Source organism: Bifidobacterium colobi, from assembly GCF_018555455.1.
Taxonomy (GTDB): Bacteria; Actinomycetota; Actinomycetes; order Actinomycetales; family Bifidobacteriaceae; genus Bifidobacterium; species Bifidobacterium colobi.
Map to the genome: position 1 here is coordinate 1 of NZ_JAFEJU010000001.1, position 115,343 is coordinate 115,343.

Here is a 115,343-nt window from a genome sequence, read left to right on the forward strand (position 1 = left end):
CACGCCTTAGACAACGCAATCGTCAACGCCATCGAAATCCATGAAATCGATAAACAGCAACCACGCCACGCGAAATCTCGGCCATTCTGACCGACCTAAAACACCACAAAAGTTCCTATAACCCCAATCATCAGCAGAACGGCAGAACGGCTTAAAACCGGCGTTATTCCGCGCGTTTCGCGCATGAAAAAAGGGTTTTGCGATTACTCGCAAAACCCTTGGTGGCGGAGTCAGAGGGATTCGAACCCTCGAGCCGCTTACGCGACTAACACCTTAGCAGGGTGCCCCTATCGGCCACTCAGGCATGACTCCACGTTGCACATTGAGCGCAACAGCACACTACTGTACCACAAACCGCGGAATACGGCGTGCCGCACTGATCAATTGCCTTTGGCAGGCGCGGCATCACCGGAGAAGGTCACAATCACCGCGAAAATCACCAGGGCCACACCAACAAGCTCACCAATGCCCGGAATCTCACCGAACAGTAGGCCTATCGCCACGGCAACCGCAGGATTAATGGACTGCATCACCGAGAACGCTCCCGATGTAGTGCGACGCAACGTAATCTGCTCCACAACATAGGGAATGAACGAAGCCATCAGCGAGATGGCGAACAACAGCGCCAACAGTTTCAGCGGACCTCCGGGCGCGAGCGCCCAAGTGGCATCGGACTTGGGGTGCAGCACATGTTCAACCGCCGGCACACCGAGGAACAAGGATTGCGCCGCCCATCCTATCGTCACCGCAATGCATAGATTGTCAAGCGAATTGCCTCCTTCGGCCACTCGCCGACCAGTCACGATATAAACGCCCCACATGGATCCGCCAATCACAATGGCAATAAGCCCCACCAGGAATCTGCCGCCGTCGGATGGATTGGAGAGTGAAATACCGGCCAACAGCACCACGCCTATTGCAGCAATGCCAATGCCCAGCCGTTCACGCCAACTGCGCCCGGTGAGCACCGCCACCGACAGCGGCCCAATGAATTCAATGGAGACGGCGATACCCATATCCATGTTGCTGATGGCCACATAGAACATGGTGTTCATCAGCACCAGAGAGCATCCCAACAGCACAATCAATCCCCAACTGCGAGCGCTGCGATGGAACAGCCTCCCGCGCTTTGCCCGCTGCCATGGCCGGCGCCAGGCAAGCAGCAGCAGCGTCATGAATCCCACGCGATACCACACCGAGTAGAGCGGATCGAGCTGAGTGAACGCCAGCTTGGCGATGGCCGTGGCCGTATAAATGACCAAGGCTTCGCCAATCACGATAAGCACCACGGGAACACGATTGAGGATACTGACCACTGCCTTCTTCATAGGCTTCACGCTACTCGCCCGGTCGGGACAGTGCAGCCTGAGACTGGACCGAGCCAAGATATGGACTGAAAGCTGGAATGTGCAGGGCAATGCGCACATAGTGGACACTGTTCATAATGCTGCTTATTCATAATGCTGACCATTGTGCTGCGATTCGGCAAATCTGCGGCAGTCAACGCTAGCCCGCATCAGACTGCAGCCTCCACGCAAGATTTAGAATGGATGGCATGAGTACCGCACCGAGGCTTGCCGCCGCCAAACGCGACTGGGGTCATGATGAGACCGGCTGCACGGTGCTGCATATTGATATGGATGCGTTTTATGCCTCACTGGAGGTGGCGCGCCACCCTGAGCTCAAAGGCAAGCCGGTGATTATCGGCACCGGCCCTCGTTCGGTGGTGTCTGCCGCAAGCTATGAGGCTCGACGGTACGGCATCAATTCGGCAATGCCAGCCGCCCGCGCACGTCAGCTATGCCCGGACGGCATATTTCTGCCGGTCGATATGCGCTATTACCGCATGATGTCGCATCGCATTATGCATGAGGTGTTCTTGACCATCACCGACCGATTCGAGCAGGTCTCGGTGGATGAGGGTTATATGGATGTGTCCGGTGCTTTACTCACTTGGGGCAAGCCAAGTACGATAGGCGCATGGATTCGCGAGCAGGTTGCGCAGCGATTCCATGTGACTTGTTCCGTTGGAATTGCTGCCAACAAATTGGTGGCAAAAATGGCATCCACCAATGCCAAGCCGGACGGCATGTTGCTGATTCCCGTCTCCCGTTCCGCCGAGTTTGTGCAGATGATGCCGTTGCGTGGCATCCCCGGCATCGGCCCTTCGCTAGAGCAACGTCTCAATGCGTGGGGTATTACATCCGTGGCAGAACTGGCTCGCATGGATGAGGCGACGCTGACCCGTGCCACCGGCTCGCCGGCCGCGGCGCGCGGGCTATGGGCTGCCTCGCATGGCTTGGATTCGCGCACCATCACAACCGTGCGTGAGGAGAAATCTATCGGTTCGGAGCGCACGCTGATGCAGGATACGCGTAGCATGCGCGTGGTCTGTGATCTGCTGCGTTCTGCCTGCGATGAGGTGGCTGGCACGCTGCGGCGCAAAGGACTGGTTGCCCGCACGCTGACCGTAAAGCTGCGGTTCGCGGACTTGAGCTACCAGACTCGCTCGTTCACGATGGAAAAGCCGACGGATACCGCCGGCGTGCTCTACCCGGAATGCGTGCGGCAGCTGAAAATCATGCTGGGTATGCCGCCTGCAACTGGATCGGATGCTACGCTGCCGAAGTTGATTCGACTGGCCGGCATGAGCACTTCGTCGCTGAGTGAAGCCAAATCCACCGCAGTGCAGCCTTCCTTGGACGACATGCTTGAGGAAAGCGATAATGCTCACGGCAGTACCGCGCAGACGCGTCGACATAACGCCGAAGCAGCGCTCGACGCGGTACGTCGTAAATTCGGCAACAGCGCGGCACGTCTAGGCGCGTAAGCGGGCGCAGGCCTCCTGAATCGCCTGGTCGGTGGCGGTGGCGGAGAATCGCAGGTATTGGGGGGCGCCATAGAACTCGCCTGGGCTGGGAATGATGCCGATGGCTGCCAATTCAGTCATGTCTGTCCAGCAATCGCCGGACTTGGCTTTCGCCCACACATAGAGCGCACCGGCAGGCATACGAACGGAATCATATCCATATGATTGCAGCGCTTCGACCAACGCGGCCAAACGATTGCGGTAACGGGTCCACTGCTGATGCACGGCGGCGGTATCGCGCAGGCCTGCTGCCATGGCGGCCTGCACGGGACCGGGAATAATCTCACCGATCTGTTTGCGATACTCGCTCATCTCTCGCACGAGCCGGTAATCGCCCGCAATCAATGCCGTACGGTAGCCGGCCATATTCGACTGCTTGGAAAGGGAGTAGAGCACCAGAATGCCGTCCGCTGACCCTTCGCATACTTGTGGGCTCAACGCGCATGGCGTAGCGGACAAGGCGAACGAGCGATCAGCAGCAGCCGGCTCATTATTCTCCGGTTCTTCAGATAGCCCAGATCCGGAAACCTTGGAGCGAACAGCCCGCCAATCCATCAGCGCATAGCATTCGTCAGACAGTACCACAGCGCCAATGCGGCGAGCTGCGGCAACAATATCCGCGAGCCAGTCGGCACCGATGACCTCGCCGGTGGGATTGCACGGCGAGTTCACCCAAATGGCTTTGACGTTCGGCACATTGACCCAGGAATCCACATCGGTCACATCGTCGACTTTGAGCACAGTGGCCCCGGCAAGCTGGGTGCCGATCTCATACGTCGGGTACGAGACGCGCGGCTGCACCACCACGTCCCCCGGACCAAGGTGCAGCAGACTGGCCATCAGTGCCACGGCTTCCTTGGAGCCGACTGTGGGCACGGCAGCCGCGTTAATGGCCTTCAAATCCACGCCGCGCATGGTGCGGAACCAATCATTGATAGCGGCTTTCAGGTCAGCGGTGCCGGCGGTGACCGGATAGCCATGCGCATTGGAGGCATCAGCTGAAGCAATCAACGCCTGCTGCACACTGGCTGGAACAGGATCCACGGGAGAGCCGACTGATAGATCAATCATGCCGCCGGGCACAGCCTTGGCCGTGGCCTTATAGCCGGCAATGCGTGACCAGTCGTACGGGGAGGAATATGCGTGGAAGCCCATAGGAACCCTTTCTTCAACGTAATGGTTCCAAGATACGACGAACCCCCGGCCATTGCGGTCGAGGGTTCGCGATGTGTAAATCAGTGCATGCTCAGCGGTTCACTGATCACTGATGCATCGTTGGCTGATTCTGACTCGTCACTGATTCTGCGGCGGCAAAGCAGCCACCTGCTCGGGATCCTTGCCGATAGGACCGGCTGCGGAAGCGCCGCCCAAGTCACCGACCTCGGCGAAGAAGCTCACGGCAGCGTCCTTGTACCAGGCCCACTCATCCGGCAGATCATCCTCGTAGAAGATGGCTTCGGTGGGGCACACCGGTTCGCATGCGCCGCAGTCAACACATTCGTTCGGGTTAATGTACAGCGAGCGGGAGCCCTCGTAGATGCAGTCGACCGGGCACTCGTCCACGCAAGCCTTGTCTTTGACGTCCACGCAAGGCTGAGCAACAACGTATGGCATGGAATCCTCCTTGAAAATAACGCTGTGTCAATTCTAGGCTCGCGACCGGACGCTTTGGCTCAGCGTCAGCTCGGTGTCAGCTCAGCCGTTGATGGCCTTGTCGGTTTCCTCCGAGAGCTTCTCGGTCAGGTCACCGGTACCGAGGCGGGCGTGCCAGTAGCCATAGCCGAAGTAGATGGCGAAGCCGACCACCAGCCACACGATGAAACGAATCCAGGTGAGCACGGTGAGGTTCAGCATGAGCCACAGATTGGCCAAGCCGATCAGAATCGGTACCCACGGGTTGCCGGGAATCTTGAAGGCGCGCGGCAGATCAGGACGCTTCTTGCGCATGATCGGAATGGAGATGGCCACCAGCGTGAAGGCGGACAACGTACCGATGTTCACCATGTCGGAGAGCACGCCGATGTCGAACAGGGCGGCGACCAGAGCCACCACCACGCCCACTGCGATCTGCAGGCCGGCAGGCGTGCCGTGCTTGCCGGTCTTGGACAGGCTGCGCGGCAGCAGACCGTCGCGGCTCATCGCGAAGACGATACGGGTGAGTCCCAGCAGCAGCACCATCACCACGGTGGCAAGACCCAACACAATACCGAAACTGATGATCTTGGCTGCCCAGTTGGCACCCACGAGTTCGAATGCGGTGGCCAGCGACGGGCTGTCCTGCTGGGCAAGCTCCTTGTAAGAGACCATGCCGGTAGTCACGATGGCCACGAGCATGTACATGATGATGATCAAGGCCATGCCCACACCGATGCCGAGCGGCACGTTCTTATGCGGATCCTTGGTTTCCTCGGATGCGGTAGCCACCACGTCGAAACCGATGAAGGCGAAGAACACGAGCGCCGCACCGGAGAGGATGCCGGGCACGCCATAAATGGACGGCACCATGCCGGTGGCCCACTGCCACAGCGGCTGGCCCATCACACCGCTAACGGCGGTGGAGCTTTGCACGCTGGATGCCGGTTCGGCCGGCGGAACGAACGGGGTGAAGTTGGATGCCTTGACGTAGAAGAAGCCCACGATCACCACGAAGAACACGATGGCGATCTTGAGTACGGTCATCGCGCCGTCCACACGAGCACCGATCTTGGTGCCGAACACCAGCAGCGTGGTGAAGAACGCCACGATGATAATCGGCGCCACGTCGATGTGGAAGGAGCCGAAGGTCAGGTTGGTGTTGGCGTTCCAGCCCATCAGTCGCATGAAGTCATTGAGGTAGACGCCCCAGTATTTGGAGATCACGGAACCGGCCATGAGCATTTCCAGAATCAGATCCCAGCCGATGATCCACGCCATCAGCTCGCCCACTGTGGTGTAGGTGAAGGTGTAGGCGGAGCCTGCCACTGGAATCATCGAGGCGAACTCGGCATAGCACATCACCGCAGCACCGCAAACGATGCCTGCGATCAGGAAGCTGATGATTACAGCCGGACCAGCGTGGAAGGCGGCGGCCTGGGCGCCCACGGAGAAGATGCCGGCGCCGACGGCCACGGCCACACCCATAATGGACAGATCCCACCAAGTCAGGTTGCGCTTGAGCTTGCGGCCCTCTTCACCTGTTTCGGCAATGGTCTGCTCGACGGATTTCGTACGGAACAGTTGCATAAAGCCTTCTCTTTTCTCTAGAGCGCGCGCCTGATGCACGCAAAAACAACGAAAACGAGTATAGAAGAGGCTGTGTGACTTGTCTATTACCTATTGGTAACTCGCCCGCGACTGCTCGTAGGAATCTCCGCCATCTACTACGCCAGCACGCCTACGCACACTGGTTCCGGAATCAGTTCGATGCCGAACGCTTCACGGACGCGCTGCTGGATCGTGCGCGCAAGTTGCTCGATATCCGAGGCAGTCGCCTGGCCGCGATTGGTAAGCGCCAACGTATGCTGCGTGGATAGGCTTGCCTGTGCATCAGGGGCTACGGCAAAGCCCTTATGGCAACCGGCATGGTCGATCAGCCATGCTGCGGATGTCTTGACGCCGGCCTCGCCGTTCGGCAAGGTCGCGTCGAAGCGCGGCGCACCCTCAGGTAGGTTCGCCGCTTGGTCGGCTGGCAGAATCGGATTCATGAAGAATGATCCGCAGCTGTGGCGATTGTAGTCGGGAGCGGGCAGGCCGTCCTCGGTCGGATTGATGTGCGCGGCCTCGTTGACTGCGGCCAGACGCTGCAGGTCTGTCAGGATGTTGGCTTCGCGCTTGGCACCGGCCATGGCCGGCAATGCGTAGCGCGTGGGGTCTTCGAGCATGCCTTTGGCTGCACGTACCTTGAGCACGGCTTCGCGGATGTCTTTGGTGGCCATGCGGTCGCCCACCTCAACGCCAAGTGCTTTGGCGAGTTGTCCGTAGCCCACAGTGCCTTGTGCGCTATGGGTGAGCGCAAAGGTGACGGAAAGCACCACGTAGCGCGGGGTCGGGAAGAACTGACTTGACGGACGGCCCGGAGCCTCGTACATGCTGGCCTTGAGTGCGGAATACCGGTATCCAAAGTGGAGATCTTCAGGAAGCAGTTCGCGCGTGGTTTTGGTTTGACGATCCCAGACCTCCACGGATTCCACCGATGTGGCGACCTCCTGACCGTATGCGCCGATGTTTTGTACCACGGAGGCGCCTACCGTGCCGGGAATGCCGGACAGTCCTTCGACGCCCTCAAGGCCGAGTTCTACGGTAAAGGCTACAAAATCATCCCAATTGGCGCCGGCTTCGGCGTTCACATGCACGGTGCGGTCCTGCCCTTCCACCGGTGCCGCCTCGTCGGGCACGGTGATCAGACGGCGAGCGTCACGCACCACCACGCCGTTGAACGGGGTGTCGGCGATCAGCATGTTCGAGCCTCCGCCGATGACCACAAGCGGCAGGCCTTTGGAATCGGCATCCTCTACGGCTTCAATCAGGCCGACACGCGTGGTCGGTTCAATGAAATAGGCGATCTCGCCGCCCACACCCATGGTGGTGATGTCTGCAAAGCTAGTCATGGTTCTCTATCCTAGTGGTCGCAAAAGTCGAAATACAGGCTGAAATGGACGGTTTTCGGCTCTTGAATGACCGATTTGGCGCTTCGAATCGTCAGAAACGTCCATTTCAGCCCGCATTCGGTGACAGATACGAAAAAACCCAGTCACATGGACTGGGTTTTGAAGCTTGATACCGTACAATCAACGAGTCTCGCGGTGCACGGTCTGCTTACCGCAGCGCGGGCAGAACTTCTTGAGCTCAAGACGATCTGGGGTGTTACGACGGTTCTTGGTCGTAATGTAGTTGCGCTCCTTGCACTCGGTGCAGGCCAGCGTGATGCCCGGACGGATGTCGGCGCTCTTAGCCATTCTCATTCACCTCTGTGTTTACTAGGTATAATGTGCGCCCACCGGTTGGCGGGCGCAGTTTGTAGCGAGGAAGAGGCTCGAACTCTTGACCTTACGATTATGAGTCGTACGCTCTAGCCAGCTGAGCTACCCCGCCAGAGAGCCCCGAGTGAGAATTGGACTCACGACCTCTTCCTTACCAAGGAAGTGCTCTACCACTGAGCTATCGGGGCGTGGCGGATAGTGGATTCGAACCACTGAAGCACGAAGCGGCTGATTTACAGTCAGCTCCCTTTGACCGCTTGGGAAATCCGCCAGTCTGTCTCCCGTCGTGGTGTTTGACCTCGACAGGCAACTCGGATATATAAACACATCTGGCGGACTGACGCAACTTCAGACACGGTTTCGGCGTGTCGCAGCCGGACAAGTCAGTCCAGCTGCGCTGCACAGGCCTTACTCAAGTCCTTCCTCAGTCAGCCATTTGGCTGACAGCTCCCTCATCTTCAGGGAGCTGCGACTATTCCTTACAATCCAGCAGCCTTGAGCTTGGCGCACACGTCGATGACCAGATCGTTGGCTTCCACCTCGCCAATGGAGATGCGGATGCCCTCACCGGAGAAGACGCGCGTGGACAGGCCCGCTGCCAGGAACTGGGCCGCGGCTTCATCGGTCTTCTCCCCCAGCGGCAGCCAGAAGAAGTTCGCATACGGCTCAGGGAAATCCCAACCCTGATCCTTCAGCGCAGCCACCACACGATTGCGTTCGGAGATAATCGACTTCACACGATCGGTCAGCTCATCGTAAGCATTCAGGCTGGCGAGCGCTGCGGTCTGAGCCACATCGGTAACGCCGAACGGCAAAGCCACCTTGCGCATGCCATCAATCACATCTTCCGGAGCGATGCCGTAGCCGATGCGCAAACCGGCCAGACCATACGCCTTGGAGAAGGTGTGGGCCACCACCACGTTCGGGAACTCACGGAAGAGGTCCATGGCCACCGACGTGTCCGCATCCGTGTTGAACTGGAAGTATGCCTCGTCGAACAGTACCAGCACATCGGAGGGGACGGCTTCCATGAGTCGATGCGCATCCTCTGCGGCCACGGATGTGGAAGTCGGATTGTTCGGGTTGTTGACGATAACCAGACGGGTCTTCTCATTGACCGCGTTGATCAAACCATCGATATCATGCGAACCATCCGGCAGGTTCGGCACCTGCACGCTGGTGGCACCGGCACCCGCCACGATAATCGGGTACGCCTCGAAGCTACGCCACGGGTAGACGACCTCATCGCCGGGGCCGGCCACCAGTTGCACCAGCTGGGTGATGACTTCAGTGGATCCACAACCAAGCACAATGTTCTCCGGCTTGACGCCGATCTCCTCGGCAAGACGTTCCACCACAGCCCAGCCGCGCATATCCGGATAGCGGTTCAGATGCGGCAGCGCATGGCCGGAGATGGCCTCGACCACGCTGGGCAGCGGGTCGAATGCGTTCTCATTGCTGGAGATTTTGAAGGAGCGCTGGCCCTCAACCTTGGGAGCCGGCTTGCCCTGTTTATACGAGGGAATAGTGTCAATGATGCTGCGATGTTTGAAACTCATGACCCTATCCTATACCGTTTTTCTTATTCGCCGACCATAAAGCCCGAATTTGCGCGGTTTTCAGCTGTTCGATGGGAGCAGCGACACCGCCGAACGCGGCGGCGGTGGCATTGCGCGCTATGGCGAGCGTCATGTCGGCATGCTCGGGTACTTCCGCCGCAATGGCTTGGGCGATATCCAAATCGGTGTCATTGGGCGTGGGATGCACAATCAGCTGTTGATTATGGCTGATGGCACTGCGGCGTGTACGGTGGCGAACCAAGCGGCGCGCTTCCAACCGTGTCAGCCGCCAGGCAGCCGCCCATGCGCTGTCAGTCAGCTGTGCATCATCCGGGTGTGCTTGGGCGCGCGCGATGATGCGCATCACTCGACGCCTGCGCACCCAACGGTACCATCGCGGCAGGGCGCAACCAGCTCCAATCAACGCCAAGACCATGGCCGCGAGCATCAGCACGCGCATCCATATCGCCCTGGCCTCGAACCAGCCCGTTATCGCAGTCCACATGTTTCCGGAATCATTGCCGTTTTTGTTAACGGTTTGCTGTTTGGCAGTATTGCCGGCCGACTTGGAGGAGTCCGCAGCGTTACTGTCGGCAGCAGCATCGGATTGTTCGGATGCGCTTTCATCCGGGGAAATCGTTACCTCGGGCGCATCGGAAGCATTCGAGGAGTCAGAGGCGTCGGCACTGGAGCCGGAGTCCGAAGCGGCTGAGCCGTTCTCGCTGGTGGCGGGTGTCACGTCGAACGGCACCCAACCCACACCATCCAGATAGGCTTCGACCCATGCATGCAGTTGTTTGGATTGCACAGTGAAGAAGCCGTTATTGTTCCGCGGCTCCACGCCGGCGTTGTAGCCGATGACAATGCGTGTGGGCACGCCCAACGCTCTACCGAGCACCGCCAATGCCGAAGCGTAATGCTGGCAGTATCCGGCATGTCCGCCTGAGTTCGCCGGGCGCAGGAAAACATTGATGACCTCCAGATTATTCCGCCCGTCGCCGTCCGGGGCGTCAAGCGAATATGTGAAGTGGTGATCGGGATTGGTGAAGTATTCCACCAGCCAGCGCATCGCACGCACCTGATCGTCGTAGCTGGAACTGGTAACGGATATCCCATCCGCCTGCGCCTGCTTGATTACGGAACGAATATTGGCCGGCAACTGCTTGGGCAGTGCGGTGTATCGGCTTTCATGCGCACGCTTATCACTGCGCTCAGCGTACTGCTGCAATTGTTCGAGGAACGGATTGCTCACGTCGCCTTCACTACCGGGCATGACCGAGAACGCGGTGAGTTCCGAATGCGTCTGCCGTAACGTCTCAATGGCCTGTCGCTCCCACAGATCCTGACCGTAGAACGTGGACGCACTGCCGTTCATGCGTTGAACGCCGACTGCATCGGTAATGGGCATAGCGAGAACAAGAGCGTTCGCTTCTCCTGCACCAATAACGTAATCGTCTCGGCCGAAGCCCAGTTGACTGACTACGGTGTCGTCAAAAACAATGCCGCTCGGCATGCTGACGACCTGGCCGTTGACAGTTTGCGTCTCACCGCCACCATAAACGACTTTCCCTAGATACCAGCCTGACGGCCCGACTACCGCACCATCGGAGCCGATAGTGGCATTGATAATCAGCAGATTGCCTTGCACACTGGCGAGCCCCGTATCGGCAAGGTTCCGCCGAGCTTGATGCCAGGCCTGCTTCTCCTCATCGCTGGAGGAAGCCTGGTTTCCTATCAGACTGTTTTTCGCATCCGTGATGACGGACAACTTGCTGAACCCGCTTGAATTCGTAATGGGATCGATGTCGGTACCGAAAACGGTGTATGCGGTGTCCGCGGATGTTCCTGACGTACGGTTGTATACCGTGCCGTCCTGATACATGAGCCAGTCGCCGCCTGCACCTTCCACATACGTGGCCATGCCGGGCACGGGCAGGAACCGTGATTTGAGGGTGTCGATGCGCACAGTGGCGTTCACCATGAACTGTTCGAGCGTGTCCTGGTTCGTAGTGACCACTTGGTAGCCGCCGTACCCGAGGACATACATGTACATACCCAGCGGATTCATGCCGCGCCGTTGCTCACGGGTGAGCTCGTCTTCGCTATTGCGGCCGAGTTGGATGCCGGAACCGTAGAGACCCGCGTCGAGTGCTATTTCACGGTCGTAGCCCCATGAGTCACCGTCGAAGTTATCCAGTGTGGTCAGTCGCAGATAACTGCGCTTATACGCCTGATACGTCAGCACTGTGGTATCCGAGCCGGCGGTGATGTTGCGCTTCAAGTCGATCATCGGGCTGACGGTGTTCGACGTGAACATGCCACCGCCTTCGCCGATAGACAGCGGCACGCTGTAGGCCAATGCGGCCGCCGGTACGGTAAGGGGCAGGGTGATGGCGGTAGTGAGCGCTGCCGCGAGAAGCGGAGTGAGAGCGAGAACGATACGACGAGGTTCGACGGCGACATGGACAATACCGCGCAATACAGGTGCTCGAGCGGCACTGGTCGGCGATTTCGGGCGAACTTGGGAAACGCTGTCACCAAGCGCTGTGGCGCGCGAGAATCTATGCGTGCGCTCAGGGTGTACGGCCCATAACGTCAGCGGAAAGACGGCGACCGTGATTCCTATGGCCCATAGTGGTGCGCTATGGCCGACGAGCGCGTAATCGGCGGCGAGCGCAGCCACCGGAAGCACCGCCATAAACGGCCACACAACGCGGAAAATCAAGGCAAAGCGCACCAATAGGACCACGGCTGCCATCAGCAGAATCAGGAACAGATCTGCGTGGCCAGCAACGGTAAGCGGCGGCAATTGGAGATTGAGCGTATCGAAGCCGCTGACTAACGCGCGCATGTACAGTTCCCACGAATCCACCACATTGGCGGGCAGGCTACCGGCCGCCCAAACCTCGGCAAGCGAGTCCTTAAGATGGATTGCGGAGAGGATTGCAGCCGCAAGACAATCGAATGCGGCGAACACCATAAACCGCAGGGCTTCCTGCTTGCAGCGCGAGGCGCCGGTGTTCTCACCATTGCCGGGCGCGCCTTTTCGTCTTCGAGGAAGCGCACAGTCAATGGCGGCAACCGTAAACAGCACGCCGGCAAACCAGATCCACATGCCGTCCGGGGCAATAAGGTCCCGCAATGCGAAAAGCGTTACATAAAAATAGACGATCATACAGAGGGACCAGCCCCTTGTAACGGAGATAGACCCCTGTGAAACCGTTTTCTTCGAGGTGAACTCCGCTACGAGGGGTTGCACCTTGGTCACATCCCCTCTCAACGCCTCAATCAACGACGCATTCTCGGGAATATCGCAAATAACTACCTGTGATGGCCCTTGCGACGCGGCACGATGCACTACAGCCGCGCGAGATCGCACAGAGGGAACCGCATCCGAATCGCGTAGCGCCACCTCAGTCTGTTTCCCGTTTTCCGGCTGCGCCTCAGCCAGGAACCGCTCGGCATCGGCGACTCCCTCGCGCACGCCTACGCCATCAGTGACCATAATGCGCCGCGTACCGCCTGCCGCCCGCACCATCGGCAACACGGACGCCACCTGCGTATCGAGCCGCTCGGCGCTCACGCCCACGGTGTTGATTACCACAATCAGCGTGGACCGTACGTCCTGTCCGGTTTCACGGGTCATCAGCTCACCGCGTCGGGCCGTGTGCTTCCACGCAATCAGCTTCAACGGGTCGCCGGGGGCATACGCACGAACACCTCCGGATTGCTGCTGATTCAAGCCCACACGCCGCGCATCAGCCGCCGTGCCCGTGCCCGCGAACGCATCATCCGCTTGTGGCAGCACCACGACCTCACCCGAATCCGGCACGATTTTTCTCGCCGCAAACATGCCCAGCGGTGCGAACCAGCGCACGACCGCACTCACGGTCACATACCGTCCACGTCTATCCGCCGGAGCCTGACCCATCCAACGCGCCACGATGCCACCATGCTGGTCGCGTTGCTCGATTTGCTTGGAATACCGCGCATCACCGATGCCCAGCAGTCCAAACCATTGCAGCACAATCATCATCAGTGAAAGCACTACCACCACCGTGAGCGCAATGGCGGCATCCATCAGCGTGCGATCATCCAGCAGCAGTCCGCCGAAGCAACACAGTCCAGCCACAGCCAAGGTCGCCGCACCGCCCACAGTCGGCCGAATCACACCATGACGGCGAAATCGCCTGCACTGCACCGCCTGCGCTGTCTGAGCCATCAGTCACACCTGCCTACGCGCGTGGCACTGCGGCACCGGCTACGATGTCCGCGATAATCGCGCGCGCCCGGTCAAGGTTCCCCGAACCAAAACCGGCATCATCCAGCACCAGTCGATGCGCGAGCACCGGCACCGCCAGCGGTCGCACATCGTCCGGCAGCACATAATCACGCCCGGCGATGAACGCGCGCGCCCGAGCCATCGCCGCCAGATGGAGACTGGCACGCGGGGATGCACCAAAGCGCACATCCTCGCGATCTCTGGTGGCTCGAGTCAGCGTAACGATGTAATCGGCCACCGTATCGGAGATCTTCACCTTGCGTACAGCGGCACGGATGTCGCTGGCTTCGGCAGTACTGCAGACTTTGCGGATTCGCTCCAGCGGATTGGACCAATCCGCGGCAGTAAGCATGGCAGCCTCGGCTTTGGCCGATGGGTAGCCGAAACTCGTACACGCCATGAAACGGTCGAGCTGGGCTTCCGGCAGCGGATACGTGCCTTCCAGCTCGATAGGATTCTGGGTGGCGATGACCAGATACGGGTCAGGCAGCACATGAGACTTGCCATCCACACTGATTTGCCCTTCGTTCATGGCCTCCAGCATGGCGGATTGGGTTTTGGGATTCGCGCGATTGATTTCGTCGGCTATGACGATGTTGGCGAACAGTGGACCCGGGTGGAACACGAAGTCATTCGACTCGTTGCTGTAAATGCTGACGCCAGTCAAATCACTGGGCAGCAAATCAGGCGTGAATTGGATGCGGCTCGCCGCTCCGCCAATGGTCTGGCTCATGGCACGGGCCAATGTGGTTTTGCCCACGCCCGGCACATCCTCAAGCAGCAGGTGGCCGCCGGCAGCGAACGTGGTGACCACCAGATCGATGACTTCGCGCGAACTGGATAGTGCGGATTCCAGCGCATCGGCGATATGGGTCAGCGCATCTGGACTAGGCGACGGAGCAGCGGCCCCAGAATGAGGCAACGTGGACGGAACAGTGGACGATGTAACGGCAGGAGTGGTGGCGCTCATGACAGCCTCTTTCATAGGGACTTCATCCGCTACCCAGTGTACGTGCACCGCACCTCATGGCTCAAATACGCTATGAGCATAAGCACATATATAACAATCCCGGCTGTTCGGAAGGAACAACCGGGATTGATAAGCGTTATGCTCGCGCTGTTCGGCGCGTTACTCAGCCGAGGATGGCCAGCACGTCGCGAGCGCCGATGATGAGGTAATCCTCACCCTCGTAGTGCACTTCGGTGCCGCCGTACTTGGAGTACAGCACCTTGTCGCCGACCTTGACGTCCATCGGGATGCGCTCGCCCTTGTCGTCACGACGGCCCGGGCCAACGGCCAGCACTTCACCCTGCTGCGGCTTCTCCTTGGCGTTGTCCGGAATGTACAGGCCGGATGCGGTCTGGGTCTGGGCTTCTGCCTGCTTGACGATGATCTTGTCTTCCAACGGTGTGAGCTTAATCGACACTGTGGGTCACCTCGTATCTTCTGTAGTTCAGTTCGATAATGCCGCGCCAGAACGCCTCAAGAGGCTGACGATCACTTGCGTTGTCCCTTTGCGCTAGGACACATGGTAGCGCGATTATTAGCACTCTGCCAACTCGAGTGCTAACGCTGTGAGAGAAAATCAGTTACCGCGACGGGCCAGAATGGAATCCAGTCCCGCGCTCAGCGATTCGGAGGTCGCCGCCGGAGCCTCGACTTCGGCATGCTCCTCGCGCTCACGGAAGGATTCCTGCGCCTCGGCGGCAGTCTTGGAGGCATCCTGCTGACCTTGGTTATCTTCCGAATCCGCAGTCTGCACCGATGCTTCAGCCTGTGCTTCAGCTTTGGCGCCGCCCTTAGCGGCTTCCTTGGCCGCAGCCTCGGCATCGTCGGCAGCTTTGACCGCGCGAGCCTCATCAATCAGCTGCTGCTGGGCCTCCGGCTCCACCGGCTCAGCCTTGGCGACCTGCCGAGTGGACTTGATTTCCAAGCTTTCCGGAGCGTTACCTTCATTGCGCGGCTCGCCCAGGGAGAAGGAAATAAGATCCTGCGATGTGGCCATATCGAACACATCCAACGCATGGGCGGGCTTGACCGTCACCAGTTCACTGGTGGCATCGGCAGCTTCCTGATCACGCTCATCGCGCACAGTCAGCGATGGCTTCACTCGCGCCGCGGACTGGTCAGACGCAGACTGTACCGATTGCGCGGCGGTATTGGCGCCCGACGCAGTCGTGTTTGCAGACTCCTGTGCGTCTGCAACAGTCGCATCCTGCGCTTCGGCAGTCGATTGATCGTTCTTGGCAGCCTCAGATTCAGCCTGAGCCTTGGCGGCAGCCTCACGCAGCGCCTTGGCCTTAGCCTGCTCGATTTCCGCGGCACGCAGCGCGCGGCGAATCTGACGCTGCTCCATCACTTCGGTCGACACGCTATCGCTCGCATCATGAGCCTCTTGAGCCGGCGATGGCGAGACCTCAGCTGAGTCAGCAGCAGCTGCAACCTGAGCCTTGCTCTGCTGCTCACGCTGAGTCAACTGGCGCGCTGCACGCTTGCGCGACTGTTCATAGCGGCGTACCTTATGCTCCCATTCGCGGGCATGGCGGGCGGCATTGGCGCCCAAGGCCAGCACCACAACAGTCAAGGCAAACGGAATAAGCGCGAAAAGCGGGCTGAAGTGCAGCGCAAACGCGAGCACCAGCACCAGCACGGTTACCGCCAGCAGCACACCAACCAGAATCTGACGACGCTTAATGGACTGCTTGCGCAGTTCACGCACATGTGCAATATGCGCCGGTGTCAGCTTCGCTGACGTTGTCGATCCTGGCATTACTGCCCCTTTCACATCCCGCGGCTTCACGTCGCCGAACCGCCTGCCATCTTCCGCTTGAACAATGCGAAGCGACGGCGAGTAGCGATCCTGCCGGTGTTCGGCTGCACGCTTCATACCATTAACCGTACGCGCGGGCAACCATACGGCAATGACAATCACCGCAATCACCAGCACGATAATTGTGCTCAGTGACTCGTAACCCATAGAGTCAAGAATAGGAGACACCCCGACGAACTCGGGGGTTACTCGCTGGGCGTGTCGGACGATACCGGCGCGGAAGCGGCTTTGCTGAGCGCCGTAGATGCCGCGGCTCCTGAGCGTGATTGCAGCAGTCGTGCGGTGAACCCCTGGCCGAGGTCCTCAGCCAACAGCGCAAAAGTCACATGATCGCGCCAGCGTCCGTTGACGTACATGTACCGTTCGCGCAGTCCTTCATGATGAGCACCGACCTTGCGCACCACCGCCAGCGAGCGCTTGTTTTCCGGTAAAATCGCGATTTCCAGCCGGTGTAGAGCCGGGCCAAAAGGGTCACCCAACGCCCAGTCGGCAAGCATGGCAAGAGCCATCGGCGCAAACCCACGGCCAGCATACCGTTGATCAACCCAATAGCCCACAACACCGGTGCGCATGGCACCATAAGCAATCGCACCAAGGGAAATCTGCCCCACAATGCGCATCTGATATTCAATGGCGAACAGTGCACCCGTACCATGCTGCTCATTGCGGCGCATCCGCTGCACCCATTGATTGAACGTGATGGCTCCGCCATGCATCGGGTCGCCGGATTCCCAAGGAGCCAGCCAGTCGTTATTGCGCCAGCGCATCTCATCCCAAGCCGCCTCATCATCCAGAGTGATCGGGCGCAGCACGATAGGGCATCCCGGATGGCTCAGGCGCGGCATGCGGATTCTATTGTCCGGATGAAGCGCCTCTTTAATGGACTGGAAAACTGACACGGCCTTTATTGTAGCCGTGCTAGGTTGTGCTCTATGAGTGGAGTAGCGATTACGGACAGGGATGTCGCTGGCGAGACTGGTGAGACTCGTTCAGCTGGCGCTGGTGCCGGTGCTGTTGTCAGTGCCGGTGCTGTTGCCAGTGGCGGTAGTGGTGCCAGCGCTGGTGTCCCAGACACGCCGGATAAGGCGACGCTTCGGCATGCGGCACTGGCCCGCCGCAAGCTCACGTCATCCGAAGAACGGATCGAGGCCGGGCATGCGCTGGTCACCGCGATGCCGCAGTCTTTGGCACAGATTGCCAAACCGCATGCCGTGGTGGCAGCGTATGTGTCGATGGGTACGGAAATTGAGACGAGACCGCTGCTCGACTGGCTACTGGCGCGTGAATGCACGGTTCTTGTACCAAAGCTGGGATCCGGGTTGGAAATCGGCTGGAGCGTGCTGCAGAGCATGGAGGCATTGCACGCGGTGGACGGTCATGGTCATCTGCGTCCCGACGAGCCGGATAGTCGTGTGTTGCCGCCTGACGCTTTGGCTCAGGCCGATATGGTCTTCGCTCCGGCACTTGGTGTCGATCAGCGCGGATACCGGTTGGGACGCGGCGCTGGCTGGTATGACCGCGCGCTGGCCGCGCGCCGGCAAGGTTGCCCGTTGATTGCCATCTGTTGGCCGTGGGAGGTTCTGAAAGGCGACTTGCCTACCGAGCCTCATGATGTTCCGGCGAATGCCGTGCTTACGCCACATGGATATCACCTGTTCACCGTCCAATAACCAGGTAGTCGAAGTGTCAGGGCAATGACTAGGATATGAACGGTTGCTTGGCATGGCTTTGAGCCGTGCAATGTGTTTGTATTTGTGTGGAGGAATCCGTTGCCTACTTATCATTACCGCTGCAAGAACTGCGGCTACGATTTCACTGAACAGCAGTCATTCTCCGATGACCCGATTACCGTGTGCCCGAAGTGCTCCGAGGAGCAGGTGCGCAAGGTGTACTCGGCCGTGCCGATTGAATTCAAGGGTCATGGCTTCTACCGTACGGATAAATCTTCCAAGTAAGTAGGGGTTTACCGCTTTTAAGCGGGGCGTTTTCACGGTTTACCCGTTGAGACGCCCCGCTTTTGTGTTCTCAGCGAGGCAAAACCTCGACCCAGTCATGAACCCGACCCACCGGCACACCGCCAACGGGGCGAATTCTCGAGTGGATAACGAAACCACCCCGCTCACACATCCCCAGCGGGGCAAAGCATCGGCCCAGTCATGAACCCGACCCACTAGCACGCTCTCAGCGAGGCAAAACCGCGAGCGAACGGTCGGAATGCCACAAAATGTGGATAACTCGGCAAGCTAGTGCCACATAGGTCGATTGAGCTTGCCTCCACGCAAGCAAACAGGTCACCATGAAACCATGATGACCTTTGCTTTACCTTCAACCCTGAAGCTGCCGGCTGCCGGCTCGTTGAAACGGCGGCGCATGATGCATACGCTACGACGCATAGCCGCGGCGGCATGTGCAGGATTAGCCGTACTATTCGCCTTGCAAACCGTAACGTCACTTATCGCCACCGTACCGGTGGTGGTGGCCTCGCACACTATCAAGCGCGGCAGCACTATCAAGACCGCGGATGTGATGATTCGCCATATTCCTCCGCGTGCAGTCAGTGATTCCATGCTGAGCTCGATTGAGGAGGTCACTGGGCGCATCGCCTATATCGATATTGCGGACGGTGATCCTGTGCTGCAGCAAATGGCCCACGACGCGCCTGTAGTGCCGCAAGGAGCCACGGTTTTGGATGTGCAGCTCACCAGCGTGGCTCGCGGACTGACGACCAGCGACCACGTGCAGCTGGTGTCCGCGATGGGATGCCAGAGTACGCAGAATTCACGCAATGACTCGCAAAGCAATAATGCACAGAAATCGCCAGCTGATACGGCAGATGCATCGGCATCTCCGGACACTGCAGATGACAGTGCAGTAGCTGAAAACTGTGTGCTTGCCGATGATGCGATGGTAATGGGGATAAGCACAACTGCCGACTCATCGTACAACGACGGCCGGCAGTTGGTTTCGTTTGCGATGCCGCCTGATGCGGCAGCTCGCGTGCTGCAGTTTCAGGAAGCCGGTGCGATTGTAGCTGTAATGCAGTGAGTCAGGTTACGGAACCGACTTCAGTCGGTACTGATGCTCAGCAGCGAAGCTGCTGCAGCTCTCCCCAGCCAGCTTCGCTGGCAGCCCCCTCACCAGAAGGGGCCAATCTTGCCGAACCGTTACGTGCAAAGCCCAGTGGGCTGTATGTAGGCGAAGTGAGCGAACGCACTATAAGCGGTCGCGAAGGCCGCATCACTGGGCTGTGTTTTATCGTTTTTCATTAAACACAGCCCAGTGAGGCGGCAACTCGCCGAGGATGCGCTGGTCATCGTCGGCTTGACGCTGTTGCGCGGTCTGCATGTCTCCCGGCTCCAATTTGACACCATCGGCGTCAAACCGCTCCGTGCCCTTCATCACCACACGCTTATGCTTGCGAGGGGTGCGCCGTGTCGCCGAATACTCAGCCATCCGTTACTCCACCTCACGATAGATTTCGCTGATGCGGCTTACGATGCGGTCGACTTCCTTATCCGGGTTCACGAACGCGGCCACACTCCAGATCGTCATCACATTCCAGCCAAGAGACATCAGATCCTGGCCATTAAGACGATGGCGACGACGCGTGGACTGTACGGACATGAAGTTCGCATCATCAGTCTCCACTGCAAGCGCGAACGGCTTGTCTTTCAGACCCACGACCAGAGGAATCTTCACGCCCTTGTCGAAACCGTAGTTCACGGCCGCTTCCAGACCACGGGCACGCAGTCGTTCGGCAATATCGTTGAACAGCACATTGTCGCTCGTGGCGGCACGCACCGGCAGTACCGGGCGATCATCCAACTGAGTAACCCAGTTCAGCACGGTCTTCAGGAACTTCGGGCCGGACTGATGCAGACGCTCATCATCCATATCCTCCGGGCCGAACGCGGAGACAATGTCAAGATTGCGGTCGGCCAGCGCCAGCGCGTCGAGCAGCATGCCGCGGCCGCCTTCGTTCTCCAGCACACCGAACTGCTGGAGCAGACGACCGTGCACGGTCTTGGCGTAGCACATCGAAAGAATCACATCGGTGGCCTGCGTTCCGGCGACGTCGCGCAACGGCACCAGACGCACATGGCGCAGGAATCGACCCATCGGCTTGTTCTTCGAGGCGAGGGACTTCAGTTCCGCGCCAAGACGCGTACGGAACACATCGGTCAACACCACTACGGCAAGAATGTACCGCGATGGCACCACAGTGAAGCTGGCAGCCCGATCGGTGATAATACGTACCACCTCATCGATTTCCTGCTGGCTGGATTCCACCAGTCCCGAGGTCATTACCGGCACACCATTGGCTTCCACGCGGTGGAAACGCACCATGCCGGTCGCCGGTTCGGTAGCCACATCGTAATCCACTGGACCATAACCTTCGGATTCCAGGAAAGCGGCGAGACGCGGCGCACGGCATGCAGGCTGTGTGGCGATCTCGATATGCGGCAGGATGCCAATCAATTCCTTTACGGATTCACTGGTTACGGTTGCGCAGTGGGCAATCACCACAACCTGGCGCACACGGCTCAGAATCGACAGCAATTCGATTGCGGGAATATGCGAGCAGGCGTCAAGAATCGCCACATCGGCAAGCACACCGGGGTCCGTAAGCGCAGCCAGAGTACCGGGAGCGGCCACCATAATCGGCTTTGCGGCGGCGAGAATCTCCGGATGATCACGGCGAATACGGCTCAGCGGCACGTTCGTGTGTCCCGCCAACACCGTATGCAACTGGTTGGCTTCCTGCGTGCGAGAGAACAGCATGTCGCACAGTCGACGCATGGATTCCTGCGCCACCATCGGACCGACGGAGCGAACATGCTCCACATCAACCTGAATGAAACGATCGGATGCCGTCTGCAGTGCCGAACCATCCTGATTGGAGATGATTGCGGAGGAACGCACGATGTCATCGAACACCGTGGTCCACCACGACAATTGCAGTTCACCACGCACCTGATCGACACCCGCATGGCGAATGGTCAGATCGTTTACCAGCTCGGTCAGCCCAGCAGCAGCGAATTCCTGCTCCAAACGGCAGCGCTCGGGCAGTGTATCCAACGCTTTACGGTCATCAAGCAGCGCTTTCAACCGTTCCTCAACCGTATTGAAATCAGCGGTTTCCAGATTGCCACCAGTCGGCGTGGTAGCCAACACGGTATCCAAGGAGGTCATATTGCCCAACAGGCCATCAAGCGTGGCAATGATCTCATCCAGCTTGGTGGGCAGCACCGGCCAGCCGCCGTGAGGCACGAACTGCCGCCACTGTTCACCCTGCTTGGCCACTACCTTCAACGCCTCATGCAGGTCTTCCACCTGGGCGCCGACGCGCAGCAACGACTTCGCTTCCTTGATATGGCGGCGACGCTCCCAGAAGCCCATCGATGTGCCTTCGGACTTGCGCTGCGCCTTGGACATCGTGGCTTCAATCATCGCATCGATGTCACGCTCGAAGATCTCCGGCTGGAACACGTCCAACACACGCCGCAGATTCTTCAGCACCGTCACCTGGCGTTCCCATTCGCGCGTGGTGGCCGGCACCGGGAAACCACAGGTCTGCACGGTACGCGTCACCTGTTCGCGGGTGGCAGGCAGATAGCGGCGAAGCAGATCATCCACACGCTGATAGGCGTCGATGGCCTGATCCTCGGTGGTGAGGTTCGCCTTATACCATGCGGTGTCTTCGGGCCCAATGGTGAATTCGCCGAGTTCACCGGCACGCTCCAGCTTGCTAATCCATGCTTCCATGTCACCGCCAACGGTGATGGCGCTTTGCTCGCGCAAACGCACATGCGTGGCGGGATGAGTGGGCAGCACGGAAATACGGGCCAGATTCTGAATCGTCTCATAGGCGGAAACGTTCCATTTCTCATTCACCCCGTGCAGGTCACCGAGATAACGGGTCAAACGGGAGCGCACGCCCACCAGCTCATCGGCCAGCTGGTCGAAACGTTGCGTGGCAACGCCCGGCTGGAATCCAACGGCGGCAATCAGCTGCTTATCGATGGCGGCATTGCTATGCTCGTCGGACACATCCAGCAGCTGCGCCTTCAATTCACTGGCGGATGCAGCCTGCATAAAGCGACGCTTCTGCTCGGTCACGCCGGGCACATACAACACGGAACGCCCGCTCATCACACAACGGGACGCAATCGCCACCGCCTGTTCGGCAGCACCCTTGGGGAAGGTGCCATCGACTACGATGCTGTGTCCGGCAGCAGCGAGGGATGCGGCGTACCGCACCGTATTATCCACATCACCAACCTCGAACTCGGAGTGCGGATCGGAATCAAACGGACTGTATTGCGCGGAATTCGCATCCTTCAGCGAAGCGCGCGCATTGGCATCGCCGGCAAGCGCATCCAACAGCACGTTGCCGGTGTCACCATTCTCCAATTGATCGATAATCTGCTGGCTTTCCGCAACAATCAATGCGGACGGATCCATAAAGCAGCCGACTACGATGCGCCGTTCGATGGAAAAATCAGAAATATAGTCGTGCGCCTCGGCAATGATGCGAGCGAACAATGCGGAGGTTTCCAACTTGCCGTTCTCATAGCTGGAGACATCGAACAATGCGTTCTCATCCAGATACACGCGATGCTCACGCAGCGCATTCACAAACGCGCTGTTCAACGCCCCATGTCCAGTGAACTGGATGGTCGGTGCGGAGCCTTCCTTCGGCACGAATACGCTCACAGGGTACAGCAATACCGGCAACGCATTGCCCTTCCATGTGGCCACGCCGACAATCATGGACAGCTCTGCCACACCGGAGATACGCCGTTTGGCCGTCTGATCGTCCAGCACACGAGTCAGATGACGTTCTGCCGCCTTCAACATGCCGGTATCGCGGAACAACGAGTCCAGCCGCACATGGCCTGATGCGAACATCTGAGCGACACCAGACGGATGCGCATGGGTAATATCCAGCTTGACCACCAACTGGTTCACGTCTTCCAACGGCGAGGGTGCCAGCATGCCGCGGTAACGGTCGCGCCAGCCACGGATACGATTCAGCCCAACCGTGGTGTTCACGGCGTAATCTGTCGGCTGCTGCGCAACGGGATTACTTGCCGCCGCACTGTTGGTGGTGTTGGGCTGCGCGACTTGTGCGCGCACGTTCTGCTGCTTCTGATTGAACGTTTGAGTCATCTCCCGGCTCACTTTCCAACCGCTTCGCGGTATTCCTGATAGCCCGTGTTGTGGGCCAGAGCTTCGTCAATATCAGCTTCGCCGCGTGCGGCGAGCCAAGCGTACATGTCGTCATACAGGTAGGGGTTCATGGCGAGAAACACCAGCAGCTCGGGATGTCGCGCGATTTCGAACTGCAACGAAAAGTCCTGCGTGGTCTTGGCATCGTTCGACGTCAATCCGTCGACTTCGACCACCGGTTCCTGAGCTTTCAGCTCGCCCTTGGCCACACGGTCGAATACCGAACCGGGCTCGAATGCAGGCGTATAGGTTCCGGTCGCGTCATCGATTGCCGCATCATCCGCAGCTGCCGAAGCTTGCTCAGGCTGGGCGGCTGAAGGATTCTCTGCGGCTGATTGATCAGCATCACTGCTGACTTGTCCATCCGCTGACTGGTTCATCGGCACGAAAACCAGCGGCTGCGCACCGGTAGGCTGCTGGCTCGGCTGTGCATCGGCTTCGGACTGATCCGGTGCCGTAGTCGGAGCTTCAGTCTCGGATACTGGCGCTGATTCGATGGGCTTTGCAGTTTCCGCCGTTGCCTCGGCTGGACTGTTCGGTTGTGCTTCAGCCTCAGAAGCTGCGGGTTGATCACCCTGTGCAGGTGTGTTGGTATGCGTCACCGGGTGGGCGATGGCATCCACCGGTACGACGCCGGAAATACGTACGCCCGGGCGCAGCTGGGTTGTCGCGGATGCTGGCTTCTGCGCAGGAAGTGCCACGGAATCCATGGTTTCCTTGACTTTGCGCTGTTCTTCGACTTCTTTCTGCTGAGAAGCGGCATCAGCGAACAAATCGCGCGGCAATGCCGGTTCCTCGGGCTTCTGATTCAATTGCACGAGGTTAAGATTGCCGATTTCCAACTCATCGATTTTCCGCTGCACGCTTGCGGCACTAAAGATGGCTGTGGGTTCACCGGCGCGCAGGTCAAGAATATCGTCCACGGACATGTCCGCGGCATCCGGTTCCTGCGGCGCATCGGAGGCAGCGTATCCGAAGAGATCCGGTACCGGCTTGTGATCATCGTCTTCCGGATTATCGATACGAATAAAATCAGCTGGCACATCACCGAATTGCATACGCATCGGCGAAGACGGCAGCAGGAAATCAGCATTTGCCGGCAAACGCAGCAGATCGCCGTTGTCACGCACCACATAGGAGCCATTGGTGGATCCGAGATCGCGCACGACAGCCGAACCATTATCGTTCACCGTCAACAGCGCATGGCGCTTCGACATTGACTTGGTCTGATCCGCCACATCCAAACGATCATTGCCATCAGCGGCAAGAGGACGCAGCGGTTTACGACCTATCTCCAAGCTATTGCCAGGTTTGACGCTGACCTGATCAACCCCATTGATCCGCACCGTCCACTCGCTCACCGTGACCGCCTTCCTAAACACACTACTGACCACATTACGTGCAATTGTGTCATCTTGTGCTGATTTTTCGAGATTTCTTTGACGAAGCGTTGCTAAGTTTTCTCGATTGCCTGCAAACGCGTCATCACATAAGCAAAACCCCGCAACTTATATGTATAAGGTGCGGGGTTTCGAAAGCTATCGAAAGCTGATGATGTGCGGCTTATGCCGCCATAATCACTTGAGCTCGACGGTAGCGCCAGCCTCTTCCAGCTGGGACTTGGCCTTCTCGGCGTCTTCCTTCTTGGCCTTCTCGAGGATGGTCTTCGGAGCGCCGTCAACCATAGCCTTGGCGTCAGCCAGGCCAGCGTTGGTGATGGCCTTGACAGCCTTGATGACCTGGATCTTCTTGTCGCCGACAGCGGTCAGGACGACGTCGAACTCGGTCTTCTCTTCTTCCTCAGCGCCAGCGCCAGCAGCCGGAGCGGCAGCAACAGCGGCGACCGGGGCAGCAGCCTCGACATCGAACTTCTCTTCGAAGGCCTTCACGAACTCGGAGAGCTCGACGAGGGTCATTTCACCAAAAGCTTCCAGGAGCTCTTCGTTGGTGTACTTAGCCATGATGGCTTCCTTTCATTCTGGCGGCGATTCACACGACTCGGTGGATGCACCGTCTCAATGTTTTGTTTGTTTTCCGAATTATTCATGCGGCGAGCCGCATGGAAATCAAGCTGCCTTTTCCTGCTTCTCGCGCAGAGCGTCGATCGTACGCACGGCCTTGGTCGGCAGAGCGACGAACAGGTAAGCGGCCTTGGCGGTAGTGGCCTTGAGGTCGCCGGCAAACTTGGACAGGAGCTGCGGGCGAGACATCATGTCTGCCAGCTTCTTTGCACCCTCGCCGTCGTAGACGGTGCCATCGGCATAACCGCCCGAGATAACGAGAGCCTTGTTGGTTTTGGCGAAGTCACGCAGAACCTTTGCAGCCTCAATGAAGTCGCCCTTCACGAAGGTGATGGCGGTCGGGCCCTTGAACAGGTCGTCGAGACCCTCAATGCCCGCTTCCTTGGCGGCAATACGTGCCAGCGTGTTCTTAGCCACAGTGTAGGAAGTATCGCGGCCTAGCTTTTCACGCAGTTCGGAAACCTGCGGAACGGTAAGCCCGCGGTACTCGGTCAGGTAGACAGCGTCAGCGTTACGGAACTGTTCCGTAAGCTGAGCGACCACCGCTTCCTTTTCGGGCCTCTTCATGGCGTTCCTTCCTAAATCGGCCGTTGATCTGAAACCGGAACTCCAAGCTGGGCAATAAAAAAGCCCTGCACACAGGCAGAGCAACATAATCTCGTGAAGCGCACGAGCCCTTTACGGGCTTATATCTCTCAACCTGCGTTGGCTTGGCGAACCAAACTTCCGAAGTGCACTCGCGCGCACTTCAACCAACGGTCTGTGGTTTACGGTCTGATAATTTACGTGCCCTCGGCGACAACGCCGAACTTCGGCGTGTCGCCTTGCGCATCGTCAACAATACGTCACAGCGCGGCTGCGTATTGCGCCACCGAAGCGGTGACTTCCTTTAAATAGTCCAGCGAACGACGCCAATGCCCCGGCACCTCAATCGAATGATTGGCATCCGGGTACTCGTGCACATGCGGGGTCAACGCATTGGCTCTAATACGGTCATAGAACGGGTCTGCGGTACCGGCGCAAATCAGCGGCGCCGGACCGGCATACCTAGAGCTGCGCGCATGCGAGTCACCGGCATGTTCCGAGCGAATCGCCTGAGCCGCCTCGTCAACACTGGGCGCCTCGTCTTCGCCGATGATGTCATCGCCCACAGCTGGCACCGGAATAACGCGCGCGGACGGGTCGAAATCAGCGTGATGCAGCACCGGAGTCAACAGCACGAACGGCAGCCCATAGTGGGAGGCCACATGCGGATACGTCATCGTAGTCAGCGACTTGCCAATCAACAGCAGCCTCTCAGCCTCCACCGACTGCACCCAACCATCGATGGCATCGTTGAGCACCGGAATCACCGTCGACAAATCATCCGAGGCATTGCGCACATTCATGCGATCGATGCGCCAGCCATTCTCAACCAACGCCTGCGCCGACCAGTACAGCAGCGGACGATCGCAGTTATACCCAGTGCCGGGCATCAGCAGCACACGCCCATGCTCCTGCCCAGGCTTGACGGTGTTCTTTCGCCACGATGTAATACTGACTTCCACCGGTGTTTTCGTCATGCTTCCCCTTTCGCAATACCATTCCCGCAGCCACTGGACAGCTGCCATCACACTGCTCTTAAGTGTAGTGCGAGCCATACTGGATAAGTCTGCGATATTCACGATATACGCACCGGTTATAATCAGCGATGGTTCTGATTGGGTGGCTGCGCCGAACGCGCGCGGGCAGGCCAATCAGGGCGAGTCGCAATTCTCGCCGGGGCCGCCTGAGCGCATCAGCTCACGCACCAGGCCCCGCACAACCCAAGGAAGTAGAGAGTAATGGAGAAGTTCTTCCATTTGAAGGAGAACGGCACGACCGTCTCGACTGAGATTCTGGCCGGCCTCACCACCTTCTTCGCAATGGCGTACATCATCGTCGTCAACCCGCAGATTCTGTCCCAGACCGGTATGCCCTGGGGCGGCGTGTTCCTCGCCACTATCATCGCGGCCATCATCGGCACCCTGGTGATGGGCCTGTTCGCCAACGTGCCGTATGCGCAGGCTGCCGGCATGGGCCTGAACGCATTCTTCACCTACACGGTGTGCTTCGGCCTGGGCTTCACCTGGCAGCAGACCATGTGCATGGTGTTCCTGTGCGGTTTGATCAACATCATCATCACGGTCACCAAGATCCGCAAGATGATCATCATGGCCATCCCCGAGGTGCTGCAGCAGGCCATCGGCGGCGGCATCGGTCTGTTCGTTGCATACGTGGGTATGCTCAACGTTGGCCTCATCAAGTTCACTCCGGGAGACCCGAAGGCTGCCGCCAAGGGCGGTGCCGTGGCCGCAACCCCTGGCCTCGCCACGTTTAACGACAAGGTGCTGTGGGTGTTCCTCATCGGCCTCGTGCTGGCCATTGTGTTTACGGTGATGAAGCTCAAGGGCGGTCTGCTGCTGGCCATCGCCATCACCACCGTGGCGGGCATCCCGTTCGGCGTGACCAACCTCGGCTCCTCCGTTTCCGTTGCCGATACCTTCTCCCAGCTGCCGAAGACCTTTGGTGCAATCTTTACCGCTGAAGGCTTCCCGGCACTGTTCTCCGATCCGGCCAAGCTGCCGCTGGTCATCGTGACCATCTTCGCCTTCTCCATGTCCGATACGTTCGACACCCTCGGCACCTTCATTGGCACTGGCCGCCGTACCGGCATCTTCTCCGCCGCCGACGAAGAGGCTCTGGAGAACGGCCATGGCTTCTCTTCCAAGATGGATAAGGCACTGTTCGCCGACTCCATCGCCACCTCCATCGGTGCTATCTGCGGTACTTCCAACACCACTACCTATGTGGAATCCTCTGCGGGCATCGCCGCAGGCGGCCGCACTGGTCTCACCTCCGTGGTGGTGTCCATCTGCTTCGCGCTATCCGCTTTCTTGGCTCCGGTGATTTCCGCTGTGCCGTCCGCCGCCACCGCAGGTGTGCTCGTGATTGTGGGCTGCATGATGGCTGCCTCCTTGAAGGAGATTGATTGGGCCAACATTGATGACGCGATTCCGGCGTTCTTCGCCGCCGTGTTCATGGCGTTCTCCTACTCGATCTCCTACGGCATCGCCGGCGGCTTCATCATGTACTGCATCGTGAAGACCTGCAAGGGCAAGGCCAAGGAAGTGCACCCGATCCTGTGGATCGTCTCCGCACTGTTCATCCTGGACTTCGTCTGCATGGCTATCCTGTGAATTAGCAAATAAACTCACAGCGAAATGGCTGGACTCCTCATCGAGTCCAGCCATTTTTCATGCCTTTCATGCCACACCGCATTGTTACAACAGCAGCAAGCGATTGTCGGTTTTACCAATGTGCCGAGCTTAAATACAGGGAAAGCCCCACATGATTATCCATGTGGGGCTTGTAACACAAACCTTCGGATCAGTCCAGCAATAACGGACCGCCTGACGGCGGACTCAACCCACCCTCACTCGGCTACCGCCTCGCTCAGGCTGATCCTACGAACAGCCCACTGGGCTGTTCTCTTAACGGATCAGCCGAAACGACCGGAGATGTAGCGCTCGGCTTCTTCGTTCTGCGGGTTGTTGAACATCGTGGTGGTGTCCGCGAAGTACTCGAGGTGACCAGGCTGACCGACGGCCTTCAGGTTGAAGAAGGCGGTGTAGTCGGCGATACGAGCAGCCTGCTGCATGTTGTGGGTCACAATCACGATGGTGTAATCGTCCTTGAGCTCGTTGATCAAATCCTCAACGGCCAAGGTGGAGATAGGATCCAGAGCGGAGCACGGCTCATCCATCAGCACGACCTGCGGGTGCACAGCCACAGCGCGGGCGATGCACAGACGCTGCTGCTGACCACCGGAAAGGCCGATGCCCGGGTTGTCCAGACGATCCTTGACCTCGTTCCACAGGTTGGCGCCACGCAGTGCCCACTCGACCAGATCGTCAGCGTCGGACTTGCTGATGTGCTTGTTGTTCAGGCGCACACCGGCGAGCACGTTCTCACGGATGGACATGGTCGGGAACGGGTTCGGGCGCTGGAAGACCATGCCGACGTCACGACGGACGGACACAGGATCCACGTCCTTGTCGTAGAGGTTCTTGCCTTCGAGCAGCACCTCGCCCTCGACGTGAGCGCCGGGGATGAGCTCGTGCATGCGGTCCAACGTGCGCAGCACAGTGGACTTACCGCAGCCGGAAGGGCCAATAAAGGCGGTGACCTTGTTGGCCTCAATGTTGATGTTCACATCTTCCACAGCAAGGAAGTCACCGTAGTAGATGTTCTCGTGGTTGACGTCAATACGTTGTCCCATGATGTTTCCTTATTTTATTTTCCTAGTTTCCGAACGTTTTAGCGCTCGGTCTTGACGGCGAAGATCTTGGCCACCAGTCGACCGATGAGGTTCAGCACCAGCACCACGACAATCAGCACGAGAGCCGCGGCCCAAGCACGTTCCATTGGGATGGTGGGCACGCAAGCTGCGGTGGCGTTGGCCGGGCAGTTGGCGGAGAGCTTGGAGTACTCCTGGTAGACGTACACCGGCAGCGTGGTCATCTGGCCTGCGAACAGGTTGACGTTGGTGCTGGCGATGTAGCCTGCGGTCATCAGCAACGGTGCAGTCTCACCAATCACACGGGCGATGGCGAGGATGCAGCCGGAAACAATGCCCGGCAGCGCGGTACGCAGCACGATCTTGGTGATGGTGCGCTGCTTGGTGACGCCCAATGCCAGAGAGGCTTCGCGCAGATCGTTCGGCACGATCTTGAGCATCTCTTCGCAGGACTTCACCACGGTCGGCAGCATCAGCAGGGACAATGCCACAGAACCCTCAATACCGTTGATGGTTCCCGGTCCGAACACGATGGTGAACATCGAGAATGCGAACAAACCAGCAACGATGGACGGAATACCACTCATCACGTCGACCAACAGGGAGACGGTCATAGCGAGCTTGCCGCCGTGCGCGTATTCCACCAGGTACACGGCGCACATGATGCCGATCGGGATGGAGATGAGCATGGCGCCGCCGGTGATCTCCAGCGTACCGATGATAGCGTGCAGCACACCACCGTAACCGCCGGAAGGAGTCGGGTTGCCGCCGACCACACCGGTCATGTTGTAGGTCAGGAAGTTCAGGTTCAGACGCTTGATGCCGTTGACGATGGTGGTCCACAGCACGGAGACCAGCGGGATGCAGGCGATCACGAAAGCCAGAGCGATAAGGCCGCCCATGAACTTGTCCATAACGTTACGACGTTGCTCGGAAGAGCGAGAGGGGCGGAACTTGTCGAAGTCGATGACGGGAGCGCCGTCAAGATTCTTCTTCTTGGTTGCTTCAGCCATCAGGCACCCGCTTTCTCGGTGATCTTACGAGCCACGAAGTTCACGATGAAGGTGATGAGGAACAGGATCAAACCGGTTCCAATCAGCACGGACACACCAAGATCGTTGGCTTCAGGGTACTGAGCTGCAATGTTGGATGCGATTGCGTTGCTCTGGGAAGCCTGCAGAATCTTGATGGAGTAGCCGGTAACGCTCGGGGAAAGAATCATCAACACAGCCATCGTCTCACCAAGTGCACGACCAAGGGCCAGCATGGATGCGGAAACGATACCGGAACGACCGAACGGAATAACGGCGAGCTTGATCATTTCCCACTTGGTGGCACCCAAGCCGTATGCGGCTTCCTGCTGCAAAGTCGGGGTCTGCAGGAAGATATCGCGCGACATGGAGGTGATGATCGGCAGCACCATGACGGCGAGCACCACGGCCACGGTAGCGACCGTGCGCTGCGGGTTTGCGGCAGGTCCAGCGAACAGCGGGAACCAACCAAGGTGGTTGGCCACCCAGTTCCAGAACGGATAGATGGCAGGCACCAGGATCAGGCCGCCCCACAGACCGTAGATTACGGAAGGAATTGCGGCGAGCAAATCGATGACGTAGCTCAGGCCGGTGGCAACCTTCTTCGGAGCGTAGTGGGAGATGAACAGTGCGATACCAATGGAGATGAAGAATGCGATGATCAAGGCCAGCACAGAGATGAGCACGGTGCCGAACAGCAGCGGGAGCACATAGCCCCAGAAGGTATTAACCTTGCCACCAGTGAAACTGGAGATGGTATCGCTGTTGGCCTTCTGATCGCCGCCGATAAGCGGCCAAGCGCGGAAGAAGAGGAAGAGGAACACGGCGGCAAGCACTACAAGGATCAAGATACCGCAGGCGTATGCCACACCACGGAACACCTTGTCGGCGGTTTTGCCGCCCGATGGTGCGAGAGCCGTTTTGTCTTGCGAACTCACGGGTTCTCCTTAACGAAGATATTGGTAAGGATGTAAGAGGATTGGTGGTCAAAAAGCCTGCAAAACCGTATGCCCCTTGACCCACTTTGAGCCGCAGCCGTATTGCTTACGACTGCGGCTCAAAGTTCAGACCATATTGGTCATATTCAGTTATTGATAATCAGAACCAATCAGTGATTGTGCGGTTGACTTGCAACCGAATGGTCACTTGGTCTTGATGGCGTCGATGGACTTGCTGATCTGAGAGGTCAGGCTGGACGGCAGCGGAGCGGAGCCGGCAGCATCCTGAGCAGCCTTCTGGCCTTCATCAGAGGTGACGTAGGTCAGCCAAGCCTTGGCGAACTCGCCCTGCTTGGCGTCCTTGTAGGCCGGGCACACGATGTCGTAGGAGACCAGCACGATCGGATAAGCGCCCTTGGCTTCGGTGGCGTGGTTGATCTTGACGACCACACGGTTCTCACCCTTGGCGGTGTCGTCGAGCTTGGAGTCCTCGATGACCTTGGAGCCAGCCTCAGCGGAGATCTCGTTGTAGGTGTCGCCAACCTTGATGGCGGCAGTGCCGAGGTCGCCGACCTGGGAGAAGTCAGCGTAACCGATGGTGCCATCAGCCTGCTTGACGGTGGAGATCACGCCGGAAGTACCCTTAGCGCCCTGGCCAACCTCGTTCGGCCAGTTCTCGGAAAGGTCGTAGGTCCAAGCGTCAGGAGCCTGATCCTTGAAGTAGGAGACGAAGTTCTGGGTGGTGCCGGACTTATCGGAACGGTGAACCACGGTGATCGGGGTGCTCGGCAGCTTCAGATCCTTGTTCTGGTCCTGGATGGCCGGATCGTTCCAGGTGGTGATCTTGCCGTCGAAGATCTTGGCGGCGGTGGCGGCATCAAGGTTGATGTGCTTGCCAGCGTCGGAGACGCCCTTCAGGTTGAAGACGATGGCGATCGGGGAGATGTAGACCGGCACGTCGAAGGCCTGGCCGGAAGCGCAGACAGCCTTGGACTTGGCGATGTCGTCATCGGAGAGAGCCTTGTCGGAGCCAGCCCAAGCGGTGGCACCGGTCAGGAAGGTGGTCACACCAGCGCCGGAACCAGTCGGGTTGTAAGCGATCTTGGCATCCGGGTTGGTGCCCTGGAAGCCAGCGATCCAAGCCTCGACAGCGGCCTGCTGGGAGGTAGCGCCAGCACCCTGGAAGTCGCCGGAAATCGGAGCGGACTTGGTGGTGTCGCTAGAAGAAGAGTTGTTACCAGTGGAAGCAGTGTTATCGCCGCAGGCAGCAACGGTGGCAAGCATCGCGATGCCGGACAGAGCGGCAAGGGAGCGAACGAGAATGTTCTTCTGCATAATGTTTCTTTTTCCCTCTATCAATGATTCCGAGTGGCTATTCAGATTGGTCAACAGCACTCGGCTTTTTGTGACAACTACAAGCCTATTGGCGTTGAGCAGGGCTGGAGACCGAAAACAGTAAACAGAAGATGAACACTTGCTGATATATAACTACGCAAATACTACGTAGTTTACGATTCGTTGGGGTCAGTCGATAACCCATCGCACATGGAAACGCACATTGCAGCGTTCCTGCTTCCTCCTCATGCGCGGTATCTCTGCGATACATACGCGAGAAGCGGCCCTTGTGAGGCCGCTTCTCGTCATGCGCTACTGCAATAACTGAGCGCTAGCAAGCACCACCGAATGTCAGCGCGTGGCGCGATTACTCCACCGGGGCGTCGATCTTATACCCCAAGCCGCGCACGGTGGTCAGATACTTGGGATGCGCCGGATCCTGCTCAATCTTTGAGCGCACACGCTTGACATGCACATCCAGCGTTTTGGTGTCGCCCACGTAATCCGAACCCCAGATGCGGTCAATCAGCTGATGGCGGGTCATCACACGGCCCTTGTTCTGCATCAGGTATTCCAAGAGCTCGAATTCTTTCAGCGGGAAGAATACGGTTTCACCACGCACAGTGACCTGATGCTGGCCGACCTGCATCGAGATGTCGCCGCAGACCAGCGGGATATCGTCGTCCACGGAACCGGTGGTCTGGGCCGTGACTTGATTACGGCGCATGACCGCACGAATACGAGCCAGCAGTTCGCGGAATGAGTACGGTTTGGTGACGTAATCATCGGCACCGATTTCGAGTCCGACCACTTTATCGATTTCCGCGCTTTTTGCGGTAAGCATGATGATCGGCACCCGGCTCTGCTCACGAATGCGGCGGCAGAGCGCCGTGCCGTCGATGCCCGGCAGCATCAAATCGAGCAGTACCAGATCGATACCGCCCTTGGTAAACAGCTCCAGCCCTTCCTCGCCGGTGGCCGCAGCAGACACGTCATAGCCCTCGCGCGTGAGTTGATAGACCAATGGTTCGCGATAGGATTCCTCGTCTTCGACGATAAGAATGCGTGTCATAGTGGCCTTTCTCGGGTAGGTTCCCGTTCGAGTCGGCGTAAAAGTCTCAGATACCATCGTAACCATTCCCTCTCTGTAGGCCGGTCGTTTCCCTAAAGTACGTAATTTATCGGTATATGCTACGCCTGCTGGCGCAATACACCACAATCATCGCAATGCCAATCATTGGCAACTACGCGCACGCCACCCAGTCGCAAACGTTATGCGGTTGCCGTATCGTGACGCTTTGACGCACCGGCAGACGATTCCTTAGGCGACTCGGCTGCGGGCAGCTCGATGGTGAACGTCGACCCCTCACCCTGTCTGGACCATACGGAAATCTTGCCGCCGTTCTCCTGCACGCAATGCTTGGTGATCGCCAAGCCCAGCCCAGAGCCACCGGTCTGGCGGGAGCGTGCGGGATCGACGCGGTAGAAACGTTCGAAAATACGATCCAGTGACTCCTCGGGAATACCGATACCTTGGTCGACCACGCGAATGGTCACGTTGCCGTCACGCTGTCCAACGTCGACGGCCACCGTGGTGTGCTCAGGTGAATAATGAATCGCGTTCTCCACCAGGTTCTTGACCGCAGTCTGCATGGCATCAGCATCGGCAAGAATCGTCAGGTTCTGAGCGTGTTCCTTGTCTTCGGCAGTCTCGTCCGACGAATCAACAGGAACCGGCTTGCCGTTGGCATTCAATCGAATATCCACATGGCGTGCTTCAGCCTGCACTTGGTTATCGGCGATGGCAGCACGGGCAACAGCCAGCGCGGAAATACGTTTGGCATTATCCATGCCCTGCGAATTCTGCGCACGTTGCAAATCAATCAGATGGTGCACCAGCTCAGTCAGTCGTGCGGATTCCTTGGAAATACGCCCGGAGAAGTACCGTACGGCATCAGGATCGTCGGCAGCATCGGTCACCGTTTCAGCCAGCAGGGAAATCGCACCGGCCGGAGTCTTTAGCTCATGCGATACATTGGTCACAAAATCACGGCGCACCGCCTCGAATCGGCGCTGTTCGGACATATCACTAATAAAGATGACATAGAGGTCATCGCTGATATCACCAATGCGTACCCGCAAATACAGCGTGTTGGAAGGGCGCAGCTGCCCGGCTTCAATCCCCTTGCCGGTGAGCGAGGGGAATGGGCCACGATCGAGCGGCAGCTGGACCTCGCGTTCACGCACTCCCCCATCGGATGCGGCCTGAGTCAGAATATCTTCGACTTCGCGCGAATTGATACGCTTGCCGGACACCAATCCAAACGGCACCGATCCCGGACTGGCATAGTGCACCAAACCATTGCGGTCAGTGACGATAACCGCTTCAGGCAACACCTCAATCAGGCGACGCTCAGTGGGACGCACAGGAATGTCGTCGCCGAACAAGGACTTGGCGTCCTCGTCGGCATCAATGGACTCGCGTTCCGCCAAACGGCCCGCCGCACGCCCTTTCCCGTAGGCGATAACTACAGCCCAAGCCAACACCAGCGCGATTAGCGCGATGATCACCATGATTCGCCAGATACTCATGGTTCCTAGAGTAAAACGTCCGTTGCGTAGCGCACCTACCAAACTACGTAAGTTCGCCTATTGTTCATTTCCACTGCGGCATTCGCGCAATAATCATCGCCATGCCACGGGCCAACCAGCGCACAGCCAATACGCGAAAACGGTGCCGCCCATAGCAGACAACACCGTTTTCGCGAGTACTGTTCAGCTGCAGAGTGCGCAGCGAATCAATCGGTCACAGCTCGTAATCCTTGTCCTTGCTTTCCTTGATCAGGAACAGGGCAAGCAGTGCGAGAGCAGCCATAATGGCCATGTACCAGCCCACACCGGCAACACCGAACTTCGAGGTGACCAGTGCCTGGGCGATGGTCGGAGCGAAAGCACCACCGAAGATGGCGGCCAAGTTGTAGCTCAGGCCAGCACCGGAGTAGCGTACGTGCACCGGGAAGAGCTCCGGCAGGTAAGCGCCGCACGGTCCGAACAAGCTGCCCATGAACACGAAGCCCACGCACAGGAAGATCATGATGTGGGCTGCGGAGTGCACCAGCAGCAGCGGGGTGAAGAAGCTGAACACCAGCGTGCAGAAGGTCGCTGCAATCAGCACCTTCTTGCGGCCGATCTTATCGGCGTACACGCAGGAGATGATGATGAAGATGGCGAAGAACACCACGGAGGTCATCTGCATAAGCAGGTACTCACCCTGAGTGAAGTGCAGACCCTTGACGCCGTAGGCCAGCGACCAAGTGCCGAGGATGTAGAACAGGGTGTAGGTGATGCCCATAGCCACAGTGCCGAGAAGGACTTCCTTCCAGTACGGCAGCAGATCGGTGAGCGGGTGCTTGGAGGTACGCTTCTCGTTGGAAGCCTTCTGGAACACCGGGGTCTCAGACATACGAGCACGCACGTACAGGCCGATAGCCACGAGCACTGCGGAGCACAGGAACGGGATACGCCAACCGAAGGCCACCATCTGTTCCTGGCTCAGGTTGGATTCAAGCAGCAGGTTCAGGCCGTAGGCGCAGAAGAAGCCAATCGGAGCGCCAAGGTTCGGGAAGGAACCGTACAGGGCACGCTTATCGGCCGGAGCGTTCTCGGTGGCCACCAGTGCGGCGCCGGACCATTCACCAGCGAGACCCACACCCTGGCATGCACGGCATATGCACAGAATCACCACGGACCAAGCGCCGATCTGGTCGTAGCCCGGCAGGCAGCCGACCAGGAAGGTGGCGATGCCCATGGTCATCAGGGCGATGACCAGCGTCTTCTTGCGGCCCATCTTGTCGCCGAAGTGGCCGAACAGCATGGAGCCGAACGGACGAGCCAGGAAGGAGACGGCGAAAGTGACGAACGCCATCAGCGTGGCCAGAGCCTGATTGGACTTGGCGACTTCGGTGAAGAACACCATGCCGAAGTAGCTGGCGGCTGCAATGGAATAGCAGTAGTTATCGTAGAATTCGATGGCCGTACCGACCATGGACGCGGCGATGATCTCAGGAACCGAATCCTTCTTCACGGGTTCCTTGGTGGCCGCAGTAGCAGTTGCAGACATAATCCCTCTCTTCATCATGCTGCGATTTCTTCATTCTCATGCAGCATGTGTGCCATAACATCGATTGGTGCTTCGACGTTGTGCATGGCATAAAGCTTGGAGCACAACGACAGGCTAGTGGGAGAAGGACTGGTTACGGCTTGTGGCCACAGCAACGTTCCCCACACATCGCTGTGCCTGTTGCACGAGTATGGCCTACAGCGCGGAAAGGGATGTGGAAGCGTTCACTATGTGAACGCAGTGAGATGATGGTTCGCTTGCGCTATGGAGATGAAGGTTCCTCCGTGTTCTTCTCTCCCCGCCTGTTACGCACCCAGCCCCCCCCTCATCAGAGGGGGCTGGGTGAGCACTGCTACTCCGAAGACGGTTCTACGAGCAGGCACAATGCGCTACAGGCGCTTGACGATGTCCACGGCAAGACGGGCCGCGGTGTCGGCGTATTCAGAAATGTCGAATTCCTTGAACACTTCGTAATCCGTATCCGCATTGTCGGACAGCGCGCGAATTACCAGTGCCGGGATCTCATTGCGGGCGGCGACCTGCGCCACAGCGGCACCCTCCATCTCCACCGCATCCGCACCAGTCAGGCGAATGACCTCGCTGACTTTCTCAGGAGTGTCCACAAAGTAATTACCGGACGCAATAATGCCTGTGATATGCGTAATGCCGGCATTGCTTAATGCCTGATCAGCCACTTCCAGCAGTTTCGGATCAGAGAAGAACTCCTGCACCGGCTTCTCCTCGGTGCCGGGCTTCCACTGGCCCACCAAGCGCATATCAGTGTCAAGGTAGCGCAGTGTGCCGCCGAGCACCACATCATTGATATGCAGATGCTTGTTGAGATTGCCGGCGATGCCGCTGAAAATCACAGCATCGGGGCTGAACTCGTCGATCAGCAGCTGAGCAGTGGCTGCGGCATTCACCAGACCCATGCCGCCCACCGTGGCCGCAACCTTAATCACATCGGAACCAAAGGAGTCCACAGTGCCCACAGCAATATCGAGACTGCCCTTGTTCACATGCTTCACATGCGTCAGCGACTTGGCGATCAACGCCACTTCCTCATGCAATGCACCAATGATGGCAACGGTTTTCATGCCCATGCGAAATCCTTTCCTTACTTCCAACGACGTGCGGCCACAGCCTCGGCGAGCTCATGCAGCAGCGCTTCGGTATCAGGCCAGCTGATGCACTTATCGGTGATGGACTTGCCATACACCAACTGATCAAGCGGTGCGGCCTTCTGGTTGCCGCCCTCGATGAAGCTTTCCATCATGATGCCGGTGATGCCGCGCTCACCCTGCGCTATACGGCGAGCGATATCACGCACCACTTCGGCCTGGCGATGCTCATCCTTGCCGGAGTTGCCGTGTGAGCAGTCCACGATCAAACCATGGGCAGCGGCGGAATCACCCGGCATTTCATCGCGAATCGTATCCATTGCCTTGGCCACCGAGGCAGCGTCATAGTTCGGGCCATGAATCGAGCCGCGCAACACCACATGGCAATCGGGATTGCCGAGCGTTTCCACCGCGCAGGCGCGACCCAGATGGTCGATGCCGAAGAACGTGTGCTGCTGAGCGGCGGCGAAGCATCCGTTGACTGCCGCTTTCACCGACCCATCAGTCGCATTCTTGAAGCCCACCGGCATCGATAGGCCACTAGCCAGCTGACGATGAACCTGGCTTTCGGTATTGCGAGCGCCAATGGCACCCCAGCTCACCGCATCGGCAATGAACTGCGGGCTCGTGGGCTCCAAAAACTCCGTGGCTGCAGCCAAGCCCTCATCCAATACGCCGAGCAGCGTCTTGCGAGCCATCAACAGGCCCTTCTTGATGTGATGGCTGCCATCAATATCCGGGTCGTTGATCAGACCCTTCCATCCCACCGTGGTACGCGGCTTCTCAAAGTACACGCGCATTACAATGAGCAGCTCGCGCTCAGTCTCTTTCATCACCTTGGCCAAGCGATGCGCATAATCAAGCGCAGCCTTGGGATCATGCACCGAGCAGGGGCCAACAATCACCAGCAGACGATCATCCTGACCATAGAGGCATGCGCGAATCTCATCGCGCGAATAGGCGACAATCTCCTGCGCCTGCGCACTGAGCGGCAGCTCGGCAAGCACCTGGGCAGGTGTGGGTAGCGGCTCAAGTTCCAGAACACGGCGATTGATGATGCGACTGACGCCGACCTGGTCCTCCCAACGTGGCACATCGGTGGCAATCAGCGGATTCTTGCCTTCGCCCATGGCTTGGCGAATGGCGCGAAGCTCTTCAGGCGTGTTTAACGGCTGCGGACCGACCTGTAACGGGTTTACGGTCGGCGGTACGCCTTGCTGCTGCTGCATGTCTTGTACTCCTTGTGACTCATCCTCACCAAGAATACCCAACCATAGCGGCAAGGGGAAAGGAACCATGGAAGCTGTCGCCGGAAGAATGCTTGCGGGTTTATCTGGATATATTCAGTGGCGTATTTTTTCGAGATTTTCCCTAACCTCGTGAAAACAAGCCACTCACGCTGTCTCAGTGGCGTATTTTTTCGAAATGAGAGTTATGCCACCAACTTCGGCACTCCAATCGAATCCAACTTGTCCTCCAAGCGGCGAGGAACCATCAAATCCTCGTAATACACATGGACGATGCCAGTAACTCCTTGAGATTTCAGATGCTGCTCGCGGTGACGTTCATAATCCAACTTGGATTGGAGACTGGCTCGGTTCTTATTAGCCCCATCCGCATACTTCGCCATACCGTCATACTCGGCAACAATGATGCGACCGTCTGCCAACTTCCAACAAGAATCAACCCGATAAGGCGCCACTGGATTATCGGGATTATCGAATTCCACTTGCAGCATCGGTACGGCATACTGTCGTTCGATCATCAGACCGCGGAATAACGATTCGCCTCCATTCTCACTACGAGAATCCGCGTAACGCACCAGTCTCCGTATCGCTTGTTCATCGCACACGGTTTGCAGCGCCATCGCTTCGATTTCCTCGCATGAAGCCAAACCCTTACGCAACGTCGAATCGATAATGGCCAAGGATTGCGCAAACGGATATCCGGCACAATCGATAACCATCCGAGCGGGGGTCACAAGACAAATCCCCTGCTCCACCTGTTGAGGAATCCTGTTCATGTACACACGCACCAGGCGAGATTCATCGGCACCGCCAATACCACCATGAGCAGCCACATATATCTTCCCATCATGCAATAGGCGGGAATGTTGCACCCCATATACGCAAGCCGCGCTCAATCCCGTGAACACCCATGAAGGATGCTTATGCGCCAATCCGCGAATCACGTGCAGCGATTGTTGCTCTTTATTCAACGTATGCCAGTAATCGAAGTCAGCATACAAATTGCGATATGGCGAAACTAATTCACCCGCAACAAGGCGGCGCCGCAATGCTTTGCGTTGCGCATCAGTAGTTCCCGATGCGCAACGCAAATCCGATTGTGCGGAACGGAGTAAAGCGGCGACTTCTTTGTGCTCTTTCATGATTTGAGCATATGGATGTCAAAGCCGCGCGCGCAAGCGCTACTCAACAATGTGCATACTATGACGCAGTACAAAGTGTTGTGGATAACTTTGAGTTATCCACAACACTAAGTCGAGCTACAGTACACGACGGGCGGTGACGGCGTCGGCTAACGTGTGCAGGAGCTCGTTGGTACGATTCCACGGCACGCAGGCATCGGTGACGGACTGCCCGTAGACCAGCTGATCAAGCGGGGCCGGCTTCTGATGGCCGCCGACGAGGAAGCTCTCCATCATCACACCGGTAATGCCCGGCTCGCCCTTGGCCAGACGGTCGGCGATCTCCTCGACAACCTCAGCTTCGCGGACCTCGTTCTTACCGCAGTTGCCATGAGCGGCATCGATGACCAAGCCGTACTGGCTGGGGCCTGAAGCCTTGGAAGCCTTCAATGCCTCCAGCGCCTTGCGCACTGATTCGGCATCATAGTTCGGACCAGAGCTGGAACCGCGCAACACCAGATGGCAATCAGGGTTGCCCTTGGTTTCAGCGGAGATAACGCGACCATCCAGATTAATGGACAGGAAATGATGCTCGAAACCTGCGGTATAGCAGGAATCAGCAGCGGCTTTGATGGAACCATCAGTGGAATTCTTGAATCCCACTGGCATCGACAGGCCACTGGCCAGCTCGCGGTGGACCTGGCTCTCGGTATTGCGCGCACCGATAGCACCCCAGCTGATGGCATCGCAGATGTACTGCGGAGTGATGGGATCCAACCATTCGGTGGCGGCGGGCAAGCCGAGGCTCAGCACGTCGGTCAGCACCTTACGGGCCAGCCACATGCCCTTACGAATATTGAACCGACCATCCAGATCGGGATCGTTGATCAGACCCTTCCAGCCGATGGTGGTACGCGGCTTCTCGAAGTACACGCGCATCACAATCACCAAACGGTCTTCCAGCTCACGCTTGACTGCAGCCAGTTTCTCGGCATACTCGTGCGCGGCCTTGGGATCATGAATGGAACACGGGCCAACGATAACCAGCAGACGATCATCACGACCGTTCAACACATCGCGGATTTCCTGACGGGAATGCAGCACCAGCTCACTCATCTCATCAGTGAGCGGCTGCTCCTTCAAAAACGCGCGAGGCGCCGGAATTGGGTCGAGCTGACGGATATTGACATCAACCGTCTCAGGAAAGACGGCCTGCTCCCCCAAACGACGTTCGTCTTCGGAACTATCCGGACCACGAAGTGCTGCCATGCCGACTCTCCTCTCTCTTCTCCGATTGATAAGCATGCAAAGACGTAAGTCTACCTGCGTGTCGGCAGATATGGAAACGCCCGGCCGTTTTGTGGACGGTCGGGCGTTTGTACCCATCAGGCCAAAGCTCTCCGAGCCCTGCAATTAAGGAGCCGCCTTCGGCGGCACTCAGTATTACCTCGCCGCTGTCGCGGCTCGGCGCGCTCGCGAAAGAGCCCACCGGGCTCTTTCTTATGCGAGCGCGCCCATCGGATCCCATGCGGGGAGCATGGTTGCCGGCTCTTCGAGGGCCTTCTGGTATTCCTCGGGGAGCATGGTCTTCGGGACGGCGACCTCGTAGACGTACTCGGTGAACCAGTCGTCGGACATGGTGAAGTAGCCCTTGTCGGCGATCTTGGAACCCCAGGAGTTCTCCACACGCCAGCGGCGGGTGGAACCGTCGTCGGCCACGTCCACGCCGGCGAACGCCATGGCGTGGTTCATAGCGGAATCACCGAAACGCACGCGGGCTTCCTTATCGAGATCGAAGTCCACGTCGTACACCTTGCCGTATTCGAACAGATCGGTGGCCCAAGCGCCGTTCTCGCGGTCCATGAACGGGTGGCAGTCGGCACCGAACCACACCGGGATGCCCTGCTCGACCAAAATCTGTTTGACGCAGTCCTTCATGAACTGGTTCGGCACGTTAAGGTACTCGGTGGCATCGCCGCCGGCCACATTACCCAGGTGCTCGATACCGATTTTCTTGCCCTTGGCATGCTCGGCACGCGGATCATCCACGAGGCACACGTAGTCTTCGAGACCAGCCGGGCCAACGTACTTCTTCCAGAACTCCACCGGCGTAATCTCACCGTCACGGTGGAATTCGCCGTCCTTGTCGGTCCACTCCCAATCGAAGGAGACCGGCGGCTCACCCAAGTGAATGGTGAGGATGCGGTGACCGGCAGCAGTGGTATCAGCCACAATCTGATCGATGGCAGCCTGATCGCCGGAGGCAGCGTACATGTGTGCCACGGCAGTGTGCAGCAGAGCACGCAACTGCACGTTCATCTCACGGGTGTTCTTGGAGGATTCGGTCTCCGGGAACAGGTCCTTCGGCACGGCACCGTACTTCTTGTACACGTTCATAGCCATGGTCCACTGGCCACCATCACCCATCACATCGGCGAGCAGGTGCTGCACCAGACGGGAGTCGGACGGTTCGCCGGCTGCCACCAGAGCGGCCATATCCTTCAGGAAGTAGTTGACGCGCTCCAGCTTGTCGTAGTACATCGCGTAGTTCTGGGAGAACTCGAACTCCTTGAGGTTCATGTTCTTCTTGGCGATGAAACGGGCCACGTTCAGGGAGCTGAACAGCCAGCAACGGCCGGAACGATCCTGATGGGTGGCTTCGCCGTTATCAACCACGGTGGAGAATCGGCGCTGCAGCAGGCGGGCGCGATCATAGTTGCGGGCCACCTTCTCAATTCCGGCTGCGGTCACGGCGTTCATGGCCAGACGGCTGGTGCCGTCGGCGTCGAACTCGTCACGCAGTGCGTTCAGCGCTTCGCCGGTGAGCGGCGTCAGTTCACTCATGTCTACTCCTTCTTTGGATTGGTGCGCTTGTGGCGCGGTTTACCAACGACTGCGACACCTGGCGCAAGTGCACAGGTGCCGCAGTTCTTTTGCCTCTAGCAGTGTAGTCGAGGGCTTGTCCTTAGTGATTCGGTACTGAAGTGATCCGGTACTGAGATGATTCAGTACCGAAGCACTCAGGATTAGTTTTCAGATCCAGCTTCAGCCGGCTGCTCAGATTCGTTGGCGGATTCGCTTTCCCGAGACTCGGCAGCAGGGGCATCGGACGCACCGGCCTCTTCCGCGGTATTGCCCTGCTCGGGAACCGGGTTGACCACCGGCAGCGACTGCGCCTGCTCCTGCTTGTTCACCGCGTCGAACGCGAAGCCGGAGAAGGCCTGAGCGAACATGGAGCGCAGTTCGGAGACACGCTGGGTGATGGTGGCTTCGCGCTCCTGCAGGTCGGCGATGTGCTTGCTCAGGCTATTGAGCTCGCTCTGAGCGGCTGCGCGACGCTCCTCAACCTGGGCGTCAGCTTCCTCACCGGCCTTGTGCACGATGGCAGCGGCCTGGGCATCAGCAGCTTCGCGCTTGCTTGCAGCGTAGGAATCCGCTTCCTCACGCGTGGTCTTGGCTTGGCTAATCAGCTCGTCGGCTTCCTTCTTGGCGGCTTCGCGACGCTCCTCCAAGTGAGCGAGTAATTCGTTGACCTTCTTGGTAGCCTCGTCCTGCTGGGCGGCAATGTCGGTGCGAATCTGTTCGACTTCGGCGCTGACCTTGCTCATGGTGTTCGTACGGCTAACTTCAGCCTCATCGGTGATTTCCTGAGCCTTGGACTTGGCTGCATCGATGATTTCGCCAGCCTTGCGCTGTGCTTCGGTCATCATCTTGGAAACCTGTTCGCGCACGTCGGCGAGCTTCTTGTTGGCTTCGGCCAGTGCGGCTTCAATCTGATCGTTGGAATCGGACTTCAGCTTGGAAATCTCTTCGTTGGCGTTCTTGCGCTGCTCGGCGATCTTGGCGGTGGCCTCAGCCTTCAGCTCGGCCAGCTCACGCTCCTGGGTGGCGCGCTCGGAAGACAGCTTCTTGTCGTGTTCTTCGCGGGCGTTGCTCAGCTCAAGTGCCACGGTCTGACGCTGCTCGGTGATGTTCTTGGTGGTTTCGGCGCGCAGCTGATCGGTTTCCTCCTTGGCGGAAGAAGTCAGGGATTCAGCCTGATTGTTGGCATTCTGCAGAATGGAGGAAGCCTTGGCGTTGGCGTCATCAAGGATGTGCTGGGCGTCAAGCTTGGCGTTGTTAAGCAGGGTTTCAGCCTGAGCCTGAGCAGCCATGCGGGTGGCGGAAGCGTCCTGCTTGGCGCGATTGAGCAGTTCGGTACTGGTCTGCTCGGCGGAAGCGAGCATCTGCTGAGCATTGGCGCCAAGGGAGGCGAAGCTGTTGTTCTGCGGCTTCTTGTTGCGCTCCTCCTGCAGCTGAGCCTGCAGCTGCAGAATACGATCATCGTCGGCGGCAATCTGCTCGCGCATGCTGGCAAGCGTCTTCTGCGCTTGGTTCAGGCTGTCCTGAGCGGCGTCGAACGCTAAATCGACTTTCTCTTTGTCATATCCTCGCAGCACCACCGGGAAACGATCCACCATGGCTGAATTTCCTTTCACATCCATTAGCCTTTTGGCATGTCCTCATGCACTGTAGCGCATGAGGACTGTAAAGACACTCATTGATATGCAATCGTTACAATGCGTGCGAATGATGTTCTAGTTTGCGCGTGGAGAGGCGCCCCTTGAGTCCGCAATGCGGACAGCAGTTGTGCGCGAACGCTGTTACTAGGCGATGAGAATGTCGGAGCTGGACGGCTTCAAGTAGTAGCGCACGGCTTCGCGCACCACATCACGCCCAGCTTCGATCTGCTGGTCCAGCGGCAGTCCATGCTGCGTCATGCTCTGCGGAACGCCTGCCGGACGCACCGGCGGGAAGCTGACGAACCCGCCGAGCACACGTTCCTGCGTGGCCGTCCAGTTGAGCAGGTTATAGAACAGTGAATTGCAGACAAAGGTTCCGGCATCGGAGCTCAAGGATGCCGCAATCGAGTCGTCGGTGAAATCCTGCAGGATTGAGCGCAACGGTAAACGCGTCCAGTATGCTGCCGGGCCATGAGGGTCGATTGGTTTGCGACGAGGAATCACATTGTCGGCATCCGGGCGTTCGGCATCCATGAGATTCGTGGCGCAACGCTCCAGCATGACGCTGCGCGCCGAATGCTTCAGCCCGGTGGCGATCACGATATCCGGCTTCGTGGCCTCAATGGCCCCCTTCAGTGTGGGCCATGCTTTGGCGAAGCTGACCGGCAGCTGCACGGCATGAATGCTCACGTGAACGTCACCCAGGGGATTATCGGCACCCGTAGGAGCGCCCAAACCTTGCTCGGCAATGGCCTTGGGTACTTCATAGGCCGGGTTGATATCGACGTCATCGTAATGGTCGAAGCCGGAAATCACCACAGTAAGTTCACGCATAATGCCTAGTGTAGCCGCTGAACACATCTGTGTTATCCCAGCACTAACGCATCTGGCCGGCAGCCTGAGCGAGCAACGCGTGCATGCGAGCGCGGGCGGCTTCCTTGGGGTCGAAGCCCTCCAGCTGTTCGGCGATGCGCTCGGCGGTGGGAATGTCTTCCAACGTGGTGATTTTCATGTTGGTTTCCGCGCCGGAGACAATGGCCACCGGCACATCCGGCAAATAATCCACCACCACGCGCGTATCGTCCGTGGGATGGAAGTCCGGGTCGGCGGATGCCAGGTCATAGGCTTGGCGAATCGTGGCGAAACGGAAGGATTGCGGTGTCTGCGCGCGGAACGTGTTGGGACGGTCGGGTACTGATTTGACGACTTTGAGATCGCCGAGATCCCGGGTCAGCAGCACGGTGTCGGTGGAGGCATAGGCCACGGTCGCCGCCTTGAACTGGTCAAGCGCATCGATGGAGCCATCGATGGCCTGCTGCGCCACGAACGGGCGCACGGCATCGTGGATGAGGATTTTGGCATTGCCCGGAATGCCGGCGGCCGCCAGCATGTCCAATGCGGCTGCGGTACTGTCCACGCGCTCGGCGCCACCGTCGATGACCACGCGCACTTTGCCGTAGCCCTGCTGGTCAATCAATGATTCGACTTCTTCACGCACCTTGCTGTTGACTACCACAACGATATCGCTCACGCGCGCGCACCGTTCGAATGCTTCGATGCTCCAGCAGACTATCGGCTTGCCGCCAACGGATACCAGCTGCTTGGGATTATCCGGGTCGAATCGGGTGCCGAAACCGGCCGCCAATACTACCGCCACTACTGGCACGGTCTGTGCTTTGGCAGTTGCTGGCGCTTCGTTTGCTGCGACCTCATCAGTATTGACGGCAGTTTCGTAATCTCTCTCAGTCATAGGCTCCACCGTAGGGTGAGGCATGCCCGTTCGTGACGTGCCTCACATGTTCTCCACGGAATGTGCGCGCATGCATTCCTTCATTGCCTTCAGGACACCATACTGTTGATTGCATCCTTATTATCTTCATATTCCCGCAGGTTCAGCTTTGGCGTACTTACATACCGACGGTTTTTTGTCTTACCTTCCACGACAAACTGGCCTTGTTCGACCATACGATTCAAACGCTTACGCACCATTCGAGCATCCAGTCCGGTATCTTTGATGATGTTAGGAACGGTCACCACGCCACAGGCCTCCACCTGCCGTCCTATTGACATCCGTATCGCCCATTCTGGATCTAAGCGCCCATATCGCGGCTCATCTTGACCGACACTCATCACAGCCCGCTGAACTTCGGCATCCTTATGCGCTGCTTCGACTCCATTCGAAAGCGGATTGGAAGACGACACAACGGTCGAATCGTCTGACACACCAGCATGAGTCGTCGGAATCGCGGCAGTGAAGATATCCCCGTCGATAAATTCCGGTTCCGCTCCTGCATACATATGAGCGGCTTTGATGAGAGTCCTAAGGCCGCTGCCAAGTTTCTCTGCAATTCCAGTTTGGAGGAAGACGTCAGCGATAATCGGGTTCTTGGGCATGGGAGTAAATTCACCCAATCGCATACGTCCTTCGAAGAATGACCGGGAAGCATTGATTGTACGGACTGATTGATTATCCATAATGATGCGAGCCACTACCGGACTGGAGTATTCTCGATGCATCAGACTATTCGCCACCAACTCTCGGGAGATAATCTCACGAGGACTGGTTCGCTTATCACCGTTCAACGCGAAATGATCAGGCAGATGATTACGCACGAAACCGGTAAGTTGATCATAGGCATCAAAAAGATTAGTGCGGACGAGTAAGCGGTCGTCATATCGATCCACATCGTCTCGCCGCACCAATGCATCGGTGACATAGGACGGGCACACTGAAGAAATCACTTCATCCTTGCCCAGCAGCAGTACAGCCGCTAAGTTGAAGCCTTCCTCGCCTGTCGCATAATCACGATCGTACAACTTGGCGCTACGGAACAATTCATCATTCGACATTGTTCCCCAAGGATGGCCTGCTCGTTGCGCCACCGCCATGTCTCGCATTCGAGCGATGAGATCGGCACGCAGATCAAATGGCGTTATATAGCGGAAAATGCGCCGCTCAGAATAATAATTCTGTTTGCGAATATACATCTGACTGATTTGAATATCGCTTTCAAGACGTATGTCCGCGTCGGCGATACGGTCATACACCACGCCTTTAAACCGAATCACCGAAGAGCTCGGAGCAACCCATATGCGTATGATCATGCGTCCGTCATATTCACAATGTTCGGTCTCGAGAGTCGGCGCGGGAACAAATAGCTTACGATTATTCGCCACATTCGCGATATTTCGTTCGATTTCAGCAACGCGCGATTTATCTACCCCCGACACGTCCCCATCATCATCGATGCCAAGATAGATGTCCCCGCCCATTCTGTTAGAGAACGAGCATACGGTTTCAAACGTATCCGCATGAGGTAAATCGCCACACCGCTTGAATTCAACAGTCGTGGATTCCCCACCACGCAATACCTGTGTTAAATCATCTGGCGTCATTAATCCCCACCCTTCGCATTATGCACATTGTTGCGCACACCATTGTGACATCTGCACATATTATATATACATATATGACACATATATCACTCACATCGCCGTCACAACAGTAGTATGAGCGTAATTAATTCATACACAATTCTAGCATTTATATCACTTTTGTCTTAAATGTGCATGAATCGTAAGACCACCAGTGCAGATAACAGTTCGTCTCGTCGGCCGGTACTTACACAGGCACAACGAGACGAAGAATGTCGCAACGCTCATGCTAGTGGCGCACGATGAGGGCCAGCATGCGGCCTTCGTGTGCTTTGCCGGCAAGCGCGGCACGGCGATGCGAATACCAGAGCGGATTCTCCAGCGTGCACATGCTGCGGCTAATCGCACCGATACGCTCGGCCAATTCGGCAGGACCTTCACCGTCGGTACGGCACAGTTCTGCGAGTTCGGCGTCTTCCTCGAGGTATTCGGTGGCGGCGTGCACGCGCGGCATCGAATCCACCACCTGATGCACGCCGGCGAATGCCAAGTCGATCATTGCCGCTTCGGCGATGTCGATGCCTGCGCCGCCGAAGCGGGTCTGGGTTTTGGTCAGCGGGAATCGCTTGATGAACGTGTCGGCAATCTCATCGCCGACTTCATAGCAGTCGCCGCAGATGCGCGGGCCAAGGGTGGCGATGATGCGGCTCGGGTCGGCGCCTTTGCGCTGCATCAGTTCCACGGTGGCACCGATGACGCCGCGCTCCAGTCCGCGGCGTCCGCAGTGGGCGGCACCGATGATGCCGGTTTCCGGATCGGCCATCAGCACCGGCAGGCAGTCGGCGGCGAACATACCGAGGGCGATGTCCTTGCGGGAGGTCACCTGACCGTCGGCTTCAATGACTGTGCTTGGGGTTGCGCCGTGGGTGCCTGAAGCGTCAAATCCGAAGTCGGCGTTGGACTCGTGACCCGGTTCATCGATGTCGATGGCGATGCCGGAGTGCACTTGGCTCACGAGGGACAGCGGCGCATGTATCGCTTCGGACAGGGCGATGCGATTGGACAGTACGGCTTCCGGATCATCGCCGGATTTGCCGCCGAGATTCAGATGGCCATAGTCGCCGGTGGAGAGGCCGCCGAGGCGCGTGGTGTATACCACGGTGACGCCGGGGGCGAGCGCAATCGGAATGGTTACCGGGATTGGGCGACCATTGCGGTCGGTGGAGCTCATGGCACTGGAGTCAAGGATTTCGTCACTATATTCGGTCATGATCATTCGGCTTTCAACGTGGGTTTCTTAGTACGGGAACGAATGGCTGCATTCACGGGCACCTGATGCGGGCATGGCATCGAGAACACGTGCGCAGGGTTGTTGATGGAGGGAACCGGCAGACCATCTGCATCCCTTAAGCCGCTGTCCGGCACGGTGAACACCAGCGGACGTTCGCCAGGCAGCAGGAATTCGACTTCCTGCCCCGGTTCGATCTTGTTGCGGCTCATCAAGGTCACGCGGCCGCCTTCATCGGCGCTCCAGTTCAGCACTTCGCCGACTACCAGCCATGAGCGGAAGTAGGCGGAGCGGTCGGTGTTCTGCGTCACCTTGTGTTCCGGGTAATAGAAACCGGTGGAATAGTCGCGATGGGCCACCTTGTCGGTCTCCTCAAGCAGCCATTCGGGCAGCTCGACGTGCGGGGCAGGGCGTACCGCCGCATGCTTCCAGTCGCTTTCGATGATTTCCACTGCCGTGTTGGATTTGCGACGGGTGGAGCGGGCGTGGGAGCTCATGCCGTCCGGCTCCGGGGCAGCCTTGGCGGTCGGCGCAGCAGCAATGCGCTCGTAGCCTTCATCAGCAACACCGGCGAACGCCTTGTCCGCGTTGCGCATAATCGCATCCTCGCCGTTCGTCTTGCCGAAGTCCGGGTCACCTGGGCGAATCACCTGATCATGGAAGGGCTTCAGCACCGTGCCATCAGCGGACTCAAAGCCGCGCTGAATCATGTATTCGTTCACCGCGGTCTTATAGGCGTTAGTCATCGCGGCAATGTAATAGGCGCTTTTCGCACGGCCTTCGATTTTGAGGCTGGTGGCACCGGAGTCAATCAGGTCATCCAAGTGACCCAACATGTTCATGTCCTGCGAATTGAACAGGTAGGCGCCATCCTTGGTCTGCTCGATCGGGAAGTACTGGCCAGGGCGCTTCTCCTCCACAATCGAATACTTCCAGCGGCATGGCTGCGCGCATTCGCCATGGTTGCCGTCGCGGCCGGTCAGATAGTTGGAGAACAGGCAGCGGCCGGAGAAGGCCATGCACATCGCACCATGCACGAAGCATTCGATGTCAAGATCGTCCGGGATGTTCGCACGGATGTCGCGCACGGCCTGCAGATCCATCTCGCGAGCCAGTACCACGCGGCGAGCGCCGAGCTCGTAGAACGCGTTGGCGGCCTGATAGTTGGTCACGCCGGCCTGGGTGGAAACGTGCAGTTCCAGGTTCGGCGCCACTTGGCGGGCCATCATCATCACACCGATATCGGAAACGATCAGCGCATCCACACCGGTGTCTTTGAGCTGCCCCACGTATTCGCGCATCGCCTCGATCTCGTTATTGCGCGGCAGCACGTTGCAGGTCACGTACACGCGGGCACCGCGTTCATGCGCGTACCGGGAGCCTTCCTCAAAGTCCTCAAGGCTCAGGTTCTTCGGCGCCGAACGCATGCCGAAAGCCTTGCCGCCGCAGTAGACGGCATCGGCACCATAATCAACCGCAGCCTTCAGACCGCGCAGGTTGCCGGCCGGAGACAATACTTCCGGCTTCTTGCGTGTGGGGATTCTCATCGTCGTATTCATCACGCAATAGTGTAACGACCGCCCTGTAATGTGCTTTAGGCAGCTGCTTTCTGCAGCATTATCCGATTGTTATCGCTCTGACTTGTCGGTAACAATCAGCACTGCACCTATCACGGATACAACGAATGAAAGCAATACCAAATAGTTTCCGGTAATTCGTTCCAACGCAACCACCACAACTAAATTCGCAATCAGCATGATGGTCAGCAACAATCTCAGCTTCCAGTTGTAACGATTGTTGTTCATGATGCCCCTCCACTTGTTCGACAACGCTGTCTGACTTGTCAATTATCGCACAAGAAAATGGCACAGGCAACGGGAGGGGTATCGGTAGGCTGTGTTGCATGAAGATCGATATTGTGAGCGTGTTTCCCGAATACTTCGAGGTGCTGAATCTGAGTCTGATGGGCAAGGCCCAGTCCAAGGGACTGCTGGAGATCACCGCGCATAATCTGCGCGATTGGACGCACGATGTGCATCATTCGGTGGATGATACGCCGGTCGGCGGCGGTGCTGGCATGGTGATGAAGCCTGAAGTGTGGGCAGAATGCCTTGATGAGCTGCTCGATTTACCTGCTCCAAACGAGGACGATTCTCCTAATGATGTGGCTGCGGAAGACAATGATTCCAGTGTCGCCGCTCCAGTACTGATTTTCCCTAACCCGTCCGCTCCCCTGTTCACTCAGCGCGATGCCACTGAGCTGAGCCATGCGGAACATCTGCTGTTCGGCTGCGGCCGCTATGAGGGCTACGATTCGCGCATCCCTGACTATTACCGCGCGCAAGGCATTGATGTGCGCGAATATTCCATTGGTGATTATGTATTGAACGGCGGCGAAGTGGCGGTGTCGGTGATGCTTGAGGCCATCACTCGCCTGATGCCTGGATTCATGGGCAACCCGGATTCGATTGTGGAGGAATCCTACACCGGCGAGGGCGCGCTGCTGGAGCATCGCCAGTACACGAAGCCGGCGGTATGGCGCGGCATCTCGGTGCCCGAAGTACTGCTTTCCGGCGATCACGGCAAGGTTGACCGTTTCCGCCGCGATGAGGCGCTGACCCGCACCAACGAAATACGGCCGGACCTTATCGAAGCCCTGGATTGCAAGGCGCTGGATAAGGCCGACCGTAAAACGTTGATGGCGTTGGGCTGGGAGGTTTCCGCCGCCCATCCGCGGCGTCTGAGTTAACTGGCCAACTGCTACTTACAGTCGTTCGGCAAGCCAGTCCAATACCAGACCGACTGCGCGATCGCTACGGAAACCGTAGGCGGCATGGCTGGCGTTGCCGAGCTTGTAGAAGGTCACATCCTTACCCAACGCCTTCATCGTGGCGTACAGGCGACAGCTCTGATTGAACGGCACCAGCAAATCGCGACCACCATGCATGATCAGGGTCGGCGGCGTCGCGCGATCAGCATCGAGATAGCTCATCGGCGATGCGTTGCGGCTCAGCTCCGGGTGCTCCAGCACATTCACGCCACCGATCTCCATGCCTTCCGGGCATTCGGCGGGCGCGTGGTTCTGCGAGCTCGGATAGTAGTTCATCATCGCGAAGTCGGTGGGACCATACCAGTCCACAATGCACTTCACTTCGGCGCTCACGGGCTGATACTCCGGCGTATCCGGCGCAGTATCCCCGGTGAAACCGGCCATCAGCACCGTATGGCCGCCTGCGGAGTCGCCGAACAAGCCGATGCGGTTCGGATCGATGCCAAGCCGCTCGGCGTTGGCGCGCACATAACGCACCGCGGTCTTGCAATCCTGCATCTGGGCCGGGAACGGCGCGACATCGCTCGGACGGTATTCGGGAACGACCACCACGTACCCCTTTTCCGCCAAACGGATGTACAGGCTGTTGAAGCTGGACGGATTCGGCTTGTGGAATGCGGCACCGCGCATGTACACGATGACCGGCCAGCCAGCTTGGGGCCTGCCGTCCGGCATATTGCCATCGTCGTGGAACGGCGTGTAGATGTCCACGTTGAGCGGCAGTTCGGTGCCGTCGCCGAGCGTACGGGTCACATAGGTTTCCTGGGTGATGTACGTGGAGTAGAGGAAATCATCGGTATCGAGGTCATCGATGACGATGCAGCCTTCCGGCACTTCCTCGGTGCGAGGGAACTGTGCCACTTGGCTGGGTGGTGTCGGGATGGGGGCTAGTGGATGGGCGGCAGGCGGCGCAACCTGGGATTCAATGTCAATAACAGTCATCATGGTTCTTCTTTACGATAAACGCTGGTTCGAGTTTCAGAGTCGATTCTTCAGCCAATCGAACACGATGTTCAATGCGGCGTCGCTGCGGAATCCGTAGCAGGCGTGGCAGGAATTATCGAGCTTGTAGAAGGTCACATCCTTGCCGAGTGCCTTCATCGTGGCGTATAGGCGACAGCTCTGGTTGAACGGCACCAACTGATCACGACCTCCGTGCATGATCAGTGTCGGCGGCGTTGCGCGATCGGCAGTCAAATAGGTCATTGGCGAGGCCGCCTTGTTGAGATCCGGATGCTCCAGCACATCCACACCGCCAAGTTCCACACCTTCCGGGCATTCAGACACGTGATGGTTCTGCGAGCTGGGGTAATGGTTCATCATGGCAAAGTCGGTCGGGCCATACCAGTCCACAATGCACTTCACTTCGGCACTCACCGGCTGATATTCCGGCGTATCCGGCGCAGTATCGCCAGTGAAACCGGCCATCAGCACCGTATGGCCGCCGGAGGAGTCGCCCCAGAGTGCCACGCGATCCTTGTTGGCGTGGTAGCGTTCGGCGTTGGCGCGGATGAAACGCACCGCGGTTTTGCAATCCTGCATCTGGGCTGGGAACGGGGCATCATCGCTGGCACGGTATTTGACGGCGGCCACCACAAAGCCCTTTTCGGCGATACGCACGTAGTAGTTGAGGTAGTCGAGCACGTTCTGCTCGTGGAACGCCGAACCGCGCACGAACACGATGACCGGCCAGCCGCCTTCTGGAATCTCGCCCTCCGGCATGTTATCCACGCCCGGCGTGAACACCCACAGCGGCAGGTCGACGGAGGAACCGTCCGCAAGCTGGCGCGTCACATACGTGACCTGTTCCATATCCACCGGGTAGCCGAAGGAATCCTCGGTGGGCTCGTCGAGTACGATGCAACCTTCCGGGACTTCGTCGGTGTGTGGGAAATGCTTAGTTTCGGGGATCGGGGTAGGAATCGGTTCGAGCGGTTGCGGGGAGGGCGGCGCAATCATTGAGGAGATGTCAGGGGTTGCGGATTCATTGGTTGGGCAGTTCATTGTGCACTTCCTTGAAGCTTCATTGCTGAGGTTTGCTTGGTTATTGTTGAGTATGAATTGAATGGGTTGGTAGTCAGTGGTATGGCAGTGGCGGCCATAACGACCGCCACTGGGAGGGAATTCAACGGTGAGGCATTGCTGCCACAAGTGTTGATTTGACTGCGAATCCGCCAGCCGAGACTACTGGGCTGCTTCGGCGGAAACCTCTGCAGCTGGCTTCTTCTTGTCGAAGGCGTTGAAAACGAGCACCATCACAATGCAGATGATCATCATGACGCCGGCTTCGTTCAACGACTTCCATGTGCTGGTCAGACCGGTGATGGCACCGAGTGCGGCGAATGCGTAGGTGGGCAGGAAGGAGCCGACCGAGTTGCCGAAGAAGGCGTAGGCGGTGGCCTGTGCGGAGATGGTTGGATCGGTGTGCTCGTTGACTAGGAAGTTCACGTACGGCATGAACCAGCAGAAGCCAACGCCGAAGAGCGCACCTGCCACATACCAAGCGCCCAGGGAGGCGGTGTTGGCCCACAGGAACAGGCCTGCCGCTTCCATGGCGATGGCGATGATGCCGATGAACATGCCGGCGAAGCGCTTGGCGAAGCCAAACAGGAAGCCGCCGATGAAGGAGGAGATGGAGACGACGGTCATAACGGTGGCGGCCTGCACTGCGGTGATGACACCGGTTTCCTCAGCGGCCAGGGACAGGTTCACGGTGTAGAAGCCGTAGCCGGTGGCGAACACGATCTGCAGAATCATGCCGAAGTAGGCGCCGAACGGCATCTTGGTGCGCTTCGGCTTGGCGGCTGCGCTGGCCTCTTCGCTCTTGTGGACCTTGCCGATCTCGTTCACGCTGTTCGGCACGAACACGAGCACGATGAAGAACACGAGCAGGGCGATGAAGTAGACGAAGTAGAAGTAATGCCAGTCGAAGGTCATGATGCCGGCGATGGCGGAGGAGAAGATGGTGGCGCCCAAGCCCACCATGGCGGACTGGATGCCCATCATCGTGTCGGCTTCGCGGCCCTTGAAGCAGTCGACGATCAGGGAGGCGGACAGCGGCTGAATCAGGCCGACGCCGAAGCCGCAGATTACGCGCAGCACTATCTTAAAGGCGAGCGACGGCACGAACATCGGCAGGAAGCCGCCGGCGAAGCACAGCAGGGTGCCCAACAGACACAGGTTCTTCTTACCGACCTTATTGGCCAGGAAGCCACCGATCAGGGTGGCGATGATGCCGCCGATCACCGGCACATTCACGAATGATTGCAGCTCCATGGTGGATGCGTTCGGGAAGTCCTGCTTCAGGCTGGAGACCACGGCCATGGTCACCGAGACGCTGCACAGCAGCAGGGACAATGACAGGATCGCGCTTTTCAGCAAGGTTCGCGCACCACCGCTTTGCGGCAATGCGGCCACGGCATCAGCAGTGCCAGTGGTTACGGGTTCGTTGCTCATGATCAAGCTCCTTTGCTTTCGACTGATTTGCCTCGTTTGCAAATGTGTCTTCAGCATACGGAACTCATCAGGTGCCGACTGGTCAAAAAATTGACCCTAATCCGTCAGATTGTGACGTGTTCTGTCAGTTTCTCCTCGCCTGCATCAGGCGTTACTCTCAGGCGTTGCCGCTACCGCGATAATGTTTGCGGAACACTGCCGGAGTCATACCGAATCTTGCGGCGAAAGCGCGAGCCAGCGAGCGCGGATGGGAGAATCCGTTGCGCTCGGCAATCTGTGCGATGGTGTAGTCGCCGTTCAGCAAATCGTCCACCGATGATTGCAAGCGGATTTCCGTCAGGTACTGATCCGGTGTCACGCCGGCGCTGCGTTTGAACATGCGGGAGAAGTATTCGCGCGAGTATCCGAAATGCTGCGCGATCTGCGCAATGCTCACCTCGCTGGCGAAGTGCGTACTCATATAGTCGGTGATGTTCTGGATCTCCCCCAATGCAGATGCGGTCTGCTGAGAAGAATTATCCAGCGTCCATTCCTTATCGAGATGATTCAGGATGGTGAACAATAACGCGTTCATGCAGATCAGCTGCATATCCGATTCGCTGAATACGCAGTCGATCATGCGCTCGCATAAGTCCACCAATTCGTCGGCCGTGCGTTCGCAGCCGCGCCCCAGTGGCACGCCTTGCATGAGGTGCCGGTTCGATAGGCTTGCATTCAACCGGGAAAGGTACTCGCCATCGAAGGTGATGGAAAGGCAGCATTGGCCGTCGTCGTACGGCTCGGGATGGATGGAATGCAGGCTTTTCGGGCTCATCAGGCATATCTGCCCATCATCGATGGTGGTGTCCTCGCCATCGATGAATACATGCACCCGACCATGCCGGGAGTAGATGAGCTCACTGCCCAGATGCCAATGCAGGGGCACATCCTGTGCCGGCATTTCCGTATGTACGCGCACGATGGCCGGGCAGATGGGTGAGCATCCCCAGGATTCATGGTGGTCATCGTCGATGGCTGCGTCATAGTTGAGGTCGTGATCGACGTGGAACATGCGCTGCAAGGCTTCGGGCGTGAACATGGTGTCACTCGCCTTGTTCGGTGGCGGGTTCGATGTAGAAGACGGCAGTTTCACCGTAGTTGCGTCGCTCGGTGATTTCCCAGCCTTTGGGTGCGGTGGGATCATCCGAGCGAATCGACCGTTCGAGCATAATCACCGTATGTTCATTGGTGGCGCTTCCTGCCGCCAGATCGGCGAGCAGCTGATTGCAAGCCGCTGTTTCGTAGGCATATGGCGGATCGATGAATATCACATCGAATGGCTCTCCGAAGCCGCCGGCCACGGCTTCGGCTTTCTTGACCAGCACGCGAGCGCGCAAATCGGCGCTCCACGAACGATTCTTCTTGAGGTCGGCCAATGTTTTGGTAATCAACGCGGCCGCCGCTCGTGAGCTTTCCACAGCCACCAGATCACGGGCGCCTCGGCTCATCGCTTCGATGCCGAGCGCGCCGGTGCCAGCGAACAGGTCCAGCACGCGGGCATCATCCAACACTCCCCATGAGTCCAGATGGGAGAAGATGGCTTCCTTGGTGCGGTCGGTGGTGGGCCGGGTACCGGTTTTCGGGGTGGCGAGTGCCATGCCTTTGAATCGTCCTGAAATTACGCGCATGGCCACCAGCTTAGCCGTTGCTTGCAACTACTCCTGATCGTCCTGAACGTAGATGGCCTGCGTGATTTCCTCGCGCAGCTTCACGAATTCCGGCATGGCACGCACCTTCTCCATATTGTCCGGATCATCGGGGTCACGTGGGAGGGTGATCGGAATGTCCATTTTCACGGTTCCCGGATGTGCGCTCATCACAATCACGCGGGTGGCGAGGAAAATGGCCTCGTCCACGCTGTGGGTGATGAAGAACACCGTGCTGTGGCGTTCGCGCCAGATGCGCAGCAGCTCGTTCTGCAGCTTTTCTCGGGTCAACGCATCCAATGCGCCATAGGGTTCATCCATCAGAATCACGTCCGGTTCGGTGGCGAGTACGCGGGCGATCTGCGCACGCTGTTGCATACCTCCGGAAAGCTCATAGGGCCGGCGTTCGGCGGCGGAGGTCAATCCCACCAAATCGAGGAAGTGGTCGGCTCGTTCTTTGCGCTCACCAGCCGGCACGCCTTGCATTTTCATGCCGAATTCCACGTTCTTGCGCACGGTGAGCCATGGGTAGAGCGGCGGCTTCTGGAATACCACGCCTCGCTTCGGGCTTGGCCCATCGATAGCCACGCCGCCGGAGACCAGTTCGCCGTCGGATGGCTTCTCAAAACCGGCCAGCATGTTGAGCAGCGTGGTTTTGCCACAGCCGGAGCGGCCGACCACGCAGATGAAATCATGCTTGTTGATAGTCAGATTGATATCGTGCAGTGCGGTCACCTGATCGCCCTGCTGGGTGACGAAGCGCTTGTTGACGCCGCGGATGTCCACGGCCACGCCGTTGTCATCCATCGTCTTCTTTTCGGTGAGCTCACCCCAGGTGAGTGCGTTGTCGTTCGCCATGATACGTCCTTTCTTACTGCATCTGTTCCGCTACTGCTTGGCCACGTGATCGATGGCATCGGTGTAGAGCACACTGGAGTAGTCGGCGCTTACCTTGTCCAAGCTGCCTTGGGTTTTCAGGAATTCGGCGGTGTCCTTGAAGATGCCGGGCAGCTGACCGTGGAAGATGTCGCTCTGGTCCTTGGCTTGCGGGTAGGTGTAGCCCTTGAACTGCTTCTTCACATCCGCCACTGAGTTGCCCAGGATTGTGGAGATGGATTCCGCGGAATCGTTCGTCTTGCTGGAGATCAGTCCGGCCGCGTAATTCTCCACGGCGGTCCAGGTTTCCATGACTTTCGGGTTGGCGGTGATGAACGCGTCCGTGGCGAGTTCCATATCGTAGGTGGCGGAGCCGGTTTTGGCGGTGGCCGCACTGGAGGTCACGATAGTGCCGCCGTCCGCCTTCAACGTGCTCAGGACCGGATCCCATACCCAAGCCGCATCGATTTCGCCTCGCGTCCAAGCGGCGGACATTTTGTCCGGATCGAGGTTGATGAGGTTCACGCTGGTCTCATTCATACCGGCATTGTGCAGGGCGGAGAGCAGCGAGAAGTGTGAGGTGGAGCCGAACGGTACGGCGATGTTCTTGCCGGCGAGATCCTTGATGGATTTGTAGTTGCCGCCGCGGGCCACCAGCGATTCCGCATCGCCGATGATGTCGTGAATCCAAATCACTTTGACCGGCAGATTCAGCGGGGCGGATGCCGCGCGCACGGCTGGCGAGGATCCGGCTAGGCCGATGTCCAGCGAGTTCGAGCCGAACGCCTGAATCACGTCGCCACCGGAGTTGAACTGGCTCCACTGGATGGTGGCGTTTGGCAGGCATGCTTCCAACAGTCCTTTATCTTTGACAATCAGATCCGCGTTCGGAATGGCCTGCCAGGCGATGCGGATGGTGCCTTTGAAGTCCTCGTTCTTGGCTGATGGTACTGGGCAGTCGGTTACGGCTGCGCCTGACGTGTTGCCGACCAGTTCGTCGGCGGTGGGCATTTTGCCGCAGCCGGCGAGGCTGGCCAGCACCGTGGCCGATACCAGCAATGCGCCAATCTTACGGACTGTTTCACGGCTTGTTTCACGCATGTTCGATTCCTCTCTAACGACGTACAACGTTGATGTCGCGTATCCCATATGACTTCCTCTCAGTCGGCTTTGCCGGCAGCTCCCCCTAACCAAGGGAGCCGAGAGAAGTCGTCATTACAACTGCACCTATTCCTTGCCGACCCACGGAGTCACCAAATGGGTGATGCCGAGAATCAGCCAGTCGAGTAGCAGTGCCGCGATGCCGATCACGAAGATGCAGGCGATGGTCAGTGGAGTGTTGAGCTCGGTGCCGGAGAGATAGGCGAGCGCGCCGATGCCCGGAATGCCGTTGTTGAGCTCGGCTGCCACCACGGTGGTCCATGCGAAGCCGACCGCCAGTCGGATGCCGTTCATAATGGAAGGCAAAGCGCTCGGGAAGACGACGAACAGGAACGCCTTTGGACGGGAAGCGCCCAACGATAGCGCGGAGTTCACACGATCACGGTTCACACCGTTGATGCCATCGACGGTGGCGAGCACAATCGGTGGGAATGCGGCAAGGAACAGCAGCCAGATCTTGGTGGTGTCGCCAATGCCGAACCAGACAATCAAGAGGCCAATGTAGCCCAGCGGCGGCAGTGCGCGAATGAAGTTGATGTACGGCAGGATGATGCGGTTCAGCCAACTGATTTCCGCGAGGATGAAGCCGACCAGCACGCCGACCACAATGCCCAGCGCCATGCCGATGCCGATACGTTCCAAAGACACTACGAGATGCTGCCAGAGGAAGTACTGCTGTTCACCGCAGACGATGCGTGAGGAACCAGCTGATGCCGGACGGCAGCTGTTCGCCTCGATGAACGCATCCCAGACGGCTTTCGGACCGGGCAGATACAGTGAGTTGATGAGCCCCGCTGAGGTGACGGCCCACCATACGGCGATGAGCAGCACCAGTGAGATAATCGGCTGGATTTTCTTCGACTTCATCCAGGCCGGCATCGGCTTGCGCTTGGCGGTAGCCTCACCCTCCACAATCGATGTGCCGGCCACTGCGGTTCCCGCCACGACCGGCGTATCCGGATTCGGTGTTGTCGCTTCACTCATATCTCTCTCCTTAGTGTTCACATTCGTTCACGAACCTTGCCGGCGGCATTACTGTTCGATACGCGTCGACGCCTCAGCCTGTGGATCGCGAATCGCGATTCCGGTACGGGCGGACAGTTCACGTGCACGTTCGAGCTCATGGAAGTCAGGCCATTCGATGGTGCTGCCTTCCGGTGTAGTGCCGGTCGGGGTGATGCCCTCGTACTTGACGAGCAGGCGAGCTTCTTCGCCGGTGATGCCCTTGCGCTTGACGCGCAGCACCTCCACGTTGTAGAGCACACGGTCACGGCTCAACGGGTAGATAATCACCAGGCACACAAAGGTAAGCAGGAAGAACACGCCGGGCACCAGGGTCGCCACATTGTAGAGCGCGGTCTTGGTAGCCGCCGATTGCACTGCCGTGGCACCGGATTGGTAGCCGACCCAGTCGAGCGACAGGCCGGCCAGCTCACCGGCCACCGCCTGACCGATCTTGCGGGCGAACGAGTAGCAGGAGAAGCAGGTGGCTTCCTCACGGGTGTCACGCGTAACTTCGAGATCGTCGATCACATCGGTGATCATGGCCCAAATCACCAAGTTGAAGCCCATCAGCGCGAAATACATGAACACCGCGCCAACGAGGAACACGATGCCGCTGCGGGTTTGCATCACGAACAGCAGCAGCATGGAGACGGCACCGAGCGCCGAGGCGAACGAGCAGATGGTCTTGCGTCCGAAGCGTCGGGTCAGAGGCTTGACGAACGGCACCACCAGGAACATCACCGCCGTGCCGAGCAGTCCGGAGATGGAGGCGAGCGCCGCCGAACCGAACACATCGGTGTACACGTAGGTCATCAGCTGGTTGCTGAACAGCTGCGCCACCAGCAGACACAGGGCGGCGGCCACGATGCCCAGCATCGAACGGGAGGAGAACGCGTTGGCAATCATGTGGACCGGCGAGCGCTTCTCGCCTTCCTTGGCATTCTGATCAGGGTCGGGATGCACGCGTTCGGTCACGTTGAAGTAGCAGATCACATAGCCGATGAACGCGGCGATGGATACCACGGCCGCCACGATGGCGAAGATATGCGTGCCGTCGCCGCCACGAATCACCTGATGGCCGTCTACCTTCTGGTAGATCACAATCGGTGCCACAATGCCGAGAATCAGACCGCCGATGGTGCCGCCCATGCTGCGCATCGTGGACAGGCTGGTGCGGTCGTCGGCGTCGGCGGAAATCGTGGAGGCCAGGGAACCGAACGGGATGTTGACGCAGGAGTAGAAGAAGCACCACACCACGTAGGTTATGGACATGTAGACGATCTTGACCCACATGGCGGCGTTGATCGCGAACGTCTGGTACATGAGGAATGAGAGGATCACGAGCGGCGCGGTGAAACGCATCATGGTCACACGGAATTTGCCGCCCGGATGGTCTTTGGAGCGGTCCACCACCACGCCGACGGTCACGTCCATCACCGCGTCGAGCACGCGTGCCAGCAGGAACAACGTGCCGACGATGGTACCGGGAATGCCCATGACCTTGGTATAGAAGATCATGAACCAGGTGCCGGCGAACACGAACATGAAGTCCGTGCCGAAGTCGCCGCACATGTATCCGATTTTGTCTCGCCAGCCGAATGGCCTGACGACAGCAGTACTACTGCCATCCGCCGATGCTGACTTGGTGTTGTGTGTTGTTGCCATGATGTTACCTCTCTGTTCCTTCGCCGCGAACGCGTATCATTCGCGCGCGGCAATCACGCTGTCCAAACCGTGGTTCCTTCCTTGATGGTTTCGAGTACCTTGAGTTCGCGGATGCGGGCCGCAGCTTCGGCCTTGTCCGCCGACGCGGCCAGCGGGTCCGCGTCAAGAATGGTCAGGTCGGCGAGTTTGCCGGCTTCCAAAGTGCCCTTGCGCGCTTCCTCGCCGTACTGGTAGGCCGCGTTGCGCGTGATAGCGCTGAATGCCTCCCATGCGCCGACGCATTGTGCCTGATCGAGCTGTACGCCGTGCTTGGTGACGCGGGTCATCGCGCACCATGCGGCGAAGATGAGATCCGGCGGCACGATGGGCGAATCGGTGTGGAAAGTGAAGGGAAGATGGTAGTCCAGCGCATCGTGCACTGCGGAAATGCGGGATGCGCGCGCGAATCCCAGGTTCTTGATGTGTGCGTCGCCCCAGAACCAGCAGTGGGAGACGAATATCGAGGGAATCATGTGCACGGCTGCCATGCGCGCGTATTGATCGTTGCGAGTGAGTTGGCAGTGGACCATCACCGGCCGCAGATCGAACTTGTCGGGTTTGCTGCTGGCACGGTAGGCGGCGGTGTATTGGGTGAGGAATTGTTCGCTGGCGGCATCGCCGTTGCAATGTGCCATGACCTTCCACCCGCGTTCGAGCGCATGGTCGAGGAATGCGCGCATGGCCTCGTCGCTGAGGATGCCCGCACCTCGGTAGCCGGCCGGCTCGTTGGCTTTGGCGGATGCCGGCAGCGGCTCGTAGGGCTCGGACAGCCAAGCGCCGCGCGCCTGTGGGGAGCCATCCACGAACAGTTTCACGCCGCCGAAACGCAGATGATTCAGATACTGGATGCCTTCGCTGGTGCCGCCGCTGGCATAGGAGCCAACGGATTCGAATACGGCATCCAAATCCTGGCCCATCATGGGGTAGCAGGTCAGGTCGAGCTTCAGCTGATGGGCTTCGGCAAGCTTGACGAATCGTTCGGCGTATCCGGGTGCCGTGGCACCGTCCTGGCAGGTGGTAATGCCATGGGATGCGTAATCGTTCTGGATGGCATCGGCCAAGTCTTCGACGCCTTGGCTTGGCATAACCGCCGGATGCATCAGAATCGGCATGATTGCAGGCGTTTCGGCGAAGTAGCCGTTGAGTTTGCCCTCCGCATCCTTGCCGTACACGCCACCAGTTGGCGCTTCGGCATCCAGGTCGAGACCAATGAGCTTCAACAGTGCGGTGTTGACGATGATTACATGCCCGGAAACATGGGAGATGACCGTTGGCACATCGCCGAGCATGGTATCGAGTACGTGGCGGTCGGGGTGCACGCCTTCAGCCAGCTCGTTTTGGTCATAATTGAAGCCGTGCAGCACACCGCCTGTGGGCAGTGGATGCGCAGCCAGAAAAGTCTTGAGTCGGGTGCCGATTTCGGCAAAATCGGCGCAGCCGGCCAGGTCGGCGTCCGTCAGACGCTGACCCATGCCGGCGAAATGCGAATGGGAGTCGATGAAGCCCGGCATCAGACAGGCTCCGGCAAGGTCGCGCTCCTGAGGAACACGACCACCCACAGTGATCATGGACTGTGCGCGATTGCGGGCTTCATCAAGGCTTCCCACGAAGGCGATGCGGCCGCGGTCATCCGTGAGCAGTGCCTGAGCAGTTGCATCGGGCGCAGTCATGGTGCGGATTGTGCCGCCAGTGTAGATTGTTGCCATCATCGTCTCCTTGCGTGTTGGTTGTAGATGCCGCTTGCCGGTTCCGCGGCAATCAGTCGGTGGCGGCGAGGTGCTCGTACATGTCCTGAAGCATCTCGTCGGTGATTTCGACTGGGTTGTTGTACAGGTTCGGATGGCGGCTGATGCGCACCAGGTCGGCGATCTGCTCGGCGCTCAGGTTGAGGTCCTTCAACCCGGTGCGCAAGCCCACCTTGACCTTGAGCTCGTGGATGGCATCGGCCATCGCATCGACGTCTTCAAAACCAATAGCGCGGGCGAACTCCTGCACGCGGCCATGCTGGGCGTCCTTATTGATGCGGGCAAACCAGTCAAGGGTCAAGCCGCAGGCCTCGCCGTGCGGGATGCCGTGAATGTTGGTCAGCGGGAAGGAGCAGGCATGCGAGGATGTGGTCTTCGGAAGCGTGAATGCAAGTCCTGCGATCACCGACGCTTCGCACATCTTCTGGCGGGCTTCCGCATTGTTCGGCTCGGCCACGGCAATGGGCAGGTACTTGAAGACCAAGGGTGCCGCGTGGATGGCGCAAGCGTCGCAGATGGGCTGATGGCCCTTGCTCCAGTAGCCTTCAATCGCCTGGCTCAGCACATCCATGCCGGTTGACGCGGTGACGTGCGGCGGCACCGAGTAGGTGAGCTCCGGGTCGATGATGGCCACGGAGGGGAAGAAGCCATCGGAGACGATGGGCGCTTTCTTGCCGAGTGCACGGTTGGTCAGCACGGAGACGCAGGTGACTTCGGAACCGGTTCCTGCGGTGGTAGGCACGGCGATGATGGGCAGATGCTCCTGCGGCATGGCTTTGCCGGTGCCGTGGTATTCGGCGATGGAATCGTTCGTCAGGGCGATGCTGGCCGCCGACTTGGCGAGATCCATCGCGCTGCCGCCGCCCATGGCCACTACGAACTTCAGATGCTTGTCACGAATCAGGGCCGCGGCCTTGTCGACTTCGGTCACATCCGGGTTCGGCGAGAAGTCGGAGAAAATCTCGCTGATGGCGCCCTCGGAGTCCTTGACGATTTTTTCGGCGGTGCCGTTCTTGGCGAAGAGATGTTCGGAGACGAGCAGGCCGCCTTCGGTTAGACCCATTGATGCGGCCACATCTTTGATTTCACGGACGCGGCCATTGCCGAAGCGAATAGCCACCGGCTGTTGATAATCCCAAAGCATGATTGTCCTTTTCCGTAATCAATCAATCGCAGAAGTTTTCGTCGACCCAGGTCAGGACTTCGTCCACCTTGGGCAGTTCGGCCTTGAGTTCGTCGGCGGTGATGGTCAGTGGCGGGCAGATGTTCACGTTGGTTTCACGGCCGAAGGTCAGGAAGCCCTTGTCCTTCAAGGCGCCCATGATCTTGCCCATCACCGGGTTGGCGGTGTGGTACGGGCTCATCAGCTCGCGGGTTTCCTTGTTCTTCACGATGGTCATGGCGGAGAAGAGGCCGATGCAGCGGGATTCGCCCACGCACTTGTGCTTGGCTGCCATCTCCTCGAGGAACGGCTTCAGGATGCCTTCCATCTCCTTGACGTGACCGGCGATATCGTGCTCGACGTAGTAGTTCACGGCGGCGACGCCTGCGGCGCAGGCCAGCGTGTGGCCGGAGTAGGTCAGGCCGCACTGCAACACGTGGTCGGTGAAGTAGTCGGAGATCTGCTTGGAGACCACCACGCCGCCCAGCGGCACGTAGCCGCAGGTGACGCCCTTGGCGAAGGTGAAGATATCGGGCTTGATGTCGAAGTTCTGCCAGGCGAACATCTTGCCGGTGCGGCACCAGCCGGCCATGACCTCGTCGCAAATCATCAGGATGCCGTACTTGTCGCACAGGGCGCGCACGCCTTCCATGTAACCCTTCGGCGGCAGGATCACGCCGTTGGCGCCGACGATGGATTCCATCAGGATGGCGGCCACATCGTTCGGGTTCTCGTAAATGAGCTGGTCTTCGAGACGCTTCAGGTACAGGGCGGTGACCTTCTCGTCATCCTCACCACGGGTGAAGCCATCCTCGTACATGTTCGGGTTCATGAAGTGCACGAAGCTTGGGGCCGCACCGCCGGCTTCGGATGCGAAGCGACGCCAATCGCCGGAAGCGAAGGAAGCGCCCAGGGTGGAGCCGTGGTAGGAGCGGTAGCAGCTGAAGATCTTCTGACGGCCGGTCACCATGCGGGCCATCTTGATGGCGTTCTCGTTGGAGTCGGCGCCGCCGTTGGTGAAGAACACGCGCTGGTAGAAGTCGTTGCCGGCCAGGTCGACGATCATCTTGGCGAGCTTGGACTTCGGTTCGGATGCATAGGCCGGTGCCATGAAGCACATCTTGCTGGCCTGATCCTTGATGGCATCCACAATCTCCGGCAGTTCATGACCAAGGTTGGAACACACCAAGAGGGACGACATGTCAGCGTACTTGTTGCCGTCGTAATCGTAGACGTAGATGCCCTTGGCGGACTTGACCGGCATCACCGGCTCGCCCTGCTTGTGCCAGGACTGCATCACATACTCACGGTGCAGCTCGGCTACTTCTTCGCCGGTCAGTTCCTTGGTTGCCAGTGATTCGCTCATCGTCTCATCCTTTCGTGGGGCTGTAATAAGCCGAATGGACGAGACCATATGAGAGAAAGAAATGTGCACGATACACAATCGAAACATTTGGTTCCGCATGCCATCCGTTCGGCGACTGCATGAAATCCTTGTGGATTCCGTGATTGCTTTGCAGTCTACGAGCGAACACGCTGCCGTTCCATATTGCAGAACCTAAAGATGATTGTGCTCCAGCACAATCATGCCTAGCAGTCGAGAATCTCGCGCACCTGCAGCCCTACCGAAAGAAACTCGCGCGTACGAAAATCGGACAGGCTCACGCCCAAAATATCCTCAATCTTGTTGAGCTTGTAGCTCACGGTGTTGCGATGCACAAACATGCTGGCCGCGGTCTCCTTGACCGAACCGGAGAACTGGAAGTAGGCGTGCAGTGTTTCGGTCAGATCCGTACCGTTCACGCGATCGTATTCCACGAGCGGACCGATGCTGTCGTGATAGTAGTCCTCGAGAATCGCCTTATCGGAGACGGCAAGCAGCAGCTTGTCGATGCCGGAATTGTCGTACAGCGCTACCTCGCCCACGCGTCCGCGCAAATGCTGCAATCGTTCGAGTTTCAGCGCCTGATTGTAGCTTTTGCCGATACATCGGGCGGATTTGGTGACTTTGCCGACGCCGATATAGGTGTGTTCCAGCATCACACCGCGCCCGCGTATAGCAGCGATGGTCTCACGCACCATCATCTCCACCTGTTCAGCCGTGTACCGGGCGAACACCAGCACCAGTCGCTCTTCGATATGCGCCACGGCCACGCGCCACTGGCGTGATGTGATCAACGACTCAGCTTCATGTGAGTATTTGGCGATACGCGCGGCATCATGACCGCCATGTTCCTCATCCGCACAGGCGCTGAACACGGTTACGCAATAGTTCCAATCCTTGCCGAAGCCGGACTGTTCCAAGTATTCGAGGTACATCTCCTCGCGATCGGGGTGGAAGATGGCGTTTTCCAGTGCGGCGGCCAGCTCCATGCTGTGCTTCTCGCTCATGGTGATGGCCAGCGAGAAGCTGTGCATGATCTGCGCCATGTGCACGCTCCAAGGCACTTTGAACAGTGGGAAGTCATGCTCATCGCAGAATCGGATGGTTTCCGGACTGATCTGATGGATGAACGGGCCGATATTCACCACCACACCTGTGGCACCGGAAGCATGGGCACTTTTGACCAACGAATACAGATCTTCCTGCGTTTCCAAGCCAATGCCAGTGGTGAATACGATTTCCTGACCTTCCAGGAAGCTGGCGATCTCCTCGTTTTCCACCATGTGCACCCAGCTCACCGGCTGGTCGAGCCCACCTTTGCCGGCCACCAGCACCATGTTTTTATCGGCGGCTTGTTCCACCAATTCCTTCAATCGGACGGTCATAGCATCTCCTCCCCGTCACAGCACAATCGAGGCACCGGAAATCACCAGCAGTACATAGGTGAGCTTTAGGAACGCCTGCTGGCTGACATGCCGTTGCAAGCGATTGCCAATGCAAATCGCCACAATCAGCGGCGGAATCGACACCGAGGTGAGCACCAGCGCATGTGGTGTCATCACACCGGCAACACCCTGCTGCACGGCCAGCACCGAGTTCAGCGCCACCCATACACAGGCCATCGTGGCCCGAAACTCGTCTTTGTCGGTGAGCCGAACGGCCGCGTAAATCACCAGTAACGCACCGCCGGAGATAAACATACCGTGGATTACTCCAGCAGCGAGCACAATCATGATGAGCAGCCATCGCGGTGGCTCGCTGTGCGAAGGCCAGATCAGGTTCTTCAGCGCGATCACAATGATGAACACGCCGTAGGCTTTCTGCAGCGGCGCCAACGGCAGCACAGCGTACAGCGCCACACCCACCGCCATACCGATGGCCATCAATCCCACCATTTCGCCGAGAATACGCCAGCGGATATGTGCGCGATGCTGCACACCAAGCCATAGGCATGCCAGCAAGGTGGTGAGATTCAACACCACTTTGGCGGTATCGGTACCGAGCAGCAGCATTGAAAACGGCATGGCGAGCACGGTGCCCGCAAATCCGGTGATCGCCTGAATCACGTTCGCCGCGAACAGCACGACCACAAACAACACATCGCGCACGCTCTCGCCCATGGGCCCTCCTTGTAGACTGACTGGCCCACACCGTAGCGAGTTCGCGTAAACTGGCACGTTACGGTCTCAGCTGGAGGTCAGGAAGGTTTCATTACCCCGCGTGAAGTCGAGCACGGCACCGGCCAGCTGTACTTCGTCCGTGAGTTCGGGATCTACTGCGAGCAACTGTTCCGCACGAGCGCGAGCATCGGCAATCATGTCCGCGTCCTTGACCACGCGCAACAGTTTCAAGCTGGATTTACCGCCCGACTGCGCGTCGCCCAGCACATCGCCGGCACCACGGAATTCCAAGTCAGCTTGGGCGATTTCAGCACCGTCGAGCGAATTATGGATGACTTCAAGACGCTGCTCGGCAATCGAGCCGGGTTCGGCGCGGGAGATCAGGAACGCCCACGAATTCGTGCCGCCTCGACCCACGCGCCCGCGCAACTGATGCAGCTGGGAGAGGCCGTATCGGTCAGCGTCGAAAATCACGATGCAGCTGGCCTGTTTCACGTCCACGCCAACCTCGATCACCGTAGTGGACACCAGTACCGGCGTCTTGCCGGCTGCGAAGTCGGCCATGACCTGCGTTTTCACGTCATCCTTATCGCGACCGGTCAGCGTGGCGAATTGGATGCCGGCGAACTGCGGCAGTTTCTGTAGTCTCCCGGCTATCTCCTCCACCGAGTGCAATGGCGGACGCGCTTCGGCCTCGCCATTGTCGTCGTAGGTTTCGTAAGGATTATCAATGCCGACGGTGTCGTCATCGCCGCGCTTGCGTTTGCCTGCAGCTGCCGCCGCCTCAGCATCGTCATCAATGCGCGGGCAGACGATGTACGCCCGCTCCCCCGCGTCGATGCGTGCGCGAATGTGCTGGAACATACGCACCATCGTGGGCGCGTCGGCTTCGTTCACCACCACGGTGCGAATCGGCTTGCGACCGCCCGGCAGTTCGGTGAGCCATGAAATATCAAGATCACCGAACCACGTCATGGCAGCGGTTCGCGGAATCGGGGTGGCGGTCATGACCAGCAGGTGCGGCGTGGTGCCGTCATCGGTTTTGGCGTTGAGGCTTTCACGTTGTTCCACGCCGAACCGATGCTGCTCATCGATCACCACCAACGCCAGATGCGGAGCTTGGAAGGTTTTGGAGAATGCGGCGTGCGTGGCCACGATGATGCCTGGCTCGCCACTGGCTGCCGCAGCGAGCGCTTTGCGGCGTGCGGCGAGTTTCATGCCGCCGGTCAAGAGTGTGACCGGCACATGTGGAGTGAGATCGGCCACCATTGCACCAATGGTTTCGGCATGTTGTTCGGCCAGCACCTGGGTCGGGGCCACAAGCACGGCCTGATAGCCGGCACCAACGGCTTGCAGCATAGCGGCGAGCGCCACCACGGTTTTGCCGGAGCCGACTTCGCCTTGTAGCAGACGCTGCATCGGCCAGTCGCGGGCAAGATCCGTGGCGATATCGTCGATCACGTGCTGTTGCCCGGCGGTAAGACTGAATGGCAGCGAAGCGATGAACTGGTCACGCAGATGGTGCGCGCTGCTGCTTGCATGGTCACTGGTGTTGCCAGTTGGCAACGGGCAGGGGTGGGCTGCGGATGTGTGCGCGTGAGAACGGGCTTTCAGGAGTGAAACCTGTGCGATGAATGCCTCTTCATATCGCAGGGTTTCGATGGCTTCGTTGAAGCGCGCCCGCGAATCGGGGTCATGGATGGCAAGAAACGCTTCAGCTCGGTGCATCAGACCTTTGGCAGTACGAATCCGCTCAGGCAGAATATCGGGAATCGTTTGGGCGAGTACGCCGACTGCTGATTGAGTCTCCCCCGGCTGCACTGCGATGCTGTCGGTAGACGGCGGCACCAGCATGGCTGCTCCTGCGATTCCGGAAGCTTCCGGTGATGTTGAGGTACGCGCACCCATCATCCACAGTAGGTCCACTATCGTCTCGTGAATATGCTCGGATGAGATGCGCGAACTGGCATGGTAAATCGGACGCGGACGGGTGACGCGCACGAGTGCCTCGTCAATGGAATCAGCATCATACTTGAGCTTGGCACCGACTGGCTGCGATGCAGCAGCCTGCGCGGGAGGCGCAACGGTCAGGAAATCCGGATGCGTGAATTGCAGTTGGCCCATGTATTCGCTCGGTGTGCCGGACACCACTAACACCGGACTGGACTTGAGCCGCATGCTCACCCAGTCAATATAGTTTTTGCGACCGCCGAAGAACGTGAGCTGCGCCGTGCCACCCGGCAGGTTGCGGGTTCGGGCGAAATCGGCATCATCCACCGTGGCAATCACGCGCAGCATGCGGCCGGGCACCACGCGCACATCGCGCACCGTGGCTACGAATGCCATCTGCTGGCCAAGTTGTGCTTGACGGATGGTGGTCAGCGGCACCGGATCGGTGACGCGGAAAGGATAGTAGGTCAGCGCCTCACCCACTGTGGTGACGCCCAACGATTTGAGCGCGGACACACGTCGCTTATTGGTAATCAGCGATCCCAGTGCGGTGCTCAACGTAATGCTCATAGCTGCCTATTCTATAAAAAATAAAACCCGCTCAGCCGAAGCTAAGCGGGTTTTATGTACGCTAATACGCGACTCACGCGGCCACACGCTGAACCTTGCCAGCCTTGAGGCATTTGCCGCACACGCGCAGGCGAACGTTCTCGCCATCAATCGTGGTGCGCACAGGCTGCAGGTTCGGGCGGAAGCTACGCTTGATACGACGGTGCGAATGGGAAACGGTGTAACCGGTCTGCGGTCCCTTGCCGCACACTGCGCAACGAGCTGCCATGATGGACTCCCTTAAACCTTGATGTTTCAAGTCTTTCACGTACTCAGCCGCCGGTTTTGCCCGACATGCCGAACACACAACTTCACAAATATATAGCCCAATACCGACAACCGCAACCCTTGCGTGTATCATGCCGCGGCACCGTCGACTTGAGCACTGTGGGCGAGTCTAGCGGAAGGCCTTGAAATTCGATACAACTCGCCGCCGCGTCTATTGACCGTTCCAGCAAACTCCCATATAACATCGATATATAAGAGACCTAAGGGAGCGAAGGGGCTCTCCCGCGGCACATGCGGTGGGCGATACGAGGCGAGTCATCATGGCTCCACTTCCGCCCAAGCCACAGTCGCGGCAAACCGGCAAGCGAAGGAGGCTGTCATGTTGGATCTCAGACGAGGAATCGGCACGCATCAACCCAGTGTGATTTCACTCGGCCAGGTGTGGGTAGACATCATGATGAACGTGGATTCGGTGCCACCACAGGGCGGATTCGCCGTGGCGGATCACCCCAAGCCTTCCATCGGCGGCAGCTATCGCGTGCTCGAAGCGGTAAGCCGCATGGGCGTGGATGCCGAGCATGCCGGCGTTCTCGGCAACGGCCTATGGGCCAACTTCATCCGGCAATCGTTCCAAGATAACGGCATTACGCATATCGGTCAGGATCGATTGGACGAAGACTCAGGCTTCCGCGTGGTGCTGAATTCAGGCGACCCGAAGAAAACATTCATCGCCTCCTATGGCGCAGAAGCGCACGGCGACACCAACACTTTTATCATGTTGGAACCGCAAAACCATGACGTGGTGCATATCAGCGGCAATACGCTGATGGATCATACGGCGGCTGGCGTCGATGAATTCCTGCTGCGTGCCGGCACCGATCCGGCCAAGCGTGACTACGCGCTGGTGATCAACCCCACCAATACGCTGCGTCTGGTCAATGACCATATGCTTGAGGATCTGGTGCTCGCTCGCCCGATCTGGTCGTGCAACCGTCAGGAAGCCATGACCCTGGCCGAGCGACTGGGTGCACCGATCGACGACAGTAAGGTGACCATCGGCGGCGGCCTCGATGACTTCATGCATCAGCTCTGTGATGGGCTCGGTGCCACATTGCGCGCTCCATTGGTAGTGCGCGTGGGCTCCTTGGGCGCTTGGGTGCGCGAACCGGGCGGCGAAACGATGCATATCCCAGGCTTCCCCACCAAGGCCGTGCATACGCGTTCCGCAGGCGGATGCCATACCGGCGTGATGTGCGCGATGCTGGCCGAGGGCCGGGGCCTGCCCGAAGCGGTCAAGATTGCGAACGCCGCCACGTCCATCGCCATCTCCCGCAGCCGCAACGGCATTCCGCAGTGCCCGGACTACGACGAGGCACTGGCGCTACTCAAGAGCTGATGCAGTAACCCAGCGCAGCAATCCAGCGCAATAATCACATGCAATAGGCCGGTTTGGCGGCGATGATTCACAGCATCGCCACCACACCGGCCTATCAATGTTTCAGCTCGGCAGTATGAATTAATTACTGCAGGCAGGCTTCGATATTGTTGCCATCCGGGTCATGAATGAACGCGGCGTAATACGTCGGCCCATAGTTCGGGCGAGGACCAGGCTGGCCGTTATCTGTGCCGCCAGCAGCCAGACCGGCCGCATGGAACGCTTTAATCGCATCCTCATCGGCGGCGCGGAAGGCCAGATGGGTGGGCACCACCGGGTTGCCATCCTTCGGAGATTCCAGCCAAACGCTGTCTCCGTCCTTTTCGTTGGCGAAGCACACGGCACCCGGGAAATCATGCTTCTTCACATATCCCAGCGGAGCCAGCAACTGCTCATAGAACGCAGCACGCTCGTTGGCATCCTTCACAAACAATCCAACATGATCAATCATGACAGCCTCCTTAAGTCCGACTGACTGACGATAGGCAGAACCACATCGATTCCGCTATCCCCAGTGTAGTGGCAGCAGCATGGTCAGATAGAAGAATTAATAAAGACCCGCCAAGCCTAATAGTGCTTACCACGCAAGCCGTAAGGATCATAAGTGCTGGCTTCGTTGCGTTTACTCATCCGTTCGCGTCGCTCTTTGCGAATCTCCTCAAGCATTTCTCGGTTCAGATTCCGCAAGTCTCGTATTCGATGATTAACAGTCTCTTTATCCTCACTGTTCCAAGGCTGCTCAAGCAAAATAACCTCCATTAGTCGAATTGCCCCAGCAACAATTCCAACAACTGCAACAACAATCACATCGTTGTACAGCAAAACCATTGGCCATGGCAAAGCGAACGGAAGCAGCATCTTAACAAGGGTCACCAGCCACGGAGTCAGAGGAGAGATCCGATCCGAAGCCCGCACCAACACATAGTCAACAGCTGCGTCAATTAGAGATACAGCAGCCCATACAGCCGACAACAGCATAGCTAAGTCACCAGTATTGAACGCGACATGCACGATAAATCGAAGGCTCACCCACGCAATCAGCAAACTAATCGGGAAAGAAACTATTCCGTGCAGCAACAAATGTCCACCAGCTATCGGGCCGAAGCGCGGCCTAGGGAAATCCGATTGGCCGTTATCCACAGGTCTCATAGTATGAACCATTTTTTTTGACTGTATGCGCTAATTGGTCATGCGTCGATAGACGTCACGTTTAAGTTCTTCATTGATTTCCGATTCAGTGAGCTTGCGGTAAATATTCGGAATGGTGACGTATCCGATATCCTGCAGGTGAGTAGTGATGTTATCCGAGGACCTTGATTCATACTCATCTGGAGTACATACGATTTTCGAGAACATGGAGATCAACGCCGATTCATCAGCTGAATCACGAGCGATTTGCGATGCCCTGTCATTTTCCTGCTTGGTGATTCTGCTCCAGTCGAGCCGCCATCCTGCGTCGCGGGCTATAAGATCCCAAAATATACGCTGAGTACGCCCATTGCCTTCGCGGAACGGGTGGAGGATATTGAAGTTATCGTAATTGGCGCTGAGTCGGTTAATAAAAGTTACGCGATCCATGCCACGCAGTAAATGGTCTCCCCTGAGTACTCGCTCGGAATACTGAACACCCATATCAAACACCGCTAGCGGTTGAAAAACCTGCCCAGTTCCTTTGGCGATATCAACTGTTCTGATTTGCCCTGCCCAGTCATAAACGTCTTGGAATAACTGATAATGAATCCATTGCAGCTGCTTCAATGTCCCTTGTGCTTCAGGCTGATTCGTCCGTAGCTCCAATGCCCTAACGGAGACGAAGTCGTTTTCTGCCGCTTCAAGATCTTTTGCGGTTGTGGCTCCAACCAGATTACGTAGAACGTCAGTTCCCGGAATCAAGTACGGATCTGGCGCATCAGGCAGTCCAATCATACGGCCTCTAGTCCGTAACGACGACGTGTGCGATTTAGCAACTCACGTACATCGATTTTCTCTTCAATATAGTCACGAGCATCGGAGAGGAATGCGGCCGTGACATCGCCACCTTCCATATGTGCAGAATGGATGACTTCGGCCACGCCGATTGCACGCGATTCTCGCTCCGTCATTGCGCCCCCCTAATCCCTAAGACAATCTACGATTGATTATACAAAGTCTTCTATGCACGGAAATCGTTGGATATCCGTGCATCTCCTCAAGTGTGGTTATTCCTCCGTTTTGGTCGGATCCTTTTGGAGGAAGAGGAAGACAAGGGCGACGACCAGGAGGATGGCAATGGAAAGCACGCCGAAGCTGGCGTTGCCGGTCAACGACGTGGTGGTGGCGACCAGGAACGTGCCGAGAATCGAGGCGGTTTTGCCGAAGATATCGTAGAAGCCGTAGTACTCGTTGGCATGATCCTTCGGGATGATCTTGCCGTAGTAGGACCTAGAGAGCGCCTGGATGCCACCCTGGAACATGCCGACCAAGATCGCCAGAATCCAGAATTCGACTGCGGACTTCAGGAAGAACGTGGCGAAGAACACGATGCCCATGTATGCCACCACGGCGGCGGTGATCATCGGCTTGCAGCCGAAACGACCGGCCAAGCGGCCGTACAGAATTGCGCACGGGAAGGCCACGAACTGCGTGACCAGCAGAGCCACCACCAGCTGGGTGGAGTCGATGCCGAGCTGCGTGCCGTAGGAGGTGCTCATCGAAATCACCGTGTTCACGGCGTCGATGTAGAAGAAGAACGCGATCATGAACATCCACAGCGGCTTGTTCTTGACAATCTTGCCGAACGTGGAGCCTAGCTCGGTGAACGTGCCACGAATCGCCTCACGCGCATGGTCGCGGGTGGCGCGGTAGTGCACCTGGCGGTAGCTGGTGATCAGCGGGATCGTGAACGCCACCCACCAGATCGCGGTGATTACGAAGCTCGCGCGCGTGCAGGCCACGGTGGACCAGTCGAACAGTGCCGGCCCGCCGAAAATCAATGCGATGCACACGATGAACGGCACCGTGGAACCCACGTAACCCCAGCCGTACCCATGCGACGACACCTTATCCATACGATCATTGGTAGTGGTATCGATGAGCATCGAATCATAGAAGGTCAGCGAACCATTCAAGCCAATCGTGGCGAGCACATAGATAATCAGGAATGGCAGCCAGGTCAGCGGCAGCGCCATTGCGCAGCACATCACTACGCCAGTGCCGAAGAAGCCGAGGAAGAACTTGATTTTCATGCCCTGCACGTCGGCGATGGAGCCAAGCAGCGGCATGAGCAGGGCTATGATCAGCGAGGCGATGGTCTGCGCATAACCCCAGGCGGATACGATGTTGCCGTCCGCAGGCATCAGCGACTTCGCATAAATAGGAATGACTGCCGTGGAGAGCAGCACGAACGCCGAATTGCCGACGTCATAGATAATCCACTTCTTTTCGCGGGCAGACAGTTTGCCGCTTGCGTTGTTGGTGCCGTTCACCGGTTGTACCGCAGTGCTGGCAGCGCTCATAGCTATACTCCTCGTACGTTTTGACTCAATCCATCGTAAAAGCGAAGTATGCCGGTGCAATACCGTTTTAGTTGAACGGAATATGAACAATCCTGATTGATGGACCTGCCGCCACGGCCTTGCACAACCTACCCGCCACCCATGCGTAGCCCCGTCAGCGTATACTATTCCGGGCTCTCTTCGGAGGGCTTATGTACGGAACGCACGCATGTCAGAGAGAGCAACATGAGTCAACCCGAAACCGACCAGGCGGCACAGTCGCCGTCCGCACCATCCACCGACGCCAGCATTACCGGCAGCGGCACCGAACCGAATCAACTTGGCAGCGAGCACACCAAGCACGCACTGCACACCAATCTGAAGCGCGGTATGGAGTCGCGTCACCTGCAGATGATTTCGCTCGGTGGCGTGATCGGCACCGGCCTGTTTTTAAGCTCCGGCTACACGATTCAGCAGGCTGGCCCAATGGGCACAATCCTGGCCTATGCCATCGGTGCGGTGATTGTGTACTTGGTGATGCTCACGCTCGGCGAATTGTCCGTGGCCATGCCGGTCACCGGCTCGTTCCACGTGTATGCCGAGAAGTTCATCGGCCCCGGCACCGGTTTCGTGATTGCGATTCAGTATTGGCTCACATGGACGGTGGCGCTCGGCTCCGAGTTCACGGCGGCGGGTCTGCTGATGCAGCGATGGTTCCCCGATACACCGACCTGGGCATGGTCGGCGGCCTGTATTGTGCTGATTTTCACGCTGAATGCGCTGTCCGTCCGTTTCTTCGCGGAGGCGGAATTCTGGTTCGCTTCGATTAAAGTGTTCGCCATCTGTGCGTTTATTGCCATTGGCCTGCTCGCGATTTTCGGCATTATTCCTATGAAGGGCTATACGCATGCCCCGATGTTCGGCAATCTGGTGAAGGACGGCATCTTCCCGAACGGCTTTATGCCGGTGTTCGCCACTATCCTGACCGTGAACTTCGCCTTCTCCGGCACCGAGCTCATCGGCGTGACCGCCGGCGAGACGCGCGATCCTGAGACCGCTGTGCCGAAAGCCATCCATACCACGCTATGGCGCTTGGTCCTGTTCTTCATCGGCTCAATCGTGGTGATGTGTGCGTTGATTCCATGGCGCGAGGCCGGCGTGGGTGAAAGCCCGTTCGTGCTGGTGTTCAGCTCCATCGGCATTCCGTATGCCGCGGACATCATGAACTTCGTGGTGCTGACCGCCGTGCTCTCCGCCTCCAATTCCGGCCTGTACGCGTCCACGCGCATGGTGTGGTCGATGGGCCACGAAGGCATGATTCCTCACTGGTTCGCCAAGACGAATCGCCACGGTGTACCGGTGCTGGCGCTGTGCACCGCTATGGCCGGCGGCCTGCTGGCACTGCTCTCCTCTGTGGTGGCCGCGTCCACCGTGTATCTGGTGCTGGTGGCGCTTTCCGGCCTTTCCGCCGTGGTGGTGTGGATTGCCATCGCCTACTGCCAGATTGTGTTCCGCAAGCGTTGGATTGCCTCCGGTCACACAGTGGACGAGCTGAAGTACCGCACGCCCGGTTACCCATGGACGTCTTGGGGCGCGTTCATTCTGTGCACCGCCTCGTTCCTTCTGGTCTTCTTCGACAAGGAGCAGCGCTTCGCACTTGGTGCCGAGCTGGTATTCCTTGCGCTCTGCTATGCCGCATACTTCGTACAGCAATGGTGGCGCAAGAAGCATCCGAGTGAGGAAGACGAGCCACTGCAGCTGCCGTAACTCGCTCCCCTCAGTAATGCAAGTAATGATCCAAGGTCCTGATTGTTCCCGCAATCAGGACCTTTGTCATATCGGCAATCAGCAAGCCCACATATGAAAACTGAGAAAAAGATATGAAAGCGCCGCGCGCCTACTCTCCGAATAACTGGGCGCGCAGGGAATCGGCATCGGTGAAGCGAATACCGTTCAGTCCTGCCGCGGTACCGGCTTCGGCATTCCATGGCTTATCATCCACGAAGGCAGTGCGTGCCGGATCCACGCCGAAACGTGCGATGGCACGATGGAAAATCTCCGGGTCCGGCTTGTGAATCCGCTCCGCGCTGGACACAACCACGTCGTTCAAAAGTCCCAACGCCGGAAAAAGTTCACGAGCCGCATCAACGTATTTGACGGTGAAATTGGTCAAGCCCCAGCAACGCACTCCGGCAACATCCAAATCATGCAGCAGCTCCGGCATCCCCGGCAGCATGCCGACTAATGCCAGACGCTGACGATCAAAGTACAGGCGGAACGCTTCAAGCGCCGTCTTATCCATAGACGTTCGTTCATCATCACCGACTGCCATATCGGCAAGCACACTGCCACTTAAACCATGATGTTCGGCATAATCGGCAAGCACCCTCTCCTCGCTCCACCCCAAGTCGGACAGCTCATCGTAATGCCAGAAGCCGTAGGGATCATTGCGATCAAACAGATGGTCGATAATCGCAGCCGGCACCTGCCCATCGAGCGGCACGCGCGGCTGCCAGTCGACGAGCACATCGCAGAAATCGAAAATCACATCAGAATATCGCACTAATCCAGCCATGCTGCACAGTGTAGACCGCACGCAGAATCACCGACTGCGCAAAAGTGCGTGGGAAAACCACAAAAGCGAACAATATCAGACTGAGCCAATCCGCGGAATGCCGCCATACACGGCATCCGCATGTGCGATTCCACCATAAGAATCCCTACACTCATTGTTTACCTGAAGCCAAGTGTGCGTAGATTATTCACGCCTACCATAGGCACTATGACCGGTCGCATTGCAGCATGCCGTTTCGGCGTCATCATGCTGAAGATTTTCTGGTGGACCACGCTGGTTGCCACCGTAGCGCTCACCACTTGCCTCATCACCATGCTTGCCGTCAGCTGGCCAGCAGCCTGGGCAGCCAGCTGGCCAAGCTGGGTCATTGCACTTGCCGCCGTAATCATTATCGAATCCATTATTTTCTGGATCGGCATGATTACCGTGTACGTCACCTCGGTGCAGCTTGGCATCAGAAGACGCGTTATCGGCATATTGTGCGGCTGGATTCCTATCGCCAATCTTATTGCGTTGCGCCTGATTATTCGCACGGTCGACGACGAGGTGCGCTTTGAATCATCCAAGGAACAGCTTGACCGTGCGCGTGCGACGGCTCGCATCTGCGCCACACGATACCCGGTATTGCTGGTGCATGGCGTCTTTTTCCGCGATACCCAAGCGTTGAACTATTGGGGCCGCGTACCTGCCGAATTGCAGCGCAATGGCGCGGTTATCTACTACGGCAACCATCAGTCCGCCGCCTCCGTGCCAGATGCCGCGCGCGAGCTCACCGAGCGAATCAAGCAAATTGTGGCACAGACCGGATGCGGCAAAGTGAACGTTATCGCCCATTCCAAAGGCGGACTGGATATGCGCTATGCGATCGCCCGTTGCGGCGCGGCACCTATGGTGGCTTCCCTGACCACGATCAACACCCCCCACCGCGGCTGCGGATTCGCCGACTACCTACTGGAGAAAATACCACTGGCCGCACAACGGCAAGTGGAGAAGGCGTATAACGCAGCGGCCTCGCACTTGGGCGACAAACAACCTGATTTCATGGCGGCGGTACACGACCTCACGCAAGCCGGATGCGCCCGGCTGAACACCGAGATCGGCGATAGCGCTGAATTAGGCGGCAGAGCCAGCGCTACAGGACCGTTCGCTGGAATCGTCTGCCAAAGCGTGGGCTCCAAACTGGCGCATGCCACAACCGGCAAGTTCCCGCTCAATTTCACGTACCCGCTGGTCAAATGGTTTGACGGACCGAACGATGGGCTGGTAGCACAGCCGTCATTCCCATGGGGCGAGCGATTCACTTGGCTGGAGCCCAATGGCACACGCGGTATTTCCCACGCGGATATGATCGATCTCAACCGTGAAAACATTCCCGGCTTCGACGTGCGCGAATTCTACGTGCAGATGGTGGCAGCCCTGAAGCAACGCGGGCTGTAGCATCATCAGCATCATCGATTGCGGATGCGCCGCGCATCCGCGGATAACAAAAATCCCGCCGTATGTGGCGGGAATGGAAGGGTGGGCGATGTAGGAATCGAACCTACGACCCCTTCGGTGTGAACGAAGTGCGCTAGCCGCTGCGCCAATCGCCCGGTCTGCATAGAAAAACCGGCGCAAAGCCGGTCTCATGCGAGTGGGCGATACAAGATTCGAACTTGTGACCCCTTCCGTGTCAGGGAAGTGCGCTACCACTGCGCCAACCGCCCGGGTCATCCATCAGGCTTAACCAGCCTTCAGAGAGCGGACAACGGGACTCGAACCCGCGGTCTCAACCTTGGCAAGGTTGCGCTTTACCAACTAAGCTATGTCCGCATGTGTTGTTTTGAAGCAACAGGTGAATAAGATACGCCATTCGGCGGAAAAATGCATCATCCCCGCGTGTCTCCGCATAATTGCAACGATTTCAGCAATGCGCACGATACCCTTTGCCGTCAGCCTTTCGCCGTTTTCTGAATATCACAAGTCGACAATAATGTGACCTTGGTCACATCGCACCGCCACACGCCGCAATGTACGCTCAGCGCGAAGCAGCAACCTGCGGCATTGGAGCACAATGAGGTACGGAAGTTAAGTACGCGTACGGCGGTAGTTGCACATCATCACGCTCGCCGTGCGCCAAGCGAAAAGAGGAATAGTATGACCAAGCTTCTCTTTGTTGTAGGCAGCCTGCACAAGAACGGCTTCAACCATCAGCTGGCCGACGAGGCCAAGGCTCTGATCGGCGATCGCGCCGAGGTGGAGTTCCTGGACTACGCCGACGTGCCGTTCTTCGATCAGGACGTTGAGTTCCCGAACCCGCCGGCCGCTGTCAACGCCGCCCGCAAGGCCGTTGTCGAGGCCGACGGCGTGTGGATCTTCTCCCCTGAGTACAACTACAGCTACCCGGGTGTGCTGAAGAACCTGCTCGACTGGCTGTCCCGCCCGCTGGAGCCGTTCCCGGCCGAATCCGCCTCCGTGTTGGCTGGCAAGAAGATTGCCATCTCCTCCGTTGCCGGCCAGTCCGCCGGTGCCGGCACCCGCGCCAAGCTCAACGAAGTGCTGGGCTTCAACAAGGCTGAGGTTCTGCCAGTGGACGAGCAGGCTGGCTTCGCTCTGGCTCCTGAAGCTTGGGGCACCGGCAAGCTGGGTCTGACCGAGGACGACAAGGCCAAGCTGGGCGCTGAAGCCGACGCGTTCCTGAAGTTCGTCGAGGCCTGAGCCACATATCGCTAGCTCGCCGAGCAGAAACCCTGCCAATCACTATCGATTGGCAGGGTTTCTGCGTTACAAGGGGTTGATTTCACCATTCCCGAAGGTCTATCTGCGTTACAAGGGGTTCCTCGCCAAGTAGACGAGTCTCAAGAATGGCTCAATGACGGCGCCGTGAGGGCTTGCATAGAACGTATACAGGCCTTAAACAACCCCTTATAGAAGAGATAGATGTTCCTGAGACCTCAAATCAACCCCTGCTAAGCGAGATAGCATCCATCAGACACCAACAATGCTCTCAGCGGCACGATAATGGATACATGACGCATGCACAGACGTTTCGCGCGACCGTAGAAACACCCATTGGCCGCATGATCATGGCTTCCGATGGCACAGCGCTCAACGAACTCTGCCTCGAAGACTGGTGGTGGGCAGCACCTGCCACTACGGCTCCCACCACGCCTGCCACAACAGAAGCTGGAGCAGCGAATGCACTGCCAGTGTTCCACCAAACGGCGGCATGGCTCAACGCCTACTTTGCCGGCGAGCGCCCGGCCTTGGACACCGCTCCCCCACTTGCCCCGCATGGCACGGCGTTCCAACAGGAAGTCTGGCAACTGGTCAGGGAGATCCCGTACGGGCATACAGTCAGTTACGGCGAACTCGCCGCCGAACTTGCTGAGAGACGAGGCGGCGGCCGCATGGCGGCGCAGGCGGTAGGAGGCGCAGTCAAACGCAATCCAATCACCATCATCGTGCCCTGCCACAGGGTGGTCGGCTCAGGCCGATCGTTTGGCGGATACGGCGGCCGCCTGGACGTCAAAGCGACATTATTGGAGCTCGAAGGCGTCTCGCTCGCCCGTTTTGACCTCGCAGCACCACGAACGGAAACCCAACAATATCGTTCACTGTGAGGGCATCATCACCGAATCGTGCATCACATTCGTAATATTCTTAGAACAGAACCAAGATGGTCTCGGTTCAGGCGCTGCATCTGAGCCGAGTAACGACGTCATGGCAGCCAAGGGGGCACGATATGAGCGACATCATCGATTACGTGCACGCCGAAGAACGCTCATTCAGGGAACTGCCTTTCAACGAGGTCGATGCACTGGTGCTCGCCACACTGATCTACGAAGATGTGGCCAGTATCAGTCCGACCCTTATTTTGGATGAAGCCCAGCCCCAGCAGTCCTCCGGCAGCTCATTTGCATCACGACTACGCGCGTTTGAGCCGAAACATCCGTTGATTTGGTTCAAGAATCTCTGGCATCCCGCACTGGAATCGGTGAGTCTGACCGAAGCCAATCAAGAGCTGCATCGATCACTCTCCACCACGACCGCGGAAGATGATAAACCACACGAACTGCACATGGTGTCCGTCATCAACCCGGAACTTACCCATGATCTGTTCCAAGCCTGCGCGCATTCCCCACGGTTCACCGACATACGTTTGGGAGCCGTGGCCGAGCATGTCAACCGCGGCGAGCAAACACAGTTCGCAGCCGCCACGTTCCAGCTGCCGGATAGCCGCAACCGTCGCAATCCCACACATAAGGGCACCTTGGTCATTTCTTTCCGAGGCACGGACGACTCCCTGATCGGCTGGAAGGAAGACTTCAACATGACCTTCCAGTATCCGGTGCCCGCGCAGCGTGCGGCAAGCGCCTACCTCGACACGGTCGCGCGGCTCTGGGCCGGGCCAATCATTCTCGTCGGACACTCCAAAGGCGGCAATCTAGCCATTTACGCCGCAATGAACGCGCAGGCCAACGTACAACGACGAATTCGCCATGTCTATTCGCTCGACAGTCCTGGTTTCCCCTCACACGTGGTATCCAGTCCTGCGTACCGTGCCATTCAGCCCAAAGTCACGAAAATCGTTCCCAGCTCTTCGATTGTGGGCATGATTTTCGACACACCAGAACCGTGCCGTGTGGTCGCTTCTGATTCGGAAGGCATCATGCAGCATTCGGCGTACACCTGGCAGGTGGACGGCGATCAATTCGTCACGGAACCGGATCTGAGTTCAAGCTCGCAACTGTTCAACGAAGAGTTGAACCAATGGATCACCAATCTCACCACCGAACAGCGTGAGCGTGCCGTGGATGCTTTGTTCACCGTGCTTCATGCCACCGGCGCGAATAGCTTCAGTGAGATGATGAGTCGATTCCCCGCGTCCTTGCCCTCCATGTTTGGCGCATTCGTCGGCTTGACGCCGGAAGACCGCCGCCATCTGACTTCGGCTCTGCTGATTCTTTTCAAAGCCTCCACCGCCAAGTCCAATAAGCCCGCCAAGCCAAAGCCTACCGACCAGCTCCCGGCGCAACCAGAGGACGGCACGGAATCGCAGGACGCTCAGTAGATTCTGCAAACTTACGCCGCGATGCTTGCCAACAATTAGATAAGTCGTATAATATTTTCAAAAATTAGACACCGTAACTATCGACTGTGATGGAGGAGGACCATATGCCACGCCCGCGCCATGACTCCGAAATTCTCCCTGCCAAGGATCGCATGGAAAACGCGTTCTGGGAGCTGCTTGCCGACCGCGATTACCGCAAAATCACTGTTACCGACATCGTGCGCGAGGCAGGTGTCAATCGCAATTCCTTCTACTATCATTTCGCCAGCCTGCCCGAACTTGCGGATTCCGCAATCATGCATCAGGTGGAGGCCACGCCCATCAATCAGCCGCCGAACCCAGATCGCGATCCGGAAGAGCAGTGGAGCCAACGCGTCACCGCACTGCTTTCGGATCCAGAGCAACGTCAGCGACTCGACCGCTTGGCCTTGCTCGCCGGTCCACACAGCACTGTGGAACTCGCCGAATCATTACGCGACTTCGCCCGACTGCAGATGATCAGCATGCTGCAAAAGGACCCTAATCATCTTGATTTTCGCACCGATTTGATGGTCGAATTCTCCGTCGGCGGCTTGCTCTCGGTGCTGCAGCGCTGGCCTGAGCTCAGCGGCAGCATCGAACTGAAGGATCTGCTCAAGGAAGATGTCGCCGTACTGGCCATGGGCATCTATCTGGCCATGAGCCGCGAGGATATGCTCACGTACTGGAATCGCATCTTCGCGCACGCGACACTTTCCTCAGCCGGCAACACGAATAGCACTATTGGCCGCGCCCTGCCGCTGAAGTGACTGCCGCAGAAGCAACCACCAAACCAAGCGGAGCGGCAGCGCAACCGACCGTCTGAACATCATCTCCGCAATTGCAGCCAACGCACTCGTGAGGTTTCTCACACGGCGCAATCCGCCGATGATGCTGGCGTTTCAGCAAACCACACAGGAAGATGGGAAGTATGAGCGAACACACTACAACCCGTTTGGAACACGACTGCATCGGCACGATGGAAGTGCCGAATACCGTGTACTGGGGTATTCACACCCAGCGCGCCATCGAGAATTTCCCGGTTTCCGGCATCACCGACAGCCAGCATCCTGAGCTGATTCGCGCCTATGCCACAGTCAAGCGCGCCTGCGCCATAGCGAACGAGGAGCTTGGGCTGCTCGACCACACCAAAGCTGAGGCCATCCGCCAAGCCTGCCATGAAATCGAGCTCGGCAAGCTGGCCGACCAGTTCCCCGTGGACGTGATGCAAGGCGGCGCCGGCACGTCGGCGAATATGAACATGAACGAAGTCATTGCCAACCGTGCGCTAGAAATCGCAGGCCACAAGCGTGGCGACTACGCGTATATTCACCCGAACGATGACGTCAATGAATCCCAGTCCACCAACGACACCTATCCGGCCGCTTGCAAATTGGCACTCATCGATGCCATTGGGCCACTGGCCGAGGCCACCAAAAAACTCGCCAAGGCGTTCCATGATCTGGCCGACAAGCACATCAATGACGTAACCATCGGCCGCACACAGCTGCAAGATGCCGTACCGATGACTTACGGTCAGGAATTCCACGCGTTCGCCACACTGCTGAAGTCCGATTTGGCGGCCTTCGACCGCGTGGTGCCGCTGTTGGCTCAGTTGAACCTCGGCGCCACCGCCATCGGCACCGGCATCTGCGCCGACCTGCGCTTCCGTAAATCTGCCACTGAACATCTGGCCCGGATTACCGGCCTGCCCATTACCGCGGCCCCCGATCCGGTGGCTGCCATGACCGACATGGGCGCGTATGTGGCCACGTCCGCCGCAGTCAAAAGCCTTGCCGTGCACTTGAAGAAAGCCGCCGACGATTTGCGTCTGCTCAATTCCGGCCCCCGCTGCGGGTTCAATGACCTCAATGTGCCGGCCCGCCAAGCTGGCTCATCGATTATGCCGGCCAAGGTCAATCCGGTGATTCCCGAATGCGTCAACCAGTGCTGCTTCACAATTTTCGGCATGGATGTAACCGTCAACTGGGCGGTAGCCGAGGGTCAGCTGCAGCTCAACGCCTTCGACCCGGTGATGGTGCACGAGCTGCTCACCGGTATGGCGCTGCTCACTCGCGCCATGACCATCTTCCGCACCAACTGCGTGGAAGGTATTGAAATCAACGCCGAACTCGGCCGCTCCTACGCGCAGTCCTCACCATCCATCGCAGCCGCGCTCAACCATTACATTGGCTACGAGCATGCCGCCGACATCGCCGCCGAAGCCGTGCACTCTGGGCGGAGCGTGCGCGAGGTTGCCGGCGAGCGCACTGATCTGCCAGCCGAACAGCTCGATGAGATTCTCGATCCGATTCGCTTGGCACGCGGGCTCGGCCAAACCTGCCGCGAACATCAGGAGTAGTGCACTTCCTAGTTTCACGGATTGCTGCACAGATTGTTTCACAGGCCGTTTCACGGCGGTCGCGGTGACTGGTACACCGCGCCACGGCCGCCATCTTCAGCGAACCTCCACCATTCTCCACAACTTCCCCTAAATCAACCGATACAGTGGGCAGCATGGGTGATTTTGAAACAACTGTTGCGCAATGGTTTCAGGCGAACGCCGGTCGACTGATTTGGCTGGTGCTGATGATTGCAGTGGCATTCGCCGCCGATCGTATCCTCAGTCGACTGTTGCGCAAGGTACTTGACAATTCGCAGATTCCGAGCGCCTCGATTTTTGTGAATCTCACACGTGTGCTGATTTGGGTGGCGGCCATCGCCATGGTGCTGCAGCCAGTGTTCGGCATTAATCCGACCACGCTGGTCACCGCTCTTGGCGTTGGCGGCGTCGCCCTCTCCCTTGGTTTGAAGGATACGATCGCCAATGTGATTGGCGGCTTTGGTCTTATGCTGGGTCGCGTGATCCAGCCCGGCGATCTGGTGACGATTCAGGGAGTGACCGGCGTGGTGCATGACATCACTTGGCGCCATACCGCTGTGCGCACGCGCGGCGGCGACATTATGGTCATTCCAAACTCCGTGTTGAACACCGCCGCTCTGACCAAGCTCGCTCCCTTAAGCGAAAGCATGACCACGTTGGAGTTCACTGCCAAGGCTTCCAGCGAGCCGGATACGGTGAGCCACGATATTCTTGCACTTGTGACGGCCGCTACCGCCGATCTGGCGCTGGAAGGTCAGCCGCCGTTGGTGAAATTCACCGGATTCTCGCCGTACGGCTTGACCGGTGAAGTATTGCTGTTCGCACGGCAAGGCGTGCTGCTTTCCACAATCCGCGATAAGGCGGCTCGCGCCATCGCCGAATCTGACCAGCAGTATCTGGTGGAGGATGGCGGTTCAGCCGACAATCTCTAATCGCCGCGTTACGTGGCTACAGTTGCAACTGTAGCGGCATTGTACTGTTTAGCTGTGCCGCAAAGCTGTAGCCGCATAGCCAAGATCATACGAATTGTGGCCTTCCGTGTTGCGCGGAAGGCCACAATCGTTCTTGAATACCTTGCAGCTGAACTTATACGAACAGTGCCCACACAGTGAGCCCAATAGTCAATAGCCCATACACCATCACACCGGGATTGATGTATGCCGTGCGCATCCGCATCGGTTTCGGCAGCTCTTCAGGAGCCGGATAGAATTCCCATCGCCGCTGTTGGAACCAGCGCACCAGCAGCACGATGCCTGCAATCAGCAGACCAACCAATGCCGTGGCATAGAGTGCGACAATGGCCATACCAACCGATTGGCCGCTCTGCATCATGGCCAGCACCTCGCTTTCGCTCATGGTGCCGCTCAACCATCTGGAATCCACTGAGCTCAACAGCAACGGGGCAACAACGGCGCCATTAAGGTTAACGGCCATGTGCATGGCCACGGTATACCACATGTTCGAGGTGCGGATATAGATATAGCCGAACAGCAATCCCAAACCGAATGCGTAGAAGAACTGGAACACGTTCATGTGGAACAGCGCGAACGCCAATGCGGAAAACACGATGGCGGTTTTCTCCCCGTATCGGCGCAGGCGGGAGATGATTTCCTTGCGGAAAATCCATTCCTCGAAAATCGGCGCCAACACGGCAATGAACAACGCGTTGAACCACCAATCACTATTGGCCACAAGACTATTGAGTCGATTCGTCGCCGTACCTTGCGTGAGTCCGGCAGACAACATCTGGCCGATGATATTGCCGCCATACATCACCGGCAGGCACATGATGAGCAGCTGAATGAATTCATTGGCGCGCATGCTATAGCGACGCGTCGGCGTTACCGGGACGCGAAGAAACAGCGCCAGACTCACCGGCATCGCAATAATGTACAAAGGACCGGAGGAAATCAGTACTTGCACCCACGATGGCACGTGGTGTCCGACGAAATGCACCACCGTAAATCCGATGATGGTATTGAGACCAATCCAGAGCACCATCATGAGTACCAATGCCGCACCAATCAGCGAAAAGCGGCGGCGGGCAATAGTGAGCCAGTTAGTGAGCTGTGGTTGCAGTGGTTGAGATTGCGGCGGTTGCTGCGGATACTGCAATGGCGGTTGCGGCGGCAACGGTACATTGTTGGATTGCGGCGGCTGCGGCAATGGTGTCATTGGCTGGCTCATACACATCCCCGTACTTGGTATGACTGTTTCCTGTCTTTAGGATACGGCACCTGACGGTGCAGCGGTAGTGGCGTAAATTTTCGAGGAAACCGTATACCTCGTGAAAAACCGCCACTGACGGTGACTCAGCGGCGTAAATTTTCGAAAGGAACGTAAACCTCGTGAAAAACCACCACTGAGTTGGAGTAAGCGTCCGTTTTTCACGAACTATGGATTCTCTCCGAAAAAATACGCCACTGAGCGGCACTCAGTGGCGTATTGTCACGAGACGGCAATTGGTCTCAATGGTCTCAACAACCAATCAGCAGGCCAGCGCGGCGACCGGACGCGGCGTGACAATAACCTCGTCCCCGGAGCTCAATCCAGCCGGCAGCTCGTTAGCGGGAAGCTGCACCGTGACCTTGAGCTGCTCGCCCTTGTTCCAACGCTGGAATTCACCGGAGGTAATCACCGTGTCCACACGCACCAACGAACCGAGGAAGTGGATGACCTCCACGCGGGCGCGCTCACCAACCTTGGAATCATTTTGGCCAGGCAGCGACAGCGAAAGGTTCTCCGGGCGCACGAGCACGGCAACCGAATCACCAGTGGCGGATCCGGCAAGCAGCGGCAGACGCTGGCCAAAGACCACAGCCTCCTCACCATTGGAAGCACCGGGCAGACGGTTGGTCAGACCAATGAAGGTAGCCACGTATTCGGTGGCCGGACGCTGATAGAGATCCTGCGGGGCGGCGATCTGCTCGATCTTGCCCTTGTTCATCACACCGATACGGTCGGCCACAGCAAGGGCTTCCTCCTGATCGTGCGTCACGAACACGGTGGTGGTGCCGGTGCTCAGCTGAATGCGGCGAATCTGATCACGCAGCTGCACACGCACCTTGGCATCCAATGCAGAAAGCGGCTCATCCAACAGCAGCACACGCGGCTTGATGGCCAATGCGCGGGCCAGAGCCACACGCTGCTGCTGGCCGCCGGACATCTGCTGGGTGTACTTCTTGGCCTGATCAGCCAACCCCACCAGCTCAAGCTGCTCCATAGCCACCTTGCGGCGCTCTTCCTTACTGACGCCACGCACTTCGAGCCCGAATTCCACGTTCTCCAATGCAGTCATATGCGGGAAGAGGGAGTATGCCTGGAACACCATGGCCATCTCACGCTTGTTGACCGGCACACCAGTCACGTCCTGACCGCCGACCATGATACGGCCGCCCTGAATATCCTCAAGACCGGCCAGCGAGCGCAGGGCCGTGGACTTGCCGCAGCCGGAGCCACCGAGCAGCACGACCATCTCGCCGGGCTTGATGTCCAGGTTGAAATCATCCAATGCACGCTTGGTTGCACCGGGGTAGATCTTGACGACATCCTGCATCTGGATGGAGCCACCACCACGCTTGGCGGAATCCTTGAGCAGCGCCTTGGCAGCCTTGGTCACATCCTTGCCCTTCACGCCTTCAAGGGTGGCAGTGGGGTCGTTCTTGAATGCATCTTCAGCGTCGGCTGCACTGGCAGCGATAGGAGTAGTCGCAGTATTGCGATCAACAGTCATGGTTTACTTACCTTCCTTAGACTTGCGCATCGCGTCGGAGATCAAATCGAGCGCAACGAGCAGCACCACGCCGAAGAGCAAGGCAAGCAGCGACATGGCGGTAGAGATTTGCGAGTTGGATTGGCCGAGCTGGTACAGCGCGACCTGCAGGTTCATACGGCCGAGCAGCGAGGCGACGGTGTATTCGCCCAGCACCACGGCAATGGAAATGAAGGAGGCAGAAAGAATCGACTGCCACAGGTTCGGAATGATCACCCGGAAGAACACCTTCGGCCAGGATGCACCCAGCGAGCGCGAAGCCTCAACCAAGGTCTTCACATCGATGGAATTCAGTCCCACGGCAATCGCACGGAACGCGAATGGCATGACCAGAATCACGTAAGCGAAGCACAGCCAAATCGGATTGGTATTGAGCACGTCGGCCGACAACCACCGGTAGATCGGTCCCAAACCAACGACCAGCACGATGGCAGGAATGGTCAACGGCAGCGTGGCCACCCATTCAATAGCACGCTCCAACGCCTTGGAGCGAATGTGCACAATCACCATGGTCGGCACCATGAGCAGCAGCATGATCACCACGGTGACCACGCTCAGGGCCAGCGAAGTGCCCAGACCCTGCCACAGCACGGTCAGGTCGGCGCCCAAGGATTCACCGTTACCGGTAAAGATGGCGATCCACGGTGCTGCAGACCAGCGGCCGGACAGCGGATGGCGCAGCGTGAAGATCAGCATGGCCAGAAGCGGCACAAACAGGAAAGCCAGCGTGACGAACAGAATCACGAACTTGATGATGCTCTGCTTGCGTACGCGTGCGGCGCGCAGCTGCGGCGGCTTCACCGCGGGAGTTGATTCAGCCAATGGTGAGGTTTCGTTCACTGCCAACGTCCGGCCCTCTTTTCTACAGCGTGGCTCAGCAGCATCACAATGGCCACAACCACGATCATGGCGAATGCCAGCACCTGTGCGAAGCCTTGCTGGTTGGCATCCATTTCGTTACGCATAGCGCCTTGAATCATCAGCGGCACCAGAATCGAGCGCTGGGAGAACAGGGCGGCTGCGGTGGCGTATGCGGAGAACGCAGAGGCGAACAGCAGCAGGAATGCGGAGATGAAACGGGGCGCCAGAATCGGCAGGGCGACTCGCGTCCAGTACTGGAAGGTGTTGCCACCCAAGGATTCGCAGGCTTCGCGCCACTGCGGGCGAATCGAATCAACTGCCGGCAGGAAGATGATGATCATCAGCGGAATCTGGAAGTAGCAGTAAATCGTCACCAAACCAGGCAGGGAGCTCAGCCAATTCGGGTTCACGGTGTACCCGGTCAAGGTTTTAATCAGCATGGTTCCGATGCCGTTGATGCCAATGGTTGCGATGAACGCGAATGCCAGCATCACGCCACCGAACTGAGCGAGCACCGAGGAGATGGCGGACACCAAACGGCGCAGCAGACCGTTCGGTTTGGCACCGATTACCAGTGCGTAGGAGGCCAGGCCACCGACTACAGCGCCGATCACCGAGGATGCGACGGACACCAGAATGGAAGTGACGAATGCGGCGATGGTGTTCGGCGCGAACAGATTATTGAAGTTCGCCAGCGTGAATGCACCGTTGCGATCTTGGAATGCGCCAACGATCACAATCACCGTGGGCGCCAGCAGGAAGCATGCAGTGTAGGCGAAGAACGGCAGGGAAACGGCGATGGTGCCGAGTTCCTGGCGATGCTTGGCCAGTGTGGAGGAAGCAGAAGTAGCGGACGGACCCGCGGCCTTGGAGGCTGCAGGTCCGTTCTGTGCGATTGCGGCAGTCATAAAAGTGAAGCCTTAATCCGTGTGTTTACAGGACTCGTTCGGCAGATCAGTTGCCGATGGTCTTGTCCCAGTTGTTCTGGAGCCATTCGGTGATGCGGTTGGCATCATCGTTGGAGTAGGAAACCGGCTTGCCTTCGATGGTCACAGCGTCCTTCAGCGTGGCCTGGTCAACGGTGCCGTCCTGCTTCATGGAGTCCAGCAGCACCGGGTTGGCGCCACCCTTGAACCACAGGTTCTGAGCCTCGGCGGTGTACAGGTACTCTTCCCAGAGGCGAGCGGCAGCCGGGTGCGGGGCGTCCTTGTTGATGGCCTGGTTGTAGTAGCTGACGACCTGAGCCTTCGGGAAGGTCTTGTACTCCCAGTTCACGCCCTTGGACTTCAGTTCCTTCTTGTAGGAAGCCTGGTTGTAGGTCCAGTCCATCACCACACCGGTCTGGCCGGAGTCGATGGTGCCGTTGGTCACGTCAACGGTGGTCAGGTTGCCGGAGTCCTTGAGCTTCTTGAAGAAGTCAAGGCCGGGCTGCAGGTTGTTGATGTCGCCGCCAGCGAGCTGGTTGACCATCAGGTAGCCGTTGAAGGCAGCGCCAGCCTCGGCGGGCTTACCGTTGAGAGCCACGGTGCCGGCGAACTTCGGGTCGAGCAGGTCGTTCAGGGACTTGACGTCACCGTACTTGTCCTTGTTCCAGCCGATGGACATGATGCCGGTGTAGTCGGCGTAGTAGGCGCCGTTGGCATCCTTGTTCTCGTCCGGGATCTTGTCCCAAGCCTGCACCTTGTACGGGGCGAAGGCGTCGGTGGAGGTGGCGGCGATGGACTGGCCGACATCGAACACGTCGGGGGCGGCATCGGTGCCCTTGTTGGTCTTGGCGGCATCGAGCTCTTCCTTGGAAGAGGCGTTCGGGTTAAGCTCGGTGATCTTGATCTTCGGGTACTTCTTCTTGAAAGTGCTGATCACTTCGCCGTAGTTGGACCAATCGTGCGGCAGGGCGATGACGTTCAGGGCGCCTTCTTCTTCAGCAGCCTTGACCAGGTCGTCCATGGTGCCGAAGTCGGAGAGGGAGGTGGCCTTGGCGGACTTTTCGTTCACCTTCACGGCCTTGCCGGTGGAACCGGAGTTGCCATCGGAGGAAGCGTTGGAGGAGCCGCAAGCGGCCATGGAGAACGCGAGCACGGCGGCCACGGAGGCAACCGCGATCTTACGCAGGTTATTCATTGATGTTCCTTTGCTCAACATACATCCGGACGCGGTTTGTAGTGCCGAATCCTGGGAGTTGGGGCCTTCATTGATCGAGCCCATAATTCCAAGACATGAAAGTAAGGGGGTTATCTGTCCCGACACTGGCGTTCAGGTGAACTGTGTTCGCTATTTGCGGTACAGCTGTTGAATAAAAGGAAACTCTGAGTGAACTAGTGACGCTTGGTGACAATGTGTCAATTACACAGTCTGCGCTGGGTGGGGTATCCATTGATGGGTCATCGATTGAGGATTGCTACACAGCGGATTAAATTTTCGAAATCATCCCCGACTGCGTGAAAAGACGCCACTGACGGCTGCTGAGCGGCGTATATTCACGAGGTATGGTCAAATAGCGAAAAAATACGCCACTGACAACAAGTCAGTGGCGTATTTTCACGAGCTTGGGATTTCTCCCGAAATTATCGGACGCTTAGCGCAGCACACCCTCGATGAGACGGGTGATGAGCTCGGTGTAACCGACACCAGTGGCCTCCCATGCCTTGGGGTACATGGAAATCGGGGTGAAGCCCGGCATCGTGTTGATCTCGTTGACCATCACCGTGCCATCCGGGGTCACGAACGTGTCCACGCGGCTCAGACCAGCCCCGTCCACAGCCTTGAAGGCACGGCGAGCCACGTCGCGCACATCCTCCAAGACGCTGACGGGCAGGTTGGCCGGCACCTCCACATGGCTGGCGGAAGCATCCATGTACTTGGAGTCGAAATCGTAGAACTGATCATCATCCTGATGGTCGAGCACGATTTCACCCGGCCAGCTGGCCTCAGGCTCCTCGCCGGCCTTCGGGCACAGCACGGCGCATTCAATCTCACGGCCGTCAATACCCTGCTCAATCAGGACCTTCCAATCATGCTCGCCAGCGGTGGCTACGGCGGCGGCCAGCTTGTCCTGCTGGGTTTCACGATCCTCGGACTTCTCGACCTTGGTCACGCCGAAGCTGGAACCTGCACGGGATGGCTTGACGAACAGCGGGTAAGCGAGACCGGCGGCCTCGACCTGCTCGAGCACATCAACTGCAGTGAAGTTGCGAGCATCCACCATGATGCCGGGAGCAGTGGGGATGCCGGCGGCGTTCAGCACGATCTTGGTGTAGTGCTTATCCATGCAGGTGGCAGATGCGAACACACCGCAACCCACGTACGGCACACCCATCATTTCCAGCAAACCCTGCACCGTACCGTCTTCGCCATAAGGACCATGCAGCACCGGCAGCACGGCATCAACATGGCCAAGGGAGGTCAGCGTATGGCGCATTTCCGGGTCGTTCACATCAACGAGACCGGAATCGGCGCTGTTGAGATGCTCGGGCTCGCCGGCAAAGAAACCATCCTTACCGCGGGAAGGATCAATCATCACCGGACGGGATTCCGGCGTGATCTTTACCGTCGGCAGTTCGCCACCATCCAGTGCCCAACCGCGTGGATCCTCACCATTTACAATCCACTTGCCATCTTTGGTGATGCCGACCGGAATCGGCTCAAAACGCTCGGTATCCAATGCAGCCAGCACACCGGCAGTGGAAATGCACGAAATAGAGTGCTCGTCCGCACGACCACCGTAGAGGACCACAATACGCTTTTTGGCCATAACCATCCTTAGCAATAACTCTGTGACTACCGAATCAACCTATTGGTAGCCTACTCGGCCGTAATCTCACGGCCAAACAATCCGGACAACATTTCAGCACAGGAGATGCCTTCGTTCAGTACGCGGCTCATCTGGTAGGCCAACGGAGTCGGCACACCGAGCTCCTTGCCCAGCGCCACCACAGCATCCGTGGTCGGTACGCCTTCGGCCACACCATTGCTCACCTTGGTGGCTTCCTCCACGCTCATGCCCTTGCCCAGATTGGAGCCGAACGTGTAGTTGCGAGACAACGGCGAGCCGCACGTGGCAATCAAATCACCCACACCGGCAAGACCGGCGAACGTCTTCGGATCAGCACCGGCAGCGGCACCCAGAGCGGTCAGCTCAGCAAGGCCACGAGTCTCAATCATGGCTGCAGTGTTCTCGCCATAGCCGGCGCCGCGGGCCATACCCACGGCAAGCGCAGTGACGTTCTTCAGGCTGCCGCACATTTCCAAGCCGATAACATCGTTGGTCACGAACGCCTTGAAGTAGCTGGTGGTGCAGGTTTCGGCGACCTTCTTCGCATTGTCGAGGTTCGCGCAGCCCACCACCGTGGCGGCCGGGTGACGGTCAGCGATTTCCTTGGACAGGTTCGGGCCGGAGATGGCAGCAAAACGATCGGCCGGCAAGTCAAGCGCCTCGCGCACGACTTCATCCATACGCTTATTGGTTTTGCGCTCGATGCCCTTCATCAGGCTCACCACAATGGCATCCTCGGGAATCAGTCCCTTGAAATCGGCGAGCGCGATACGTGCGAACTGGGCGGCAATGGCCACCACAATGATTTCGGCGTCCTTGACGGCTTCGGCACGATCGCCGGTGGCGGTCATGTTGTCCGGCAGCTTCTCCACGGAAGGCAGGCGCACTGCATTGTGGTGATGATCGCGAATGCCTTCTACGATTTCAGGCTCGATGGCCCACATGGTTACGCTGTTGCCGGCATCGGCCAGAACCTGGCCGAAGGCGGTACCCCATGCTCCTGCACCAAGAACCGTTACTTTTCTACCCATACCAATTGCTCCTTACGTTTGTCGCATGGGGTGCTGTTTTTCTACCCTCACTCGGCTACCGCCTCGCTCGGGCGTCGCCTATAGACAGCCCACCGGGCTGTCTACTTAACGGCTCCGTCCCATGCTCCTGCACCAAGAACTGTTACTTTTCTACCCATACCAATTGCTCCTTACGTTTATCGCATGGGTTCCACTCGGCTCCCCTTGTCAGGGGAGCTGTCAGCGATAGCTGACTGAGGGGTAGTCACACGCTGTGCACTGTTATACAGCATCTTGCTGTACAGATTGCTATCTCATGTATCGGCTTCTGCTACTCCACTGTGCCGGCGGGGAACGGTCCGCCTACTGACGGCCATGGTTTACGCGACATGCTGCGATAATCCCAGTAGCCTTCAGCCGGGAATGCTTCACCGCGAATCTCGGCCAACACCGTGTTCATGCGCTTGAGCACACGCCACATCAGTTCATTGACCAATTCGGCCGGCGGCTCGTCACCCCATGAATCCATGTCAACCAGCAAATCCGCATAATCGAGCTGCTGGTCATAGCACATCACCACGTTCTTACGCGGCCACGGCCACCAATGATTAATCGAGGCCGCACCCCACGTAATCGCCGGATACAACGGCACCTGATGACCCAGTCGGCGTGAAGATTCCAGCGCGATGTACGCCACGCCTTCCTTGATGCTCATCACCCATTTCTTCGGGTCACGAGTCACCGTGCCTTCCGGCCACACGGTGAGCGGGCGCCCGGAAGTCAGAATATCGATGGAGGTCTCTTCAATCTGCTTGGCCTTACCAGAATGGCGCTGCACCGGCTGCATGCCGACCAGCTGAAACCATTTGCCGATTACTGGCCACTTCGCCATCTCGGCTTTGGCCATATACCGCGGGCGACGGCCCATATGGAACAGGCTGGCCATTGGCACGAATACGTCGAACATCGTCACATGGCTGGCCGCAGAGATAAACGGGCCATCTTCGGGAACATGTTCCAAGCCCCATGCGCGTGTCTTGCAACTCGCGTTGAACACCACGTCCACACCGGTTAACAGGCGCTTGGTGGCTTGAGGATTCTGCGCGTTGATTTCCTCGATCTTGGCCTTCCGTTGCGGACCAGTGGGGAAATCATGCATGGGATCAACCAACTGGTGCTTCGTTGCAAGCTTGGAGACCTGCGCGTCGCTTAATGGGCTGACCGCGGAACGCGGTGACGGTTTTCCTTTGGATGCCATGCCCACTATTGTTGCACGCCCCTCGACCGACGCACCCTCAAACGGCACTGGATTCCGGGAAATCCGTTGTTCAGAGCCGTATAAATCGCTCTTTTTCGACGCAATCCGCGGAATCCAGCGCTATATAACTTGATCAGTCACAGCACTGCGATGGCGTCAATCTCCACCAGAGCGCCCTTCGGAATCATGTTGTTGCCGAATGCCACACGAGCCGGCTTCACCGAACCGATGAACACTTCGGCATAACGGGCGTCGACTTCCTTGAAGTCTTCAACGTTCTTGAGGTAGATGGTGGCGCGCACCACATGCTCAATGCCAGTACCAGCAGTATCGAGAATATGCTTGATGTTCTTCAGCGCCTGCGCAGCCTGCTCGCCGGCGGTCTCGCCTGCCAGCTCGCCGGTGGCCGGGTCAATGCCCAGCTGACCGGAAACGAACACAAAACCATTCGCCTTCACTGCCTGGCTGTATGCGCCCAAAGCAGCTGGAGCTTCAGAAGTGGCTACTGCTTCCATCTTTTCGCTCATGATGAGTCCTCTCGTTGGTTATGCCGATTACGGCTGAGTCTAATGGTTGTAGTCATGCGCACGATCCCAGGTGCCCGCCATGCGGCCATGAATGGCTCTGACCGGCCATAAGCACCCCTTTATCGCCACACTGGGCGAGAATCCTCATGTGCCGAATGCACCGAACCGTTAGCACCCGCCGGCATTGCGAACCGGTCCGCCAGCCTATGCACACGGCGGGCGCTGGCACCGAGCACACCGTCGGCACCCATGCGCAGGCAGCGCCTGCCTTCGGCATAATCACCGCTGACACCCGCATAAATCGGCACATTGTCGCGAGCGGCGCGGCGCACAATCGCCGTGTCCATGCGATTACCGCGCATCACCACAAAGCTCGCATCCCGTGGCCACCCGACTTCGGGGTGCCCCGCCGGACTCACGCATTTGCCGATCTGCCAATCCGGATGCAGCGCACGCATATCCGCAATCGCATCGTCATTCACCGCCATGACCATGACACGGTTCGAAAAGTCACGCCGTTCAATCACCCGCGATACCGCATGAGTCAACGGTGCGGCACCATTGGAACCTGTTTTCAAATCGAGCAGCAATCCCAGATGATCATTGCTATGTTGGGCAGCCATAATCGCTTCCTCCAACGTGGGTACGTGGTAGTTCTCCCCGTTCTGACGCATGATCATATGCTGCAGTTCATGCGTGGAGAGACTCGCCACCGGCACATTGCGCCCGTCTGCCGCAAGACGTCCGGTCATACGATCATGGAATACCACCGGCACACCGTTCGCATCCAGCCGCACATCAATCTCGGCATAATCAGCTCCGTTTGCACCCGCATTAGCGATGGCATGCGTGGAATTCTCCGGCGCCGAGTCATCGCCGCGGTGCGCGATGGCCAGAGGCTTGACCTGCCAACCACTGATGCCGAAGCCATCCTGCTCCTTGCGCCGCATTCGAATCGCGGAAACCATACCAATGCCGAACACCAATCCCAAGGAAATCACCAACACCACGATCTGCGCAATCCACCGACGATGGCCTCGCTCGGCAAGCGCCGTCAATGTATGCATCGCAACGCACCTCCTTTATTCACTCAGCACAGCCCACTCAGGCACAGCCCGCTCAGCACAGCCCGCTGAGCGCAGCGATAGTCCACACGCCATGTGCTGTACCGCAGCATCGTGAACCGTACTGCACCTCGGCCACGTATTCGCTGTAGCGATTTCATTATGCGATGGTCCAGCACGCCGCTGCCCTGTTTTCATGGCAACTTCATGGTTATCTCAGGGAAATCTCAGGGTGCGCAACGCACGTTTACTGCCTCTGTGAGCACCGATAACGACAGTATCTGCGCGGCCAATACACAATAAGGTCTTGCCTTCCAAACGAAGACAAGACCTTGACGTTGTGGGCTCGAAGGGGTTCGAACCCTCGACCTTCTGTTCCGGAGACAGACGCTCTATCCACTGAGCTACGAACCCGAACAAGCTCACTACTGTACACCACGGTCGGCCCGTCCATGAACGCATTGAACATTTCCAATGAACAATTCCGCGCCGCACACGCTCTACAATGAGGTTATGTCGGAACTTACAGATGACTTCGAATACGAACGCCGCTTCTTCTGCCGTGAATTTCCGGCCGAGTACGACGACGGCGACACCCCGACGCTGATTGTTCAAAGCTACTATGTGCATGCCGATAACTATGCGTTGCGCATACGTCTCGCCTCGCATACGCTGCACGTTGATATGACATCTGATGTCGATCCGCTTGCTGTGCTTGAACAGTACCGCGAGCGCTTCACCGAAGCCTATGTGACCGTTAAAGGGCCATCTGTTGGAGGTACACGGTACGAAGTCGAGCGCGAGATTGATACGCGCATTGCCGCGGAGCTGGTCAAACGCGGCGGCGAAGTGATTATCAAGAATCGCTATTCCGTCTGGATTGCCGAAGATGGTTGGAGCATCGATGTGTTCGGCGGTGCCAATGCGCCGCTGATTGTCGCTGAAGCCGAACGATCCGGCCCGGTCACCAACCTGACTATTCCAAAGTTCTGCATCACGGAGATCACCGATCAGGCCCGATTCAATAATGATGGGCTCGCGGCCCGCCCGTTCAGCATGTGGGCAAGCGACTTTGAGGCCGAACTTGCCCAGAACGGCCCGCGATTCCAGCCCTATTTCGGCAAGAATCGCATAGTGTGACGTCTGGGCATGCTCGTTGCCTGCGTCTGCCCTGACTAACAATGATGGGCTCCCCTCAGCAAGGGCAGCCCATCAGAGAACCATCAGAGAACAATGCTCAACAGCTCAGCACACTCAGTACATCAGCGTGGCGAGGCGACGGCGTGCGCGCTTCAGTCGTTCATCAGTCGGCTCGGGAATCGCAAAGTATTCCAATAGGCGCTTACGCACCGGCTCGATATCCGCCTTATGTCCGGCTGCCAGGAAGTCCAGCAGGCGATCGAACGCATCCTGAATCTGACCACCGATCATATCGATATCGGCCACGGCAAGCTGTGCCTCAACATCATCCGGAGCGGCTGCGGCGGCAGCACGCACTTCGCGCACATTAGCCTGCCCAGAGCGTGCCAGCAGCAGCGCCTTGGCATGCTCGCGCGCGGCCAAGGTATCACCGGGATTCATTTCCAACACATGTGCATAAGCGGCGGCAGCACCTGCGTAGTCACCCTCCTCAGCCAAACGATGCGCTTCAGTGTGCTCTGGCGGCACCTGCTCAGCCCCGGCACCAGCAGCGCCGGCACTCTTGGCGGCATCGGAATCAGGATCGCCGGAGTATGGCGCAGTACCACTGACGCCCGCCTGGGCTGCGGCCTGAATAATCTTCGGAATCACTTCGTCGCACAGCTGCTTCAACTCATCGTCACCCGGCAGACCCTGCAGCAGCGGCATCGGACGGCCGCCAATCAGCGCGAACAGCGCCGGCGCACCCTGCACCTGCAACGCTTGGGCGATGGATGGGTTGGAGGCAATGTCAATACGAGACAGCTGAATCTTGCCTTCCAGCGCATTCACCGCATTACCCAGCGCACGCGCCATCGGGAACAGGCGATCATCGGTCGGCACCCACAGGAACAGCAAGATCGGGAAGGTCGCCGAGGTCTGCACCATGGCCTGGAACGTGTTCTCGGTGGTGTCGATCACATAACCGCCGGCTGCCGGGGCTCCGCCTGCCTGCCCCGGCTCGGCCTTGACCTGATGCTTCAACGCTTCCAAATCGACGGCCCCGGCCAAGGAAACACCGGGATGGAACTGCTGATCAGCCATATTCTGCCTCCACGCTTAATAACGCATAGTCACACATACTTGCGCCTATAACAAACGATGCTGGAACTGATTGTAGTTCCAGCATCGAAATTGGGCTCCGCTTGCCGCGTAACGGTAACGGATGCAACGCGCGTAACGGACGTAACGTCCTTACAGCGCCTCCACCTTGACCGGCTGACGGTCGGCGCCTACAGCGGTAATCTGCGCGCCATCAGCGGCCTGCGGAATATACAGCGCCACAACATTCACATACGTGACCTTCATGGTGCTGGTGTACGACTCGGAGTTATAGAGAATCTTCTCATCATCGGACGCGGGCTGAGACTCACGACCATCACCGGCCTTACGGGTCCAGACCGAATCAATACGGCCCACTACCAGATCGCCACCGTCGGCCGTGCGCATGATCCACATCTGATCGGGCACCGCCGTGAAGGTCTGCTCCTGCGTGCCGTTGTTGCGCGCAATACCTTCCTGTACGGTGTTCGTCAATGTGGCGATGCGCTGGCGCAGCATATCGTCGGCGAACGTCGATGCATACTTACTGTTCGAACCGTTCTGCAGCACATCGGCATATTGGGTCAGCGCGTCGGACGGCGTGGTCACCAGACCTTCATCCTTGGCGGTGCCCATTTGCGAGCCCGATGTCGGCACCTCGAACTTCGGCATGCTCACACCGTCGAACAGTCGGGCCATGGCCACCAGCTTGTAGTTCTCACGGGCGCTGTTCTGGTTCAGCACCAGCAAACGCTGCGACTGCTGATCCTCAGTGGTAGTGGTGATGGTGAACACCGAACGCGGCCAACCATCTTCCGTGGGAATCACCACTTGGGCAACATCCTTCGGAATAGTGGCGTACTTGTTCATGCTGCCGCTCTTCTGGGCAATGGTCACCTGGCTGGTGCGAATCTCCAGCTGCGGACCGCCCATCACCGTCTTGTACTCATCCGCCGAACGAGCCTCATCGGCCTTGTCCAAGGTCTTCAGAATCTTTGTGCGGGTTTTCTTCTCCTGGGCTTCGGTCAAATCCGGAGTCGCCTTGGACGAGGAGGGCTCAGTCGCAGTAGGCAACTGTCCTTCGCAAGCGCCCAGAGGAAGCACCAGCGCCAGCACAGCGGCTGCAGCCACGCCCATTTTGGTCACGGTATTCCAGCGCTTGATCATCGATTCGACTCCTCTTCGCCATTGGATTCGCCGGCATCAGTGTGCTCGACTTCCTGAGCCAGGCGAGCAAAGTATGCCTGCAACTCATCTGATGTAATCACCGAGGTCGCCTGCTCATCCAGCGGCTGTGCCGGTGACGGATGCTCAGCCACTGCGGCACCCGGCTCAGTCCAAGCAGACTGTTGCGCAGGTTCCTGCGCAGCCTGAGCCTGCTGGTCGGCCACCAGATTGCGCGCGGACGGATCGACAATCACCGGTGAAGTCATCTCGACGGATTCCTCTTCAGCAGCCTTGCGCCCACGGCGATGCGAGGCATGACGGCGATGCTTGCGGGAAGGCGCGGATTCGGGCAACTTGGCATTGACCAGCCCCTGTTCGGCGCGCTCGGCGAACGACAAATCCGTATGAATCGTAGCCTTGCCTTCCACCATGCGCTTACGACGCTTATGCGGCGGCATGGCGAACACCGATGCGCACAGTATGGCGACTACGGCCAGCAATCCGCCGGACAGGTAGAACGGCATCGCGAAGTCCGGCACCTGCGAACGCACCCAGTTGAGCGACACCGTGGCTCCCGTGCTGCCGCCGCCCTTACCGAGATCGATAATCGCCATAGTGGAATCATCGGTTTTCTCGCTGGTCAGCATCACGCCGTTTTTGCCGCACTTGACCTGCGACCACATATCGGAATCCTTGAACGCCACCGCATCGGCCTCATTGGTGGCCGTGTTCTGGCCGGTGGCTTTGCCGGTCTGTGTGGCCAGCGTGTTCCAAGACTGCAACCCGCTGATGCGCATATAGGAGCTTTCGGAGGCCACCCAACCGGCCACGTCCTTGGACGATCCCAACGCCACGCAGGTCTGGGTCTTGGTGGAAGCGGGGTTGACGCTCAACGTGACTTTCTTATCGAGCAGCGAAAGCACTCCCGGGTCGGTCACGATATATCGGGCGCCCACAATGGTGGATGTTGCAGTGATCTCACTCGAGGGTTTCCACATCGTGGCGTTCAGCACACCCAATACCACGGATGCCACGGCCAGCAGGCCGAAAATTGGTGTCACGATGCCTCGCATGATCATGGCATGACGAGTCGGGCGCGCCGCGCGCTTGGGCTCGCTCTCCTGATCTGGACTCTTGGTCTGTTCTTGAACACTCATAACGACACCATTCTACAATCTTCACCTGTCTATTACCTTGGAACGCGAAAAATCAGGGTTTACCGGTACGCTGGAGAGCCATGCGTAAGTCTTATTTCCAGCCGCTGCTTAAAGCTGCGGCGTTGGCCTGCTCGTTGGCCATGTGCGTCTCACTCGCAGCCTGCTCCAGCTCGTCATCATCCGATTCCAAGAACTCCTCCAAGTCCTCCGCCAACCAGATTGCCGGCGTAACCGCCAAGGGTAAGCTCGGCGAGAAGCCGACCATCTCCTTCAATGCACCGATGACCGTGTCCGACGGCTCCTATGTGGTGCTCCAGCAGGGCAATGGCGACACCATCGAGGACGGCGATCGCGTCTGCGCCCAGGGCATCGCGCTGAACGCCAAGGACGGCACCGAGCTGATGGACACATGGACCAAGAACACCCCGGACTGCTCAATCAAGGTGGACTCCTCCACGCTGTCCTCCACCTACTACAACCAGATCAAGGGCGCGAAAATCAACACCACCATTGCCTTTGGTGTGAACGATACTTCCTCCAGCTACTCCTATATCATGGCGATGACCTTCGTCTCCAAGTCCAAGGATCTTGAGAAGGCCACCGGCGAAGAAGTCAAGGATGTGCCGGCCAACCTGCCGAAGGTGACCCGTGCCAAGAACGGCAAGCCCTCGATTGATATGAACGGTCAGGGCGCAGCGGATTCGCTGGTCGCGCAGACGCTGATTAAGGGCTCCGGCAAGAAGTTGACCGACAAGAACACTGTGGTGGTCAAGTACTCCGGTTGGCTCACTGATGGTACCCAGTTCGATTCGTCCTGGACCAAGAACACTACACTTGATGCCGATCTGTATTCCGGCGGTCAGCACACGGTGATCACTGGCTGGCAGAAGGGTTTGGTCGGCCAGACCGTCGGTTCCCAGGTGCTGTTGGTGATTCCACCGGATGAGGGCTATGGCACCACTGCTCAGGGCTCGATTCCCGCGAACTCCACGCTGGTGTTTGTGATTGATATTCTTGCCGCATACTAACAGCCACCAACCATTGCGGTTGTTTCTTTACGGGGAGTTTCGGATTGTTCCGGAACTCCCCTTCTTATACTCTCGGCCCTCTTGTCAGGAAGCTGCTCCGGCTGCATTATCACCGGTTGCCTGAAGGGCAATTCGTGAGCATAAGTCTTTTCGGCATGCGGTACGTTACAGTGGGTGCCTATGCGCATTATTGTTGCCGACTGCTCGGCCGAATACTCCGGCCGACTCAACGCCACACTTCCGCTGGCCAAACGTGTACTGCTTATCAAGGCTGATTCCAGCCTGCTGATCTTCTCCGAACTGGGCTCCTATAAACCGCTCAACTGGATGACCGCGCCATGCACCATCAAGGAGCTCACTCCGAACTTTTCGCGCGAAAAGGACGCAAATCACGTGTCCGAACCCTCCCAAACGTCCTTTTCGCACGAAACGGACGGGAAGGGGGCGGAAAAAATACTGCGCGTCACCGCCGATAAAGGTTCGGATGTACTGGAAGTCACGCTGCAGCACGTGTATTCCGATGAATCCTATGACTTGGGCGAGGATCCCGGACTGATCAAAGACGGCGTGGAGGACCACCTGCAGCGCTATCTTGCCGAACAGATCGAACGCATCGGCAAGGGCGCCAAGTTGGTGCGCCGTGAATACCCGACCGCCATCGGTCCGGTGGACATTATGGCCATCAATGCCGAAGGCGAGCATGTGGCGGTGGAGATTAAGCGTCATGGTGGCATTGATGGCGTTGAACAATTGACCCGATACTGCGAGCTGCTCAACCGTGACCCGCTTTTGGCTCCGGTGCATGGCATCTTCGCCGCGCAAACCATCACTCCGCAGGCGCAGGTGCTGGCCAAGGACCGAGGCTTTACATGTCTGATTCTCGATTATGACGATATGAAAGGCACTGAGGATGATTCTTTGCGTCTGTTCTGACGCTACTGCCTGCGACCGCGGCGGCTATTGCCTCAGCAACAAGTAAGGGGTTGTGCTCTGAACACATCAGAGCACAACCCCTTACTTCGTTATCGCGCTAGCAGTGCGACTCAGGCCTCCACGCTGGAGTACTGGACGTCGCGGCCACGCTCGACCGCTACGGTGAGCTTGTTCGAGTCGAAGGAGATGAATCCGTCGCTTACGTCGAACATATGGCGATTGCCATCGGGCTCAACCACGGTGAGCGTACCCTGCTTGATTACCGTGAGCACAGGCTCGTGATCCGGCAGGATACCCATGCCGCCTTCAGAGGCGGGGATGGTCACGCTGGCTGCTTCGCCGTGCCACACGGGATGGTCGGCAGCGACGATGTTCACCTTCATCGTGGTCTTTTCCGATTCAGCCATCACTCACCCAGTTCCTTCTGCATGTTGTGCCACTTCTCTTCGAGATCGTCGATGCCACCGATACCGGAGAATGCCTGCTCCGGAACGTCGTCGTACACGCCGTCGCAGATGCGGGTGAAGGCTTCGATAGTCTCGTCGGCCGGCACGTAGGAGCCCGGGCGACCGGTGAACTTCTCAGCCACGTAGAAGTTCTGGCCGAGGAACTGCTCGATACGACGAGCACGGTTCACGGTGGTCTTGTCTTCCTCAGAGAGCTCGTCGATACCAATCAGGGCGATGATGTCCTGCAGCTCCTTGTTACGCTGCAGAATGGCCTTGACGCGGTTGGCGCACTCGTAGTGAGCCTGGCCCACGTAACGCGGATCGAGGATTCGCGAGGTGGAGCTCAGCGGGTCCACTGCCGGGTAGATACCCTTGGAAGCAATGTCACGGGACAGCTCGGTGGTTGCATCCAAGTGGGCGAAGGTCGTGGCCGGAGCCGGGTCGGTGTAATCATCGGCCGGCACGTAGATGGCCTGCAGCGAGGTGATGGAGTGGCCTCGCGTGGAGGTGATGCGCTCCTGCAGAGCACCCATCTCGTCGGCCAGGTTCGGCTGGTAACCCACTGCGGAAGGCATACGGCCCAGCAGCGTGGACACCTCGGAACCTGCCTGAGTGAAGCGGAAGATGTTATCGATGAACAGCAGCACGTCCTGGTTCTGCACGTCACGGAAGTACTCTGCCATGGTCAGTGCGGTCAGCGGCACACGCAGACGGGTACCCGGCTGCTCATCCATCTGGCCGAAGACCAGAGCGGTCTTCTCGAGCACGCCAGCTTCGTCCATTTCACCGATCAGATCGTTACCCTCACGGGTACGCTCGCCGACGCCTGCGAACACGGACACACCGCCGTGGTTCTGGGCCACACGCTGAATCATTTCCTGAATCAGCACGGTCTTGCCCACGCCTGCGCCGCCGAACAGACCGATCTTGCCGCCCTGCACGTACGGGGTCAGCAGATCGATGACCTTGATGCCGGTCTCGAACATCTGGGTCTTGGATTCCAGCTGATCGAATGCCGGCGGGTTGCGGTGGATAGGCCAGCGCTCGGTAACGGTGATCTGCTCGTCCGGCTTCTTGTTGAGGATGTTACCGGACACGTCAAAGACGTGGCCCTTGGTCACATCGCCAACCGGCACGGAAATCGGAGCACCAGTGTCGTATACCGCGGCGCCGCGCACCAGGCCGTCAGTCGGCTTCAGTGCCACGCAGCGCACGGTGGAGTCACCGAGGTGCTGTTCGACTTCGAGAGTGATCTCGGTCGACTTGGCTTCGCCTTCCTCCTTGGCGCCCGTGTTGACGATGGTCACATGGAGGGCGTTGTAGATGTCGGGCATATGGCCGACCGGGAACTCAACGTCGATAACCGAACCCTGGACTCGGGTGACGCGTCCGTGAATCGGCTCGCCGTTGGTCTCGGAAGCCACAGTGGTCTGATTCTCAGCCATAGTGCGTTCCTACTCTTCCTTTGTGTTCAGTGCATCAGCACTGCCGATGATTTCGGTAAGTTCCTGGGTGATCGAAGCCTGACGGGAAGCATTGAGCTTACGGGTCAAATCATCGACCAGATTGCGTGCGTTGTCCGTTGCCGTGTGCATGGCGTTCTGGCGGCTTGCGGTCTCGGATGCCGCGGCAGTCAGCAGACATTCGTGGATACGGGACTGAACGTACTTCGGCAAGATGGCGTCCAGTACTTCGTCCAGGCTCGGCTCGAAGGCATACAGCGGCGGAATGTCCTCCGCGGCCTTTTCATTCTCCGGATCCGGAACCTTGGCTTCGCTCTCCACGATCTCGACAGGCAGCATGCGCAGCACACGCACCTTCTGAACCACCATGTTGATGAACTCGGTGAAGACAATGTAGAGCTCGGAAACTCCACCCTGCTCCGCCGGCTTCATGTAGGCGTCCATCAGTGTGTTGGAGATCGTCTCGGCGATCTCGACGCCGGGCTGATCGGTGTCGCCTTCCCATGTGGCCGCCACGTCACGGTTGCGGTACTTGTAGTACGTCGAACCACGACGGCCGTACACGAACAGCTCCGGCTGCTTGCCATCCGCCTCAAGACGGGCCAGCAGCGATTCCGTTTCACGGATAATCGAAGAGGTGTACGGGCCGGCCATGCCACGATCCGAGGTGAGGGCGAGAACAGCCACGCGAGGGTTGTTCTCGTCCTTCACTGCAATCGGATGCGTGATATGGGTATGTGCCACCAACGCTTGCACGGCATCGAAAATCGCATCGGTGTACGGCTTCGCGTTCAGGGCCACATCGCGGGCCTTGGCGATATGCGAAGACGCAATCATCTCCTGAGCGTTGAAGATCTTCTCCAACGACTCAGTGGAGTGGATGCGTGATTTCAATGCGAGTTGCGAGCCCATGGCTTACTTCTCTCCCGCCACGATCTTTTCCTGTTCGACCGGAGCGGCCTTGGAGGTGTCAGGCTTCTTGTCGATCAGCGGCTTGCCGCTGGAGGTCACGAAGGTGGCACGGAAGGCATCCACAGCCTTGGCGAGGGCAGCCTCGGTGTCGGCGGTGAAGTCCTCGGTCTCGCGGATGGTCTTGAGGATATCGGTGTTGTGGTCGAGGTAGTCCAGCAGACCCTGCTCGAACGGAAGCACGTCTGCCAGCTCGAGATCATCGAGCTTGCCGTGGGTACCAGTCCACACGGAGACGACTTCCTGTTCCATCGAGTACGGGTGGAACTGCGGCTGCTTCAACAGCTCGGTCAGGTGAGCACCACGGGTCAGCTGAGCCTTGGATGCCGCATCCAGATCGGAGGCGAACATGGCGAAGGATTCCAGCGAGCGGTACTGCGCCAGGGAGATCTTCAGCGTACCGGAGACCTTCTTCAGTGCCTTGGTCTGTGCAGCGCCACCGACTCGAGAGACGGAGATACCGACGTCCACAGCAGGACGCTGGTTGGCGTTGAACAGGTCGGACTGCAGGAAGATCTGACCGTCGGTGATGGAGATCACGTTGGTCGGGATGTAGGCAGACACATCGTTTGCCTTGGTCTCGACGATCGGCAGACCCGTCATCGAACCGCCACCGAGGTCATCGGAGACCTTGGCGCAGCGTTCGAGCAGACGGGAGTGCAGGTAGAACACATCACCCGGGTAAGCTTCACGCCCCGGCGGACGACGAAGCAGCAGGGAAATCGAACGATAGGCTTCAGCCTGCTTCGACAGATCGTCGAAGACGATGAGCACGTGCTTGCCGTTGTACATCCAGTGCTGGCCGATGGCGGAGCCGGTGTACGGGGCAATGTACTTGAAGCCTGCGGAATCGGAAGCCGGGGAGGCCACGATGGTGGTGTACTCCATAGCGCCGGCGTCTTCCAGGCTCTGCTTCACCGAGGCGATGGTAGAGCCCTTCTGGCCCACGGCCACGTAGATGCAGCGCACCTGCTTCTTCGGGTCGCCGGATTCCCAGTTGGCCTTCTGGTTGATGATGGTATCGATCGCGATGGCGGTCTTACCGGTCTGGCGGTCGCCGATGATGAGCTGGCGCTGGCCACGGCCAATCGGGGTCATCGCGTCGATGGCCTTGAGGCCGGTGGACAGCGGTTCGTCGACCGGATGGCGGTGCATCACGTCCGGAGCCTGGGCTTCGAGGATGCGGCGGCCTTCGCTCTTGATTTCGCCGAGGCCGTCGATCGGCTTGCCCAGCGGGTCCACGACGCGGCCAAGGTAGCCGTCGCCGACAGGCACGGAGAGCACTTCGCCGGTACGGCGCACTTCCTGGCCTTCCTCAATTCCAGCGAAATCGCCGAGGATCACCACGCCGATTTCACGGGCGTCAAGGTTGAACGCCAGGCCGAGCGTGCCGTCTTCGAACGTCAGCAGCTCATTGGCCATGCAACCAGGCAACCCCGTCACGTGGGCAATGCCATCGCCTGCCGTGGCGACATATCCCACTTCCTGAGTGGGGGTGTCGCTCGGCTGGTAGGACGACACGAAGTCGTCCAAGGCCTTGCGAATCGAGGCGGGATCGATGGTCAGTTCTGCCATGATCACTCCTTCTATTGGTTATTGTTCAGTCAAGTCTTTGCTTGTGTTCCGCTGCGCGGCAGGTACTGTTGGCACCCAGTCGCTCAGTTGCTGCCCGCTTTCACGGTGCGGTTGAGGTGCTGCAGCTGGGCCACCACGGTGTTATCCGTGACTTCATCGCCCACCTGAATGCGCATACCGCCCAGCACGCTCGGATCGACCACGGAGTTGATATGCACCGGACGTCCGGCCTTGGCCGAGTAGACCTTGACAAGACGTTCGATCTGCTCCTTCTTCAATGGGGTTGCGGTGGTCACCGTGACCATCGACTCGCCCATGTGACGGGAGAACTTGTTAATCAACCACTGGATGGTCTCCAGATAGCGGCGGCGGCGCAGATTGCAGGTGGCGTGCTCGGCAAGCCTCATCGTGATCTTGTTCAGACCCTTGCCTTCGAAGATCTCGCGGAACAGCTTCACGCGAGCTTCGCTGGGAGCCTGATCGTCGTACAGCTTGGCGCGCACGACAGGCAAGGTCAGCAATGCTGAATGCAGTCGAGAAAGCTCAATGGATACCTGCAACGTAGCGTCAGTGGCATCGGCGTAGTACATCATGGCGTCCACACCGAAGTCCTCCACCGCGTTGGCAATATCGCGGGCGCGGCTCCAACGACGGGCAACCAGATCGGTCATGATCTCCACCGTCATCGGATGGGCTTCGCCCTTGAACAGTTCATTCAGCACCGCAACCTTATCGGCTACAGGTCGAGATGGATCGGTCAGTGCGCGTTCCAACGCGATGTTGTGATCCAGCACACTGGTGATCTTGAACAGTTCGTTGCCGATTCGCCATGCATCCTCACGGGTGTCACGCAGCTTCGGGGCCAGCGAATCACGCGACTCGCGGTCTGCAATACGAGATGCCTCTCCTCGCATGGTCACCTCCCTTTCTGGTTACGGATGTTCCTGACGATGTTCACGGTCACTTCTTGGCGTCCAGGTCTGCAATCATGGAGTCAATCATCGAGGACTGCACATCGCTGTCCTGAAGCTTGGCACCAAGAATCTTGCCGGCCAGAGCGGTAGCCAAAGCACCGACCTCGCCCTTGAGCGAGACCATGGCCTGCTGCTGCTGGGATTCCAGCGAACGCTGAGCGTTGGCGGTAATCTGAGCGGCATCGGCTTCAGCACGGGCGCGGGCATCGGCAACGATATGCGATGCTTCGGCACGGGCGTCGTCGCGAATCTTGGCGGCTTCCACGCGGGCGTTGCTCAGCTGGCTCTCATACTTGGCCTTGGCTTCAGCAGCTTCCTTCTGAGCCTGTTCTGCCTTGGCGATACCGCCTTCAATCTTGGCGGTACGCTCATCAAAAATGGCCTGGAACTTCGGCATGAAGAACTTGTAGAAGAACACCGCGATGATGGCCAGAATAACCAGCGACCACACGATGTCGTAGACCTCGGGGATGAACAGGTTGATGCCGTTCTCTTCCGCTAAAGTCATTGCCGTTCTCCTTTCATAGCTTCATTTCCGTTTGCGATTGCTTCGTTACCGCCGGCCGGCGTGCGCCGTGCGGCAGGCAACGGACGCGATCACTGGAAGATGAAGCCGGCCACCAGTCCGAGGAGGGCCAGAATCTCGACGAATGCCAGGCCCAGGAACATCAGGGTCTGCAGACGGCCGCCGAGCTCAGGCTGACGAGCGGTACCTTCGATGGTCTTGCCGATCAGAATGCCCAGACCGATGCCAGGGCCGATGGCGGCAAGGCCGTAACCGATTGCGTTGAGATTACCAGCGACCTCAGCGAGGGTGATGATATCCATGGGTTTTTCCTTTCTGGTTTTTCTTCTGTAACGAAGGAAATCTTGAAAATCTTGGGAATTCGGAAGCCTGCGAATAGCCAGCGATACACGCTTTGGCTGATCACTCGGTTTCCGGGTAGCTCATGTTGATGTATGCAGTGGTCAACATGGCGAAGATGAATGCTTGCAGTGCCGCGACCAGGATCTCGAACAGGGTCATGATCAGACCTGCGGCAAGCGTGCCGACACCGAGGATGGACCACAGCTTGTTCGGAATCTCGATGAGGAACCACTGGGTGGCGGCAAGGCACACGCCGACGGTGATGTGGCCGGAGACCATGTTGGCGAAGAGTCGCAGGGTCAGGGAGACCGGGCGAATCACCAGCAGTTCCAGAATCTGAATCGGGGTCAGCAGAATGTAGATCGGCGCGGGCACACCCTTCGGGAAGAGCTCGTCCTTGAGGAATGAGCCAAGGCCCTTTTCGCGAATGCCGGCGATCCAGTACTGGCAGAAGCACCAGCCTGCGAAGACCAGCGGCATCGTGATGGTTGCGGTGGCTGCAATGTTGAAGCCGGGGATGATGCCGCACAAGTTGAACACCAGAATGGTGAAGAACATCGTGGTAATCATCGGCAGATAGCGCTGACCGCGCTCCTTGCCCATCACCTGGTACACGATCTGGTCACGCACGAATTCGATGACCCATTCCACGGCACCCTGCCAACGACCAGGAATCAGCTTGGCGCGTGCGGCGGAGATGCCGAGGATGACCAGCATGATTACCGTGGCGATGATACGCACCATGATGATGCGGTTCAGCGCAAAGGGAGTTCCCTGGAAGAGAATCTCTGGAAGAAGGAAGTCGTTAACGGTCGGGAATTTCGGACCGTCCGCGGCCAAAGCCAACCCATTCAAAAGGGCTTCGTTCATTCTCACGCCTCCTGCTTCTTCAATGTCAGGTGTCAGTTTAGACCAGCGAGGTGGCCAAATGTGACGTATGCGTTACTTCTGGGGCCTCGCCTCGGAGCTCGCCGGGCGTGGACTGGAGTCGACGCTGCGGCATTCGGCTCCGAATGACTGAAAGGTGATTATTGGCCTGAGTTGGGACAATGTCAACATGGCGGAAAATCCTTGGCGTGTCTTGTGTGAAACCTACTGCGCTGTAGGCTTACCGCATTGTTATGGTTTATTTACCAATATGTCTTGTCTATTAGACGGACACCCATAATGTGCTGCATTTCGATCATTATATTGTCCACATAATGAAAATGTTGCTGTCCGATAACCGGACAGCAACAGTCATATGCACCGTGCAGCAACTCACATTCCGCGAATCACCCGACTCTCGTTGCAGAGGAGCCATTCGCGGGCAGCGGACCGAGGGGCAGTCAGACCTGAGGAATCACCCCGTAGCCGTCATGCAGGAATGGCTCGAAGCCATCCTTACGTGGGCCTCCCGGCACATGGCGAATCGACCGGTCGGTGCCAAGCTTCTTTTCTTTCCTCAGTTCCGGCACCTCGCTCAGATCGTATGGCGTGGTCTGATACACCCAGTTCAGCCAGTTGCGCCACAGCAGGTTGCCATGCGCACGCCAGCTGAACAGTGGCTCCAGCGTCGGGTCGTCGTGCGGGAAGTAGTTTTTCGGGAACGGCACATTGGTCAGCCCCTTGGCCATATCGCGCTCGTACTCTTCGGCAAGCGTGTACTTGCCGTACTCCCAATGCCCCAGTGCGAACACTTCGGAGAAGTCACGCGTGGCCACCAGTCCTGGACCGGACTGCGGGCCCCACGTGAGCACCTGCAAGTCCTGCTTTTTCAACGCCAGATCCGCTTCGTTCACCCCCGCCAGACGCGAATGCGGCTGCAACGCGATCTCATCGAATCCATTGGTCAGGAAGCAGTATTCATCTTGCAGATACTGAGGGAACACGCCGAAGATTTTCTCCGGGTAATCGACTTTACACACGCCGTATCGGTAATACAGCGCGCCCATAGCACCCCAGCACAGGTACATGGTGGAGAACACATGGGTGGATGCCCAGTCGAGGATGGTTTTGAATTCCTCCCAGTAATCCACGTCCTCGAACGGCAGATGCTCCACTGGAGCGCCGGTCACCACGAAACCGTCGTAATAATTGTCTTGGAACGCATCCAACGTCTCATAGAACTTCACCAGATGGTCGGCGGAAACGTGCGTGGCCTCATGGGTGGAGGTCTTCATGAAATCGATCTCGACCTGCAACGGACTTTTTGAGATGAGGCGAAGCAACTGCGTTTCGGTCTCGATCTTCTTAGGCATCAGATTCAAAATCACCAGTTTGAGCGGGCGCACACGCTGACGCTCTGCTTCGGGCTTCTCAAGAGCGAAGATGCGCTCCGAGTCGAGAATGTCACGGGCCGGCAGGCCACTGGGAATTTTGATAGGCATGTTCTCATTATGGCCGCGAATCGGATATGTTGCACCTTGCATGCGCAACTTTGCGCCGCGGACCACATAGATTCCGCTTATGACGCGCACAATTATCATCCAAAACACCAGCCGCGACACGCCGATGGGAGTTACATATTGACATATTTTGATTCAACAGTATTGTAGATAGAGCTGTCTGAAAGACAAGCCGACGCGGGGTGGAGCAGCTCGGTAGCTCGCTGGGCTCATAACCCAGAGGTCCATGGTTCAAATCCATGCCCCGCTACTACAAGAACAAGCCGGAATCCAAATGGGTTCCGGCTTTTTCGTTGCCACGGCCAGCGATCCAGCGGTACAGCGCCAGCAGTCACCAGCTCCGAATGTCACATATGCCGCTGCCGCTCAGGAGCCGATAGCAATCGCAACACCGTGGCTGTCACTGTTCCATTCGGCGTTTGCGCGCAATCACCAGCACGATGAGGCCAACAGTCAGCGCCGATGCGGCAATCCCTGCCATGGGTATCGCACTGGATCCGGTATGGGAAAGCGGCTCCGGTTCCTCGGACTCCTCCTCAGGCTCAGGCTCCTCCTCTTCGCAAGGTTCTTCGCATTCCTCCTCGCATTCGCGCACACGCGTACGCTCCCATGCATCGTCATATCGGCTTGCCGCTGGCATGACCCGGTCATCACCTTTGAACTCCCACACGAACACATACCACCCGTGCTGCTCAGCCACTAGATTCATCGGATCACCGTTCGCATCCGGAATGCCGGAACCCACTTTGAACGTGCCGTTCTTCGCTGGAATATCCCATGTAACAAGCAGCTTATGATGTTCATCTTCCTGAGGAACCTCAGCACCTGCCGGCTTATATGCCTCATCTTTGGAAGCATCGAACGGATCTCCCGCCCACCACACACTCA

The 115,343-nt window shown here is 58.2% G+C and carries 100 protein-coding genes and 9 tRNA genes (1 of these 109 running past the window's edge); 19 read left to right on the plus strand and 90 right to left on the minus strand.

Annotated elements, in window-relative coordinates:
- Positions 1 to 222: 222 nt before the first annotated feature.
- Both JS530_RS00005 and JS530_RS00010 read right to left on the minus strand, forming a co-directional pair.
- Positions 223 to 312, minus strand: a tRNA-Ser gene (locus JS530_RS00005).
- Positions 313 to 380: 68 nt separating this feature from the next.
- Entirely contained in the window at positions 381 to 1,328 is a 948-nt protein-coding gene (locus JS530_RS00010; RefSeq protein WP_214375257.1) for an EamA family transporter, read from the minus strand.
- A gap of 227 nt (positions 1,329 to 1,555) precedes the next feature.
- Between JS530_RS00010 and dinB the strand changes: the two genes are divergently transcribed.
- Positions 1,556 to 2,830, plus strand: coding sequence for a DNA polymerase IV (dinB, locus tag JS530_RS00015; protein ID WP_214375258.1), 1,275 nt, complete (start codon positions 1,556 to 1,558; stop codon positions 2,828 to 2,830).
- Here dinB and dapC read toward each other — a convergent pair.
- The 14 genes from dapC to JS530_RS00085 all read right to left on the minus strand — a co-directional run bounded on the left by dapC (position 2,819) and on the right by JS530_RS00085 (position 17,398).
- The gene (gene dapC, locus JS530_RS00020) at positions 2,819 to 4,024 is read right to left on the minus strand and encodes a succinyldiaminopimelate transaminase (protein ID WP_214375259.1); all 1,206 of its coding nucleotides are present in this window, start codon (positions 4,022 to 4,024) and stop codon (positions 2,819 to 2,821) included. The genes dinB and dapC overlap by 12 nt on opposite strands.
- 138 nt (positions 4,025 to 4,162) lie before the next feature.
- The gene (gene fdxA, locus JS530_RS00025) at positions 4,163 to 4,483 is read right to left on the minus strand and encodes a ferredoxin (protein ID WP_003807898.1); all 321 of its coding nucleotides are present in this window, start codon (positions 4,481 to 4,483) and stop codon (positions 4,163 to 4,165) included.
- A gap of 81 nt (positions 4,484 to 4,564) precedes the next feature.
- Positions 4,565 to 6,091 (minus strand): amino acid permease, encoded by a 1,527-nt coding sequence (locus JS530_RS00030; RefSeq protein WP_214375260.1) that lies wholly within the window; start codon positions 6,089 to 6,091, stop codon positions 4,565 to 4,567.
- 137 nt (positions 6,092 to 6,228) lie between these two features.
- Complete coding sequence (locus JS530_RS00035; protein ID WP_214375261.1) at positions 6,229 to 7,455, minus strand: UDP-N-acetylmuramate dehydrogenase; 1,227 nt, start codon at positions 7,453 to 7,455, stop codon at positions 6,229 to 6,231.
- Positions 7,456 to 7,635: 180 nt separating this feature from the next.
- Entirely contained in the window at positions 7,636 to 7,803 is a 168-nt protein-coding gene (gene rpmG, locus JS530_RS00040; protein WP_007053013.1) for a 50S ribosomal protein L33, read from the minus strand.
- A gap of 62 nt (positions 7,804 to 7,865) precedes the next feature.
- Positions 7,866 to 7,939 (minus strand) — tRNA-Met (locus JS530_RS00045).
- Positions 7,940 to 7,943: 4 nt separating this feature from the next.
- Positions 7,944 to 8,015: transfer RNA gene (locus tag JS530_RS00050), tRNA-Thr, on the minus strand.
- A 1-nt stretch (position 8,016) separates the two neighbouring features.
- A tRNA-Tyr gene (locus JS530_RS00055) sits at positions 8,017 to 8,098 on the minus strand.
- 208 nt (positions 8,099 to 8,306) lie between these two features.
- Positions 8,307 to 9,386: a histidinol-phosphate transaminase gene (locus JS530_RS00060; RefSeq protein ID WP_214375262.1), complete on the minus strand. Its 1,080-nt coding sequence runs from the start codon at positions 9,384 to 9,386 to the stop codon at positions 8,307 to 8,309.
- Between the two features lie 4 nt (positions 9,387 to 9,390).
- The gene (locus JS530_RS00065) at positions 9,391 to 13,608 is read right to left on the minus strand and encodes a transglutaminaseTgpA domain-containing protein (protein WP_214375263.1); all 4,218 of its coding nucleotides are present in this window, start codon (positions 13,606 to 13,608) and stop codon (positions 9,391 to 9,393) included.
- Between the two features lie 13 nt (positions 13,609 to 13,621).
- Positions 13,622 to 14,638 carry an AAA family ATPase gene (locus JS530_RS00070; protein WP_214375264.1) on the minus strand — a complete coding sequence of 339 codons (1,017 nt, stop codon included), beginning with the start codon at positions 14,636 to 14,638 and terminating at the stop codon, positions 13,622 to 13,624.
- A 163-nt stretch (positions 14,639 to 14,801) separates the two neighbouring features.
- Positions 14,802 to 15,095: a co-chaperone GroES gene (groES, locus tag JS530_RS00075; RefSeq protein ID WP_033890546.1), complete on the minus strand. Its 294-nt coding sequence runs from the start codon at positions 15,093 to 15,095 to the stop codon at positions 14,802 to 14,804.
- Positions 15,096 to 15,254: 159 nt separating this feature from the next.
- The gene (locus tag JS530_RS00080; RefSeq protein ID WP_214375265.1) at positions 15,255 to 16,646 is read right to left on the minus strand and encodes a hypothetical protein; all 1,392 of its coding nucleotides are present in this window, start codon (positions 16,644 to 16,646) and stop codon (positions 15,255 to 15,257) included.
- Between the two features lie 38 nt (positions 16,647 to 16,684).
- Entirely contained in the window at positions 16,685 to 17,398 is a 714-nt protein-coding gene (locus JS530_RS00085; protein WP_214375266.1) for a GNAT family N-acetyltransferase, read from the minus strand.
- Between the two features lie 33 nt (positions 17,399 to 17,431).
- Here JS530_RS00085 and JS530_RS00090 point away from each other — a divergent pair, with 33 nt between their 5' ends.
- The 3 genes from JS530_RS00090 to JS530_RS00100 all read left to right on the plus strand — a co-directional run bounded on the left by JS530_RS00090 (position 17,432) and on the right by JS530_RS00100 (position 19,544).
- Positions 17,432 to 18,169, plus strand: coding sequence for a 5-formyltetrahydrofolate cyclo-ligase (locus JS530_RS00090; RefSeq protein ID WP_214375267.1), 738 nt, complete (start codon positions 17,432 to 17,434; stop codon positions 18,167 to 18,169).
- A 99-nt stretch (positions 18,170 to 18,268) separates the two neighbouring features.
- Positions 18,269 to 18,454, plus strand: coding sequence for an FmdB family zinc ribbon protein (locus JS530_RS00095; RefSeq protein ID WP_214375268.1), 186 nt, complete (start codon positions 18,269 to 18,271; stop codon positions 18,452 to 18,454).
- A gap of 349 nt (positions 18,455 to 18,803) precedes the next feature.
- Positions 18,804 to 19,544, plus strand: a complete 741-nt coding sequence (locus JS530_RS00100) for a flagella basal body P-ring formation protein FlgA (protein WP_214375269.1) — start codon at positions 18,804 to 18,806, stop codon at positions 19,542 to 19,544.
- A gap of 207 nt (positions 19,545 to 19,751) precedes the next feature.
- Here JS530_RS00100 and JS530_RS00105 read toward each other — a convergent pair whose 3' ends face one another.
- The 6 genes from JS530_RS00105 to JS530_RS00130 form a co-directional block, all read right to left on the minus strand.
- The gene (locus JS530_RS00105; RefSeq protein WP_214375270.1) at positions 19,752 to 19,952 is read right to left on the minus strand and encodes a hypothetical protein; all 201 of its coding nucleotides are present in this window, start codon (positions 19,950 to 19,952) and stop codon (positions 19,752 to 19,754) included.
- A gap of 3 nt (positions 19,953 to 19,955) precedes the next feature.
- Positions 19,956 to 23,672 (minus strand): helicase, encoded by a 3,717-nt coding sequence (locus JS530_RS00110; RefSeq protein ID WP_214375271.1) that lies wholly within the window; start codon positions 23,670 to 23,672, stop codon positions 19,956 to 19,958.
- 8 nt (positions 23,673 to 23,680) lie between these two features.
- Complete coding sequence (locus tag JS530_RS00115; RefSeq protein WP_214375272.1) at positions 23,681 to 25,093, minus strand: FHA domain-containing protein; 1,413 nt, start codon at positions 25,091 to 25,093, stop codon at positions 23,681 to 23,683.
- Between the two features lie 216 nt (positions 25,094 to 25,309).
- The gene (rplL, locus tag JS530_RS00120) at positions 25,310 to 25,693 is read right to left on the minus strand and encodes a 50S ribosomal protein L7/L12 (RefSeq protein WP_100493428.1); all 384 of its coding nucleotides are present in this window, start codon (positions 25,691 to 25,693) and stop codon (positions 25,310 to 25,312) included.
- Positions 25,694 to 25,798: 105 nt separating this feature from the next.
- Positions 25,799 to 26,320 carry a 50S ribosomal protein L10 gene (gene rplJ / locus JS530_RS00125; protein ID WP_214375273.1) on the minus strand — a complete coding sequence of 174 codons (522 nt, stop codon included), beginning with the start codon at positions 26,318 to 26,320 and terminating at the stop codon, positions 25,799 to 25,801.
- A 278-nt stretch (positions 26,321 to 26,598) separates the two neighbouring features.
- Complete coding sequence (locus JS530_RS00130; protein WP_214375274.1) at positions 26,599 to 27,315, minus strand: hypothetical protein; 717 nt, start codon at positions 27,313 to 27,315, stop codon at positions 26,599 to 26,601.
- Positions 27,316 to 27,576: 261 nt separating this feature from the next.
- Here JS530_RS00130 and JS530_RS00135 point away from each other — a divergent pair, with 261 nt between their 5' ends.
- The gene (locus JS530_RS00135; protein ID WP_214375275.1) at positions 27,577 to 28,971 is read left to right on the plus strand and encodes an NCS2 family permease; all 1,395 of its coding nucleotides are present in this window, start codon (positions 27,577 to 27,579) and stop codon (positions 28,969 to 28,971) included.
- 302 nt (positions 28,972 to 29,273) lie between these two features.
- Here JS530_RS00135 and pstB read toward each other — a convergent pair whose 3' ends face one another.
- The 19 genes from pstB to JS530_RS00230 all read right to left on the minus strand — a co-directional run bounded on the left by pstB (position 29,274) and on the right by JS530_RS00230 (position 51,954).
- A complete protein-coding gene (gene pstB / locus JS530_RS00140) occupies positions 29,274 to 30,053 on the minus strand; it encodes a phosphate ABC transporter ATP-binding protein PstB (protein WP_100493425.1) in 780 nt (259 codons plus the stop codon).
- A gap of 38 nt (positions 30,054 to 30,091) precedes the next feature.
- Positions 30,092 to 31,084, minus strand: a complete 993-nt coding sequence (pstA, locus tag JS530_RS00145) for a phosphate ABC transporter permease PstA (RefSeq protein WP_214375276.1) — start codon at positions 31,082 to 31,084, stop codon at positions 30,092 to 30,094.
- Positions 31,084 to 32,040 (minus strand): phosphate ABC transporter permease subunit PstC, encoded by a 957-nt coding sequence (gene pstC, locus JS530_RS00150; RefSeq protein ID WP_214375277.1) that lies wholly within the window; start codon positions 32,038 to 32,040, stop codon positions 31,084 to 31,086. The genes pstA and pstC overlap by 1 nt, the downstream gene beginning before the upstream one ends.
- Before the next feature lie 204 nt (positions 32,041 to 32,244).
- Positions 32,245 to 33,375: a phosphate ABC transporter substrate-binding protein PstS gene (gene pstS / locus JS530_RS00155; RefSeq protein WP_214375278.1), complete on the minus strand. Its 1,131-nt coding sequence runs from the start codon at positions 33,373 to 33,375 to the stop codon at positions 32,245 to 32,247.
- A 367-nt stretch (positions 33,376 to 33,742) separates the two neighbouring features.
- Positions 33,743 to 34,447, minus strand: a complete 705-nt coding sequence (locus tag JS530_RS00160) for a response regulator transcription factor (protein WP_214375279.1) — start codon at positions 34,445 to 34,447, stop codon at positions 33,743 to 33,745.
- 200 nt (positions 34,448 to 34,647) lie between these two features.
- Positions 34,648 to 35,967, minus strand: coding sequence for a sensor histidine kinase (locus tag JS530_RS00165; RefSeq protein WP_214375280.1), 1,320 nt, complete (start codon positions 35,965 to 35,967; stop codon positions 34,648 to 34,650).
- Positions 35,968 to 36,181: 214 nt separating this feature from the next.
- Entirely contained in the window at positions 36,182 to 37,495 is a 1,314-nt protein-coding gene (locus JS530_RS00170; protein WP_214375281.1) for an MFS transporter, read from the minus strand.
- 389 nt (positions 37,496 to 37,884) lie between these two features.
- Positions 37,885 to 38,598, minus strand: a complete 714-nt coding sequence (mtnN, locus tag JS530_RS00175) for a 5'-methylthioadenosine/S-adenosylhomocysteine nucleosidase (RefSeq protein WP_214375282.1) — start codon at positions 38,596 to 38,598, stop codon at positions 37,885 to 37,887.
- A 14-nt stretch (positions 38,599 to 38,612) separates the two neighbouring features.
- Positions 38,613 to 39,845 (minus strand): 3-deoxy-7-phosphoheptulonate synthase, encoded by a 1,233-nt coding sequence (locus JS530_RS00180; RefSeq protein WP_214375283.1) that lies wholly within the window; start codon positions 39,843 to 39,845, stop codon positions 38,613 to 38,615.
- Between the two features lie 203 nt (positions 39,846 to 40,048).
- The gene (locus tag JS530_RS00185; protein WP_214375284.1) at positions 40,049 to 41,005 is read right to left on the minus strand and encodes a hypothetical protein; all 957 of its coding nucleotides are present in this window, start codon (positions 41,003 to 41,005) and stop codon (positions 40,049 to 40,051) included.
- A gap of 117 nt (positions 41,006 to 41,122) precedes the next feature.
- On the minus strand, positions 41,123 to 42,253 hold the full coding sequence (locus tag JS530_RS00190) for a 3-deoxy-7-phosphoheptulonate synthase (RefSeq protein ID WP_240541006.1): 1,131 nt from the start codon (positions 42,251 to 42,253) through the stop codon (positions 41,123 to 41,125).
- A gap of 231 nt (positions 42,254 to 42,484) precedes the next feature.
- On the minus strand, positions 42,485 to 43,828 hold the full coding sequence (locus JS530_RS00195) for a C1 family peptidase (RefSeq protein ID WP_214375285.1): 1,344 nt from the start codon (positions 43,826 to 43,828) through the stop codon (positions 42,485 to 42,487).
- A gap of 182 nt (positions 43,829 to 44,010) precedes the next feature.
- Positions 44,011 to 45,444 carry a coiled-coil domain-containing protein gene (locus tag JS530_RS00200; protein WP_214375286.1) on the minus strand — a complete coding sequence of 478 codons (1,434 nt, stop codon included), beginning with the start codon at positions 45,442 to 45,444 and terminating at the stop codon, positions 44,011 to 44,013.
- Positions 45,445 to 45,630: 186 nt separating this feature from the next.
- Positions 45,631 to 46,320 (minus strand): pyroglutamyl-peptidase I, encoded by a 690-nt coding sequence (locus JS530_RS00205; RefSeq protein WP_214375287.1) that lies wholly within the window; start codon positions 46,318 to 46,320, stop codon positions 45,631 to 45,633.
- Positions 46,321 to 46,363: 43 nt separating this feature from the next.
- On the minus strand, positions 46,364 to 47,236 hold the full coding sequence (locus tag JS530_RS00210; protein WP_214375288.1) for an IspD/TarI family cytidylyltransferase: 873 nt from the start codon (positions 47,234 to 47,236) through the stop codon (positions 46,364 to 46,366).
- Between the two features lie 89 nt (positions 47,237 to 47,325).
- The gene (locus tag JS530_RS00215) at positions 47,326 to 48,882 is read right to left on the minus strand and encodes an RNA-binding domain-containing protein (protein ID WP_214375289.1); all 1,557 of its coding nucleotides are present in this window, start codon (positions 48,880 to 48,882) and stop codon (positions 47,326 to 47,328) included.
- Positions 48,883 to 49,150: 268 nt separating this feature from the next.
- Positions 49,151 to 50,131 (minus strand): purine nucleoside phosphorylase YfiH/LACC1 family protein, encoded by a 981-nt coding sequence (locus JS530_RS00220; RefSeq protein WP_214375290.1) that lies wholly within the window; start codon positions 50,129 to 50,131, stop codon positions 49,151 to 49,153.
- A 2-nt stretch (positions 50,132 to 50,133) separates the two neighbouring features.
- A complete protein-coding gene (locus tag JS530_RS00225) occupies positions 50,134 to 51,696 on the minus strand; it encodes a peptidase U32 family protein (protein ID WP_214375291.1) in 1,563 nt (520 codons plus the stop codon).
- A gap of 81 nt (positions 51,697 to 51,777) precedes the next feature.
- Positions 51,778 to 51,954, minus strand: a complete 177-nt coding sequence (locus JS530_RS00230) for a hypothetical protein (protein WP_214375292.1) — start codon at positions 51,952 to 51,954, stop codon at positions 51,778 to 51,780.
- Between the two features lie 98 nt (positions 51,955 to 52,052).
- Between JS530_RS00230 and trmD the strand changes: the two genes are divergently transcribed.
- Complete coding sequence (gene trmD, locus JS530_RS00235; RefSeq protein ID WP_214375293.1) at positions 52,053 to 52,898, plus strand: tRNA (guanosine(37)-N1)-methyltransferase TrmD; 846 nt, start codon at positions 52,053 to 52,055, stop codon at positions 52,896 to 52,898.
- 15 nt (positions 52,899 to 52,913) lie between these two features.
- Here trmD and JS530_RS00240 read toward each other — a convergent pair whose 3' ends face one another.
- From JS530_RS00240 to rpmB, 16 genes are all read right to left on the minus strand, one after another.
- Positions 52,914 to 53,924: an alpha/beta hydrolase gene (locus JS530_RS00240; protein WP_240541007.1), complete on the minus strand. Its 1,011-nt coding sequence runs from the start codon at positions 53,922 to 53,924 to the stop codon at positions 52,914 to 52,916.
- 33 nt (positions 53,925 to 53,957) lie between these two features.
- Positions 53,958 to 54,983 (minus strand): alpha/beta hydrolase, encoded by a 1,026-nt coding sequence (locus tag JS530_RS00245; protein WP_214375294.1) that lies wholly within the window; start codon positions 54,981 to 54,983, stop codon positions 53,958 to 53,960.
- 180 nt (positions 54,984 to 55,163) lie between these two features.
- Positions 55,164 to 56,435, minus strand: coding sequence for an MFS transporter (locus JS530_RS00250; RefSeq protein ID WP_240541008.1), 1,272 nt, complete (start codon positions 56,433 to 56,435; stop codon positions 55,164 to 55,166).
- Between the two features lie 157 nt (positions 56,436 to 56,592).
- Entirely contained in the window at positions 56,593 to 57,513 is a 921-nt protein-coding gene (locus tag JS530_RS00255; RefSeq protein WP_240541009.1) for an AraC family transcriptional regulator, read from the minus strand.
- A gap of 4 nt (positions 57,514 to 57,517) precedes the next feature.
- The gene (rsmD, locus tag JS530_RS00260; protein ID WP_214375606.1) at positions 57,518 to 58,102 is read right to left on the minus strand and encodes a 16S rRNA (guanine(966)-N(2))-methyltransferase RsmD; all 585 of its coding nucleotides are present in this window, start codon (positions 58,100 to 58,102) and stop codon (positions 57,518 to 57,520) included.
- A 27-nt stretch (positions 58,103 to 58,129) separates the two neighbouring features.
- On the minus strand, positions 58,130 to 58,978 hold the full coding sequence (locus tag JS530_RS00265; RefSeq protein ID WP_214375296.1) for an ABC transporter ATP-binding protein: 849 nt from the start codon (positions 58,976 to 58,978) through the stop codon (positions 58,130 to 58,132).
- Between the two features lie 30 nt (positions 58,979 to 59,008).
- Entirely contained in the window at positions 59,009 to 60,097 is a 1,089-nt protein-coding gene (locus tag JS530_RS00270; protein WP_214375297.1) for a taurine ABC transporter substrate-binding protein, read from the minus strand.
- A 126-nt stretch (positions 60,098 to 60,223) separates the two neighbouring features.
- Entirely contained in the window at positions 60,224 to 61,141 is a 918-nt protein-coding gene (locus JS530_RS00275; protein WP_214375298.1) for an ABC transporter permease, read from the minus strand.
- A 48-nt stretch (positions 61,142 to 61,189) separates the two neighbouring features.
- The gene (locus JS530_RS00280) at positions 61,190 to 62,827 is read right to left on the minus strand and encodes an MFS transporter (RefSeq protein WP_214375299.1); all 1,638 of its coding nucleotides are present in this window, start codon (positions 62,825 to 62,827) and stop codon (positions 61,190 to 61,192) included.
- Positions 62,828 to 62,880: 53 nt separating this feature from the next.
- Complete coding sequence (locus tag JS530_RS00285; protein WP_214375300.1) at positions 62,881 to 64,575, minus strand: amidohydrolase; 1,695 nt, start codon at positions 64,573 to 64,575, stop codon at positions 62,881 to 62,883.
- A gap of 49 nt (positions 64,576 to 64,624) precedes the next feature.
- On the minus strand, positions 64,625 to 65,755 hold the full coding sequence (locus JS530_RS00290) for an iron-containing alcohol dehydrogenase family protein (protein ID WP_214375301.1): 1,131 nt from the start codon (positions 65,753 to 65,755) through the stop codon (positions 64,625 to 64,627).
- A 22-nt stretch (positions 65,756 to 65,777) separates the two neighbouring features.
- Positions 65,778 to 67,139: an aminotransferase class III-fold pyridoxal phosphate-dependent enzyme gene (locus JS530_RS00295; protein ID WP_214375302.1), complete on the minus strand. Its 1,362-nt coding sequence runs from the start codon at positions 67,137 to 67,139 to the stop codon at positions 65,778 to 65,780.
- Positions 67,140 to 67,363: 224 nt separating this feature from the next.
- Entirely contained in the window at positions 67,364 to 68,542 is a 1,179-nt protein-coding gene (locus JS530_RS00300) for a PucR family transcriptional regulator (protein WP_214375303.1), read from the minus strand.
- Between the two features lie 15 nt (positions 68,543 to 68,557).
- A complete protein-coding gene (locus tag JS530_RS00305) occupies positions 68,558 to 69,277 on the minus strand; it encodes a sulfite exporter TauE/SafE family protein (protein WP_214375304.1) in 720 nt (239 codons plus the stop codon).
- A gap of 66 nt (positions 69,278 to 69,343) precedes the next feature.
- Entirely contained in the window at positions 69,344 to 71,797 is a 2,454-nt protein-coding gene (locus JS530_RS00310; RefSeq protein WP_214375305.1) for an ATP-dependent DNA helicase RecG, read from the minus strand.
- 73 nt (positions 71,798 to 71,870) lie between these two features.
- Positions 71,871 to 72,065: a 50S ribosomal protein L28 gene (gene rpmB, locus JS530_RS00315; RefSeq protein ID WP_214375306.1), complete on the minus strand. Its 195-nt coding sequence runs from the start codon at positions 72,063 to 72,065 to the stop codon at positions 71,871 to 71,873.
- Between the two features lie 378 nt (positions 72,066 to 72,443).
- On the opposite strand from rpmB, the gene JS530_RS00320 reads away from it, so the two are divergent.
- Positions 72,444 to 73,460 (plus strand): PfkB family carbohydrate kinase, encoded by a 1,017-nt coding sequence (locus tag JS530_RS00320; protein ID WP_214375307.1) that lies wholly within the window; start codon positions 72,444 to 72,446, stop codon positions 73,458 to 73,460.
- Positions 73,461 to 73,584: 124 nt separating this feature from the next.
- On the opposite strand, the gene JS530_RS00325 is transcribed toward JS530_RS00320, so the two are convergent.
- The 5 genes from JS530_RS00325 to JS530_RS00345 all read right to left on the minus strand — a co-directional run bounded on the left by JS530_RS00325 (position 73,585) and on the right by JS530_RS00345 (position 76,993).
- Positions 73,585 to 73,950: a VOC family protein gene (locus JS530_RS00325; protein ID WP_100493400.1), complete on the minus strand. Its 366-nt coding sequence runs from the start codon at positions 73,948 to 73,950 to the stop codon at positions 73,585 to 73,587.
- A gap of 116 nt (positions 73,951 to 74,066) precedes the next feature.
- Positions 74,067 to 74,639, minus strand: coding sequence for a hypothetical protein (locus JS530_RS00330; protein ID WP_214375308.1), 573 nt, complete (start codon positions 74,637 to 74,639; stop codon positions 74,067 to 74,069).
- A 39-nt stretch (positions 74,640 to 74,678) separates the two neighbouring features.
- Positions 74,679 to 75,425: a Fic/DOC family protein gene (locus JS530_RS00335; RefSeq protein WP_214375309.1), complete on the minus strand. Its 747-nt coding sequence runs from the start codon at positions 75,423 to 75,425 to the stop codon at positions 74,679 to 74,681.
- Positions 75,422 to 75,601 carry an antitoxin VbhA family protein gene (locus JS530_RS00340; RefSeq protein ID WP_214375310.1) on the minus strand — a complete coding sequence of 60 codons (180 nt, stop codon included), beginning with the start codon at positions 75,599 to 75,601 and terminating at the stop codon, positions 75,422 to 75,424. The genes JS530_RS00335 and JS530_RS00340 overlap by 4 nt, the downstream gene beginning before the upstream one ends.
- A gap of 96 nt (positions 75,602 to 75,697) precedes the next feature.
- Complete coding sequence (locus tag JS530_RS00345; protein ID WP_214375311.1) at positions 75,698 to 76,993, minus strand: MFS transporter; 1,296 nt, start codon at positions 76,991 to 76,993, stop codon at positions 75,698 to 75,700.
- A 225-nt stretch (positions 76,994 to 77,218) separates the two neighbouring features.
- Here JS530_RS00345 and JS530_RS00350 point away from each other — a divergent pair, with 225 nt between their 5' ends.
- A complete protein-coding gene (locus JS530_RS00350) occupies positions 77,219 to 78,739 on the plus strand; it encodes an amino acid permease (protein ID WP_214375312.1) in 1,521 nt (506 codons plus the stop codon).
- A gap of 130 nt (positions 78,740 to 78,869) precedes the next feature.
- On the opposite strand, the gene JS530_RS00355 is transcribed toward JS530_RS00350, so the two are convergent.
- Positions 78,870 to 79,535, minus strand: a complete 666-nt coding sequence (locus JS530_RS00355) for an HAD-IA family hydrolase (protein ID WP_342590043.1) — start codon at positions 79,533 to 79,535, stop codon at positions 78,870 to 78,872.
- A gap of 219 nt (positions 79,536 to 79,754) precedes the next feature.
- Between JS530_RS00355 and JS530_RS00360 the strand changes: the two genes are divergently transcribed.
- Positions 79,755 to 80,984, plus strand: a complete 1,230-nt coding sequence (locus JS530_RS00360; RefSeq protein WP_240541010.1) for an esterase/lipase family protein — start codon at positions 79,755 to 79,757, stop codon at positions 80,982 to 80,984.
- Between the two features lie 82 nt (positions 80,985 to 81,066).
- Here the strand turns inward: JS530_RS00360 and JS530_RS00365 are convergent.
- The 3 genes from JS530_RS00365 to JS530_RS00375 all read right to left on the minus strand — a co-directional run bounded on the left by JS530_RS00365 (position 81,067) and on the right by JS530_RS00375 (position 81,359).
- Positions 81,067 to 81,139: transfer RNA gene (locus JS530_RS00365), tRNA-Val, on the minus strand.
- Between the two features lie 42 nt (positions 81,140 to 81,181).
- A tRNA-Val gene (locus JS530_RS00370) sits at positions 81,182 to 81,253 on the minus strand.
- A 33-nt stretch (positions 81,254 to 81,286) separates the two neighbouring features.
- A tRNA-Gly gene (locus JS530_RS00375) sits at positions 81,287 to 81,359 on the minus strand.
- Positions 81,360 to 81,683: 324 nt separating this feature from the next.
- Between JS530_RS00375 and JS530_RS00380 the strand changes: the two genes are divergently transcribed.
- The 6 genes from JS530_RS00380 to JS530_RS00405 all read left to right on the plus strand — a co-directional run bounded on the left by JS530_RS00380 (position 81,684) and on the right by JS530_RS00405 (position 87,933).
- Positions 81,684 to 82,244: an NADPH-dependent FMN reductase gene (locus tag JS530_RS00380; protein ID WP_214375315.1), complete on the plus strand. Its 561-nt coding sequence runs from the start codon at positions 81,684 to 81,686 to the stop codon at positions 82,242 to 82,244.
- A gap of 311 nt (positions 82,245 to 82,555) precedes the next feature.
- Complete coding sequence (locus tag JS530_RS00385) at positions 82,556 to 83,149, plus strand: methylated-DNA--[protein]-cysteine S-methyltransferase (RefSeq protein ID WP_214375316.1); 594 nt, start codon at positions 82,556 to 82,558, stop codon at positions 83,147 to 83,149.
- Positions 83,150 to 83,271: 122 nt separating this feature from the next.
- A complete protein-coding gene (locus tag JS530_RS00390; RefSeq protein ID WP_214375317.1) occupies positions 83,272 to 84,600 on the plus strand; it encodes a DUF2974 domain-containing protein in 1,329 nt (442 codons plus the stop codon).
- Between the two features lie 104 nt (positions 84,601 to 84,704).
- Complete coding sequence (locus tag JS530_RS00395) at positions 84,705 to 85,388, plus strand: TetR/AcrR family transcriptional regulator (RefSeq protein WP_214375318.1); 684 nt, start codon at positions 84,705 to 84,707, stop codon at positions 85,386 to 85,388.
- Between the two features lie 161 nt (positions 85,389 to 85,549).
- Positions 85,550 to 86,980: an aspartate ammonia-lyase gene (locus JS530_RS00400; protein ID WP_214375319.1), complete on the plus strand. Its 1,431-nt coding sequence runs from the start codon at positions 85,550 to 85,552 to the stop codon at positions 86,978 to 86,980.
- Positions 86,981 to 87,135: 155 nt separating this feature from the next.
- Positions 87,136 to 87,933 carry a mechanosensitive ion channel family protein gene (locus JS530_RS00405; RefSeq protein WP_214375320.1) on the plus strand — a complete coding sequence of 266 codons (798 nt, stop codon included), beginning with the start codon at positions 87,136 to 87,138 and terminating at the stop codon, positions 87,931 to 87,933.
- A gap of 154 nt (positions 87,934 to 88,087) precedes the next feature.
- Here JS530_RS00405 and JS530_RS00410 read toward each other — a convergent pair whose 3' ends face one another.
- From JS530_RS00410 to JS530_RS00460, 11 genes are all read right to left on the minus strand, one after another.
- On the minus strand, positions 88,088 to 89,176 hold the full coding sequence (locus tag JS530_RS00410) for a CPBP family intramembrane glutamic endopeptidase (protein WP_214375607.1): 1,089 nt from the start codon (positions 89,174 to 89,176) through the stop codon (positions 88,088 to 88,090).
- Between the two features lie 313 nt (positions 89,177 to 89,489).
- Positions 89,490 to 90,734, minus strand: coding sequence for an ABC transporter ATP-binding protein (locus JS530_RS00415; RefSeq protein ID WP_240541012.1), 1,245 nt, complete (start codon positions 90,732 to 90,734; stop codon positions 89,490 to 89,492).
- 3 nt (positions 90,735 to 90,737) lie between these two features.
- Entirely contained in the window at positions 90,738 to 91,619 is an 882-nt protein-coding gene (locus JS530_RS00420) for an ABC transporter permease (RefSeq protein ID WP_240541013.1), read from the minus strand.
- Positions 91,610 to 92,542 (minus strand): ABC transporter permease, encoded by a 933-nt coding sequence (locus tag JS530_RS00425; protein ID WP_214375321.1) that lies wholly within the window; start codon positions 92,540 to 92,542, stop codon positions 91,610 to 91,612. The genes JS530_RS00420 and JS530_RS00425 overlap by 10 nt, the downstream gene beginning before the upstream one ends.
- Positions 92,543 to 92,588: 46 nt before the next feature.
- Positions 92,589 to 93,755 carry an ABC transporter substrate-binding protein gene (locus JS530_RS00430; protein WP_214375322.1) on the minus strand — a complete coding sequence of 389 codons (1,167 nt, stop codon included), beginning with the start codon at positions 93,753 to 93,755 and terminating at the stop codon, positions 92,589 to 92,591.
- A gap of 454 nt (positions 93,756 to 94,209) precedes the next feature.
- On the minus strand, positions 94,210 to 95,385 hold the full coding sequence (locus JS530_RS00435) for a D-alanine--D-alanine ligase family protein (protein ID WP_214375323.1): 1,176 nt from the start codon (positions 95,383 to 95,385) through the stop codon (positions 94,210 to 94,212).
- 50 nt (positions 95,386 to 95,435) lie between these two features.
- Positions 95,436 to 96,437: an NAD(P)H-dependent glycerol-3-phosphate dehydrogenase gene (locus JS530_RS00440; protein WP_214375324.1), complete on the minus strand. Its 1,002-nt coding sequence runs from the start codon at positions 96,435 to 96,437 to the stop codon at positions 95,436 to 95,438.
- 310 nt (positions 96,438 to 96,747) lie between these two features.
- Positions 96,748 to 97,674, minus strand: a complete 927-nt coding sequence (locus JS530_RS00445; RefSeq protein ID WP_214375325.1) for a lysophospholipid acyltransferase family protein — start codon at positions 97,672 to 97,674, stop codon at positions 96,748 to 96,750.
- A gap of 137 nt (positions 97,675 to 97,811) precedes the next feature.
- Positions 97,812 to 98,201 carry a Rid family detoxifying hydrolase gene (locus JS530_RS00450; protein ID WP_033890612.1) on the minus strand — a complete coding sequence of 130 codons (390 nt, stop codon included), beginning with the start codon at positions 98,199 to 98,201 and terminating at the stop codon, positions 97,812 to 97,814.
- Between the two features lie 119 nt (positions 98,202 to 98,320).
- Entirely contained in the window at positions 98,321 to 99,268 is a 948-nt protein-coding gene (locus JS530_RS00455; RefSeq protein WP_214375326.1) for a glycerophosphodiester phosphodiesterase family protein, read from the minus strand.
- Between the two features lie 338 nt (positions 99,269 to 99,606).
- Positions 99,607 to 99,679, minus strand: a tRNA-Arg gene (locus tag JS530_RS00460).
- Between the two features lie 99 nt (positions 99,680 to 99,778).
- Between JS530_RS00460 and JS530_RS00465 the strand changes: the two genes are divergently transcribed.
- Entirely contained in the window at positions 99,779 to 100,405 is a 627-nt protein-coding gene (locus JS530_RS00465; RefSeq protein WP_214375327.1) for a CYTH domain-containing protein, read from the plus strand.
- 114 nt (positions 100,406 to 100,519) lie between these two features.
- On the opposite strand, the gene JS530_RS00470 is transcribed toward JS530_RS00465, so the two are convergent.
- From JS530_RS00470 to JS530_RS00480, 3 genes are all read right to left on the minus strand, one after another.
- Positions 100,520 to 101,488 carry a tetratricopeptide repeat protein gene (locus JS530_RS00470; protein ID WP_214375328.1) on the minus strand — a complete coding sequence of 323 codons (969 nt, stop codon included), beginning with the start codon at positions 101,486 to 101,488 and terminating at the stop codon, positions 100,520 to 100,522.
- Positions 101,489 to 101,638: 150 nt separating this feature from the next.
- A complete protein-coding gene (locus tag JS530_RS00475) occupies positions 101,639 to 102,652 on the minus strand; it encodes a DUF8094 domain-containing protein (RefSeq protein ID WP_214375329.1) in 1,014 nt (337 codons plus the stop codon).
- A complete protein-coding gene (locus JS530_RS00480) occupies positions 102,649 to 103,809 on the minus strand; it encodes a hypothetical protein (RefSeq protein ID WP_214375330.1) in 1,161 nt (386 codons plus the stop codon). Before JS530_RS00480 ends, JS530_RS00475 begins: the two co-directional genes overlap by 4 nt.
- An 80-nt stretch (positions 103,810 to 103,889) precedes the next feature.
- On the opposite strand from JS530_RS00480, the gene JS530_RS00485 reads away from it, so the two are divergent.
- Complete coding sequence (locus JS530_RS00485; protein WP_240541014.1) at positions 103,890 to 104,837, plus strand: FKBP-type peptidyl-prolyl cis-trans isomerase; 948 nt, start codon at positions 103,890 to 103,892, stop codon at positions 104,835 to 104,837.
- 180 nt (positions 104,838 to 105,017) lie between these two features.
- Positions 105,018 to 105,770, plus strand: coding sequence for an endonuclease NucS (gene nucS, locus JS530_RS00490; protein WP_214375331.1), 753 nt, complete (start codon positions 105,018 to 105,020; stop codon positions 105,768 to 105,770).
- Positions 105,771 to 105,880: 110 nt separating this feature from the next.
- On the opposite strand, the gene JS530_RS00495 is transcribed toward nucS, so the two are convergent.
- The 9 genes from JS530_RS00495 to JS530_RS00535 all read right to left on the minus strand — a co-directional run bounded on the left by JS530_RS00495 (position 105,881) and on the right by JS530_RS00535 (position 114,437).
- The gene (locus tag JS530_RS00495; RefSeq protein ID WP_214375332.1) at positions 105,881 to 106,177 is read right to left on the minus strand and encodes a F0F1 ATP synthase subunit epsilon; all 297 of its coding nucleotides are present in this window, start codon (positions 106,175 to 106,177) and stop codon (positions 105,881 to 105,883) included.
- Positions 106,177 to 107,664, minus strand: coding sequence for a F0F1 ATP synthase subunit beta (atpD, locus tag JS530_RS00500; protein WP_100493374.1), 1,488 nt, complete (start codon positions 107,662 to 107,664; stop codon positions 106,177 to 106,179). The genes JS530_RS00495 and atpD overlap by 1 nt, the downstream gene beginning before the upstream one ends.
- A 9-nt stretch (positions 107,665 to 107,673) precedes the next feature.
- A complete protein-coding gene (locus JS530_RS00505; RefSeq protein WP_214375333.1) occupies positions 107,674 to 108,594 on the minus strand; it encodes a F0F1 ATP synthase subunit gamma in 921 nt (306 codons plus the stop codon).
- Positions 108,595 to 108,597: 3 nt separating this feature from the next.
- Positions 108,598 to 110,226, minus strand: a complete 1,629-nt coding sequence (atpA, locus tag JS530_RS00510; RefSeq protein WP_100493372.1) for a F0F1 ATP synthase subunit alpha — start codon at positions 110,224 to 110,226, stop codon at positions 108,598 to 108,600.
- An 83-nt stretch (positions 110,227 to 110,309) separates the two neighbouring features.
- Positions 110,310 to 111,140, minus strand: coding sequence for a F0F1 ATP synthase subunit delta (locus JS530_RS00515; RefSeq protein ID WP_214375334.1), 831 nt, complete (start codon positions 111,138 to 111,140; stop codon positions 110,310 to 110,312).
- 46 nt (positions 111,141 to 111,186) lie between these two features.
- Entirely contained in the window at positions 111,187 to 111,708 is a 522-nt protein-coding gene (locus JS530_RS00520; protein WP_214375335.1) for a F0F1 ATP synthase subunit B, read from the minus strand.
- An 89-nt stretch (positions 111,709 to 111,797) separates the two neighbouring features.
- Entirely contained in the window at positions 111,798 to 112,028 is a 231-nt protein-coding gene (gene atpE, locus JS530_RS00525) for an ATP synthase F0 subunit C (protein WP_033890625.1), read from the minus strand.
- Between the two features lie 100 nt (positions 112,029 to 112,128).
- On the minus strand, positions 112,129 to 112,938 hold the full coding sequence (gene atpB / locus JS530_RS00530) for a F0F1 ATP synthase subunit A (protein WP_214375336.1): 810 nt from the start codon (positions 112,936 to 112,938) through the stop codon (positions 112,129 to 112,131).
- A gap of 458 nt (positions 112,939 to 113,396) precedes the next feature.
- A complete protein-coding gene (locus JS530_RS00535; protein WP_214375337.1) occupies positions 113,397 to 114,437 on the minus strand; it encodes a homoserine O-succinyltransferase in 1,041 nt (346 codons plus the stop codon).
- Between the two features lie 194 nt (positions 114,438 to 114,631).
- Here JS530_RS00535 and JS530_RS00540 point away from each other — a divergent pair.
- Positions 114,632 to 114,705 (plus strand) — tRNA-Met (locus JS530_RS00540).
- A gap of 150 nt (positions 114,706 to 114,855) precedes the next feature.
- Here the strand turns inward: JS530_RS00540 and JS530_RS00545 are convergent.
- Positions 114,856 to 115,343: the end of a cell surface protein gene (locus tag JS530_RS00545; protein WP_214375338.1), read on the minus strand. It continues 1,450 nt past the right edge of the window; only the last 488 of its 1,938 coding nucleotides appear in the window; the start codon falls outside the window, past its right edge; it ends in the stop codon at positions 114,856 to 114,858.

Coding starts and splice junctions, on each gene's coding strand:
- JS530_RS00215 (WP_214375289.1), bottom strand. CDS start 48,882: ATGACGCCAGATGATTTAACACAGGTATTGCGTGGTGGGGAATCCACG.
- JS530_RS00345 (WP_214375311.1), bottom strand. CDS start 76,993: ATGAGCGCTGCCAGCACTGCGGTACAACCGGTGAACGGCACCAACAAC.
- JS530_RS00520 (WP_214375335.1), bottom strand. CDS start 111,708: ATGACTTTAGCGGAAGAGAACGGCATCAACCTGTTCATCCCCGAGGTC.
- rplJ (WP_214375273.1), bottom strand. CDS start 26,320: ATGAAGAGGCCCGAAAAGGAAGCGGTGGTCGCTCAGCTTACGGAACAG.
- JS530_RS00060 (WP_214375262.1), bottom strand. CDS start 9,386: ATGAGTTTCAAACATCGCAGCATCATTGACACTATTCCCTCGTATAAA.
- JS530_RS00390 (WP_214375317.1), top strand. CDS start 83,272: ATGAGCGACATCATCGATTACGTGCACGCCGAAGAACGCTCATTCAGG.
- JS530_RS00130 (WP_214375274.1), bottom strand. CDS start 27,315: ATGACGAAAACACCGGTGGAAGTCAGTATTACATCGTGGCGAAAGAAC.
- JS530_RS00170 (WP_214375281.1), bottom strand. CDS start 37,495: ATGTCTGCAACTGCTACTGCGGCCACCAAGGAACCCGTGAAGAAGGAT.
- JS530_RS00245 (WP_214375294.1), bottom strand. CDS start 54,983: ATGAACTGCCCAACCAATGAATCCGCAACCCCTGACATCTCCTCAATG.
- JS530_RS00325 (WP_100493400.1), bottom strand. CDS start 73,950: ATGATTGATCATGTTGGATTGTTTGTGAAGGATGCCAACGAGCGTGCT.
- JS530_RS00470 (WP_214375328.1), bottom strand. CDS start 101,488: ATGGCTGATCAGCAGTTCCATCCCGGTGTTTCCTTGGCCGGGGCCGTC.
- JS530_RS00335 (WP_214375309.1), bottom strand. CDS start 75,425: ATGATTGGACTGCCTGATGCGCCAGATCCGTACTTGATTCCGGGAACT.
- JS530_RS00190 (WP_240541006.1), bottom strand. CDS start 42,253: ATGGCAGCACTTCGTGGTCCGGATAGTTCCGAAGACGAACGTCGTTTG.
- JS530_RS00230 (WP_214375292.1), bottom strand. CDS start 51,954: ATGAACAACAATCGTTACAACTGGAAGCTGAGATTGTTGCTGACCATC.
- JS530_RS00285 (WP_214375300.1), bottom strand. CDS start 64,575: ATGATGGCAACAATCTACACTGGCGGCACAATCCGCACCATGACTGCG.
- JS530_RS00385 (WP_214375316.1), top strand. CDS start 82,556: ATGACGCATGCACAGACGTTTCGCGCGACCGTAGAAACACCCATTGGC.
- JS530_RS00480 (WP_214375330.1), bottom strand. CDS start 103,809: ATGAGTGTTCAAGAACAGACCAAGAGTCCAGATCAGGAGAGCGAGCCC.
- atpB (WP_214375336.1), bottom strand. CDS start 112,938: ATGAACGAAGCCCTTTTGAATGGGTTGGCTTTGGCCGCGGACGGTCCG.
- JS530_RS00210 (WP_214375288.1), bottom strand. CDS start 47,236: ATGACTGAGAGAGATTACGAAACTGCCGTCAATACTGATGAGGTCGCA.
- atpE (WP_033890625.1), bottom strand. CDS start 112,028: ATGGATATCATCACCCTCGCTGAGGTCGCTGGTAATCTCAACGCAATC.
- JS530_RS00445 (WP_214375325.1), bottom strand. CDS start 97,674: ATGGCATCCAAAGGAAAACCGTCACCGCGTTCCGCGGTCAGCCCATTA.
- trmD (WP_214375293.1), top strand. CDS start 52,053: ATGAAGATCGATATTGTGAGCGTGTTTCCCGAATACTTCGAGGTGCTG.
- JS530_RS00200 (WP_214375286.1), bottom strand. CDS start 45,444: ATGGTGGATCGTTTCCCGGTGGTGCTGCGAGGATATGACAAAGAGAAA.
- JS530_RS00340 (WP_214375310.1), bottom strand. CDS start 75,601: ATGACGGAGCGAGAATCGCGTGCAATCGGCGTGGCCGAAGTCATCCAT.
- JS530_RS00290 (WP_214375301.1), bottom strand. CDS start 65,755: ATGCTTTGGGATTATCAACAGCCGGTGGCTATTCGCTTCGGCAATGGC.
- nucS (WP_214375331.1), top strand. CDS start 105,018: ATGCGCATTATTGTTGCCGACTGCTCGGCCGAATACTCCGGCCGACTC.
- JS530_RS00425 (WP_214375321.1), bottom strand. CDS start 92,542: ATGACTGCCGCAATCGCACAGAACGGACCTGCAGCCTCCAAGGCCGCG.
- JS530_RS00395 (WP_214375318.1), top strand. CDS start 84,705: ATGCCACGCCCGCGCCATGACTCCGAAATTCTCCCTGCCAAGGATCGC.
- JS530_RS00185 (WP_214375284.1), bottom strand. CDS start 41,005: ATGAAAGAGCACAAAGAAGTCGCCGCTTTACTCCGTTCCGCACAATCG.
- fdxA (WP_003807898.1), bottom strand. CDS start 4,483: ATGCCATACGTTGTTGCTCAGCCTTGCGTGGACGTCAAAGACAAGGCT.
- JS530_RS00160 (WP_214375279.1), bottom strand. CDS start 34,447: ATGACACGCATTCTTATCGTCGAAGACGAGGAATCCTATCGCGAACCA.
- JS530_RS00310 (WP_214375305.1), bottom strand. CDS start 71,797: ATGAGCATTACGTTGAGCACCGCACTGGGATCGCTGATTACCAATAAG.
- JS530_RS00255 (WP_240541009.1), bottom strand. CDS start 57,513: ATGTTCACGCCCGAAGCCTTGCAGCGCATGTTCCACGTCGATCACGAC.
- mtnN (WP_214375282.1), bottom strand. CDS start 38,598: ATGGGCATGAAAACCGTTGCCATCATTGGTGCATTGCATGAGGAAGTG.
- JS530_RS00505 (WP_214375333.1), bottom strand. CDS start 108,594: ATGGGCTCGCAACTCGCATTGAAATCACGCATCCACTCCACTGAGTCG.
- JS530_RS00070 (WP_214375264.1), bottom strand. CDS start 14,638: ATGAGCGCCACCACTCCTGCCGTTACATCGTCCACTGTTCCGTCCACG.
- dapC (WP_214375259.1), bottom strand. CDS start 4,024: ATGGGCTTCCACGCATATTCCTCCCCGTACGACTGGTCACGCATTGCC.
- atpD (WP_100493374.1), bottom strand. CDS start 107,664: ATGGCTGAGAATCAGACCACTGTGGCTTCCGAGACCAACGGCGAGCCG.
- JS530_RS00440 (WP_214375324.1), bottom strand. CDS start 96,437: ATGGGTAGAAAAGTAACGGTTCTTGGTGCAGGAGCATGGGGTACCGCC.
- JS530_RS00135 (WP_214375275.1), top strand. CDS start 27,577: ATGGAGAAGTTCTTCCATTTGAAGGAGAACGGCACGACCGTCTCGACT.
- JS530_RS00010 (WP_214375257.1), bottom strand. CDS start 1,328: ATGAAGAAGGCAGTGGTCAGTATCCTCAATCGTGTTCCCGTGGTGCTT.
- JS530_RS00380 (WP_214375315.1), top strand. CDS start 81,684: ATGACCAAGCTTCTCTTTGTTGTAGGCAGCCTGCACAAGAACGGCTTC.
- pstS (WP_214375278.1), bottom strand. CDS start 33,375: ATGCAGAAGAACATTCTCGTTCGCTCCCTTGCCGCTCTGTCCGGCATC.
- JS530_RS00225 (WP_214375291.1), bottom strand. CDS start 51,696: ATGAGAATCCCCACACGCAAGAAGCCGGAAGTATTGTCTCCGGCCGGC.
- rplL (WP_100493428.1), bottom strand. CDS start 25,693: ATGGCTAAGTACACCAACGAAGAGCTCCTGGAAGCTTTTGGTGAAATG.
- JS530_RS00205 (WP_214375287.1), bottom strand. CDS start 46,320: ATGCGTGAACTTACTGTGGTGATTTCCGGCTTCGACCATTACGATGAC.
- JS530_RS00220 (WP_214375290.1), bottom strand. CDS start 50,131: ATGACCGAATATAGTGACGAAATCCTTGACTCCAGTGCCATGAGCTCC.
- JS530_RS00080 (WP_214375265.1), bottom strand. CDS start 16,646: ATGGGTTACGAGTCACTGAGCACAATTATCGTGCTGGTGATTGCGGTG.
- JS530_RS00180 (WP_214375283.1), bottom strand. CDS start 39,845: ATGCAGCAGCAGCAAGGCGTACCGCCGACCGTAAACCCGTTACAGGTC.
- JS530_RS00465 (WP_214375327.1), top strand. CDS start 99,779: ATGTCGGAACTTACAGATGACTTCGAATACGAACGCCGCTTCTTCTGC.
- rpmB (WP_214375306.1), bottom strand. CDS start 72,065: ATGGCAGCTCGTTGCGCAGTGTGCGGCAAGGGACCGCAGACCGGTTAC.
- JS530_RS00100 (WP_214375269.1), top strand. CDS start 18,804: ATGATGACCTTTGCTTTACCTTCAACCCTGAAGCTGCCGGCTGCCGGC.
- JS530_RS00405 (WP_214375320.1), top strand. CDS start 87,136: ATGGGTGATTTTGAAACAACTGTTGCGCAATGGTTTCAGGCGAACGCC.
- rpmG (WP_007053013.1), bottom strand. CDS start 7,803: ATGGCTAAGAGCGCCGACATCCGTCCGGGCATCACGCTGGCCTGCACC.
- JS530_RS00240 (WP_240541007.1), bottom strand. CDS start 53,924: ATGATGACTGTTATTGACATTGAATCCCAGGTTGCGCCGCCTGCCGCC.
- dinB (WP_214375258.1), top strand. CDS start 1,556: ATGAGTACCGCACCGAGGCTTGCCGCCGCCAAACGCGACTGGGGTCAT.
- JS530_RS00515 (WP_214375334.1), bottom strand. CDS start 111,140: ATGCGAGGAGAGGCATCTCGTATTGCAGACCGCGAGTCGCGTGATTCG.
- JS530_RS00265 (WP_214375296.1), bottom strand. CDS start 58,978: ATGGCGAACGACAACGCACTCACCTGGGGTGAGCTCACCGAAAAGAAG.
- JS530_RS00280 (WP_214375299.1), bottom strand. CDS start 62,827: ATGGCAACAACACACAACACCAAGTCAGCATCGGCGGATGGCAGTAGT.
- JS530_RS00270 (WP_214375297.1), bottom strand. CDS start 60,097: ATGCGTGAAACAAGCCGTGAAACAGTCCGTAAGATTGGCGCATTGCTG.
- pstB (WP_100493425.1), bottom strand. CDS start 30,053: ATGGGACAACGTATTGACGTCAACCACGAGAACATCTACTACGGTGAC.
- atpA (WP_100493372.1), bottom strand. CDS start 110,226: ATGGCAGAACTGACCATCGATCCCGCCTCGATTCGCAAGGCCTTGGAC.
- JS530_RS00250 (WP_240541008.1), bottom strand. CDS start 56,435: ATGAGCAACGAACCCGTAACCACTGGCACTGCTGATGCCGTGGCCGCA.
- JS530_RS00195 (WP_214375285.1), bottom strand. CDS start 43,828: ATGAGTGAACTGACGCCGCTCACCGGCGAAGCGCTGAACGCACTGCGT.
- JS530_RS00105 (WP_214375270.1), bottom strand. CDS start 19,952: ATGGCTGAGTATTCGGCGACACGGCGCACCCCTCGCAAGCATAAGCGT.
- JS530_RS00035 (WP_214375261.1), bottom strand. CDS start 7,455: ATGACTAGCTTTGCAGACATCACCACCATGGGTGTGGGCGGCGAGATC.
- JS530_RS00450 (WP_033890612.1), bottom strand. CDS start 98,201: ATGAGCGAAAAGATGGAAGCAGTAGCCACTTCTGAAGCTCCAGCTGCT.
- JS530_RS00535 (WP_214375337.1), bottom strand. CDS start 114,437: ATGCCTATCAAAATTCCCAGTGGCCTGCCGGCCCGTGACATTCTCGAC.
- JS530_RS00065 (WP_214375263.1), bottom strand. CDS start 13,608: ATGGCTCAGACAGCGCAGGCGGTGCAGTGCAGGCGATTTCGCCGTCAT.
- JS530_RS00410 (WP_214375607.1), bottom strand. CDS start 89,176: ATGACACCATTGCCGCAGCCGCCGCAATCCAACAATGTACCGTTGCCG.
- JS530_RS00165 (WP_214375280.1), bottom strand. CDS start 35,967: ATGAGTATCTGGCGAATCATGGTGATCATCGCGCTAATCGCGCTGGTG.
- JS530_RS00475 (WP_214375329.1), bottom strand. CDS start 102,652: ATGATCAAGCGCTGGAATACCGTGACCAAAATGGGCGTGGCTGCAGCC.
- JS530_RS00415 (WP_240541012.1), bottom strand. CDS start 90,734: ATGACTGTTGATCGCAATACTGCGACTACTCCTATCGCTGCCAGTGCA.
- JS530_RS00300 (WP_214375303.1), bottom strand. CDS start 68,542: ATGACCGTCCGATTGAAGGAATTGGTGGAACAAGCCGCCGATAAAAAC.
- JS530_RS00400 (WP_214375319.1), top strand. CDS start 85,550: ATGAGCGAACACACTACAACCCGTTTGGAACACGACTGCATCGGCACG.
- JS530_RS00295 (WP_214375302.1), bottom strand. CDS start 67,139: ATGAGCGAATCACTGGCAACCAAGGAACTGACCGGCGAAGAAGTAGCC.
- JS530_RS00030 (WP_214375260.1), bottom strand. CDS start 6,091: ATGCAACTGTTCCGTACGAAATCCGTCGAGCAGACCATTGCCGAAACA.
- JS530_RS00305 (WP_214375304.1), bottom strand. CDS start 69,277: ATGGGCGAGAGCGTGCGCGATGTGTTGTTTGTGGTCGTGCTGTTCGCG.
- JS530_RS00430 (WP_214375322.1), bottom strand. CDS start 93,755: ATGAATAACCTGCGTAAGATCGCGGTTGCCTCCGTGGCCGCCGTGCTC.
- JS530_RS00110 (WP_214375271.1), bottom strand. CDS start 23,672: ATGACTCAAACGTTCAATCAGAAGCAGCAGAACGTGCGCGCACAAGTC.
- JS530_RS00495 (WP_214375332.1), bottom strand. CDS start 106,177: ATGGCTGAATCGGAAAAGACCACGATGAAGGTGAACATCGTCGCTGCC.
- JS530_RS00435 (WP_214375323.1), bottom strand. CDS start 95,385: ATGGCCAAAAAGCGTATTGTGGTCCTCTACGGTGGTCGTGCGGACGAG.
- JS530_RS00275 (WP_214375298.1), bottom strand. CDS start 61,141: ATGAGTGAAGCGACAACACCGAATCCGGATACGCCGGTCGTGGCGGGA.
- JS530_RS00485 (WP_240541014.1), top strand. CDS start 103,890: ATGCGTAAGTCTTATTTCCAGCCGCTGCTTAAAGCTGCGGCGTTGGCC.
- pstA (WP_214375276.1), bottom strand. CDS start 31,084: ATGGCTGAAGCAACCAAGAAGAAGAATCTTGACGGCGCTCCCGTCATC.
- rsmD (WP_214375606.1), bottom strand. CDS start 58,102: ATGCGCGTAATTTCAGGACGATTCAAAGGCATGGCACTCGCCACCCCG.
- JS530_RS00320 (WP_214375307.1), top strand. CDS start 72,444: ATGTTGGATCTCAGACGAGGAATCGGCACGCATCAACCCAGTGTGATT.
- JS530_RS00350 (WP_214375312.1), top strand. CDS start 77,219: ATGAGTCAACCCGAAACCGACCAGGCGGCACAGTCGCCGTCCGCACCA.
- JS530_RS00090 (WP_214375267.1), top strand. CDS start 17,432: ATGAGTGGAGTAGCGATTACGGACAGGGATGTCGCTGGCGAGACTGGT.
- JS530_RS00360 (WP_240541010.1), top strand. CDS start 79,755: ATGACCGGTCGCATTGCAGCATGCCGTTTCGGCGTCATCATGCTGAAG.
- JS530_RS00455 (WP_214375326.1), bottom strand. CDS start 99,268: ATGCATACATTGACGGCGCTTGCCGAGCGAGGCCATCGTCGGTGGATT.